The organism is Ralstonia pickettii (assembly GCF_000607165.1).
Classification (GTDB): Bacteria; Pseudomonadota; Gammaproteobacteria; order Burkholderiales; family Burkholderiaceae; genus Ralstonia; species Ralstonia holmesii.
Window position 1 is genome coordinate 394,729 of the sequence record NZ_JFZG01000003.1, and the last position, 112,754, is coordinate 507,482.

The 112,754-nt window shown below is 63.0% G+C and carries 107 protein-coding genes, 2 tRNA genes and 1 riboswitch (2 of these 110 only partly in view); of the genes, 66 read left to right on the forward strand and 43 right to left on the reverse strand.

Translation table 11 applies throughout. The features are described from left to right. Both BG83_RS0102500 and BG83_RS0102505 read left to right on the forward strand, forming a co-directional pair. Window positions 1-98: the 3' end of a GMC family oxidoreductase gene (locus tag BG83_RS0102500; protein WP_024975245.1), read on the forward strand. It extends 1,483 nt beyond the left edge of the window; the window shows 98 of its 1,581 coding nt (coding positions 1,484-1,581); its start codon lies off the left edge, out of view; its stop codon occupies window positions 96-98. 165 nt (window positions 99-263) lie between these two features. Beyond that, entirely contained in the window at window positions 264-2,219 is a 1,956-nt protein-coding gene (locus tag BG83_RS0102505; RefSeq protein WP_024975246.1) for a sigma-54-dependent Fis family transcriptional regulator, read from the forward strand. Between the two features lie 152 nt (window positions 2,220-2,371). Here the strand turns inward: BG83_RS0102505 and BG83_RS0102510 are convergent. The 3 genes from BG83_RS0102510 to pepN form a co-directional block, all read right to left on the reverse strand. Next, window positions 2,372-2,447 (reverse strand) — tRNA-Thr (locus BG83_RS0102510). 76 nt (window positions 2,448-2,523) lie between these two features. Then, window positions 2,524-3,540: a class 1 fructose-bisphosphatase gene (locus BG83_RS0102515; protein ID WP_024975247.1), complete on the reverse strand. Its 1,017-nt coding sequence runs from the start codon at window positions 3,538-3,540 to the stop codon at window positions 2,524-2,526. A gap of 46 nt (window positions 3,541-3,586) precedes the next feature. Next, window positions 3,587-6,289, reverse strand: a complete 2,703-nt coding sequence (pepN, locus tag BG83_RS0102520; RefSeq protein WP_024975248.1) for an aminopeptidase N — start codon at window positions 6,287-6,289, stop codon at window positions 3,587-3,589. Between the two features lie 155 nt (window positions 6,290-6,444). Between pepN and BG83_RS0102525 the strand changes: the two genes are divergently transcribed. Further along, on the forward strand, window positions 6,445-7,113 hold the full coding sequence (locus tag BG83_RS0102525; RefSeq protein WP_024975249.1) for a DUF4136 domain-containing protein: 669 nt from the start codon (window positions 6,445-6,447) through the stop codon (window positions 7,111-7,113). A 295-nt stretch (window positions 7,114-7,408) separates the two neighbouring features. Continuing rightward, window positions 7,409-9,730: an NADP-dependent malic enzyme gene (locus BG83_RS0102530; RefSeq protein ID WP_024975250.1), complete on the forward strand. Its 2,322-nt coding sequence runs from the start codon at window positions 7,409-7,411 to the stop codon at window positions 9,728-9,730. Window positions 9,731-9,828: 98 nt separating this feature from the next. Here BG83_RS0102530 and BG83_RS0102535 read toward each other — a convergent pair whose 3' ends face one another. The 6 genes from BG83_RS0102535 to BG83_RS0102560 all read right to left on the reverse strand — a co-directional run bounded on the left by BG83_RS0102535 (window position 9,829) and on the right by BG83_RS0102560 (window position 16,451). Further along, the gene (locus tag BG83_RS0102535) at window positions 9,829-10,899 is read right to left on the reverse strand and encodes a porin (RefSeq protein ID WP_024975251.1); all 1,071 of its coding nucleotides are present in this window, start codon (window positions 10,897-10,899) and stop codon (window positions 9,829-9,831) included. 151 nt (window positions 10,900-11,050) lie between these two features. After that, window positions 11,051-11,575 carry a 2-oxo-4-hydroxy-4-carboxy-5-ureidoimidazoline decarboxylase gene (gene uraD / locus BG83_RS0102540; protein WP_024975252.1) on the reverse strand — a complete coding sequence of 175 codons (525 nt, stop codon included), beginning with the start codon at window positions 11,573-11,575 and terminating at the stop codon, window positions 11,051-11,053. Continuing rightward, window positions 11,572-12,534 (reverse strand): allantoinase PuuE, encoded by a 963-nt coding sequence (gene puuE, locus BG83_RS0102545; protein WP_024975253.1) that lies wholly within the window; start codon window positions 12,532-12,534, stop codon window positions 11,572-11,574. The genes uraD and puuE overlap by 4 nt, the downstream gene beginning before the upstream one ends. Before the next feature lie 111 nt (window positions 12,535-12,645). After that, the gene (locus BG83_RS0102550; protein ID WP_024975254.1) at window positions 12,646-14,064 is read right to left on the reverse strand and encodes an 8-oxoguanine deaminase; all 1,419 of its coding nucleotides are present in this window, start codon (window positions 14,062-14,064) and stop codon (window positions 12,646-12,648) included. Between the two features lie 4 nt (window positions 14,065-14,068). Further along, window positions 14,069-15,478, reverse strand: coding sequence for a nucleobase:cation symporter-2 family protein (locus BG83_RS0102555; protein ID WP_024975255.1), 1,410 nt, complete (start codon window positions 15,476-15,478; stop codon window positions 14,069-14,071). Window positions 15,479-15,692: 214 nt separating this feature from the next. Next, complete coding sequence (locus tag BG83_RS0102560) at window positions 15,693-16,451, reverse strand: GntR family transcriptional regulator (RefSeq protein WP_024975256.1); 759 nt, start codon at window positions 16,449-16,451, stop codon at window positions 15,693-15,695. Between the two features lie 377 nt (window positions 16,452-16,828). Here BG83_RS0102560 and uraH point away from each other — a divergent pair, with 377 nt between their 5' ends. Then, window positions 16,829-17,182 carry a hydroxyisourate hydrolase gene (uraH, locus tag BG83_RS0102565; RefSeq protein WP_012762338.1) on the forward strand — a complete coding sequence of 118 codons (354 nt, stop codon included), beginning with the start codon at window positions 16,829-16,831 and terminating at the stop codon, window positions 17,180-17,182. Between the two features lie 17 nt (window positions 17,183-17,199). Further along, the gene (locus BG83_RS0102570) at window positions 17,200-18,444 is read left to right on the forward strand and encodes a urate hydroxylase PuuD (protein WP_024975257.1); all 1,245 of its coding nucleotides are present in this window, start codon (window positions 17,200-17,202) and stop codon (window positions 18,442-18,444) included. A 261-nt stretch (window positions 18,445-18,705) separates the two neighbouring features. Here the strand turns inward: BG83_RS0102570 and BG83_RS0102575 are convergent, their stop codons facing one another. The 6 genes from BG83_RS0102575 to xdhA all read right to left on the reverse strand — a co-directional run bounded on the left by BG83_RS0102575 (window position 18,706) and on the right by xdhA (window position 26,853). Next, on the reverse strand, window positions 18,706-19,278 hold the full coding sequence (locus tag BG83_RS0102575) for a TMEM165/GDT1 family protein (RefSeq protein ID WP_024975258.1): 573 nt from the start codon (window positions 19,276-19,278) through the stop codon (window positions 18,706-18,708). Window positions 19,279-19,361: 83 nt separating this feature from the next. Further along, window positions 19,362-19,514: riboswitch (yybP-ykoY riboswitch) on the reverse strand. 13 nt (window positions 19,515-19,527) lie between these two features. Then, window positions 19,528-20,862, reverse strand: a complete 1,335-nt coding sequence (guaD, locus tag BG83_RS0102580; RefSeq protein WP_024975259.1) for a guanine deaminase — start codon at window positions 20,860-20,862, stop codon at window positions 19,528-19,530. 17 nt (window positions 20,863-20,879) lie between these two features. Then, entirely contained in the window at window positions 20,880-21,917 is a 1,038-nt protein-coding gene (locus BG83_RS0102585) for an adenosine deaminase (protein WP_024975260.1), read from the reverse strand. A 2-nt stretch (window positions 21,918-21,919) separates the two neighbouring features. Beyond that, entirely contained in the window at window positions 21,920-22,954 is a 1,035-nt protein-coding gene (xdhC, locus tag BG83_RS0102590; protein WP_024975261.1) for a xanthine dehydrogenase accessory protein XdhC, read from the reverse strand. A gap of 13 nt (window positions 22,955-22,967) precedes the next feature. Beyond that, the gene (gene xdhB / locus BG83_RS0102595) at window positions 22,968-25,334 is read right to left on the reverse strand and encodes a xanthine dehydrogenase molybdopterin binding subunit (RefSeq protein ID WP_024975262.1); all 2,367 of its coding nucleotides are present in this window, start codon (window positions 25,332-25,334) and stop codon (window positions 22,968-22,970) included. Window positions 25,335-25,338: 4 nt separating this feature from the next. Next, complete coding sequence (gene xdhA / locus BG83_RS0102600; protein ID WP_024975263.1) at window positions 25,339-26,853, reverse strand: xanthine dehydrogenase small subunit; 1,515 nt, start codon at window positions 26,851-26,853, stop codon at window positions 25,339-25,341. Window positions 26,854-27,066: 213 nt separating this feature from the next. Here xdhA and BG83_RS0102605 point away from each other — a divergent pair, with 213 nt between their 5' ends. Further along, window positions 27,067-28,014 (forward strand): LysR substrate-binding domain-containing protein, encoded by a 948-nt coding sequence (locus BG83_RS0102605; RefSeq protein ID WP_024975264.1) that lies wholly within the window; start codon window positions 27,067-27,069, stop codon window positions 28,012-28,014. A 42-nt stretch (window positions 28,015-28,056) separates the two neighbouring features. Here BG83_RS0102605 and BG83_RS0102610 read toward each other — a convergent pair whose 3' ends face one another. Further along, window positions 28,057-28,905 (reverse strand): substrate-binding domain-containing protein, encoded by an 849-nt coding sequence (locus tag BG83_RS0102610; protein ID WP_024975265.1) that lies wholly within the window; start codon window positions 28,903-28,905, stop codon window positions 28,057-28,059. Between the two features lie 158 nt (window positions 28,906-29,063). Between BG83_RS0102610 and BG83_RS0102615 the strand changes: the two genes are divergently transcribed. From BG83_RS0102615 to BG83_RS0102630, 4 genes are read left to right on the forward strand one after another with little or no spacing between them, the layout of a single operon-like run. Next, window positions 29,064-30,164, forward strand: coding sequence for a substrate-binding domain-containing protein (locus tag BG83_RS0102615; RefSeq protein ID WP_024975266.1), 1,101 nt, complete (start codon window positions 29,064-29,066; stop codon window positions 30,162-30,164). A gap of 56 nt (window positions 30,165-30,220) precedes the next feature. Next, window positions 30,221-32,755, forward strand: coding sequence for an ABC transporter permease (locus BG83_RS0102620; protein ID WP_024975267.1), 2,535 nt, complete (start codon window positions 30,221-30,223; stop codon window positions 32,753-32,755). A 34-nt stretch (window positions 32,756-32,789) separates the two neighbouring features. Beyond that, on the forward strand, window positions 32,790-33,194 hold the full coding sequence (locus tag BG83_RS0102625; RefSeq protein ID WP_024975268.1) for a group II truncated hemoglobin: 405 nt from the start codon (window positions 32,790-32,792) through the stop codon (window positions 33,192-33,194). Window positions 33,195-33,237: 43 nt separating this feature from the next. Next, window positions 33,238-33,816: a DUF924 family protein gene (locus BG83_RS0102630; RefSeq protein WP_024975269.1), complete on the forward strand. Its 579-nt coding sequence runs from the start codon at window positions 33,238-33,240 to the stop codon at window positions 33,814-33,816. A gap of 19 nt (window positions 33,817-33,835) precedes the next feature. Here BG83_RS0102630 and BG83_RS0102635 read toward each other — a convergent pair whose 3' ends face one another. The 11 genes from BG83_RS0102635 to BG83_RS0102685 form a co-directional block, all read right to left on the reverse strand. Continuing rightward, window positions 33,836-34,432: a LysE family translocator gene (locus tag BG83_RS0102635; RefSeq protein ID WP_024975270.1), complete on the reverse strand. Its 597-nt coding sequence runs from the start codon at window positions 34,430-34,432 to the stop codon at window positions 33,836-33,838. A 6-nt stretch (window positions 34,433-34,438) separates the two neighbouring features. Continuing rightward, on the reverse strand, window positions 34,439-35,023 hold the full coding sequence (locus BG83_RS0102640) for a TIGR00730 family Rossman fold protein (protein WP_024975271.1): 585 nt from the start codon (window positions 35,021-35,023) through the stop codon (window positions 34,439-34,441). Continuing rightward, the gene (locus tag BG83_RS0102645; RefSeq protein WP_024975272.1) at window positions 35,020-35,730 is read right to left on the reverse strand and encodes a TetR/AcrR family transcriptional regulator; all 711 of its coding nucleotides are present in this window, start codon (window positions 35,728-35,730) and stop codon (window positions 35,020-35,022) included. The genes BG83_RS0102640 and BG83_RS0102645 overlap by 4 nt, the downstream gene beginning before the upstream one ends. Before the next feature lie 135 nt (window positions 35,731-35,865). Next, window positions 35,866-36,330: a diacylglycerol kinase gene (locus tag BG83_RS0102650; protein ID WP_024975273.1), complete on the reverse strand. Its 465-nt coding sequence runs from the start codon at window positions 36,328-36,330 to the stop codon at window positions 35,866-35,868. Window positions 36,331-36,342: 12 nt separating this feature from the next. Beyond that, a complete protein-coding gene (locus BG83_RS0102655) occupies window positions 36,343-37,386 on the reverse strand; it encodes a glycosyltransferase family 4 protein (RefSeq protein WP_200869021.1) in 1,044 nt (347 codons plus the stop codon). 86 nt (window positions 37,387-37,472) lie between these two features. Next, on the reverse strand, window positions 37,473-38,423 hold the full coding sequence (locus tag BG83_RS0102660) for a UDP-2,3-diacylglucosamine diphosphatase (protein ID WP_024975275.1): 951 nt from the start codon (window positions 38,421-38,423) through the stop codon (window positions 37,473-37,475). A gap of 244 nt (window positions 38,424-38,667) precedes the next feature. Next, complete coding sequence (locus BG83_RS0102665; RefSeq protein WP_024975276.1) at window positions 38,668-39,684, reverse strand: esterase/lipase family protein; 1,017 nt, start codon at window positions 39,682-39,684, stop codon at window positions 38,668-38,670. A gap of 30 nt (window positions 39,685-39,714) precedes the next feature. After that, window positions 39,715-40,239 carry an RDD family protein gene (locus BG83_RS0102670; RefSeq protein ID WP_024975277.1) on the reverse strand — a complete coding sequence of 175 codons (525 nt, stop codon included), beginning with the start codon at window positions 40,237-40,239 and terminating at the stop codon, window positions 39,715-39,717. 99 nt (window positions 40,240-40,338) lie between these two features. Beyond that, window positions 40,339-41,172, reverse strand: a complete 834-nt coding sequence (locus BG83_RS0102675; protein WP_024975278.1) for a DUF3106 domain-containing protein — start codon at window positions 41,170-41,172, stop codon at window positions 40,339-40,341. 11 nt (window positions 41,173-41,183) lie between these two features. After that, window positions 41,184-41,624 carry a DUF3619 family protein gene (locus BG83_RS0102680; protein WP_024975279.1) on the reverse strand — a complete coding sequence of 147 codons (441 nt, stop codon included), beginning with the start codon at window positions 41,622-41,624 and terminating at the stop codon, window positions 41,184-41,186. Then, window positions 41,621-42,187 carry an RNA polymerase sigma factor gene (locus BG83_RS0102685; protein ID WP_024975280.1) on the reverse strand — a complete coding sequence of 189 codons (567 nt, stop codon included), beginning with the start codon at window positions 42,185-42,187 and terminating at the stop codon, window positions 41,621-41,623. The genes BG83_RS0102680 and BG83_RS0102685 overlap by 4 nt, the downstream gene beginning before the upstream one ends. A 359-nt stretch (window positions 42,188-42,546) precedes the next feature. Here BG83_RS0102685 and BG83_RS0102690 point away from each other — a divergent pair, with 359 nt between their 5' ends. From BG83_RS0102690 to BG83_RS0102715, 6 genes are all read left to right on the forward strand, one after another. Next, on the forward strand, window positions 42,547-44,304 hold the full coding sequence (locus tag BG83_RS0102690; RefSeq protein WP_024975281.1) for an acetolactate synthase 3 catalytic subunit: 1,758 nt from the start codon (window positions 42,547-42,549) through the stop codon (window positions 44,302-44,304). After that, window positions 44,304-44,795 carry an acetolactate synthase small subunit gene (ilvN, locus tag BG83_RS0102695; protein WP_021195003.1) on the forward strand — a complete coding sequence of 164 codons (492 nt, stop codon included), beginning with the start codon at window positions 44,304-44,306 and terminating at the stop codon, window positions 44,793-44,795. The genes BG83_RS0102690 and ilvN overlap by 1 nt, the downstream gene beginning before the upstream one ends. 55 nt (window positions 44,796-44,850) lie before the next feature. Then, window positions 44,851-45,867 carry a ketol-acid reductoisomerase gene (ilvC, locus tag BG83_RS0102700; protein WP_004630832.1) on the forward strand — a complete coding sequence of 339 codons (1,017 nt, stop codon included), beginning with the start codon at window positions 44,851-44,853 and terminating at the stop codon, window positions 45,865-45,867. 147 nt (window positions 45,868-46,014) lie between these two features. Continuing rightward, entirely contained in the window at window positions 46,015-46,662 is a 648-nt protein-coding gene (locus BG83_RS0102705; RefSeq protein ID WP_024975282.1) for a phosphatidylserine decarboxylase, read from the forward strand. Between the two features lie 13 nt (window positions 46,663-46,675). Beyond that, on the forward strand, window positions 46,676-47,548 hold the full coding sequence (gene pssA / locus BG83_RS0102710) for a CDP-diacylglycerol--serine O-phosphatidyltransferase (RefSeq protein WP_024975283.1): 873 nt from the start codon (window positions 46,676-46,678) through the stop codon (window positions 47,546-47,548). Window positions 47,549-47,862: 314 nt separating this feature from the next. Beyond that, a complete protein-coding gene (locus tag BG83_RS0102715) occupies window positions 47,863-49,404 on the forward strand; it encodes a 2-isopropylmalate synthase (protein WP_004630827.1) in 1,542 nt (513 codons plus the stop codon). Window positions 49,405-49,648: 244 nt separating this feature from the next. Here the strand turns inward: BG83_RS0102715 and BG83_RS0102720 are convergent, their stop codons facing one another. Then, window positions 49,649-50,116: a hypothetical protein gene (locus BG83_RS0102720; protein WP_051541431.1), complete on the reverse strand. Its 468-nt coding sequence runs from the start codon at window positions 50,114-50,116 to the stop codon at window positions 49,649-49,651. Between the two features lie 160 nt (window positions 50,117-50,276). Here BG83_RS0102720 and BG83_RS0102725 point away from each other — a divergent pair, with 160 nt between their 5' ends. The 43 genes from BG83_RS0102725 (at window position 50,277) to BG83_RS27575 (ending at window position 91,836) form a co-directional block, all read left to right on the forward strand. Continuing rightward, window positions 50,277-51,536: a branched-chain amino acid ABC transporter substrate-binding protein gene (locus tag BG83_RS0102725; protein WP_037031504.1), complete on the forward strand. Its 1,260-nt coding sequence runs from the start codon at window positions 50,277-50,279 to the stop codon at window positions 51,534-51,536. A gap of 163 nt (window positions 51,537-51,699) precedes the next feature. Next, a complete protein-coding gene (gene rpsO / locus BG83_RS0102730; protein ID WP_012436069.1) occupies window positions 51,700-51,969 on the forward strand; it encodes a 30S ribosomal protein S15 in 270 nt (89 codons plus the stop codon). Between the two features lie 332 nt (window positions 51,970-52,301). Further along, window positions 52,302-54,470, forward strand: coding sequence for a polyribonucleotide nucleotidyltransferase (pnp, locus tag BG83_RS0102740; RefSeq protein ID WP_024975286.1), 2,169 nt, complete (start codon window positions 52,302-52,304; stop codon window positions 54,468-54,470). A gap of 100 nt (window positions 54,471-54,570) precedes the next feature. Continuing rightward, a complete protein-coding gene (locus tag BG83_RS0102745; protein WP_024975287.1) occupies window positions 54,571-55,524 on the forward strand; it encodes an HAD family hydrolase in 954 nt (317 codons plus the stop codon). 39 nt (window positions 55,525-55,563) lie between these two features. Then, window positions 55,564-56,568, forward strand: a complete 1,005-nt coding sequence (locus BG83_RS0102750; protein WP_024975288.1) for an NAD(P)H-quinone oxidoreductase — start codon at window positions 55,564-55,566, stop codon at window positions 56,566-56,568. 79 nt (window positions 56,569-56,647) lie between these two features. After that, entirely contained in the window at window positions 56,648-57,394 is a 747-nt protein-coding gene (gene tpiA, locus BG83_RS0102755) for a triose-phosphate isomerase (RefSeq protein ID WP_024975289.1), read from the forward strand. Window positions 57,395-57,456: 62 nt separating this feature from the next. Then, entirely contained in the window at window positions 57,457-57,819 is a 363-nt protein-coding gene (gene secG / locus BG83_RS0102760) for a preprotein translocase subunit SecG (protein ID WP_024975290.1), read from the forward strand. A gap of 179 nt (window positions 57,820-57,998) precedes the next feature. Further along, window positions 57,999-58,083: transfer RNA gene (locus BG83_RS0102765), tRNA-Leu, on the forward strand. 163 nt (window positions 58,084-58,246) lie between these two features. Beyond that, window positions 58,247-58,606 (forward strand): NADH-quinone oxidoreductase subunit A, encoded by a 360-nt coding sequence (locus tag BG83_RS0102770; RefSeq protein ID WP_004630810.1) that lies wholly within the window; start codon window positions 58,247-58,249, stop codon window positions 58,604-58,606. 6 nt (window positions 58,607-58,612) lie between these two features. Continuing rightward, complete coding sequence (locus tag BG83_RS0102775; RefSeq protein WP_004630808.1) at window positions 58,613-59,095, forward strand: NuoB/complex I 20 kDa subunit family protein; 483 nt, start codon at window positions 58,613-58,615, stop codon at window positions 59,093-59,095. A gap of 1 nt (window position 59,096) precedes the next feature. Next, on the forward strand, window positions 59,097-59,699 hold the full coding sequence (locus BG83_RS0102780; protein WP_024975291.1) for an NADH-quinone oxidoreductase subunit C: 603 nt from the start codon (window positions 59,097-59,099) through the stop codon (window positions 59,697-59,699). A gap of 13 nt (window positions 59,700-59,712) precedes the next feature. Further along, on the forward strand, window positions 59,713-60,966 hold the full coding sequence (locus BG83_RS0102785) for an NADH-quinone oxidoreductase subunit D (protein ID WP_024975292.1): 1,254 nt from the start codon (window positions 59,713-59,715) through the stop codon (window positions 60,964-60,966). Between the two features lie 114 nt (window positions 60,967-61,080). After that, window positions 61,081-61,584, forward strand: a complete 504-nt coding sequence (gene nuoE, locus BG83_RS0102790) for an NADH-quinone oxidoreductase subunit NuoE (protein ID WP_024975293.1) — start codon at window positions 61,081-61,083, stop codon at window positions 61,582-61,584. Further along, window positions 61,585-62,880: an NADH-quinone oxidoreductase subunit NuoF gene (gene nuoF / locus BG83_RS0102795; RefSeq protein WP_024975294.1), complete on the forward strand. Its 1,296-nt coding sequence runs from the start codon at window positions 61,585-61,587 to the stop codon at window positions 62,878-62,880. 12 nt (window positions 62,881-62,892) lie between these two features. Continuing rightward, on the forward strand, window positions 62,893-65,244 hold the full coding sequence (nuoG, locus tag BG83_RS0102800) for an NADH-quinone oxidoreductase subunit NuoG (RefSeq protein ID WP_024975295.1): 2,352 nt from the start codon (window positions 62,893-62,895) through the stop codon (window positions 65,242-65,244). Window positions 65,245-65,252: 8 nt separating this feature from the next. Beyond that, window positions 65,253-66,317, forward strand: a complete 1,065-nt coding sequence (gene nuoH, locus BG83_RS0102805) for an NADH-quinone oxidoreductase subunit NuoH (RefSeq protein WP_009241059.1) — start codon at window positions 65,253-65,255, stop codon at window positions 66,315-66,317. A 20-nt stretch (window positions 66,318-66,337) separates the two neighbouring features. After that, a complete protein-coding gene (gene nuoI, locus BG83_RS0102810) occupies window positions 66,338-66,829 on the forward strand; it encodes an NADH-quinone oxidoreductase subunit NuoI (RefSeq protein ID WP_003261939.1) in 492 nt (163 codons plus the stop codon). A gap of 146 nt (window positions 66,830-66,975) precedes the next feature. After that, a complete protein-coding gene (locus BG83_RS0102815; protein WP_024975296.1) occupies window positions 66,976-67,608 on the forward strand; it encodes an NADH-quinone oxidoreductase subunit J in 633 nt (210 codons plus the stop codon). Between the two features lie 17 nt (window positions 67,609-67,625). Then, window positions 67,626-67,937: an NADH-quinone oxidoreductase subunit NuoK gene (gene nuoK / locus BG83_RS0102820; RefSeq protein ID WP_004630788.1), complete on the forward strand. Its 312-nt coding sequence runs from the start codon at window positions 67,626-67,628 to the stop codon at window positions 67,935-67,937. A gap of 29 nt (window positions 67,938-67,966) precedes the next feature. Continuing rightward, window positions 67,967-70,027 (forward strand): NADH-quinone oxidoreductase subunit L, encoded by a 2,061-nt coding sequence (gene nuoL, locus BG83_RS0102825; protein WP_024975297.1) that lies wholly within the window; start codon window positions 67,967-67,969, stop codon window positions 70,025-70,027. A 12-nt stretch (window positions 70,028-70,039) separates the two neighbouring features. Beyond that, entirely contained in the window at window positions 70,040-71,506 is a 1,467-nt protein-coding gene (locus BG83_RS0102830) for an NADH-quinone oxidoreductase subunit M (protein WP_024975298.1), read from the forward strand. A gap of 16 nt (window positions 71,507-71,522) precedes the next feature. Further along, a complete protein-coding gene (gene nuoN, locus BG83_RS0102835) occupies window positions 71,523-72,998 on the forward strand; it encodes an NADH-quinone oxidoreductase subunit NuoN (RefSeq protein WP_024975299.1) in 1,476 nt (491 codons plus the stop codon). A 13-nt stretch (window positions 72,999-73,011) separates the two neighbouring features. Next, entirely contained in the window at window positions 73,012-73,326 is a 315-nt protein-coding gene (locus BG83_RS0102840) for a DUF2818 family protein (protein ID WP_024975300.1), read from the forward strand. Between the two features lie 44 nt (window positions 73,327-73,370). Next, complete coding sequence (locus tag BG83_RS0102845; RefSeq protein WP_024975301.1) at window positions 73,371-73,982, forward strand: NUDIX domain-containing protein; 612 nt, start codon at window positions 73,371-73,373, stop codon at window positions 73,980-73,982. Window positions 73,983-74,119: 137 nt separating this feature from the next. After that, a complete protein-coding gene (locus BG83_RS0102850) occupies window positions 74,120-74,581 on the forward strand; it encodes a DUF1178 family protein (RefSeq protein ID WP_024975302.1) in 462 nt (153 codons plus the stop codon). Window positions 74,582-74,665: 84 nt separating this feature from the next. Next, window positions 74,666-75,862 (forward strand): acyl-CoA dehydrogenase family protein, encoded by a 1,197-nt coding sequence (locus BG83_RS0102855; RefSeq protein ID WP_024975303.1) that lies wholly within the window; start codon window positions 74,666-74,668, stop codon window positions 75,860-75,862. A gap of 35 nt (window positions 75,863-75,897) precedes the next feature. After that, window positions 75,898-77,028 carry an acyl-CoA dehydrogenase family protein gene (locus BG83_RS0102860; protein ID WP_024975304.1) on the forward strand — a complete coding sequence of 377 codons (1,131 nt, stop codon included), beginning with the start codon at window positions 75,898-75,900 and terminating at the stop codon, window positions 77,026-77,028. A gap of 56 nt (window positions 77,029-77,084) precedes the next feature. Next, window positions 77,085-77,570, forward strand: coding sequence for a MaoC family dehydratase (locus tag BG83_RS0102865; RefSeq protein WP_024975305.1), 486 nt, complete (start codon window positions 77,085-77,087; stop codon window positions 77,568-77,570). Between the two features lie 37 nt (window positions 77,571-77,607). Beyond that, the gene (locus BG83_RS0102870; protein WP_024975306.1) at window positions 77,608-78,087 is read left to right on the forward strand and encodes a MaoC family dehydratase; all 480 of its coding nucleotides are present in this window, start codon (window positions 77,608-77,610) and stop codon (window positions 78,085-78,087) included. 264 nt (window positions 78,088-78,351) lie between these two features. Continuing rightward, window positions 78,352-79,614, forward strand: a complete 1,263-nt coding sequence (gene urtA / locus BG83_RS0102875) for an urea ABC transporter substrate-binding protein (protein WP_024975307.1) — start codon at window positions 78,352-78,354, stop codon at window positions 79,612-79,614. Window positions 79,615-79,720: 106 nt separating this feature from the next. Then, window positions 79,721-81,340 (forward strand): urea ABC transporter permease subunit UrtB, encoded by a 1,620-nt coding sequence (gene urtB / locus BG83_RS0102880; RefSeq protein ID WP_024975308.1) that lies wholly within the window; start codon window positions 79,721-79,723, stop codon window positions 81,338-81,340. A 1-nt stretch (window position 81,341) separates the two neighbouring features. Further along, window positions 81,342-82,511 (forward strand): urea ABC transporter permease subunit UrtC, encoded by a 1,170-nt coding sequence (gene urtC / locus BG83_RS0102885; protein ID WP_024975309.1) that lies wholly within the window; start codon window positions 81,342-81,344, stop codon window positions 82,509-82,511. Then, window positions 82,508-83,359: an urea ABC transporter ATP-binding protein UrtD gene (urtD, locus tag BG83_RS0102890; protein ID WP_024975310.1), complete on the forward strand. Its 852-nt coding sequence runs from the start codon at window positions 82,508-82,510 to the stop codon at window positions 83,357-83,359. The genes urtC and urtD overlap by 4 nt, the downstream gene beginning before the upstream one ends. A 142-nt stretch (window positions 83,360-83,501) precedes the next feature. After that, entirely contained in the window at window positions 83,502-84,194 is a 693-nt protein-coding gene (urtE, locus tag BG83_RS0102895) for an urea ABC transporter ATP-binding subunit UrtE (protein ID WP_024975311.1), read from the forward strand. A gap of 143 nt (window positions 84,195-84,337) precedes the next feature. Then, a complete protein-coding gene (locus tag BG83_RS0102900) occupies window positions 84,338-85,225 on the forward strand; it encodes an urease accessory protein UreD (RefSeq protein ID WP_024975312.1) in 888 nt (295 codons plus the stop codon). Between the two features lie 68 nt (window positions 85,226-85,293). Continuing rightward, window positions 85,294-85,596: an urease subunit gamma gene (ureA, locus tag BG83_RS0102905; protein WP_024975313.1), complete on the forward strand. Its 303-nt coding sequence runs from the start codon at window positions 85,294-85,296 to the stop codon at window positions 85,594-85,596. Between the two features lie 41 nt (window positions 85,597-85,637). After that, window positions 85,638-86,255: a HupE/UreJ family protein gene (locus BG83_RS0102910; RefSeq protein ID WP_024975314.1), complete on the forward strand. Its 618-nt coding sequence runs from the start codon at window positions 85,638-85,640 to the stop codon at window positions 86,253-86,255. Between the two features lie 10 nt (window positions 86,256-86,265). Next, window positions 86,266-86,571, forward strand: coding sequence for an urease subunit beta (locus BG83_RS0102915; RefSeq protein WP_004630755.1), 306 nt, complete (start codon window positions 86,266-86,268; stop codon window positions 86,569-86,571). Window positions 86,572-86,584: 13 nt separating this feature from the next. Beyond that, entirely contained in the window at window positions 86,585-88,303 is a 1,719-nt protein-coding gene (gene ureC / locus BG83_RS0102920) for an urease subunit alpha (RefSeq protein WP_024975315.1), read from the forward strand. A gap of 1,169 nt (window positions 88,304-89,472) precedes the next feature. Beyond that, window positions 89,473-90,135 (forward strand): urease accessory protein UreE, encoded by a 663-nt coding sequence (gene ureE, locus BG83_RS0102925; RefSeq protein ID WP_024975316.1) that lies wholly within the window; start codon window positions 89,473-89,475, stop codon window positions 90,133-90,135. Further along, a complete protein-coding gene (locus BG83_RS0102930; protein WP_024975317.1) occupies window positions 90,128-90,817 on the forward strand; it encodes an urease accessory protein UreF in 690 nt (229 codons plus the stop codon). Before ureE ends, BG83_RS0102930 begins: the two co-directional genes overlap by 8 nt. Before the next feature lie 11 nt (window positions 90,818-90,828). Next, on the forward strand, window positions 90,829-91,455 hold the full coding sequence (gene ureG, locus BG83_RS0102935; RefSeq protein ID WP_009241038.1) for an urease accessory protein UreG: 627 nt from the start codon (window positions 90,829-90,831) through the stop codon (window positions 91,453-91,455). A gap of 78 nt (window positions 91,456-91,533) precedes the next feature. Next, complete coding sequence (locus BG83_RS27575) at window positions 91,534-91,836, forward strand: hypothetical protein (protein WP_037031508.1); 303 nt, start codon at window positions 91,534-91,536, stop codon at window positions 91,834-91,836. Window positions 91,837-92,193: 357 nt separating this feature from the next. On the opposite strand, the gene BG83_RS0102950 is transcribed toward BG83_RS27575, so the two are convergent. From BG83_RS0102950 to BG83_RS0102960, 3 genes are all read right to left on the reverse strand, one after another. Then, a complete protein-coding gene (locus tag BG83_RS0102950; protein WP_024975318.1) occupies window positions 92,194-92,886 on the reverse strand; it encodes a glutathione S-transferase N-terminal domain-containing protein in 693 nt (230 codons plus the stop codon). Window positions 92,887-93,054: 168 nt separating this feature from the next. Next, window positions 93,055-94,314: an acyl-CoA dehydrogenase family protein gene (locus tag BG83_RS0102955; RefSeq protein WP_024975319.1), complete on the reverse strand. Its 1,260-nt coding sequence runs from the start codon at window positions 94,312-94,314 to the stop codon at window positions 93,055-93,057. Window positions 94,315-94,390: 76 nt separating this feature from the next. Then, entirely contained in the window at window positions 94,391-94,828 is a 438-nt protein-coding gene (locus BG83_RS0102960) for a PaaI family thioesterase (protein WP_024975320.1), read from the reverse strand. 93 nt (window positions 94,829-94,921) lie between these two features. Between BG83_RS0102960 and BG83_RS0102965 the strand changes: the two genes are divergently transcribed. Continuing rightward, window positions 94,922-95,866, forward strand: a complete 945-nt coding sequence (locus BG83_RS0102965; RefSeq protein ID WP_024975321.1) for a LysR family transcriptional regulator — start codon at window positions 94,922-94,924, stop codon at window positions 95,864-95,866. A 52-nt stretch (window positions 95,867-95,918) separates the two neighbouring features. Here BG83_RS0102965 and BG83_RS0102970 read toward each other — a convergent pair whose 3' ends face one another. Continuing rightward, the gene (locus BG83_RS0102970) at window positions 95,919-96,905 is read right to left on the reverse strand and encodes a LysR family transcriptional regulator (RefSeq protein WP_024975322.1); all 987 of its coding nucleotides are present in this window, start codon (window positions 96,903-96,905) and stop codon (window positions 95,919-95,921) included. A gap of 120 nt (window positions 96,906-97,025) precedes the next feature. Here BG83_RS0102970 and BG83_RS0102975 point away from each other — a divergent pair, with 120 nt between their 5' ends. Further along, complete coding sequence (locus BG83_RS0102975; RefSeq protein ID WP_024975323.1) at window positions 97,026-97,739, forward strand: SDR family oxidoreductase; 714 nt, start codon at window positions 97,026-97,028, stop codon at window positions 97,737-97,739. Then, window positions 97,736-98,140 (forward strand): glyoxalase, encoded by a 405-nt coding sequence (locus BG83_RS0102980; RefSeq protein ID WP_024975324.1) that lies wholly within the window; start codon window positions 97,736-97,738, stop codon window positions 98,138-98,140. The genes BG83_RS0102975 and BG83_RS0102980 overlap by 4 nt, the downstream gene beginning before the upstream one ends. A gap of 25 nt (window positions 98,141-98,165) precedes the next feature. On the opposite strand, the gene BG83_RS0102985 is transcribed toward BG83_RS0102980, so the two are convergent. Genes BG83_RS0102985 through BG83_RS0103000 form a run of 4 tightly spaced genes read right to left on the reverse strand, consistent with a single transcriptional unit; the run spans window position 98,166 to window position 102,426 of the window. Continuing rightward, window positions 98,166-99,254, reverse strand: a complete 1,089-nt coding sequence (locus BG83_RS0102985; protein ID WP_024975325.1) for a phosphotransferase — start codon at window positions 99,252-99,254, stop codon at window positions 98,166-98,168. A 37-nt stretch (window positions 99,255-99,291) separates the two neighbouring features. Then, window positions 99,292-100,029 (reverse strand): histidine phosphatase family protein, encoded by a 738-nt coding sequence (locus tag BG83_RS0102990; protein ID WP_024975326.1) that lies wholly within the window; start codon window positions 100,027-100,029, stop codon window positions 99,292-99,294. A 12-nt stretch (window positions 100,030-100,041) separates the two neighbouring features. Beyond that, entirely contained in the window at window positions 100,042-100,821 is a 780-nt protein-coding gene (locus tag BG83_RS0102995) for an oxepin-CoA hydrolase, alternative type (RefSeq protein ID WP_024975327.1), read from the reverse strand. A 33-nt stretch (window positions 100,822-100,854) separates the two neighbouring features. Further along, window positions 100,855-102,426: a 3-hydroxyacyl-CoA dehydrogenase gene (locus tag BG83_RS0103000; protein WP_152543661.1), complete on the reverse strand. Its 1,572-nt coding sequence runs from the start codon at window positions 102,424-102,426 to the stop codon at window positions 100,855-100,857. Window positions 102,427-102,472: 46 nt separating this feature from the next. Here BG83_RS0103000 and BG83_RS0103005 point away from each other — a divergent pair, with 46 nt between their 5' ends. Beyond that, complete coding sequence (locus BG83_RS0103005; RefSeq protein ID WP_024975329.1) at window positions 102,473-103,126, forward strand: glutathione S-transferase; 654 nt, start codon at window positions 102,473-102,475, stop codon at window positions 103,124-103,126. A gap of 20 nt (window positions 103,127-103,146) precedes the next feature. On the opposite strand, the gene BG83_RS0103010 is transcribed toward BG83_RS0103005, so the two are convergent. Both BG83_RS0103010 and BG83_RS0103015 read right to left on the reverse strand, forming a co-directional pair. Beyond that, window positions 103,147-104,319: a pyridoxal phosphate-dependent aminotransferase gene (locus BG83_RS0103010; RefSeq protein ID WP_024975330.1), complete on the reverse strand. Its 1,173-nt coding sequence runs from the start codon at window positions 104,317-104,319 to the stop codon at window positions 103,147-103,149. A 12-nt stretch (window positions 104,320-104,331) separates the two neighbouring features. Beyond that, entirely contained in the window at window positions 104,332-104,856 is a 525-nt protein-coding gene (locus BG83_RS0103015) for a putative toxin-antitoxin system toxin component, PIN family (protein ID WP_024975331.1), read from the reverse strand. 37 nt (window positions 104,857-104,893) lie between these two features. Between BG83_RS0103015 and yaaA the strand changes: the two genes are divergently transcribed. Both yaaA and BG83_RS0103025 read left to right on the forward strand, forming a co-directional pair. Beyond that, window positions 104,894-105,667, forward strand: a complete 774-nt coding sequence (yaaA, locus tag BG83_RS0103020) for a peroxide stress protein YaaA (protein WP_024975332.1) — start codon at window positions 104,894-104,896, stop codon at window positions 105,665-105,667. Between the two features lie 14 nt (window positions 105,668-105,681). Next, a complete protein-coding gene (locus BG83_RS0103025; RefSeq protein ID WP_024975333.1) occupies window positions 105,682-106,827 on the forward strand; it encodes a M14 family metallopeptidase in 1,146 nt (381 codons plus the stop codon). 40 nt (window positions 106,828-106,867) lie between these two features. Here BG83_RS0103025 and BG83_RS0103030 read toward each other — a convergent pair whose 3' ends face one another. From BG83_RS0103030 to acnA, 5 genes are all read right to left on the reverse strand, one after another. Further along, the gene (locus tag BG83_RS0103030) at window positions 106,868-107,698 is read right to left on the reverse strand and encodes a BspC domain-containing protein (RefSeq protein WP_024975334.1); all 831 of its coding nucleotides are present in this window, start codon (window positions 107,696-107,698) and stop codon (window positions 106,868-106,870) included. 158 nt (window positions 107,699-107,856) lie between these two features. After that, window positions 107,857-109,455: an ABC transporter substrate-binding protein gene (locus BG83_RS0103035; RefSeq protein WP_024975335.1), complete on the reverse strand. Its 1,599-nt coding sequence runs from the start codon at window positions 109,453-109,455 to the stop codon at window positions 107,857-107,859. 162 nt (window positions 109,456-109,617) lie between these two features. Continuing rightward, window positions 109,618-110,829, reverse strand: coding sequence for a DUF2863 family protein (locus tag BG83_RS0103040; RefSeq protein ID WP_024975336.1), 1,212 nt, complete (start codon window positions 110,827-110,829; stop codon window positions 109,618-109,620). Window positions 110,830-110,926: 97 nt separating this feature from the next. Further along, complete coding sequence (locus BG83_RS28510; RefSeq protein WP_080693642.1) at window positions 110,927-111,199, reverse strand: hypothetical protein; 273 nt, start codon at window positions 111,197-111,199, stop codon at window positions 110,927-110,929. A gap of 216 nt (window positions 111,200-111,415) precedes the next feature. Beyond that, a protein-coding gene (acnA, locus tag BG83_RS0103050) for an aconitate hydratase AcnA (protein ID WP_024975338.1) crosses the window boundary here: on the reverse strand, window positions 111,416-112,754 show its 3' portion. 1,367 nt of this gene lie beyond the right edge of the window; the window shows 1,339 of its 2,706 coding nt (coding positions 1,368-2,706); the start codon falls outside the window, past its right edge; it ends in the stop codon at window positions 111,416-111,418.

The window sequence follows — 112,754 nt, forward strand, 5'->3', positions numbered from 1 at the left end:
CGTCCAGTTCGGCGGCCAACCCCACGCTCACCATCGTGGCCCTGGCGATCCGGCAGGCCGAATACATTGCCGGGGCATTGAACCGGAGGGAAATCTAAGCCAGCCAATCTCGTTTCCCTTGCGCTGCCGTTACGTTGCCATTACGTTGCGGCAGCCGGGTAAATCGATTAGCGTAGAACCGCATCTGCCCTCGCTCCAATGCCGGCAAAGACCGGCAGCACGGGCTTCGCACCCTTTCAAATGCGGCGGCTAAGGAGACAGTCGTGCAGCAAAAAGCACACCGCGCACATATCGAGCGGCTGCTCGCCTTCTCGCAGCAGCCGGGCGAGGCGCAGGGCGTCATCGAGCGCTCATGGCGGCGCTGCCTGGACGACTACGGTCGCGATCCGAGCCGCCCCACACCCGCTTACATCGTGGAGGCGCAGCGCCTGCGCGAGCACAAGGATCAGATCGAGGATTTCCTGAGCGTCGCGCGTACCGGCATGGAGCAGCTCTATAAGCGTGTCTCGGGCCTCGATTACGTGCTGCTGCTGACCGATGCCTACGGCGTCACGGTCGACTTCATCGGCAACGACAATCTGGATCGCGAACTCAAGCGTTCTGGCCTGTACCTGGGGGCCGATTGGAGTGAGTCGCGCGCCGGTACCTGTGCGGTCGGCACCTGCATCGTCGAGCAGGCCCCTGTGACGTGCCATCAGACCGATCATTTCGACGCATGCCACATCACGCTCACCTGCAACAGCGCGCCGTTGTTTGACCCGACTGGCAACTTCCTGGGCGTGCTCGATGTGTCCGCTCTCAGTGCGCCGGCACCGCGCGAAGGGCAGCATCTCGCGCTGCAGATGACCGCCATGTACGCGCAGAAGATCGAAGACGCGAACTTCCTGCGCTACTTCCGCGACCAGTGGATCTTGCGGCTCGGTTCAACGTGGTCGCTGGTGGATGTGGATAGCGAGATCATGGTCGCCTTCGATGGCAATGGGGTGATTCGCGGGGTCAACAGCGGCGGCCGGCGCAAGCTGCGGCTTGAGAGCGATCCGCACGCCGACGTACGTGGCCATCTGCTGACCGAAGTGTTTCGCGAAAACATGAGCGAGCTGTGGCGCATCGCCCGTGCGGGCACCTCATCCGAGCGCACTGCGATTCGGATGTTCGACCACGGGCTGTATTACGCGACGGGGATCCCGCCACGCGGCGCCCCTGGTAAGCCGTCTATGCCGTCGGCGTCGGCCTCTGCGCCGGCGCTGCCCAGCCCCGAGGCGAGCGCTGCGCTCGAGGCTCTCGGTGCCGACGACCCGCAGATGCAGCGGTTGATCCTGCAGGCCAAGCGCCTGGCCAACAAGCCGCTCAACATCCTGGTGCAAGGCGAGACCGGCACCGGCAAGGAAGTCCTGGCCAAGGCCCTGCATACCGCCAGCGAGCGTCGCAGCAAGGCGTTTGTCGCGGTCAATTGCGCGGCCATTCCTGAATCTCTGATCGAGAGCGAGCTGTTCGGCTACACGCCTGGCACCTTCACCGGCGCCCGCAACAAAGGCATGCGTGGCCTGATTGCCCAGTCGGACGGCGGCACGCTGTTCCTAGACGAAATTGGCGACATGCCGCTCCATCTGCAGAGCCGGCTGTTGCGTGTGCTGTCCGAACGCGAGGTGATGCCGCTGGGCTCCGAAAAACCGATTCCGGTCGACCTGCGCGTGATTGCCGCCTCGCACCGTGATCTGCGCCAGCTGATTGCCGAGCAGCGCTTCCGCGAGGATCTCTACTACCGGCTGTGCGGCGCAACGCTGCACCTGCCGACGCTGCGTGAGCGCTGTGACAAGGACTACCTGATCGCACGTATCGTCGAAGAAGAAGCGCGTCAGCTCGACATGCACGCGAACCTCGCGCCGGCCGCGCTGGCGGTGCTGCGCAGCTACCCGTGGCAGGGCAATGTCCGGCAGTTGCGCAACGTGCTGCGCTTTGCGCTCGCCATGAGCGACGACGGCCTGATCGATGTCGACGCATTGCCGCCGGAGGTTCTCGAAAGCACGATAGACGGTGGGGCGTGCGGGGCTTCAAGCGCCGCCGATGCCGCGCCGGACAACGAGCGGGAAATCCTGCTGGCCGCGCTGCGCCGGAACAAATGGCGCGTCACCCACGTTGCGCACGAGCTTGGCATCGCGCGCGCGACGGTCTATCGGCAGATGGAACGGTTCGGGATTGTTGCGCCGAATCAGCAATAGGTTGGGTGCCCCGGAAACGCCAAGAGCGCTTGTCTCTGGGGTGGGGCGAATCGGTGTCGTTCTGGGGGGAGGGGCGGCGGGTTGGACACCCGTCCGGGAAGCTAGAAATACAAAAAGGGTTACAGGCAGAACCTGTAACCCTTTTTTTATTCTGGTGCCGCTGACCGGAATCGAACTGGTGACCTTCGCATTACGAATGCGCTGCTCTACCGACTGAGCTACAGCGGCGTCGGAAACAGCGATTCTAACAGAACTTTTTGCCGCCCTGCAAGAACCGCCGGAACAACAATCTCACATGGCGTCGTTACGCTGTTTTCTTGGCTTCGAGGTGATATTGCGTGACGCGATCCACCTCGTTCTTTGAACCCAGAACCACCGCCACGCGCTGGTGCAGCTGTTCGGGCTGGATGTCCAGAATGCGTTGCTCGCCGTTGGTGGCCGCGCCGCCGGCCTGTTCCACCAGGAAGGCCATCGGGTTGGCTTCGTACATCAGGCGCAGCTTGCCGGCCTTGCCGGGCTCGCGCTTGTCCCAGGGGTACATGAAGATGCCGCCGCGTGTGAGGATGCGATGCACGTCCGCCACCATCGAGGCGATCCAGCGCATGTTGAAGTCCTTGCCGCGCGGGCCTTCCGTGCCAGCCAGACACTCGTCGATGTAGCGGCGCACGGGCGGGGCCCAATGGCGCATGTTCGACATGTTGATGGCGAATTCCTTCGTGTCGGCCGGAATCTTCACGTCGCGGCTGGTCAGCACGAAGCTGCCAACTTCGCGGTCGAGCGTGAACATGTGCACGCCGTTGCCCACCGTCAATACCAGCGTGGTCTGCGGGCCGTACACAGCGTAGCCCGCGGCGACCTGCTTGGCGCCCGGCTGAAGGAAATCGGCCTCGGTCACGGCTTGGCCGGCCTGGGGCATGTGCAGCACCGAGAAGATCGTGCCGATCGAGACGTTCACGTCGATGTTGGACGAGCCGTCGAGCGGATCGAACAGCAGCAGGTATTCGCCCTTCGGATAACGGTGGGGAATCTCGTAGAACGATTCCATCTCTTCCGAAGCCATGGCAGCCAGGTTGCCGCCGTATTCGTTGGCTTCGAGCAGGACTTCGTTGGCGATCACGTCCAGCTTCTGCTGGGTTTCGCCTTGCACGTTGCCGGTGCCGGCCGAGCCGAGCACGCCGGCCAGCGCGCCCTTGTTGATGCTGTGCGAGATCGCCTTGCAGGCGCGCGCCACGACTTCGAGCAGCAGGCGCAGCTCGGCCGGGATGGTGTTGTGCTCGCGCTGCTCTTCGATCAGGTAGCGGGTGAGGTTGATGCGCTTCATGGGTTCTCCTGAGACGGGCGCGATTTTACGATACAAGCGGTGACATTCAGGCCAACGCCTTGCCGACGATCTCGCGCACATCGCGCGAGAGGCTCGGATGTGCCGCCACGCGCTTGAGCGCGTCCTGCATGGCGTCGCGCAGCGTGGGCACGTACTTGCGCCAGCGGTCCAGCGCACGTGCCAGACGGGCGGAGACCTGCGGGTTGATGGCGTCGAGCGCGAGCACCTGCTCGGCCCAGTAGGCATAGCCGGAACCGTCGGCGGCGTGGAACTGCGCGGGGTTGCCCGAGCAGAAGCTGAAGATCAGTGAGCGCGCGCGGTTCGGATTGCGCAGCGTGAAGGCCGGATGGGCCATCAACGCGCGCACGGTGGCCAGCGTCGGTTTGCCAGCGGCACCTGGCTGCATGGCTTGCAGCGAGAACCACTTGTCGATGACGAGCGCATCGTCGGCAAAGCGCGTGTAGAAATCGGCCAGTGCCGCTTCGCGGCCAGGGGCATAGCTGTTGACCATTGCGGAGAGGGCGCCCATGCGGTCGGTCATGTTGGTGGCGCCGGCATATTGCTGTTCGGCCAGGGCCAGCGCTTCGGGGGCTTCGGTTTCCACCAGATAGCCGAGGGCGATGTTCTTGAGCGCGCGCTTGCCTGCAGACACAGCATCGGGCGAGTAAGCGCCTTCGGTCTGGTTGTCTTGATAGGCACGCAGCAGCTCCGCGTTGAGCTTTTCTGCCAGCGTGCGGCGCAGCGTGCGGCGGGCCGCGTGAATGGCAGCCGGATCGGCCACATCCATGCGCTCGGCCAGATAGCCTTCGGCCGGCAGGATCAGCATCTGCTCGCGGAAGGCCGGATCCAGCGAGGTGTCGGCGACCACGGCACGCAGGGCTTCGACTAGCGCCGGATCAACCACCGGCGCGCGGCCATGCTGGATGTCCGTCACCATGCGCAGCAGTGTGTCGGTGGCCAGGCGCTGGCCGGCTTCCCAGCGGTTGAACGGATCTGAATCGTGCGCGAGTTGGAACGTGAGCTGCTCGGTCGTATAGCCGTATTCAACGATCACCGGCGCCGAGAAATTGCGCAGCAGCGAGGGCAACGGCGCTTCGGCCACATCTTCGAAGACGAAGGTCTGCTTGGTTTCAGTGAAGTCCAGCACGCGCGTGGTCACCGGCGAGGGTGATGCGGCTTCGCCACGCAAACGCAGCGGCAAATCGTGGCCCTGCTTGTCGATCAGCCCGATCGCAAACGGAATGTGGAACGGCTGCTTCTGGATGCCGCTGGTGGTCTCGATGCCGACCGGCTCGCAGCGCTGGCGCAGCGTGAGCGTGTAGGTGTGCGTGGCCGCATCGTGGCGCCCTTCAACGGCCACGACCGGCGTGCCAGCCTGGCTGTACCAGCGGCCAAATTGCGTGAGGTCGCGGCCGTTGGCATCGGCCATGGCAGCGCGGAAGTCGTCGCAGGTGACAGCCTGGCCATCATGGCGCTGGAAGTACAGGTCCATGCCCTTGCGGAAGCCGTCGCGGCCGAGCAGGGTCTGGTACATGCGCACGACTTCGGCGCCTTTTTCATACACCGTGACGGTGTAGAAGTTGTTGATTTCTTCGTAGCTGTCGGGCCGCACCGGGTGGGCCATCGGCCCTGCATCTTCCGGAAACTGCGCCTGGCGCAGCACGCGCACGTCTTCGATGCGCTTGACGGCACGGGCGCTGGCCGCAGCGGCTTCGTTACCGGCGGCCGCGGCCATGTCGGCGGAGAACTCCTGATCGCGGAACACCGTCAGGCCTTCTTTCAGGCTCAGTTGGAACCAGTCGCGGCAAGTGACGCGGTTGCCCGTCCAGTTATGGAAGTATTCGTGGCCGACCACCGATTCGATGTTCGCGAAGTCCACATCGGTTGCGGTCTCGGCATTGGCCAGCACGTACTTCGTGTTGAAGATGTTCAGGCCCTTGTTCTCCATTGCGCCCATGTTGAAGTCGCCCACGGCGACGATCATGAAGCGGTCGAGATCCAGCTCCAGGCCGAAGCGGCGTTCGTCCCAATGAATCGAGTGGATGAGCGAATCCATTGCGTGGCGGGTCTTGCCGAGGTCTTGCGCTTCCACCCACACCTGCAGCAGCTTCTCTTTGCCGCAGGCCGACCGGATGCGTTCTTCAATGCACTCCAGCTTGCCTGCCACCAGGGCAAACAGGTACGACGGCTTTTTGAACGGGTCGTGCCACACGGCTTCATGGCGACCGTCCGGCAGGTCGCGCTCCGACATGAGGTTGCCGTTGGACAGCAGCACCGGGTAGTCCGCTTTCGATGCGCGCAGCGTGACGGTGTAGACCGTCATCACGTCCGGGCGGTCGAGGAAGTAGGTGATCTTGCGAAAGCCCTCGGCCTCGCACTGCGTGAAGAAGTTGCCGTTGGAAACGTACAGGCCCATCAGCGAGGAGTTCGCTGCGGGATTGCAGTAGGTGGTGAGTTCCAGCGTGAAGCTGGTGCCAACATCGGCCGGTACGGCATCGATGGTGAGCGTGTCGCCGGAGGCTTGCAAGCCGGACAGCGCTTTGCCGTCGACGGTTGCGCCCGCCAGTTCCAGTCCTTCACCCACCAGCACGAGGGGCTTGCCGGCGTCCGTGCGCGTCATGCGCAAGCGGTTGACGACGCGGGTGCGCTCGGGCACGAGATCGATCTCCAGGGCCACTTCGTCAATGCGGAAAGCGGGCGCGGTGTAGTCCTTGCGGTAAATCGTGACGGCGGTATCGGTGCGCAACATCGGTAACATCCTCGTAGCGGTACGCAAAAGGCCATTGTACTCAGGCCCTTGGCGGGAATCTTCCGCGCGGGGCGTCACTCTGAGTAACAGAGCGCGCGCAGCCCCGCTTCCGGGGCCCGCGACCATCTGTCTGATTGAGAGTAGGGGGATTTTCTATGTGGAAATGGATCAAGACATCGGGCGTCTGGCCGATGGCCGGCGCGCTGATGGCGGCCAGCCTGCTGGCGGGCTGCGCGAGCACCGTCACGAGCCAGGTGACGGCGTTCCGGCAACCCGGCTGGACCGACCACCCGCCGCGCACCTATGCCTTCGAGCACACTGCAGCGCAGCAAAATGATCTCGAACGCCAGACCTACGAGGCCTGGACATCAGACCAATTGGCCGCCCACGGCTTTACCAGCGTGCCGCGTGCCAGCGCACGCTATCTGGTTCGCCTGGACTACTCGACCGCCACGCAGCTCGTGCAGGTGCGCCAGCCTGTGTACCCGGATCCGTATTGGGGCCCAGGGCCCTGGGGGCCATGGCGCAGTCCTTGGGGGCCCTGGGGTCCGTGGGGGCCGCAATACGTGGATACCAACGTGCAGGTGCCGTTCTATGCCTATCACGTGGAAATTGACGAGGCAGCCACCGGCAAGCGCGTGTATCAGGTGACGGCGCAAACGCAGGGTGGGGATGGATCGCTGACGGCTGTGATGCCCTATCTGGTACGCAGCGCATTTGCCAATTTTCCGGCGCCGAACGCGCAGCCCATCCTCGTAGAGCTGCCCATTGATCCATCGGTGAAACCGGCGGCGAAACCCGCATCCGGGCCGGCACCCAAGTAGTGCGCCAGGGTGGGTTTTGGCCGGCGGTCTACGTTAGAATGCATGACCTAATCTGTAGGCCGCCAGCCGTATCCCGCTTGAGCGTTGTCACTTCATCCCGTCCCGCGCCGACCGCCACCCCTGGCCGGCGCTGCCTCCGCCCCGTCGCTACCCTCCTGACGGTGCTCCACAACGCGTGCGGCCTCGCTCCCGGTTTCCCTCTGTTCCCACTGTTTTTCGCCACTTCGTCTCAGGGAGTTTCCGCCTGAGCGCACGGGCGCCTCATCTGCGGAACTCTCCATCAGGATTCATTGCTATGAACGACAAGCTTCACGACGCCTCGCCGGATTCCCAAGACCAAGGCGCCGAGGCCGAGCTGCGCCGCGCCGCGTTTGAATATCACCGCGCTCCGACGCGCGGCAAGATTGAGGTGCGCCCGACCAAGGCGCTGATCAACCAGCGCGACCTGTCGCTGGCGTATTCGCCGGGCGTGGCGTATCCGTGTACGGCCATTGAACAAGACCCGTCGCTGGCGGCGGAATACACCTCGCGCGGCAACCTCGTCGGCGTGATCACCAACGGCACCGCGGTGCTGGGCCTGGGCGACATCGGGCCGCTGGCCAGCAAGCCGGTAATGGAAGGCAAGGGCTGCCTGTTCAAGAAATTTGCCGGCGTCGATGTGTTCGATATCGAACTGGCCGAACGCGATCCGGACAAGCTGGTCGACATCATTGCCTCGCTGGAGCCGACGCTGGGCGGGATCAACCTTGAAGACATCAAGGCGCCGGAGTGCTTCTACATCGAGCAGAAGCTGCGTGACCGCCTGAACATTCCCGTTTTTCACGATGACCAGCACGGCACGGCGATCATCTCGTCGGCGGCGCTGCTCAACGGCCTGAAGGTTGTCGGCAAGGACATCGGCAGCGTAAAGGTGGCCGTGTCGGGCGCGGGTGCCGCGGCCATCGCCTGCCTGGACGTGATGGTGGGCCTGGGCGTCAAGCGCGAGAACGTCTACGTGGTCGATTCGAAGGGCGTGATCTACGTCGGCCGCGACGCCAAGATGGAGCCGAACAAGGCGCGCTACGCGCAAGACACGTCGGCCCGTACGCTGGCCGACATCGTTCGCGATGCAGACGTGTTCCTGGGCTGCTCGGCCGCCGGCGTGCTGACTGCCGACATGGTCAAGACCATGGCTCCGAAGCCCATCATTTTGGCGCTGGCCAACCCCGAGCCGGAAATCCGCCCGGAAGTGGCCAAGGCCGCGCGCCCGGACTGCATTATCGCTACGGGCCGTTCGGATTACCCGAACCAGGTCAACAACGTGCTGTGCTTCCCGTACATCTTCCGTGGTGCGCTCGACTGTGGCGCCACCAAGATCACGGAAGAGATGAAGCTGGCATGCGTGAAGGCCATTGCTGAGCTGACGGAAGCCGAAACGAACGATGCGGTAGCCCAGGCTTACGCGGGCCAGGACCTGACCTTCGGCCCGGATTACATCATCCCGAAGCCGTTCGATTCGCGTCTGATCGAGAAGATCGCGCCGGCCGTCGCAAAGGCCGCGGAAGAGTCCGGCGTGGCTACGCGCCCGATCAAGGATCTGGATGCCTATCGCGCCCAGCTGAGCGACTTCGTGTACCACACCGGCCTGACCATGCGCCCGGTGTTCTCGGCTGCCAAGGCCAACCCGAAGCGCGTCGTGTACGCCGAAGGTGAAGAAGAGCGCGTGCTGCGCGCCGTGCAGACGGTGGTGGACGAAGGCTTGGCCAAGCCGATCCTGATCGGCCGTCCGCACGTGATTGAAATGCGTATCCAGAAGGCGGGCTTGCGTCTGAAGCCGGGCGTGCACTTCGAACTGGTGGACCCGGAAGACGACCGCCGCTATCACCAGTACCACACCGCTTACCACGAGCTGATGGGCCGCAACGGCGTGACGCCGGACATGGCGAAGTCGGCGCTGCGCCGTTCGAACACGCTGATCGGTGCACTGCTGGTGCGTCTGGGTGATGCCGATGCGCTGCTGTGCGGCACGGTTGGCCGCTTTGATGCCCACCTGGAACACGTGCGCGACGTGATCGGCCTGGCCCCGAACGCCAAGGTGTTCGCGGCCATGAACGGCCTGATGCTGGAGAAGCACACGCTGTTCATCACCGACACGTTCGTCAACGAGATGCCGAGCGCGGAAGAGCTGGCCGACATCACCAAGCTGGCAGCAGAAGAGGTGCGCCGTTTCGGCCAGGAGCCGAAGGTGGCGATGCTGTCGCACTCGATGTTCGGGTCGTCGAAGAACGCATCGGCTCGCCGCATGCGCGCTGCGTATGACCTGCTGAAGACCGAAGCGCCGGATCTGCAGGTGGAAGGCGAGATCCAGGGTGACGCGGCGTTGTCGGAAGACATTCGCCACCACTTCCTGCCGAAGAGCGCCTTCTCGGGCAGCGCAAACCTGCTGGTGATGCCGTCGCTCGATGCTGCCAACATCGCGTTCAACCTGCTCAAGATCACGGGCGGGCAGGGCGTGACGGTCGGCCCGATCCTGCTGGGCGCCGCCAAGCCGGTGCACATTCTGAACCCGTCGGCCACATCGCGTCGCATCGTCAACATGACGGCGCTGGCTGTGGCGGATGTGTCGGCTACGCGTTGATCGGTTGATCCGACCATTGGGCCGCTGAACGTTGGCGGTCCAAAAGAAAACGGCGCCTGGGGAAAGTCCAGGCGCCGTTTTTCTTTGCTGCCGACTACTTAGAACTTCGCGCGGATGCCCACGCCGAAGGTGTCTGCCGAGCTGAGGTTCGTTACCTTGTCGCGCATGTACGCGGCGTACACATCGGTGCGCTTGGACAGCGAGTAGTCGTAGCCGACTGCCCACGTGTTGCGCTTCACGTCAGCCGCACCCGAGGTCTTCGTGTACGCGTACGACGCCAGGATGCTACCCGGGCCCACCGGCACCGACACGCCCAGTTGGCCACCGTTGCTCTTCGCATCGCCCGTGCTGATGGCGTTCTTGATGTACTGGTATTGGCCGTACACCTTGGCCACGCCAAAGTCGTACGTGGCACCCAACTGCGCGGCCGTCTGGCGCGAGAAGCCTGCCACCAGCGCGTTCAGGTCACCCGGAGCGGAGTCGAAGCGCACTTGCTGGAAGGCTGCCGTGGCCGCGAAGTTGCCATGGAAGTACAGGAAGTTGCCGCCCCACTTGTTCTGGCCGTTGTGGCCGGCTTGCTCGCCCGCGCCGTAGATGAAGTTGGCGGTCAGACCGTTGAAGTCCGGCGTCGAGTACATGATCGAGTTGTTCCAGCCCGAATCACCCACCAGACCCGAGATGCCGCCAGGGCCGCTCAGGCCGTTGCCGAGGTACGTGTGGAACACCATCGGCGAGAACGTGTAAGAATCGATGAACGGGTTGAACAGGATCGTCGAGACAAAGTACGGCGGCGTCAGGCGGCCGAGCTTGATCGAGCCCCAGGTATTCGATTGCAGGCCCACGAACGAGTTGCGGGCGAAGAACGTATCGCCGTCAAAACGGCCGGACTTGCCGGTGTCCGGGCGGAAGAATGCTTCCAGCGTGAAGATGGCCTTCAGGCCGTTGCCCAGATCTTCGCTGCCCTTCATGCCCCAGTACGACGTCGACATACCGCCCGAGTTGACGCCCCAGGCGCGATCCGATGCGCCCAGGCTCTTGGTGGCGCCCGCCCAGGCATCCACCTGGCCGTACAACGTGACGGACGATTGCGCTTGCGCACCGGCACTTGCTGCCCCCAGTGCCGATGCCACTGCCAGCGCGGCCACGCCACGCTTGAATTTCGACTGCATTGCTACCTCCTTTGTTGTTGAAGATCACTGCGGGTTGCGCCGCATTCTTTGATGCGGTCACAGGCCGGCTGGTCAGGCTCCATGCCGATCGGTGTCCCATGCCCCATGACACCGCGCCCACAGCGTTGTTTTTGCTGATGAACCTGAAAAATCAGTTTGCTGCGATCAAATCGGTCAGGCGGAAGCCCGCGATGCGATGAATCTGTTCGAGCGACGTACGCAGCTCGGTATCGCGGTCGTTCTCAACGCGCTTGCTGAAGTTCTCGATGATTCCGTGGCGGTCATAGCCGCGCACTGCCAGGATGTATGGGAAGCCGAATTTCTCGTTGTACTGGGCGTTGAGCGCCTGCAGGCGCGCAAACTCTTCCGGCGTGCACAGGTTCAAGCCCGCGCCGCTTTGTTCGCGCGTCGACTCGGCGGTCAGTTCACCGCGCACGGCAGCCTTGCCGGCCAGCTCCGGGTGGGCGCGCACGAGCTTGAGCTGAGGCTCAATGCCTGCGGTATCCACGGCATTGCGCATGGCGGCTGCGAGTGCCTCGGCCGAAGCAAACGGGCGCTGCGTGGCGGCCTGTTCAGCAACCCACGGCGAGTGCTCGTAGATGCCACCCAGGACTTGCACGAACTGCGGTGCGTCCATGCCGTTGAGTTGCGAGAGGGTGTAGGTGGTCTGGCTCATGCTGCGGTGCTCAAAACGGGTTGCTTTTCATACGGATGGTTCTGGATCCAGTGTTGCGCGATGTCGATGCGCCGGCAGATCCACACCTTGTCGTGCGATTGCACGTAGTCAAGGAAACGCTGCAGCGCACGGAAACGCCCCGGGCGGCCCAGCAGACGGCAGTGCATGCCGATCGAGAGCATCTTCGGCTGTGCGAGCCCGTTGGGATCGCCTTCTTCGTACAGCACGTCGAAGGCGTCCTTCAGGTACTGGTAGAAGTGGTCTGCCGTGTTGAAGCCTTGCGGGCTGGCGAAGCGCATGTCGTTGGTGTCCAGCGTGTACGGCACCACCAGGTGCGGCTTGCTCTCGCCCGACGAGGTCTGCACTTCGGTCCAGAAGGGCAGGTCGTCACCGTAGTAGTCGGCGTCGTAGGCGAAGCCGCCGTGCTCGACCACTAGGCGGCGCGTGTTGGGGCTGTCGCGGCCGGTGTACCAGCCAAGCGGCGCATTGCCGGTCAGCTCGCGGATGATCTCGACGCCGATGCGCATGTGCTCGCGCTCGGTGGCTTCGTCGATGTTCTGATAGTGGATCCAGCGCCAGCCGTGGCAGGCGATTTCGTGGCCCAGGTCAACGAAGGCTTGGGTCAGGTCCGGATGGCGCTGCAGGGCCATCGACACACCGAAGATCGTCAGCGGCAGGCCGCGCTTTTCAAACTCGCGCAGGATGCGCCAAACGCCTGCACGCGAGCCGTATTCGTAGATGCCCTCCATGCTCATGTGGCGGTCCGGGTAGGCCGCAGCGCCAATGATCTCAGAGAGGAACTGCTCGGAGCCGGCGTCGCCGTGCAAGACGCAGTTTTCACCGCCCTCTTCGTAGTTGAGGACGAACTGCAGTGCTACGCGCGCGCCGCCCGGCCAATTGGCGTTGGGCGGGTTCTTGCCGTAACCGATGAGATCGCGCGGATAGTTATTGTTTGTCATGGTTTTTTCATGTCGAGGAGACTTCATACAACACCGGCCAGACAGTGGAATGCGGCTTTCCAAATTCACGACATCACAGCGGCGTCATGAACAAGACAAAGCGCCATCGCGTCAGGCCGGAACTGCCCGGGCAGCCTGCGCCAGTTCCAGCGCGAGCCTCCGGTGAACCGTGAGATGGGCGTCGAGCTCAAGCGTGGTCAGGCGGCCGTCTTCGATGACCACACGCCCGTTGATCACGCTGTGCGCCACATTGGATGGGGCGCAGAACACCAGCGCCGCGACCGGGTCGTGGTCGGCGCCGGCAAAACCGACTTGGTGACGATCGAAGCTGACAAAGTCGGCCGACATACCGGGGGCGAGCGCGCCGATGTCGTCGCGGTTGAGCACGCGTGCGCCGCCAAGCGTGGCGATCTCCAGCGCCTCGCGCGCGCTCATCGCGGCGGGGCCAAAGCCGACACGCGCGAGCAGCATGGCCTGGCGTGTTTCGCCGAGCATGTGCGCTCCATCGTTCGATGCACTGCCATCCACGCCCAGGCCGACCGGCACGCCGGCATCGCGCATGGTGCGAATGGGGGCGATGCCCGAAGCCAGCCGCATGTTCGAGCACGGGCAATGCGCGACGCCGGTGCCGGTGCGAGCGAATACGTCGATGCCGTGCGCGTCGAGCTTCACGCAGTGCGCATGCCAGACGTCGCGGCCGACCCAGCCGAGGTCTTCCGCGTACTCGGCCGGCGTCATGCCGAACTTCTCGCGCGAATATGCGATGTCGTTGTCGTTCTCAGCCAGGTGGGTGTGCATCGACACGCCGTAGCTGCGTGCGAGCTTGGCCGATTCGCGCATCAGGTCGCGCGAGACGGAGAAAGGTGAGCACGGTGCCACCACCACACGCAACATCGAATGGCGATCGGCGTTGTGCCAGGTTTCGATCAGGCGCTGCGTTTCCTTCAGGATGGCCTCTTCGCCTTCGACCACGCGGTCCGGCGGCAAGCCGCCCTGGCTGCGGCCGACGCTCATGCTGCCGCGGGCTGCGTGAAAGCGCATGCCGATCTGTTGCGCGGCTTCGATCGAATCATCCAGCCGACTGCCGTTCGGATACAGATACAGATGGTCGCTGGAGGTCGTGCAACCCGAGAGCAGCAGTTCCGCCATCGCCGTGAGTGTGGACACACGCACCATCTCGGGCGTGAGGCCTGCCCATACCGGATACAGGTTCGTCAGCCAGCCGAACAGTTCCGCGTCCTGCGCGGCGGGAAGGGCGCGCGTCAGGCTCTGATACATGTGATGGTGCGTGTTGACGAAGCCCGGTGTGACCACGTGGTCGCGCAACTCCATCACGCGCACGTTGGGCTGACCGATGGCCTCGCGATACTGCGACGGCAGATCCGCCGTGGCGCCGACCCATTCGATCACGCCACCGCGCGCAACCAGGGCGCCGTCCGGGATCTCGCGGCGTTGCGCATCCATGGTGACCAGCACGTCGGCATGACGGGCGATCAGAAGCGGGTCGTTGTGCGCGACAGTGGCGTTCATGCAATTACTCCGTGCCGTGGGTGTTGGCAGCAGCGTCGCGCATTGCGTGCTCCGCCGACTGCATGCCGTTGTAGTAAAGGTTCAGGATGACCGCGACCAGCGTGCCGAGCACGATGCCGCTGTGCGTGACCGGCTCCAGCCAATGCGGCAGGTACTGGAAGAAGGTCGGTGCCAACGTCGGGATCATGCCGAAGCCGATCGAGATCGCCACGATGAACAGGTTGTGGCGGTACTTGTTGAAATCGATCGAACCGAGAATGCGCACGCCCGTGGCGGCCACCATGCCGAACATCACGATGCCCGCGCCACCGAGTACGAACGAGGGCACAGACGCCACGATGTGCGCCATCTTCGGGAACAGGCCCATCGCGATCAGGATCAGGCCGCCCATGGCTGCCACGAAGCGCGAACGCACACCCGTGACCGTCACCAGCCCCACGTTCTGCGAGAACGAGGTGTACGGGAACGTGTTGAACAGGCCGCCGATCACGGTGCCCAGACCGTCGGCGCGCAGGCCGCGGGTGAGGTCATCGGTGGAGAGCTTCTTGCCGGTGATTTCCGCCAGCGCGAGGAACATGCCGGTCGATTCCACCAGCGTGATCAGCATCACGATGCACATCGAAGCGATGGCGCCGAAGTGGAAGGTGGGCATGCCGAAATGCAGCGGCGTGATCACGGCCACCCAGTTGGCCTCTGTGATGCCGGCAAAGCTGACCTTGCCGAACGCCATGGCGATGAACGTGCCGATCACGATGCCCAGCAGCACGGCGATGTTGCCGATCAGGCCACGGCCGTACTTCGTCAGCAACAGGATGATGACGAGCACTGCCAGTGCAATGCCCAGGCCGCTCAGATCACCGTAGGCCGGGTTGGGCACGGTCTTGAGCACGCCGTCGACCATGGCCTTCATGGTCGGCTGGCCGCCAGCAGCCCAGTTGATCCCCACGCCCATCAGCGACATGCCGATCAGCGTGATGACGGTGCCCGTCACGACCGGCGGGAAGAGCCCAAGCACCCGCCCCATGAGCGGCGCGACGATGATGCCGAACAACCCCGCCGCAATCACCGCGCCGTAGATGCCCAGCAGGCCGATGCTGGGGTCTGTGCCGATGGCGATCATCGGCCCCACCGAAGCGAAGGTCACGCCCATCATGACCGGCATGCGAATACCGAACTTCCACACACCGAAGGCCTGGATGAGTGTGGCAAGGCCGGCGGCAAAAAGATCTGCGTTGATCAGGAAAGCGAGCTGTTCCTTGGGCAGATGCAGTGCACCGCCCACAATTAAAGGCACTGCCACGGTGCCTGCATACATCACCAATACATGTTGAAGGCCCAATGCGAGCAGGCGTCCGTACGCCACGCGCTCATTGGTCAGGTCCGCCGTGGGGGCGGCGATGGTGCTGCTTGCCATAAAGGTCTCCTTTGGGTGGTAAGCCGGACGGCGTCCAGCTTTGAGCCTGCCCACGTTCCTGCTGCGTGCTTCGGGCTTGCCTGGTGACACTCGCCGTACTCGTGCAGGGCTGTGTTTCCGGGGCCAACCTTGGGCTGATTGCTGCGGATCGTGAACAGGTTCTTGGGCGGCCGGCCTCTGTCGTGCCGGCTCGCCCTATACAGCTAAACCGGTCCTAGACTTTGTCCTTCCCGCCGCGCGGGCCCAATACCGAACGCAGATCGAAATCAGCGGGCGCTTCGGGGCGCACGCGATCGGCGCAACATTGCAAGTGCTGGGCCATGTGGGCCTGTGCAGTGCTGGCGTCGCCACGCTCCAGGGCATTGAGGATGTCGAGGTGTTCGTCGAACGAGCAGGCGTTGTTGCCCGGGGCCTCGACGCTGGCGATCATCAGCGTGGTGCGCGACACCAGCCGGCGCATCATTTCGACCACCAGCGGGTTGCCCGACTGCTCGGCCAGCGCCACGTGAAACTCTGCAGACAGGCGAATCCAGCGAGGACGATCGTGCGTAACAAACGCCTGGCGTTCCTGCTTGACGAGTTCCATCAGGGGTGCGATGGCCGCCTTGGGGTTGCTGCTATGGCCAACCTTGTCGAGCACCGCGCGCTCCAGGATCTGGCGCAGCTCGAACATGGCATGGGCTTCGTCAATGGAGGGCGCCGCGATGAACGCGCCGCGGTTCGGCTCCAGGTCGACCAGACCGTCGGCGGCCAGTTGGGAGAAGACCTTGCGCACCGTATGACGGGCGGTGGCATAGATTTCGCAAAGCGCATGCTCCGTCAGCTTCGTGCGCGGGGGCAGGCGGTGTTCCATGATCGCGTCGTAGATCTCGTGATACATCCGTTCTTCGACCGACATGCGTGTTGCCCCCGATGTCTTGGCGCCCGACTTCGACGCCACTTCCGTGGAGACCAGCTTGAGATTCTTGGACATGGCAGACCTGCCTTTCATTAGTGCGCCGCGGCATAGACCACTGCGAAAACCTGTTGACAATTATTCATAGCCGCCTTCAATATTGTCAACAAAATGCGTTCGGGAATCCGACAAACTAGGGAAATCCCTGTTTCGAGCCAGGTCTAGGGACACGGCAGAGATAAGGCGTCGGACCCAGAACGAGCGACGGCTTTGCCGGTTTGGCATGCTCCTCCCCACATGGGTGGCAGGCGTAAACCGGCTGGACGCGCGCCGGGATGCGTGCATAGCACGTACCGAGCGGGCCCCGACGCCAGCCCTTGCCACACAAGGGTCTGGCGCGAGGTGCAAGTGGAGGCAGCGGCGCTTCTGAAAATTCAAACTACAGAGGAAGACAAATGGGACGCTTGACCACCCATGTGCTCGACACCGCCGCAGGCACGCCAGGTCAAAACCTGGCGATTGCACTGTTCAAAATTGTCGACAATCAGCGGCAACCGATCAAATCGGTCCGCACCAATCATGATGGCCGTTGCGATGCGCCGCTGCTCGAAGGCGACGCGCTGCAGGCTGGCGTGTATGAACTGGACTTCGGCGTGGGCGAGTACTACCGCGCCGCCGGCGTCAAACTCCCCGAGCCCGCGTTCCTGGACGTGGTGACGCTGCGCTTTGGCGTGGCCGATACCAGCGCGCACTACCACGTGCCGCTGCTGGTGTCGCCGTGGTCGTATTCGACCTATCGCGGCAGCTAACAGGGCAGGGAGTCATCATGGAAGGCTATATCCTCGACTGGGCCAACTTGCTCTTGCGTTGGCTGCACGTGATCGTCGCGATCGCGTGGATCGGTTCGTCGTTCTACTTCGTCTGGCTCGATAACAGCCTGACCAAGCCCATCGCACCGGATCTGAAGGACAAGGGGGTCGACGGTGAACTGTGGGCCGTGCACGGCGGCGGGTTCTACAACCCGCAGAAGTACCTGCTGGCACCGAAGCAACTGCCCGACCATCTGCACTGGTTCTACTGGGAGTCGTACTCGACCTGGATGTCGGGCTTCGCCCTGTTGACGGTGGTGTACTTGTTCAACGCCAACGTCTACATGATCGATCGCAGCGTGTTCGACATGACGGCGACAACGGCCGTGCTGCTGGCGCTGGGTTTCCTGGTGGTCGGCTGGCTGGTGTACGACACGATCTGCCGCGTGTTCGGCAAGAACGACCGCGTGGTGGGCATTCTGGTGGCCATCTATGTGGTGATCGCGGCGTTTGCGGCGTGCCACCTGTTCTCGGGCCGTGCAGCGTTCCTGCTGATCGGCGCGATGATCGCGACCATCATGAGCGCCAACGTGTTCTTCTGGATCATCCCGGGGCAACGCAAGGTGGTCGCTTCGCTCAAGGCTGGCGAGAAACCGGACCCGATCCACGGCAAGCGCGGCAAGCAGCGCAGCGTGCACAACACGTACTTCACGCTGCCCGTGCTGTTCGCGATGCTGTCGAACCACTACAGCATGACGTACGCCGCCAAGTACAACTGGGCTGTGCTGGTCCTGATCATGCTGGCTGGCGTGCTGATCCGTCAGTTCTTCATCCTGAAGCACAAGGGCGTGATCAACTGGGGCTATCCGGCAGCAGGCGTAGCGGTGCTGGTGGGTGTGGCGGTTTGGCTGGCTCCGGTGCCCCGTCCGGCCGTTGCGGCCACGGAAAGCGCTCCGGCCGCAACGGCGCAAGGCGTTGCGGTTGCTGCCACCGCGGCATCCGGCGGCTCTGACTTCGCCAAAGTACAGGCAGTCGTTACCGCACGGTGCTACCAATGTCACTCGGCTCATCCTACCCTGATGCCTTCGCCGGCTAAGGGCGTGTTGCTCGATACGCCGGAAGAACTGGGCAAGCATGCGCAGCTCGTCTACCAGCAGGTCGTGCAGCAGAAGCTGATGCCGCTGGGCAATGTGACGCAGATCACCGACGACGAGCGCACGATTATCGCCAAGTGGTTCGAAGGCGGCGCCAAGACGAACTGAGGCGCACGCTGATCAACAACAGAAAGGTTTATCGGAGCATGCCATTCGTTCCCTAGCGGGTGGCATGACCGGTGAGGGTTGAACGGGGCTACGGCCCCGTTTTTTTTGCTAAACATCAGCGGCGATGTGCTCCGCGTCGCCCGATTTCGGCTCGGTGATACAAGCCTTGGGGCGTTGGAGGGAGCACTGGCGGGCGCCCTCCAAGCGGGCTGCGAAGCGTAAGCAAGCTCTGAGCTGGCGCCAGAGCTCGATCTCTACGACTTACTTCCCAACGCCGAGCAACGCCAGCACTCCCAGCACCAGGAAGATCAGCGCCGCAATCCGATGCACCAGCGTGATCGGCATGCGCGCCGCAAACTTGTTGCCCATCAGCACAGCCGGTACGTTGGCCAGCATCATGCCGAATGTCGTGCCCGCGACCACCCACACGATGTCGTGAAAGCGCGCGGCCAGGGCCACCGTGGCGATCTGCGTCTTGTCGCCCATTTCGGCAAAGAAGAACGCGACGATGGTCGTGCCGAAGATGCCCAGGCCACGCTGCGTGTCGCTGGGCGCTTCTTCTTCGTCCAGCTTGTCGGGAATCAGCATCCAGCCCGCCATGGCGATGAAGCCCACACCGAGGATCCAGCGCAGCACGTTTTCGCCCAGTACGTGCGTAATCCAACCGCCGACCGCGCCGGCAAAGGCATGGTTGACGAGCGTGGAGACGAAGATACCGAGGATGATCGGGACCGGCTTGCGGAAACGCGCAGCCAGCAAGATCGACAGCAATTGCGTCTTGTCGCCGATTTCAGCGAGCGCGACGATGCCGGTGGAGACGAGAAAGGCTTCCATGTTGTTGTGGTGTCCGGGCCGTGTGCGAACCAATGACGCGCCACTGCCGGCCCTGTCCGCAGTGGGTTGTCATCGGTCTCGCCAGGCGCGTCACCGGGTGCCGGGGTGGCACCCTGAGTGCGGCTGACCACGCCATAACCGTCTGCCTGAGTCTTGGCGATCCTGGCGACGGTCAAGTCTGTTGACGTGGCCCCCGGGGTATCGACCCCGGGCGGCTACTCCCCAATGGAAGCGAGGATTATAAGTGCATCAGGCGTTGGCGCCAACTGCGAATTTGGCGGGCTCGCCTTGGATGTAAGTGGCGGATACAGCACGGTCCTCACCCAGCAGCGCCAACGAAAACAGCAGCTCTTCCAGCGTTTCCGAGCGCGCATTGCGGCGTGCCAGCAGCGGCGTGGCCGCCGGGTCCAGGACGATGAAGTCGGCTTCCGCGCCCGGCACGAAGCTGCCGACGCGGTCTTCCCAGCCCAACGCTTCGGCGGCGCCGCGCGTGGCCAGGTAGAACATGCGCAGCGCAGTCAGGTGATAGCCGCCCATGCGCGCGACCTTGTGCGCCGTGCCCATCGTGCGCAGCATTGAGAACGAGCTGCCCCCGCCAACGTCAGTGGCCAGCGTCAGTGCCAGGCGGTGCGCGTCGTTCTTGTGGAAGTTGTACAGGCCGCTGCCCAGGAACAGGTTGGACGTGGGGCAGTGCGCCACGGCCGCGCCGGATTCGGCCATGCGCTGGCGGTCGCCGTCGTCCAGCCAGATGGCGTGTCCGTAAAAGGCGCCTTTGCGCAGCAGGCCGTAGCGGTCGTAGACGTCCAGGTAGCTGCGTGCGTTCGGGAACAGGTCAGCCACCCATTTCACTTCGTCGGGGTTTTCTGCGACGTGGGTCTGGATGAAGACGTCTTTGTATTGCTTGGCGAGTTCTGCGCAGGCTTGCAACTGCGCTTCGCTCGACGTGGGCGCAAAGCGCGGTGTGATGGCGTAGGCCAGACGATCCTTGCCGTGCCAGCGGGAGATCAGGTCAGCCGTGTCACGCGCGCCGGATTCAGCCGTGTCGCGCAGGTATTCCGGGCAGTTGCGGTCCATCATCACCTTGCCGGTGATCATCCGCATGCCGCGTTGTTGAGCTTGCGTGAACAGCGTCTCGGCCGAGCTGCGATGCACGGTGCTCCACACCATCGCGCTGGTCGTGCCGTTGCGCAGTAGTTCGTCGAGGAAGAACGAAGCGACGCCGGCGGCGTACTCCTCGCTTTCGAAGCGGCGCTCTTCCGGGAAGGTGTACGTCTCCAGCCAGTGCAGCAGGCCCGGGGACGGCGACGCGATGATGTCCGTCTGCGGGAAGTGGATGTGCGTATCGATGAAGCCGGGCACGATCAGCTTGCCGCTGTAGTCGTGCAGTTGCGTGCCGGCGGGCAGGTTCTCGCGCAGTGCGGCGTAGTCGCCGGCCTGCACGACCTTGCCGCCCGCGACCACGAGCAGGCCGTCTTCCCAGTACTCATAAGCATCGCGCTCGCGATACTGCGGGTCGTGCAGGAAATGCAGCACGCGGCCGCGGTAAGCGTGAACGTTGTTGGAAGGCGGGGGCATCGTGGTCATCGTCGTCTCGTGGATTTTTAGTGTGTGGCTTTCCAGTGGTCGTCGACCTTGGCAAGCCACAGGGCTTTGTCCTGTTCGGGCAGGAAGGACGCCTCGAAGCTGTTGCGTGCGAGCGTGTGCGCATCGGCCGCAGACAGGTCGAGGGCGTTGAAGGTGGCGAGCCAGTTGGTGTTCATGTAGCCGCCAAAGTAGGCCGGATCATCGGAATGCAGCGTCACTGCGCAGCCCGCGGCCAGCAGTTGTTTGAGCGAGTGGTCGCGCAGGTCTGGATAGACCTTCAGTTTTTCGTTCGACAATGGGCAGACCGTCAGCGCGATACGTTCGGCGGCGAGGCGCTTGATGAGTGCGGCATCGTCGATGGCGCGTACGCCGTGGTCGATGCGCTCCACCTTCAGGATGTCCAGCGCATCGGTCACGTACTGTGCGGGGCCTTCCTCACCTGCGTGGGCCACCAGGTGCAGGCCGAGTTCCTTGCAGCGTGCGAACACGCGCACGAACTTCTCCGGTGGGTTGCCGCGCTCGGACGAATCCAGCCCCACGCCGATGATGCGGTTGGTCGGGTCCTGGATATAGGGCAGTGCCGCTTCGAGCGTGTCGAATGCGTCTGCCTCGCTCAGATGGCGCAGGAAGCAGAGGATCAGCGCGCTGGAAAAACCATGCTCGCGCTCGGCGTCGTCCAGAGCGCGGACGATGCCGTGAATGACCACATGCATGGGCACGTTGCGCGCGGTATGCGTCTGTGGGTCGAAGAAGATTTCGGCGTGGTGGACGTTGTCGGCAAGCGCGCGCGCGACATAAGCGGCCGTCATGTCGTAGAAATCCTGCTCGGTGAGCAGCACGCTGGCGCCCGCGTAATACAGGTCGAGAAACGATTGCAGATCGTCGAAGGCGTAGGCGGCACGTACTTCTTCCACCGACGCATACGGCAGCTTCACGCCGTTGCGCTCGGCCAGCGCGAACATCAGTTCGGGCTCGAGCGAGCCTTCGATGTGGATGTGCAGTTCGGCTTTCGGGCTGGTGGCGATGCGCTCTGCAAGGGCGGGGGAGATCGGCATGGTCAGGCGGATGTGGGGGTGCGGTAAGGAACCGCCGCGCCGCTGCTGGCACTGGTGAGCGCATGCTGTTGCAGCTCTCGCACCTGCAGAAGTTGCGCGACGACGGATACCGCAATGATATCCGGCGCCTTGTCCACGATGCCCGCCACGCCAATCGGGCACACCATTTCTGGCAGGCGTGCCGGGTCTACGCCGTGCTCGACCATGCGGTGCTCGAAGCGCGCGCGCTTGGTCTTGGAACCGATCAGGCCGAAGTAGGCAAAGTCCGTGCGGCGCATGATGCGTTCGCACAGCGCGAGGTCCAACGCATGGTTGTGCGTCATGACCAGGAAGTAGCTGCCGGCGGGCGCGTGATCGATCACGGCTTCCGGCGTATCGGTGGATTCGATGACGACGTTCGACGGCACTTCCGTGGGGAAGGGGAACATCGCATCGCGCTCATCCACCCACGTGACGCGGCAGGGCAGATGCGCCAGCGCGCGCACGATGGCGTGGCCGACATGGCCCGCGCCGCACAGCACGATCGACATGTCGGGCGGCAGGACGGTTTGCGTGAAGCCGCTGGCGTCCAGTTGCACGCCGGCCGCGGCGGCGTCGCCTACGTTTGCTTCAACCGCCACCGCAGGATCAGCGCAGACGAAGCGGCGCAGGCTGCGTCGTTGGCGCATGGCGTCGTCGGCCAGGGCGATCCATTCCACATCACGCGTGTCGAGTCGTTCAAGCGACAGCCGCACCACGCCGCCGCAGCATTGGCCAAGCGCAGGCCCAAGTGGAATGCGTACGAACTGGCGGCGAGCTTCGCCGGTGGCTTCCGGCGCGTCCATCATCGCCTGGGCGATTTCCATCGCACGCCATTCCAGATGCCCGCCACCGATAGTGCCGAAGAAGCCGTCGGCGCCCACCAGCATGAGCGTGCCTGGCTCGCGCGGGGCAGAGCCTTGCACGTCCGTCACCGTGACCAGCACGCACGGCTGCTCCGCTTGCACGGTGGCGAGCACGTCGGCGAAACGGAAGGGGCGCAGTTGCGTGTGGTCCATGGGGGCTCCCAACTCAGGCCGACAGCGGGGCGCTGCGGATAGCGTCCACAGCCTTGAGGATTTCCTCGCTGGTGGCGGGTGCATTCAGCGGTAGGCTCGTACGGCCATCGCCCACGGCAGCCACCGCATCGCGAATGGCGAAGAACACCGAGAACGGCAGCAGCAGCGGCGGCTCACCCAGCGCCTTGGAGCGGTGGATGCTGTCTTCCACGTTGGCGTTGTTGAACAGGTGCACGCGGAAGTCCGTCGGGCAGTCGTTGACCGTCGGGATCTTGTAGGTGGACGGCGCGTGCGTCATCAGCTTGCCGTTTTTGTTCCACCACAGCTCTTCGGTCGTCAGCCAACCCATGCCCTGAATGAACGCGCCTTCCACCTGGCCGATGTCGATGGCCGGATTGATCGATCGGCCGGCGTCGTGCAGCACGTCGGCGCGCAGCAGGCGCCATTCGCCGGTGAGCGTGTCAACCACTACTTCCGAGACTGCCGCGCCATAGGCGTAGTAGTAGAACGGACGGCCCTTGAGCTTGGCTTGATCCCAGTGCAGCTTGGGTGTGGCGTAGAACCCGTCGGACCACAATTGCACGCGGGCAACATAGGCCTTGCCGATCAGTTCATCGAATGGCACGCGGCGTGCACCGATTTCCAGATGGTCGCCCACGATCGCCACCGTCTCGACGGGCACTTCGTAGTGCTCGGCGGCAAACGCGATCAGGCGCTGGCGGATCTGGCGTGCGGCGTCTTGCGCAGCCTTGCCGTTCAGGTCGCTGCCGGTTGATGCAGCCGTGGCGGATGTGTTGGCGACCTTGCTGGTGTCCGTGGCCGTCACGCGGATGCGCGTGAACGACACGCCCAGTTCGTGCGCCACGACCTGCGCGACCTTGGTGTTCAGGCCCTGGCCCATTTCGGTGCCGCCGTGGTTCACCAGGATCGAGCCGTCGTTGTAGACGTGCACAAGCGCCCCGGCCTGGTTGAAGTGCTTCACGTTGAACGAGATGCCGAACTTCACCGGCGTCAACGCCAGACCGCGCTTGAGCACCGGGCTGGTCGCATTGAACGCGCGAATCGCTTCGCGGCGGGCGCGGTAGTCGGAGGTGGCCTCCAGCTCGTCGAGCAGTTCGTGGATGACGTTGTCTTCCACGGTCTGGCCGTACGGCGTGACGTTGTTCTTGTCCTTGCCGTACAGATTGGCGCGGCGCACATCGAGCGGGTCCTTGCCGACCGACCGCGCGATGTTGTCCATGATGTACTCGATGGCAAACGCGCCCTGCGGGCCGCCGAAGCCGCGGAAGGCAGTGTTCGACTGCGTGTTGGTGCGTGCGCAGAAACCGTCGATCTCTACCTCGGGCAGCCAGTAGGCGTTGTCGAAGTGGCAGATGGCGCGCGTCATCACGGGGCCCGACAGGTCGGCCGAAAAACCGGCGCGCGACGTCATGTCCACCTTGACGCCCTGGATGCGGCCGTCGTCGTCGTAGCCGGCTTCATAGGCGAAGCGGAAGTCGTGCCGCTTGCCGGTGATCATCATGTCGTCGTCGCGGTCCGGACGCAGCTTGACCGGGCAGGCAAGTTTCCATGCTGCCAGCGACGCACAGCAGGCGAACAGGCCCGACTGCGATTCCTTCCCGCCGAAACCGCCGCCCATGCGGCGGCATTCGACCAGCACCTGGTTGGCGTGCCAGCCCAGCATGTGCGACACCATGTGCTGCATCTCGGTCGGGTGCTGTGTCGAGCACCACACGTGCATGCCGTTGTCTTCCTTCGGCACCGCGTACGAAATCTGGCTTTCGAGGTAGAACTGCTCCTGGCCGCCCAGCGACATCTTGCCGGTTTCAGAGCGGGGTGCAGTGGCGATGCGCTCAGCCGGTTCGCCGCGCTTGAGGTGCATCGGGGGCAGCACGGATTTGCCGGCCGCACGCGCCTCTTCCGGGGTCAGCAGCGGGGGCAGAACTTCGTATTCGATATTGCCCAGACGCGCCGCGCGGCGCGCAGCATCGTGCGATGTGGCCACCACGATGAACATCGGCTGGCCGATGAAGTGCACCGTGTCGGTGGCGAGGATCGGGTCGTCGTGGATGATCGGGCCGCAATCGTTCGTGCCGGGAATGTCGGCCGACGTGAACACCGCCACCACGCCGGGCGCGGCCTTCACGCGGTCCAGATCCATGTTGACGATGCGCGCATGCGCCTGCGTGCTCATGCCGAGCGCCGCGTGCAGCGTGCCGGCCAGTTCGGGAATGTCGTCGGTGTACGTGGCGGTGCCCGCAACATGCAGGTGTGCGGATTCGTGCGGGCGAGAAATGCCCACCACAGCGCCGCGCTGGCCAGACATGGCCGCAGCAATATCGGCTTCCGCCAGCAGGAAGGCTTCGGTTTGCTTGTTCATGTTCTTACGCTGCCGTGAGGGTATTCAATTCGACCGCGCGCACATTGATCTGTTCGGGTGCGAGTGGCGTATCGGTGCGGGTTTCCAGCCAGAAGCGGTACACCGTGTTGGCGGCCGATACGCGGCGATAGTTGTCGGTGGCGCGCATGTCGGTCAGCGGGGTGTAGTCGCGCGACATGGCTGCCATGGCAGCACGCACGGTCGCTTCATTCCAGGGCTGGCCGACGATGGCGTTTTCCGTCTCCGTCGCGCGCTTGGACGTTGCCGCCATGCCGCCGTAGGCGATGCGTGCGCTGCGCACGATGTCATCGTCCAGTTCGATGGCCAGCGCTGCGCACACGGCAGAAATGTCTTCGTCAAAGCGCTTGGACAGTTTGTACGTGCGAAAGCGCAGAGCATCGCGGCCCTCACGCGCGGGGATGCGCAGGCCAGCCACGAATTCCCCTTCTTCCATCGCGTTCTTCTGATAGGCGAGGTAGAGGTCTTCGAGTGGCAATTCGCGGCGGACTTCGCCACGTTGCAGCACGACGCGCGTGCCGATGGCGATAAGCGCAGGCGCGGAGTCACCAATCGGCGAGCCGTTTGCGACGTTGCCGCCCAGCGTGCCGGCATTGCGGATCGGCAGCGAGGCAAAGCGCTTCCACAGCTCGGTCGTCTCAGGGTAGTCCGCCGCCAGGAATTCGTAGGCTTTTTCCAGCGAGACAGCAGCGCCGATCTCGATCCAGCCGTCGCGCTTTTCCAGTGCGTACAGGTCGGCCACTTGGCCGATGTACAGGATGTCGCCCAGGTCGCGGAACTGCTTGGTGACCCACAGGCCGACGTCGGTGCTGCCGGCCAGGATGCGGATGTTCGGATGCGCGGCCTTGATGGCGGCAAAGGCCGATGCGGTGCGCGGTGCGTAGAAGCGCGGTGCGTTCTCGGTGCCGACGGGCGCATAGCCGAAGGTGTCCTTGCGTTGCAGCTTGCGCAGCGTTTCGGCCAGTTGCGTGCGGTCGATGCCGGCAGGGGAGGGCAGCTCGAACATGCGTTCGCCGGCGTCGATGATCGGACGGTAGCCAGTGCAGCGGCAGAGGTTGCCGGTGAGCGAATCGCAGATGGTCTGGCGCGAGGGAATTGGAGCCTGATTGCCGGTGTTCTCGTACAGGGCGTAGAGCGACATGACGAAGCCTGGCGTGCAGAAGCCGCACTGCGACCCATGGCACTCCACCATGGCCTCTTGCACCGGGTGCAGCGTGCCATCCTTGCCACGCACGTCTTCCACGGTGAACAGCGCCTTGCCGTCGAGCGTGGGCAGGAACTGGATGCACGCGTTGACGGCCTTCAGGCCGACGCTGCCGTCTTCTTGCAGTTCACCGAGCACGACGGTACAAGCACCGCAATCGCCCTCGGCGCACCCTTCCTTGGTGCCGGTGCAGTGTGCGTCTTCACGCAGGTATTGAAGCACCGTCCGGGTGATCGGGGCGTCCGTGACGGTGCGGACCTGGCCGCGGTGGAAGAAGCGGATGGGCTGAGTCTCCATGGGGGTTCTACGCCTGTTTGTGTGTGTAACGGAACCATAGCACCGGGCCAGGAATGCAATATTTGGCCCATGTGATAACCCGCATCGGAAAGCCAAAATCCGGGGTATACCCGCCGGTAGCGGTCTGGCGGCGCGGCGTGCAGGTGACATACACTGACAGCGTCCCCAAGCACTTCTTTTAGAAGGGTCGGCGCAGCCGTTACCCGCCTCCAGATGCACGGCAAAGATCACCTCGATACCTACCTCCTGCGCGTTCTCTACACGCTGCTCACCGAGCAGAGCGTGACGCGTACGGCGGTCAAGCTCGGCCAGTCGCAGCCGGCCATCAGCAATACGCTCAAGCGCCTGCGCGAGATCACCGGCGACGCCATCCTGGTGCGCGGCAAGAACGGCATGGTGCCGACCGAGCGCGGCCACGATTTGCTGGCGCTCGCGCAGCAGAGCCTGGAGGCGATGGAGCGCATCGCCCGCCCGTCGCAGGAATTCGACCCCGGCAACACCACCCGCACGTTTCACCTCGGTGCGCCGGATTACCTCGATGCCTTTTTCCTGCCCAACATCGTCGAGCGTCTGCGCAAGCAGGCACCGCAGGCCAAGTTGGTGGTGCATCCGCTCAATGCCGGCGTCGATTACCTTGCTGCGCTGGAGCAGGGCGGCATGGACCTCGTGATCGGCAACTGGCTCTCGCCGCCGGAACATCTGCACATTTCGCCGTTGTTCGACGATGAAGTCGTCTGCATGTTGGGGGCGCAGCACCCGCTGGCGCGCAAGGGGATCTCGCTCAAGCACTACGTGGAAATGCCGCATCTGGCGCCCGCGCCGTACGCCGTCATGCAGCGCAGCATGATCGATCAAGCACTTGCGGAGCAGGGGCTGAAGCGGCAGATCCAAGTGTCGCTGCCATATTTCGGGCTGGTGCCGTATGTGCTGATGCGCACCGATCTGGTCTTCACCACTGGCCGCCAGTTCGCTGCGCACTGCGCCCAGTATTTGCCGATCCGCATCCTGCCGACGCCCATGGCGTTCCCGAAGATGCGCTTCTACCAGCTCTGGCATGAACGCAGCCATGCCGCGCCCGATGTGATGTGGCTGCGCCGCATGATCGGCGAGGTGGCGGCAGAGTTGCCGCAGCATTCGCAGTTGGAATCGGCGGTGGCCTGAAGCTGCACCGCCGCCGCTCAGCCATGCCGCCGCGCGGGGGGGCTACTTTCCGCTTGCGACGGCCTTCCCGTAGTCCGGGAAAAACACCTGTTCCCCGTTGACCTTGAAACCGGCGATCACTTGCTGACCCTCCGGTGACGTGATCCATTCGATCAGCCTGGTCGCATCAGCGTAGTTGACGCTGGGGTATTTCTTCGGGTTGACCGCGATGATGCCGTAGGGATTGAACATGCGCGGGTCTCCGGCCAGCACGATGTCGAGACCCGTCTTGGCGCGGTAGGCGCCGTAGGTTGCGCGGTCCGAGAGCGTGTAGGCGTTCATCTGCGCGGCCATGTTCAGCACTTCGCCCATTCCGAGCCCCGCGCTGACGTACCACGGCCTGCCTTTCGGGTCGATGTTGGCCGTCTTCCAGTAAGCCTTTTCCATGACGTCGGTGCCGGAGTTGTCACCGCGCGAGATGAACTTGGTGCCGGCTTTTTCGCCCGCCGCGGCGACGGTCTCCATCCCCTGGATGACGTTCTTCTGGCCACGCACGTGAGCCGGGTCTGCCTCGGGGCCGACGAGGATGAAGTCGTTGTACATCACGTCGCGGCGGTCGATGCCGCCGCCTGAGGCGACGAAGGCGTCTTCCAGTTGGCGGGCGTGCACGAGCACCACATCCACGTCCCCCGATTCACCCAGCTTGACTGCCTTGCCGGTGCCAACGGCAATCACGTGCACATGGATGCCAGTGGCCGCCTCGAACTTGGGTAACAGGACTTTCAGCAGACCGGAATTTTCAGTGCTGGTGGTGGTGGCCATGCGGAGATCGCCAGCATATGCGGCCGTGGCGAGCGCGAGTGTCATGCAGATGACTGCAGACAGCCGAAGGGTTTGGAACAATCCGGGCATGTTGTGGGGTCAGCGGGAAGGCGTGGACGCTTTATGTCGGATGCTGCATGATGACAGCAACGTCGGGGGCGGTCAGCGGCCACGATATGCCCGCCCCGGGGATGAGCAGGATTGTTCTCCCGGGCCACGGCGGAAGTAAATAGGAAACCATAAACATAATGACATTCCAGTTCGAAGTATTTCCGGTGGTGGGGCCGGACGACAACCCGCGCGCCAACGGCAAAGTGTTTCAGTTGCTGCGGGCGGTGCGCGAGACGGGGTCGCTGCACCGGGCGGCCAAACAGGTGGGGCTGTCGTACCGGCACGCCTGGGGGGTGATGCGGTCGTGGGAAGAAATGCTCGGCCGCTCGCTGCTCGACATGGAGCGCGGCCGGGGGGCTTCGCTCACGCTCTTTGGCGAGCGCATGTTGCGCGCCGAGATGCGCTTGCGTGAGCAACTCGATCCGGCGCTGCACCAAGCCATGGGGCAGTTCCTCTCCGAGCTGGAAGATGCCTCCCAGTCGCAGGCGCGCATCCGTTTCTCGGGCAGTCATGATCCGGCCGTGGAAGTGCTGGCCGAGACGTTCGCGCGGCAAAGCCACGGTGCCCACATCGATACCGTGTTCTGCAGTGCTGTTGAAGGGCTGATCTGCCTGCAGGAAAAGCAATGCGAGGTGGCCGGCTTCTATGTGGCACCGCAGCAGGGTGCTGGCTCGATCGCGCACCAGACCTTGCGTAAGTGGCTGCGCCCGACGGCCGTACGCCTGATCGCCCTGGCCGATCGCGAGCAGGGGCTGATGATGTCGGCGGAATGGGCCGGGCGGGTGCAGTCATTGGGCGACCTGGCGCGTACGCAGGCCCGCTTCATCAACCGCCAGCGCAGTTCGGGCACGCGTTTGCTGTTCGATCAACTGCTGGTGGCTGCGGGTCTGTATCCCGACCAGATCCACGGGTATGACGAGCAGGAATTCTCCAGCGACAAGATCGCCGTGGCCGTGCAGGAAGGGCGAGCGGACGTCGGCTTCGGCCTGCGCCCGGGCGCCGAAGCCCATGGCCTGCACTTTGTGCCGCTGACGCGCGAAACGTATTACCTGGCGGTGCGCCGCAATGACGCGCTGTCGCCCTGGGTGCGCGAGCTGATCGAGCGCATTGGCCAGCCAGCCTTTCGCGAAGGGCTGGGCCACCTCGCAGGCTACCGACCGACCGAGCACGTTTCGCTGCTGACCGCAGAGCAGGCGCTGCCCTGGCACGCTGACGAGGCCCGCGCGCTGGCCCGCTGAAGTCGTGCGAACATGGCGGGGTTTGCGCGATCGAGCGCCCCGTCCATGTTCTGCCCATGTCACGTTTCTCCGTCTGGACCCAAGCCCTGCGCATGCTGCGCCGCGACTGGCGCGCCGGCGAACTGAACCTCCTGCTCGTCGCGCTGGTGCTGGCCGTGGCCGCGCTGGCGTCCGTCAGTTTCCTGGCCGACCGCATGCATGCCGGCTTGGAGCGCGATGCGCGTCAACTGATCGGCGCGGATGTGCTTGTCGTGTCCGACCAGCCGTTGCCACCCGACATCGAGGCGCATGCGCGTGCGAGCGGCCTGCAGGTCACGCACACCGCCACCTTCCCCAGCATGGCGAGCACGTTGGCCAAGGGCGCCTCAGGCGAACCCGCTTCGCAACTCGCCGCCATCAAGGCCGTCGACATGGGTTACCCGCTGCGCGGCACCCTCAAGGCGAGCGATGACGGGCGCGACACCGTGGGCGCGCCAATCCGGGGCATTCCTGCCGCAGGCACGGTGTGGGTGGACGCACCGCTGCTCGAAGCGCTCGGCATTCGCGTGGGCGATGCGATCCGCCTGGGCACGCGCACGTTCAAGATCGCTCACGTCATCACCCAGGAACTCGATCGCGGCGCGGGCTTCATGAATTTCGCCCCCCGGGTGATGTTGCCGATGTCGGATCTGGGTTCGACGGGCCTCGTCACTTACGGCAGCCGGGTGACGTATCGCTTGCTGGTGGCGGGCCCCGATGCCGCTGCCAGTGCGTTCCACACCTGGGCCGAGAACGAAACGAAGACGCGCCAACTGCGTGGCGTGCGCGTTGAGTCGTTGCAGAACGGCCAACCGCAGATGCGCGAAACGCTGGACCGCGCCGAGCGCTTCCTCTCGCTCGTTGCCTTGCTGGCCGCGATGATTGCCGCAGTGGCGATCACCATGGCCGCGCGCCGATACACCGCGCGGCATACCGATGCGGTGGCGGTCATCAAGTGCCTGGGGCTCAAGCAGGGGCAGATTCTCGGCACGTTCGCGCTGGAGTTTTTGTTGATCGGCGTGCTGGGTTCGGCCGTGGGCGTGGCGCTGGGTTATGGCGCGCACTGGTTGTTGCTTGCGTCGCTCGGTGATCTGGTCACGGTGACATTGCCCGCGCCATCTGTCTGGCCTGCGGTAGTGGGCGTGGCGGCGGGGCTGGTGCTGCTCATTGGCTTTGCCGTGCCGCCGTTGCTGAGCCTCGTGCGCGTGGCGCCGCTGCGCGTACTGCGGCGCGATGTGGCTGAGCGCGCCGTTGCTGCGTGGATTGGCTATGCGCTGGGCGCGGCGGCATTCTTCGCGTTGCTCGTGGTATCTGCGCGCGACGTGAAGCTCGGTGCGCTGACGGCCGCCGGGTTTGCCGGCGCCATCGTTGTGTTTGCGCTCCTGGCCGCCGGTGGCTTGCGCGCGCTGGCGGTATCGCTGGGGCGTGGTCGTGCGCTCAGCGTGGGTTGGCGCTTTGCACTGGCCGTACTGGAGCGCCGTCGCGGCGTGAGCGTGCTGCAAACCGTATCGCTTGCCGTCGGCCTGATGGCGCTGCTGTTGCTCGCCATGACGCGCAATGACCTGATCCGCTCGTGGCACAACGCCACCCCGGCCGATGCGCCCAACCGTTTCATCATCAATATCCAGCCCGATCAGATGCGGGCAGTGGCGCAGGCCCTTGCCCAAGCTGACGTAGCGGACCCAAAGCTCTACCCGATGGTGCGCGGACGCCTAACCCAGGTGAATGGCCAGGTGATCGACCGCCAGACCTATGCCGAATCGCGCGCCCGCAACCTGGTCGAACGCGAATTCAACCTGTCGTACGCTACCGAGCGGCCGCCTGAAAATCGCATTGTTTCCGGCCAATGGTTCAGCGGGCAGAAGCCCGAGGCCTCGGTGGAAGAGGGCATTGCCAAGACGCTCAACCTGCGCCTGGGCGACGTGCTGCGTTTCGACGTCGCCGGGCAGACGGTGGATGCGCCCATCACGTCATTGCGCAAGCTCGACTGGAGTTCGATGCGCGTAAATTTCTTCGTGATCTTGCCGCCCGTGGCGCTGCACGACATGCCGCAGACGTACGTGACCGCGTTCCGCATTCCCGCCGGGCAGGCCGATCTGCCGGCCAAGCTCGTGCGTGAGTTTCCGAACCTCACGGTGGTCGATACCGAACTGATCTTGCAGCAGGTGCAGGGCGTGCTGGATCAGGTAACGGCGGCGGTGGAATTCCTCTTCGTCTTTACGTTGGCGGCGGGTGTGCTGGTGCTCTATGCCGCGCTCTCCGGCTCGCGTGACGAGCGCTTGCGCGATGCCGGCGTGCTGCGCGCGCTGGGCGCGGGCTCCGCTGTGGTACGCCAGACGCAGTATGCAGAAGTGCTGATCGTTGGCGGCTTGGCCGGGCTGATGGCCGGCGTGGGCGCAATCGCCATCGGCTGGGTGCTCTCGGCGCACGTGTTCGATTTTCCGTATCGTTTCAACCCGGCGATCCTGCCGGTGGGCGTTGTGAGCGGCATGGCCTGTGCCTTTGTTGGCGGCTGGCTGGGCTTGCGCGACGTGCTGCGTCGCCCGGCCATGGCAACGCTTCGTGACGCATGACGACGCCTAAATTTTTTGACGTGACTGACGCTGTATGACTGACGCAACTTCCGGCCAGGAAACCCTGGCTTTTGACCTGATTGGCGGCGAAGCGCGCGTGCGCGAACTCGTTGATCGCTTCTACGACCTGATGGATCTGGAGCCCGAGTTTGCCGTGCTGCGCGCACTGCATCCGCAAAGCCTGGATGGATCGCGCGACAAGCTGTTCTGGTTCCTGTGCGGTTGGCTGGGCGGCCCGAATCATTTCATCGAGCGCTTTGGCCACCCGCGCTTGCGCGCGCGCCATCTGCCGTTCGAGATCGGCACGCAGGAGCGTGATCAATGGATGCGCTGCATGGCACTCGCCATGCAAGATATCGGCTTGGACGAAGCCCTGCAGATGCGCCTGATGCAGGCGTTCTGGCAGACCGCCGATTGGATGCGGAACGTGCAGCGCTAAGGTGCCGCGCTATAGCGCACCTTGCAAAAAAAAGGAGACCCCGATGATCGGTTTGCCCACCGCCGATGACGTGCTCGCGTTTTGGTTCGGCAACGCGCCGCTGATCGACGCACGGCCGGAATGGTTCACCAAATCCGACGCGTTCGATACCGAGATCCGCGCGCGCTTCATGCCGCTGTGGGAAGCGCTTTCTACGGGCGACGCCGACACCTGGATGGATACGCCGCTCGAAGCCATCGCGCGCATCGTTGTGCTCGACCAGTTCTCGCGCAACATGTTTCGCGGCAGTGCGCGCGCGTTTGCCAGCGACGCGGCTGCGTTGCACACCGCACAGATCGTCGTGGCCGCGGGCTGGGATGCGCGACTGCCGACGCGCCATCACCGCATGTTCTGTTACCTGCCTTTCGAGCATAGCGAGGCACTGTCTGCGCAGGACGAATCGATTCGCCTCTACACGCGCCTGCGCGATCAGGAAGGCGATGCGGACTCGCTCATCTGGGCGGAGAAGCACCGCGAGATCGTGGCGCGCTTCGGGCGTTTCCCCCATCGCAACGAAGCCCTCGGGCGCGTTTCCACACCCGAGGAAGTTGCGTTTCTGACCCAGCCAGGATCGTCGTTTTAGGCCAACGGCGCCTTCCTGCTCAACGGCTCAACACCGAATACATCAGTGTTCCCGAGAAGGTGAGCAGTACGAGCGCTGCACCGCGCAACAGTTTGGGCGTGTGAGACGCCCACGTGCGCCGTGTCGTGAGCAGCATGCCCAAATACGACCAGCCGATAGCAATGGGCACCAGCACGACCAGGAACGTGGCGATGGTCCGCCCAAAATCGGCTGCGGACTGGAATGCTGCGAGCGGGAAGAGCGTGCTTGCAAACAGCAGCGCCTTCGGGTTCATCAACGTGGTGGCGAACATGTCGCGCAAGCTGACAGGATTCGCCGCAACGTGCTGCAGTGCACCGCTTTGTCGCCAGATCTTTGCGGCCAAGTAGAGGATGTACGCGGAACTCAGCAGTTTGACGACGGCTGGCAGCCACGGCTGACTGACCGACAGCGCGGTCAGAAAGAATCCCCACAGCGAGATTGAAGTGACATAGCCCAGCGCCTCTACGGCAATGAGCGGGCTCGTCCGCCGCACGCCCACTTTGAGGCCGGACGAGAGCAGCAGCATGTTCGTCGGCCCCGGCATGATCAGCACCAGGGACGCGTACAGCGCCATCGTAAGCAACGAATCTTGCATGTCGCCCTACGTGCGCTCGCGACGCTCCGACCACTTGTCGACGGTCTCGCGGGGCGCACGCGCCAGCATGTCGATCAACGCGGCGGGGTCGTCGCTCACGTGCAGCAGGTCAGCGTGGTGGCGCTTGAGGAAGCCTTCCTGCACAGCATGGTCGATGAAGGCGAGCAGTTTGTCGTAGAAGCCCGCTACGTTCAGCAGGCCGATCGGCTTGTTGTGATAGCCGAGCTGCAGCCACGTAAATGTTTCGAATAGCTCTTCGTACGTGCCGACGCCGCCGGGCATGGCGATGAAGGCATCCGCACGATCGGCCATCATCTGCTTGCGCTGGTGCATGCTGTCGACGATGTGCAGCTCGGTCAGGTCTTTATGGCCGACCTCCTTGCGCACCAGCGATTTCGGGATGATGCCGATCACCGGGGTGCCGCCTTGCAGCACCGCGTCGGCCACCACGCCCATCAGGCCGACGTTACCGCCGCCATAGACGAGCGTGAGGTCACGCTTGACCATCTCGCTGCCCAGCGCGATGGCATTGGCTTTGTATTCCGGGCGCTCGCCGGGGCTGGAACCGCAATAAACGCAGATCGATTTCATTGGGCGGGAGTTTTGTTGCCGGAGGTGCTGATGGGCGGATCATTGCTGCGGCTCACCGCCAGCAAATCGAACGCCCGCCGCGGCTTGCCGCGCAGGTAAGGCGCGAGGATCGACAGGATGTGGTAGCTCGCGCCGTGCAGGTGATCGCGGATTGCGTTCTGGTCGTTGTACTGGCGTGGGTGCTGCACGAACTGGAACGACAGCCAGTAGGTGGCGATCACGACGATGTTGGTGCAGATGACATCGATTTGCTCGGCCGTGGCTTCCATCTCGCCGTCTTCGATGAACTGGTGGCAGATGTCCATGGCGAAGTGGCGCTTCTGCTCGACGATGCGCTTGAAGTTCAGTTCAAGCATGCGATTGCGTGCGAGCAGATCGTTGATGTCGCGGTACAGGAAGCGGTAGTTCCAAAGAAACTCCGACATGTACTGCAGGTAGCCCCAGGTCTCGTCGAGTGTGGCCTTGTGGTCATCCGGCAGCTTCAGACGGCGCGCGATCTCCTGCTCGAACTGCACGAAGATCGAGTTGATGATGTCGTCCTTGTTGCGGAAGTGGTAGTACAGGTTGCCCGGGCTGATCTCCAGCTCTTCGGCGATCGTCGTGGTGGTGACGTTGGGCTCGCCCAGGTCGTTGAACAGGCGCAGCGACACTTCGAGGATGCGATCGCGCGTGCGGCGCGGGCCGGTGGAATGCTGCTTGGTTTCCATTGACTGCCAAGGCCGGTGGCCCTGTCTCCGTGGCGTATTGGTGCCCGGATTATAAGAGATCGTGCTTGTGCAACGACCCCTACATGCTGTGGGGCCGACATTGCCAAACGTTGTCGCCGGTTTTCGCTGGTGTTCCTAATGCAACAGCGAGGCCACCCATGGCCAGGCGATCGCCAACCACGTCCCCATGCACAGCAGCAGGGCCAGCATGACGGCTGCGCTGCCGAAATCCTTGGCACGCTTGGAAAGCCCGTGCTGTTCCAACGAGATACGGTCGACCGCCGCTTCCACGCTCGAATTGAGCAGCTCGACGATGAGCACCAGCACCAGCGTACCGAGCATCAGAATGCGCTCGACCACCGTGGCTGGGATGACGAACGCGCAGGGCAGCAGGATTGCGCACAGCGTCAATTCCTGGCGGAACGCGCTTTCCTCGTCGATGGCGAAGCGGATGCCGCTGATGGAGTTCTTGAGCGCAAACCATGCCCGCGTGATGCCGCGATTGCCCTTATGCGGGTTGTCGGCCGGCGAATAGGCGCCGGCCGCTGGTGGTGCAGGTGGATTTTCCAGACGCCGGTCCGGCGGGGTGGTGGGCTTCATGGAACGCAAGGCTCAGGCACCCGCGGCGGTGGACGGCTCGGCGGCCTTGGTGTTGCCGGCCGGTGCGGCGGGCATCGGGCGCAGGTGCGCGAGGAATTGCTCCGAGGCCGCGTGCCACGAGAACTTCTCGGCATGCGCACGCGCCGTGGCACGGTCGATACGCAGCGCTTCCAGGCATGCTTCGCGCAAGTCTTCGCGCAACGCACCGGCCGGTGAATCGCCAAGCACGTCGATCGGCCCCGTCACCGGATACGCGGCAACCGGCAGGCCGCTGGCCAGTGCCTCCAGCAGTACCAGGCCGAACGTGTCGGTGCGGCTCGGGAAGACGAACACGTCGGCCGAGGCGTACACCTTGGCCAGCTCCGGTTGCTTGAGTACGCCGAGGTAGCTCGCGTTCGGGTACTTCGCCTTCAGCCCGGCCAGGGCGGGGCCTTCACCCACCACCCATTTGGAGCCCGGCAGATCCAGCTCCAGGAAGGCTTCGACGTTCTTCTCCACGGCCACACGGCCGACGTACAGGAAGATCGGATGGGCCGTATTAAGCACGTTGCTGCGCTGGGCGGTGAAGATGTCCAGATCCACGCCGCGCGTCCACAGCACGCCATTGGTGATGCCGTAGTCGGCAAGGTCTTTCAGCACTACGGGTGTCGGTGCCATCACCGCCTGGGCAGGGCTGTGGAACCAGCGCAGAAAGCGATACGTCCACGCCAGCGGAATGCCGAAGCGCGCCTGCACGTACTCCGGAAAACGGGTGTGGTACGCGGTCGTGTAGGGCAGCTTGTGGCGCAGCGCGTAGGCGCGTGCGGCGAGGCCCAGCGGGCCTTCGGTGGCAATGTGTAGCGCCTGCGGGGCGAACTTCTCGATGCGCTCGCGCACGCGCTTGGCCGGCAGGATCGACAGGCGGATTTCCGGATACGTCGGGCACGGCACCGTCTTGAATTCCAGCGGCGTGATCATGTCGACGATGTGCCCCATGGCTTCCAGTTCGCGACGCGTCTGGGTGAGGGTACGGACGACGCCGTTGACCTGCGGTTCCCAGGCATCGGTGACGATCATGACTTTCACGGGCTCTCCTTGGGGGGTAGGTTGGGCTGCGGCGTGCTGCACGAGGTCGATGCTGGTGTTGGTCATAGGGGCTTCCATTAGGCGGCGGCCGCAGCGGCACGGCGTGCGCGGCGGGATGTGCGCGGCGCATCGAGCAGATGCGTCCAGTAGACGATCTGCAGTTCGCCTTCCATGGTTTCGACCAGGGCAGAAAGGCTCTCCACCCAGTCGCCGTCGTTGCAGTAAAGCTGGCCGTCGATCTCGCGGATCTCGGCTTTGTGGATATGCCCGCAGACCACGCCGTCGCAGCCGCGGCGGCGCGCTTCGTCCGTCATCACGCGCTCGAACGAATTGATGAAGTTGACTGCGTTCTTGACCTGATGCTTCAGGTATTGCGACAAAGACCAGTACGGAAACCCAAGCCGCACGCGGATGCGGTTGAAGTGCCGGTTCATCGCCAGGATGAAGGTGTAGAGCGAGTCGCCCACGTAGGCCAGCCAGCGGGCGTGCTGCATCACGCCGTCAAACAGGTCGCCGTGCACAACCCACAGGCGCTTGCCCGTGGCGGTCACGTGCACTGCATCTTCAGCGACTTCGATATCGCCAAAGTTCAGGCCGTGGAACTGACGCGCCATCTCGTCGTGGTTGCCCGGGATGAACACCACACGAGTACCTTTGCGCGCGCGGCGCAGCACCTTCTGCACCACATCGTTGTGTGCCTGCGGCCAGTACCAGCCCTTGCGCAGTTGCCAGCCGTCAACGATGTCCCCCACCAGGTACAGCGTGTCCGATTCGTGGTGCTTCAGAAAGTCGAGCAGGTAATCGGCCTGGCAGCCCGGCGTGCCGAGGTGGATGTCCGACAGCCAGATCGTGCGGTAGCGCTGGATTTTTTCGGCAGGCGGGTCAGTGTCTGTGTCAGCCGAGTGCTCTGGCGCCAACGCGGAAGTTGGCGTGGCGGCCGGTGCTTCGTGCTCGCGTACATCGCCACGGCCCGCTGGCACAGCCGAGCCCAGCGCGCCGGCAGCGGCAAGTCCTGCAGCCATTTGCATCAGAGGCGGTGGAGCATTCCAGTCGGAACCGGTGAGGGGAGCAGCGCGAAAGCGTTGCGCGAGGCGGCGGAGGAAACCAGGGCGCGATGGCAGATTTGGCAGGACCATGTCGGCAACAGAGGCTGCGTTGGACGGATTTCGCCATCGCTGCATGAAAGAGCCGTGTCAGAAACATGACCGTCACATGACGTGTTTGCCGAGAAGGGGGTGGGCTTGCGCCCGAGACCTGCGCCGGGCGCGCGTTTCAGGCCGATGAGATCGCGGAGAGGCCTTCAATGCGGGTGAGTTCCGTCAGCACAGCGTCGCGCACGCGAGCGTCGCATAGCAGCGACACATGGCCGATGCCCCCAAACGGGATGTGCCGCGCGCCTTCCAGCCAGGACGCACCGGCCGGGCCGACGATGGAGTCGTGCCACGAAAAAATCGACGTGATGCGTGCGCGCACGTCAGGCGTTTCGGACGCTGCAAGCTGGCGCAGCCAAGGACTCGCCCAAGCCATCTGGCGCACGTTGTGGCCGCGCCCCGTACGCGCCATCGCGGTGCCCCGATGCGGCGTGCCGAGCGTGATGACGTGGGCGATGGGGCAGGGCTCCGATTGGCGCAGCAGCGCTCGGGCGGCGAGCCCGCCCATGCTGTGGCAGAGCAGGACGGGCGCACGGCCATGCATGCGCGTCAGGCGCGCGACGGCGGTGGCAATGTCGCGGGCGTAGTCGTCGATGTCGCCCAGCAGCGGCATGAGATCGATGGCATCCGTGGGGTGCCCGGCGGCAGCCACGTATTGCTGCATTGGCAACCACACCGCGTGATTGCAGCCGTAGCCGTGGATCATCAGCACAGGCACGCGGTTGCCATCGCCCGCCGGCGCTTGGAACGCAGCGTGCGCCCGGAACGGTTGCAGCACATTGAACATCCACGCTACGGATACACATTCGCGCAGCCAACACCCCATGAAGCCGGCGACGCCGATACGATGCGTACGCGGCACGGGCATGCGGTCCCACACGGGGTCGTCCGGTATCGCGGTGCCCAGGCTCTTCAGGGACACCAGGAACGCCCATCCGACCGAAAGGAGATAACCCAGCACCAGCGCCGCGCCAGCGAGCAGGCTTGCAGTCGGCCAACTCCATCCGCCCCAGTAATGCGCCGCCCAGCCAACCGCCAGCGTTGCCGCACACTGCAGCGCCACGGCAATGCGGCGCGCAGTGGCCGCGGTCAGGAAGGCGAGGGGAACAGGCGAGGTGGGCAGATCGGCGCGCGTCATGGTGGAGGTCGCCGCCGAGCGTGAAACCGATCAGTCGCGCACCAGCCGCGTGCCGGCCAGGCGATCGTGCAGGAACTGGCGCTGCGGATCGAGCCACGCCAGCGCGCCCCAAGCCAGCAGGCACGCCAGAGCGACACCCGCGCCGGCCCAGCGGGACGCTCCGCTCAGGTGGATCACGCCGACTGCCGCGGCCACCCATATCCACGCCAGCAGATAGCGCGCAACTGCGCGCCCCAGCGAAATACGCGATCCATCGGCGTTGACCACGCGCATGCGCCACGTCTGCATCGCCAGCGTCTGGCCGCGCTTGCGCCAGAACCAAACGAAGTACAGACCGAGCGCCAAAAAGCCCCACACCTGCAGCCCCACATCGCCGGTGCGCGCCAGGGGCGGCACGATCAGGCGCAGGAGCAGAAAGACAGCCGTGGCGCCAAACATCACGCCAAACAGCAGCAGGCCCTCGTAGAGCATCGCGGCAAGACGGCGGCGCAGCGTGGGCGCGGCAAGCGGATCAGGTGCCGCAACGGGTGGAGATGAGGAAACGGAGGTGGCCATCGAACAGAGTGTGAGCGCCGTCAGCGCAGTCCATCATGTGCCGGCGCGCTGGGTGTCGTGCGGCACGTGGTTCGGATTATGCCAAAGGGTTTGCCGGCCTCAGCCGCCCAGCACCGTGGAGGGTGGCGGATTGCCGGATTCTCCACCGGTGGTGGTGGACGGTGCAACAGGGTGTACAGGCGTGAGCGGCGCGCTTGCAGGTGCCGTAGCGGCAGGTTCGGGCGCAGGGGCTGCAACCGGCGCGGATGCCGTGGCTGTCGGCTTGCTCGTCGGCGCCGACTTAGTCGTACCTGGCTTGGTGCGCGCACCGTGATGGATCGATTTGGCCGCGTCCTTCGCCAACCTTGCGCCGCCCGGCAGCGCCGTCACTGCTGTCGGATGCTTTTGCGCCTTGGCCGCGGCAGCCAGCGCTTTCTTCTGCTCTTCCGTCAGTTGCTGGTAGCTCTGCCAGGCCTCGCTCTTCTTCTGCACCGGGAGCGACTTGGTGGTCTGGAAATTCTCCCGAGCGCGGTGGCGTTGCTCCGGCGTGAGCTTGACCCAATCCGCCATGCGCGTTTGCAGGCGCTGCTGCTGAGCCGGCGTGTATTTCGGATATGCCCGGGCGATCTGCAACCACTTTTGGCGGGCCAGTTCTGGCAGGCCGTTCCATTCGGGCGCCAGCGGCGCGAAGATGCGCTGCTGCACGATGGTCAACTCGGCCCAGTTCGGGTGGACGGCGGGTAGCGGATTGGTTGCGGGCGGTGTCGGCAGATCAACCGGCGCGTTGACTGTCACGCCCGGCGCCGCTGTAGGCGCCGAAGCGGCCGGAACCTGCGCGATCGCCAGTCCCGCCATCAGGCCGGCAGCGCCGATCAACGCGACGATGCTGGCGCGTAGGCACAGGGTCTTTGCGCCTCGCGGTGATTGGCCGGGGGTGTGTTGGAAGTTGCTCATCGATCAGCCTTTCACTGATCGTGCTTGAGGTACTGATGGAAGCCTTGATCGGCGTAAGCGGCCAGCGGCAGATCATCGAGCAGCATCGCGGCATCGACCTCCGCGAGCTCGTCCACGCGTTGCTGCTGTTGCCACTGATAAATGCCTGCGAGGCCCGCCACCAGAGCGATGGTCGGCCACAGCAGGCCGAGGCGACGCAGGACTGCGGCGGCGCGTTGCAGCGGCGACGGCGCTTCGCCTTCCGTCTCGAAAGACACGGAGCCGACGCCCGGCATCGCCAAGGCGGGCGAGCGCACTGTGCCGGGCACTTCCGCTTTCTTGTGCGCAAGCGCTGTCCGGCGCGCCGCTGCGAGGCGGTCGCGTACGTCGGGCGGCAACTGTCCGGCCGACTCATTCAGAGCGGTTCGGACGGCATGCACAAAACGGCGTTCTCGGAGTTCTACCTTGTTCATAGTCGGATCCCTCGCGCCCGCAGCGCTTGGGCCAGGGCGTGTGTTGCCCGCGAGCAGTGCGTCTTTACACTGCCCTCGGAACAGCCCATTGCCTGGGCTGTCTCGGCAACATCCATGTCCTCCCAATAACGCATCAGGAAGGCCTCCCGTTGACGTGTGGGCAGCTTCTCGATTTCGCGTTCCAGGATTTCCAGCATCTGCGAGCGCTCGAATTTGTCGGCGCTGCTTTCCGCCGCTGTGGTGCCGGCTTCGCTTTCGATCAGTTCAAGCGGGTCGGTGTCGTCGCCCTCAGCGTCCGTGCGGAAGCTGGAGAACAGGCTCACCCAGGTGTTGCGCACCTTGGAGCGGCGAAACCAGTCGTGAATCGTGTTCTGCAGAATGCGCTGGAACAGCAGGGGTAGCTCGGCGCTCGGCTTGTCGCCGTATTTCTCGGCCAGCTTGATCATGGCGTCCTGCACGATATCAAGCGCGGCATCGTCGTCGCGCACCGCGAAGACCGCCTGCTTGAAGGCGCGTTTCTCGACGCTTGAGAGAAAGGCCGACAGTTCCTGTTCAGAGGCCATACAACGGCGGGTGCGAATCCTGTGAGGCAGCCACGCGAAAATTCACATTCACAGGATGTGATGATCACGCCGCGCGGCGTCAACGGCCTTGGCCGTGAAAAATGTTGCGATGCTAGCAAAAATGCGGCTCCGCGGACAGTCCAACGGTCGGGCGGGCCGCCAGGAGTGGGGAATCGCGCCGACGCTGGACCGCCATGCGGCATTGCAGTATTATTCCCGGTTCACAACATCTGTGGTTTGTCTCATCTGGCCGCCCATCAGGCGGACCATCCATGCAGACGCGCACCGCTCAAATCCGCGCCACAAGCCCGGTAGAGAGCATCCAAACAATTTTTTGCCGAAAATTGCAAAGGACTGACATGAATATGCCAAGCGCGGAATTTTCCCACGCCAATAGCGGTTCATCTGCCGACATGATGGGGGCTGACATCCTCGTCAATGCGCTCGCGGCAGAGGGCGTCGAGTTCGTCTGGGGTTACCCCGGCGGCGCGGTGCTCTATATCTACGACGCGTTCTACAAGCAAAACAAGATCGAACACATCCTGGTGCGCCATGAACAGGCGGCAGTCCATGCGGCTGACGGCTATGCGCGCGCCACGGGCAAGGTCGGTGTCGCCCTCGTGACTTCCGGCCCGGGCGTGACCAATGCCGTGACCGGCATCGCCACCGCTTACCTGGATTCGATCCCGATGGTGATCATCACCGGCAACGTGCCGACGCACGCCATCGGACAGGACGCCTTCCAGGAATGCGACACCGTCGGCATCACCCGGCCGATCGTCAAGCACAACTTCCTGGTCAAGGACGTGCGCAACCTCGCTTCGACCATTAAGAAGGCGTTCTTCATCGCCTCGACCGGCCGTCCGGGCCCGGTGGTGGTGGACATCCCGAAGGATGTTTCGCGCGAGATGTGCAAGTACGAGTATCCGAAGACGATCGAGATGCGCTCGTACAACCCCGTCAACAAGGGGCACTCCGGCCAGATCCGTAAGGCGGTGAGCCTGCTGCTGCAGGCCGAGCGTCCGTACATCTACTCCGGTGGCGGCGTGGTGCTTGCCGAGGCCAGCGAAGAGCTGCGCCAACTGGCTGCGCTGACGGGTTACCCGGTCACGAATACGCTGATGGGCCTGGGCGCATTCCCGGGCACGAGCAAGCAGTTCGTGGGCATGCTGGGCATGCATGGCACGTACGAAGCCAACATGGCGATGCAGAACTGCGACGTGCTGATCGCCATCGGTGCGCGCTTTGATGACCGCGTGATCGGAAGCCCGGCGCACTTCACGTCGCAGCCGCGCAAGATCATCCACATCGACATCGATCCGTCGTCCATCTCCAAACGGGTGAAGGTCGACATCCCCATCGTCGGCAACGTCAAGGACGTGCTGCAGGAGATGATTGCCCAGATCCAGTCCGGCGAAGCCAAGCCGAACAAGACGGCGTTGGCCAAGTGGTGGGAACAGATCGAACAGTGGCGCAGCGTCGATTGCCTGAAGTACGACCGCAATTCCGAGATCATCAAGCCGCAGTACGTGGTCGAGAAGATTTGGGAACTGACCAACGGCGACGCTTTCGTCTGCTCCGACGTCGGTCAGCACCAGATGTGGGCCGCGCAGTTCTACAAGTTCAACGAGCCGCGCCGCTGGATCAATTCCGGTGGCCTGGGCACGATGGGTGTGGGCCTGCCGTACGCCATGGGCATCAAGAAGGCGTTCCCGGACAAGGAAGTCGTCACCATTACCGGTGAGGGCTCGATCCAGATGTGCATCCAGGAGTTGTCGACCTGCCTGCAGTACAACACCCCGGTGAAGATCTGCTCGCTCAACAATGGCTACCTGGGCATGGTGCGCCAGTGGCAGGAAATCGAGTATGACAACCGTTACTCGCATTCCTACATGCAGGCGCTGCCCGACTTCGTAAAGCTGGCCGAATCGTATGGTCACGTGGGCATGCGCATCGAAAAGACCGCTGACGTCGAGCCCGCGCTGCGCGAAGCTTTCCGACTGAAGGATCGCACCGTGTTCCTCGACTTCCAGACCGACCCGACCGAAAACGTCTGGCCGATGGTCCAGGCAGGCAAGGGCATTTCCGAAATGCTGCTCGGCGCGGAGGACCTGTAATGCGTCACATCATTTCCGTCCTGCTGGAAAACGAAGCCGGCGCACTGTCGCGTGTGGTGGGGCTGTTCTCGGCGCGCGGCTACAACATCGAGACGCTGACGGTCGCTCCGACCGAGGACGCGTCGCTGTCGCGGATGACGATCGTTACGACCGGTTCGGACGACATCATCGAGCAGATCACCAAGCACCTGAACCGCCTGGTGGAAGTCGTCAAGGTCGTCGACCTGACCGAAGGTGCGCACATCGAGCGCGAGCTGATGCTCGTGAAGGTGCGTGCGGTCGGCAAGGAGCGCGAGGAGATGAAGCGTACGGCGGATATCTTCCGCGGCCGCGTCATCGACGTGACCGAGAAGACCTACACGATCGAGCTGACCGGCAACGGCAGCAAGCTCGACGCGTTTCTCGATGCCATCGATCGCACTGCGATTCTTGAGACCGTCCGTACGGGCGGCTCGGGCATCGGCCGCGGCGAGCGCATTCTGAAGGTTTGAACCGGCGCGTGCGTGCTGCCGGACTCCATCGATATTTGAAAATTAGGACATCACCATGAAAGTGTTTTACGACAAGGACGCCGACCTCTCCCTGATCAAGGGCAAGAACGTCACCATCATCGGCTATGGCTCGCAAGGCCACGCCCATGCCCTGAACCTGAACGACTCGGGCGTGAAGGTGACGGTCGGTCTGCGTAAGAACGGCGCGTCGTGGAACAAGGCCGTCAACGCCGGCCTGCAGGTCAAGGAAGTGGCCGAGGCTGTGAAGGAAGCCGACGTTGTCATGATCCTGCTGCCGGACGAGCAGATCGCCGACGTGTACAAGAACGAAGTGCACGGCAACATCAAGCAGGGCGCTGCACTGGCATTCGCCCACGGCTTCAACGTGCACTACGGTGCCGTGATCCCGCGCGCGGACCTGGACGTCATCATGATCGCACCGAAGGCTCCGGGCCACACCGTGCGTGGCACGTACACGCAAGGTGGCGGCGTGCCGCACCTGATCGCCGTGCACCAAGACAAGTCGGGCGCCGCACGTGATATCGCCCTGTCGTACGCTACCGCCAACGGCGGCGGCCGTGCCGGCATCATCGAAACCAACTTCCGCGAAGAAACCGAAACCGACCTGTTCGGCGAACAGGCTGTGCTGTGCGGCGGTACCGTCGAATTGATCAAGGCTGGTTTCGAGACGCTGGTGGAAGCTGGTTACGCTCCGGAAATGGCGTACTTCGAGTGCCTGCACGAGCTGAAGCTGATCGTCGATCTGATCTATGAAGGCGGCATCGCCAACATGAACTACTCGATCTCGAACAATGCCGAATACGGCGAGTACGTCACTGGCCCGCGCGTCGTGACGGAAGAGACCAAGAAAGCCATGAAGCAATGCCTGAAGGACATTCAGACCGGCGAATACGCCAAGAGCTTCCTGCTGGAGTACAAGGCAGGCCAACCGACGCTGATCTCGCGCCGCCGCCTGACCGAAGAGCACCAGATCGAGCAAGTTGGTGCCAAGCTGCGCGCGATGATGCCCTGGATCGCCAAGAACAAGCTGGTTGACCAGACGAAGAACTGATCGGTTGCATCCTGTGCGAGAAAGCCAGCCTTCGGGCTGGCTTTTTTTTATGCTGATTCCAAGGCGCCAAACATTGTTTCAAGTGCTGGCGCGGCCCCGTGTCGGCTAGAATGCCGCATTTCCTTCAAGACGCTGTCGAGGTCTGATTTGAACAACACGTATCCGCATCCCATCATCGCCCGCGAGGGTTGGCCGTACCTGGGCGGGATTTTCATCGTCACGCTCATCGTGCAGGCCGCCGCCGGCTTCGGCTGGGCTTGGCCGTTCTGGGTGCTGACGCTGTTTGTGCTGCAGTTTTTCCGCGATCCGGCCCGCGCCGTGCCAACGCAAGCCAATGCGATTCTGTCCCCGGCCGATGGTCGCATTGTCGCCGTCGAGCAGGTGCGTGACCCGTATGCCGATCGCGACTCGCTAAAGATCAGCGTGTTCATGAACGTGTTCAACGTGCACTCGAACCGCGCGCCGGTCGATGGCACGGTGCAGCAGGTGCAATACTTCCCTGGCAAATTCGTCAATGCGGACCTGGACAAGGCGTCGCTCGAAAACGAGCGCAACGCCATCGTGCTGCGCCGTGCTGATGGCCAGCTCGTCACTTCGGTGCAGGTGGCTGGATTGATCGCGCGGCGCATCCTCTGCTATACCAAGGCAGGCGAAGCGCTCACGCGTGGCCAACGCTATGGTTTCATCCGCTTTGGCTCCCGCGTTGATGTGTACCTGCCGCTGACGGCACGCCCGCGCGTGACCATCGGCGAAAAAGTGTCCGCCACGCTCACGGTGCTTGCTGAGCTGGACTGATTCGGAGGCCGCCATGCCCGCGTTCAACCGACGCAAGAAGCGTTTTACCGCCGGCAACGTGACGCACTTGCGTCCGCTGCGGCACAACCAGCCGCGTTCGGATGACGACGATCTTGAGATCGTGCGTCCGCGCCGTCGCGGCATCTATCTGTTGCCCAACGCGTTCACGACCGCAGCGCTGTTCGCCGGCTTCTTCGCCATCGTGCAGGCGATGAACCTGAACTTTGAGACGGCTGCGATCGCCATCTTCGCGGCGATGGTGCTCGATGGCATGGATGGCCGAGTCGCCCGCATCACCAATACGCAAAGCGCGTTCGGCGAGCAATACGATTCGCTATCGGACATGGTGTCGTTCGGCGTTGCGCCGGCATTGGTCATGTACGAATGGATCCTGCGCGATCTGGGCAAGTGGGGCTGGCTTGCGGCGTTCGTGTATTGCGCTGGCGCCGCACTGCGCCTCGCGCGTTTTAATACCAACATCGGGTCGGTCGACAAGCGCTTCTTCCAAGGCATGCCGAGCCCGGCAGCCGCAGCGCTCATCGCGGGCTTTGTCTGGCTGGCGATCGACAACAAGCTGCCGGTCAAAGAGCTGTGGATGCCGTGGGTGGCCTTCGGGCTGACGCTGTATGCAGGGCTGTCGATGGTGTCGAACGCGCCGTTCTACAGCGGCAAGGCGCTCGACGTTCGTCACCGCGTGCCATTTGGCGTGATGGTGCTCGTGCTGGTGTTGTTCGTGGTGATATCGAGCGATCCGCCGGTTGCGTTGTTCGGCCTCTTTGTTGGTTACGCTGTATCGGGCTACTTGCTGTGGGGCTGGCGTGCGCTGCACGGGCAACAGGGGAGTCCGCGCTTGCCCAAACAAGCGTCGGGCGATGCGCATGAGTGACCGATGCGCTGCACCAATGTGCGCTTGCGCCGATTTTTGAATTCGTCTATAGTCGATCGCATGCTTTCGCGCCCGATTTCCATTCTGATTACGCTAGTCTCGATTGGTGGCCTACTAGGTCGTCAGGTCGGGACACGCGCATAGGAAATCGCAAGACAAGGCAAGCAGAAACCGCCAAGTTTTCGCGAACCAGGATTCACAGCGCCCCGGCCTGCAACCATGCACGCCGGGGCGTTTTGCATTCTGCGCCGCAAAAACCATTCGAGACACCCACTAAGACCGACGCCAAAAACGTCACCCCACCAGGAGCCGCCATGAGCGACAAACTCATTATTTTCGATACCACCTTGCGCGACGGCGAGCAGTCCCCTGGGGCGTCGATGACCAAGGAAGAGAAGATCCGCATCGCCAAGCAGCTTGAGCGGCTCAAGGTGGACGTGATCGAAGCCGGCTTCGCGGCCAGCTCCAACGGTGACTTCGAGGCGATCCGCGCGATTGCCCAGTCGGTCAAGGATTCGCGCATTTGCTCGCTGGCCCGTGCGAATGACCGCGATATTTCCCGCGCCGCTGAGGCGCTCAAGCCGGCCGGCCAGTTTCGTATCCACACGTTCATCGCTACATCGGCGTTGCACATGGAGAAGAAGCTGCGCATGTCGCCGGATCAGGTGTACGAGCAGGCGCGCCTGGCGGTGCGCTTCGCGCGCCAGTTCACCGACGACATCGAGTTCTCGCCGGAAGATGGCAGCCGCTCCGACATGGATTTTCTGTGCCGCGTACTGGAAGGCGTGATCGCCGAGGGCGCGACCACCATCAACCTGCCGGATACGGTGGGCTACGCGGTGCCGGAAGGTTATGCCGCGCTGATCCGCTCGGTGCGCGAGCGCATCCCGAATTCCGACAAGGCGGTTTGGTCGGTGCATTGCCATAACGACCTTGGAATGGCGGTCGCGAACTCGTTGGCCGCTGTCAAACTGGGCGGCGCACGCCAGATCGAATGCACGATCAACGGCCTGGGCGAGCGTGCCGGCAATACCAGCCTCGAAGAGGTGGTGATGGCCGTGAAGACGCGTCGCGACTACTTCAATCTCGACGTTGGTGTCGATACCACGCAGATCGTGCCGGCATCCAAGCTGGTTTCGCAGATCACCGGTTTTGTCGTCCAGCCGAACAAGGCTGTCGTGGGCGCCAACGCGTTCGCGCACGCTTCGGGCATCCACCAGGATGGGGTGCTCAAGGCGCGCGACACATACGAAATCATGCGTGCCGAAGACGTGGGCTGGACAGCCAACAAGATTGTCCTGGGCAAACTCTCGGGCCGCAATGCGTTCAAACAGCGCCTGCAGGAACTGGGCATTGAGCTCGACTCAGAAGCCGAACTGAACGCAGCCTTCACCCGCTTCAAGGAGCTGGCTGATCAAAAGGCCGAGATCTTTGATGAGGACATCGTCGCCATCGTTTCGAACGAAGCACAGCACAGCGAGGGCGAGCATTTCCGGTTCGTGTCGCTGGCCCAACGTTCGGAAACTGGTGAGCGTCCACACGCGCGCATCGTCTTCGTTGCAGACGGCAAGGAAGTGACGGGCGAAGCGGAGGGCAATGGCCCGGTTGACGCGACGCTCAATGCGATTGAGAGCAAGGTCGCCAGTGGCGCCGAGCAGCTGCTGTATTCGGTTAACGCCATCACGACAGGCACTCAGGCGCAGGGCGAAGTGACGGTGCGGCTGTCCAAGTCGGGCCGCATCGTCAACGGTGTGGGTACCGATCCGGACATCGTTGCGGCTTCGGCCAAGGCTTACCTTGCCGCACTGAACAAGCTGCAGGACAAGAGCAGCGAAAAACTCAACCCGCAGATCTGATCGCGGGTTTTACCAACACACGCAGGAGTCAGCCCAGACCCCAACACGATCACCACTGAGCGCGCACCCGGTTATCCACCGGAACGCGAAGCGGGTGCGGCGGCACTGGACACGTCAGGAGCGTGCGCCATGCCAGCCGTCTTTGAGAGCGATGTCTGTGCGATCCACGACATGGCCGACCCGAATGTCCACGCCAGGCGATGCGCCCCGCGTGGATGTTGCCGTTCTGGCGTTTAGCGCTGGCTTACCGACTGGAATCGTGATCGTGGTCGTACATCGGGTCTGGGCTGACCTGCGTGAGGCGCACGATGCCGTCGCGATCGAAATAGAAGTTCATCAGCGATGGCCACACGCCCTCGTGCCTAAAGCGATACGACCACACCTGCCGATCCATCAGCCGGAAATAGGCGGTCTCTTCGGGCTTGCCGAACGTCTGCAGCACGTCAGCTCGCGTCGCTGTGCCGACGCGGATCTGCGCAAAATCCATTGTGGTCAGAATCTGCCGGAATGAGACAAGCTTGCCGCTCGCATCGAAATCAGCGGCATATGTGAATTGCCCATAGGGCTGCGTTGGATATAGCCAGCGCGTGCCGCCATTCGCACGCGGATACCTCTCGGGCGGTTTGCCAAAGCGGGCTTCCACGGCAGAAGCAGGTTGGCCGACCAGTGCTTCGCCCGTTTGTATGGGCGCCAGCACGGTACACGCGCACATTGATGTCAGCGCTACAGCGAGCAGCGCCGCGCTCCGCCATATTGATCGAATGCTCACAATGATTCTCCCGGGGCTTTCAGTGTAGGAGCCCGTGCGAGTGGTGCTGGCTTGTGCCGACATGCAACGGCGCTTTACCATCCGCGCTTCACGGAGATTTGCCATGGTGTTTCGTTGGTTTGTGGCCGCGCTGGCGGCTGTAGGGTTGTGTGGCGCGGCAACTGCCCAGCCTGAAGCAGCGCCAATCCGGCTGGCGCTGATTGAAGGGCTGTCTGGCCCGTTTGCCAATGCTGGCGAGGCGGTGGATCGCAATCTGCGCATGGCCATTGAGAACGTCAATGCACGCGGCGGTGTGAAGCTGCCCGATGGCCGTCATCCGCTTGCGCTCGTGCGCTTCGATAGTAAAAACACCGTCGACGAATCGTTGCTGCAATTGCAAGCCGCTACGGACGGGGGTATCCGTTTCGTTCTGCAGGGCAATAGTTCGGCGGCTGCGGCTGCGTTGTCGACGTCGATTTCGCGCCACAACGACCGTCATCCGGACGCGCGCGTGCTGTTCCTGAACTACGCCGCCGTCGATCCGGCGCTGACCAACGAGGCATGCAGCTTCTGGCATTTCCGCTTCGACGCGTCGGCAGATATGCGCATGCACGCGCTGACGGAAGTGATTCGCGCGGACAAGGCGATCAAAAGGGTCTATCTGATTGGGCAGGACTACACGTTCGGTCGCCAGGTGGCGCAATCGGCGCGTCAGCAGTTGGGTGAGAAGCGGCCGGACATAGCGATCGTGGGCGAGGTTCTGCACCCGATCGGCAAGGTGAAGGACTTTGCGCCGTATGTGGCGCGCATTGCCGCGTCGGGTGCGGATACGGTCATCACCGGCAACTGGGGCAACGATCTGACGCTGCTCGTCAAGGCCGCACGAGATGCCGGGCTCAAGGCGCGCTTCTTTACGTTTTATGGCAACTCGCTCGGCGCACCAGGCGCGATGGGCGAAGCCGGCGTCGGTCGCGTGGTGGCCGTGGCAGAGTGGCACCCGAACCTGGGTGGCGCCAAGTCCGATGCGTTCTATAGGGCCTTCCGTGCCCGCTATCCGGCACCCGCCGACGACTACCCACTGCTGCGCGACCAGATGATGATCGACATGCTGGCCGCTGCCATCGAGCGGGCCGGTACCACGGAGGCCACCGCCGTGGCACGTGCGCTGGAAGGCGCATCGCTGGACAACGGCTTCCACCGCGTCACCTTGCGAGCGGACGATCATCAGGCCATACAGCCGCTTATCGTCACGCAGATGGAGCGGGCGGGTACGCTTGGTGCGCCCTTCGATATCGAGGGCTCCGGCTACGGTTTTCGTACGCTCAAAGTGATTCCTGCTTCGCAAACCGCTTTGCCGACAACTTGCAAAATGGTGCGCCACTGAGCGGGATGACACAGAACTGTCGTCAGGGCGGGGTTCTGGGCTATAATCGCGGTCTTGCTGTCCAGACCGGTTTTGGATCGGGTGGGTAGCAAGATCATTGTTCAACACGGCACCAACGGCGGCTATTCAGGCGCTGCAGTGTCCGCAAGTCAAAGGAATCAAAATGTCCGTCGCTGACATCAAGAAGCAAGACATCGTCAAAGATAACGGCCGCAGCGCCAACGACACGGGTAGCCCGGAAGTGCAGGTTGCACTGCTGACTGCCCGCATCAACGAACTGCAGCCGCACTTCAAGGCGCACATGAAGGATCACCACAGCCGTCGCGGCCTGCTCCGCATGGTGAGCCGTCGTCGCCGTCTGCTGGACTACCTCAAGAGCAAGGACGCTGACCGTTACACCGCGCTGGTTGCAAAGCTGGGTCTGCGTAAGTAATGGTGGGTATCACGCACTGCGCGTGATGAAAAGTGCCTGCGTCAGCGTGCTGATGCAGGCATTTTGTTTTTGGCGGCCGCGTTTGTGGCCGCGCCGGGCAACCGGTGAGTGATGGCAGCCGGCCGATTCAATCGATGAGGCGGCTGCCATGGACCGGAGGCGGCAGGAAGCAGGGCCTTGTGTCATTCCAGCGCGGCGTTGGTGCCAGCGCGGCGCTGGAATGGCATAAAACACACCTCTGCAACCGCACCGTCTTCCGGAACGTGTTTGTCGCGGCGTAATGGAAATCGACTTTGAATCGTCGGTGCCGCGAATACCGAACAGGAGAAAACATGTTCAACAAGATCGTCAAAGAATTCCAGTGGGGCGGCCATAAGGTCCGCATGGAAACGGGTGAGATCGCCCGCCAGGCGAGCGGCGCTGTGCTGCTCGACATGGACGACACCGTCGTGCTCGCTACCGTGGTGGGCGCCAAGAACCCGAAGCCGGGTCAGGACTTCTTCCCGCTGACCGTCGATTACCTCGAGAAGACCTACGCTGCGGGCAAGATTCCCGGTGGCTTCTTCAAGCGTGAAGGCCGTCCGTCGGAAAACGAAACGCTGACCTCGCGCCTGATCGATCGTCCGCTGCGTCCGCTGTTCCCGGAAGGCTTCTACAACGAAGTCCAGGTCGTCATCCACGTGCTGTCGATCAACCCGGAAGTGCCGGCCGACATCCCGGCGCTGGTCGCTGCTTCGGCTGCGCTGGCTGTGTCGGGTCTGCCGTTCAACGGCCCGGTGGGCGCTGCCCGCGTGGGTTACAAGGATGGCCAGTACCTGCTGAACCCAAACCGTGCGCAACTCGCGCATTCCGATCTGGACCTGGTTGTGGCCGGTACCGAGCGTGCCGTGCTGATGGTCGAATCCGAAGCGCAGCAGTTGTCGGAAGAAGTGATGCTGGGCGCCGTGGTGTATGGCCACGAGCAAATGCAGATCGCCATCAACGCGATCCACGAACTGGTGCGCGACGGCGGCAAGCCTGAGTGGGATTGGCAAGCGGCTCCGAAGAACGAAGCGCTGGTCGCCAAGGTGTCCGAACTCGGCCTGGCTGATCTGCAAGCTGCATACCAATTGCGCCAGAAGTCGGCCCGCAGCCAGAAGCTGAAGGAAGTCTACAAGTCGGTTGCCGCCAAGCTGGCCGAGGCCGGTGTGGAAGCCGACGGCGTGGAAGTCGACAACATCCTGTTTGAGCTGGAATCGAAGATCGTGCGCGGTCAGATCCTGAGCGGCGAACCGCGTATCGACGGCCGCGACACCCGCACGGTGCGCCCGATCGAGATCCGCTCGTCGGTGCTGCCGCGTGCGCACGGCTCGGCCCTGTTCACGCGTGGTGAAACGCAAGCGCTGGTGGTGGCCACCCTGGGCACCAAGAGCGACGAGCAGATCATCGACGCGCTGCAAGGCGAGTACCGTGACCGCTTCATGCTTCACTACAACATGCCGCCGTTCGCCACGGGCGAAACCGGCCGCGTGGGAAGCCCGAAGCGCCGCGAAGTCGGCCACGGCCGTCTGGCCAAGCGCGCGCTGATCCCGGTGCTGCCGAAGGACGATGAATTCGCTTACACGATCCGTCTGGTGTCCGAAATCACTGAGTCGAACGGTTCGTCGTCGATGGCTTCGGTGTGCGGCGGCTCGCTGTCGCTGATGGACGCTGGCGTGCCCATCAAGGCGCACGTGGCCGGCGTGGCCATGGGCCTGATCCTGGAAGGCAACAAGTTCGCAGTGCTGACCGACATCCTCGGTGACGAAGATCACCTGGGCGATATGGACTTCAAGGTCGCTGGTACCGACGCTGGTATTACCGCACTGCAGATGGACATCAAGGTGCAGGGCATCACCAAGGAAATCATGCAGGTGGCACTGGCACAAGCCAAGGAAGGCCGTCTGCACATCCTGGGCAAGATGCAGGCAGCCATGGGCGGCGCACGCACGGAGCTGTCGGAGCACGCTCCGCGCATGATCACGGTCAAGATCAATCCGGAGAAGATCCGCGACGTGATCGGCAAGGGCGGTTCGACCATCCAGGCGCTGACCAAGGAAACCGGCTGCACGATCGACATCCAGGAAGACGGCACGATCACCATCGCGTCGACGTCGTCGGAAGGCATGGCAGAAGCCAAGCGCCGCATCGAAGGCATCACAGCAGAAGCCGAAGTGGGCAAGATCTATAACGGCACCGTGCTGAAGCTGCTGGATTTCGGCGCAATCGTAAACATCCTGCCGGGCAAGGATGGTCTGCTGCACATCTCGGAAATCGCCAATGAGCGCGTGAACCAGGTTTCCGACTATGTGAAGGAAGGCCAGGCTGTGCGCGTGAAGCTGCTGAGCACCGACGAGAAGGGCCGCATGCGTCTGTCGATCAAGGCTGCCAAGGCTGAAGAAGGCGACGTACCGGCCGCTGCACCGCAAGCACCGGGTGCTGACGACGCTGCCTCGCAACAACAGCAGCAACAGCAGCAGTAAGCGGGCAGTTTCCGCTAAGAAAAACGGCTGGACGATGTCCAGCCGTTTTTTTGTTTACACTGCGTCGCGAGTTCCTCCCGTTGCCCCTTCGCGCCCCATCATGAGTCGCCTGTTCGAGCAAAATCGCATCGCCATCGTCTGGGATTTCGACAAGACGCTGATCCCGCGCTACATGCAAGTGCCGCTGTTCGATCGCTTCAATATCGCCGAGCAGGGTTTTTGGGACGAGGTGGCCGCAGGCTCGCGCGAAATCGAATCGCGCGGCCAGAAGGTCAACCACGAAACGTTCTACCTCAACGTGCTGCTGCGCCATGTGCGCGACGGCCGCATGGGTGGCCTCGACAATGCCACGCTCCGTGAACTGGGCGCCGAACTCGAATTCTTCCCCGGCGTGACCGATTTCTTCGAGCGCAGCAAAGCGTGGGTGCGCGACAACGCAACCTACCAAGCGTTCGACATCAAGCTTGAGCACTACATCGTCAGCACGGGCCTGACGGAGATGATCAAGGGCTCGCCCATCGCCCCATACATCGACGGCGTGTGGGGCTGTGAATTCCTTGAGGCGCCCGACGCCAACGCTGATGGCAGGCAGGTCGTCTCGGAAATCATCTACGCCATCGACAACACCACCAAGACGCGCGCACTGTTTGAGATCAACAAGGGCGTCAACAAGCACCCGGAAGCGGTGAGTGTGAACTCGTCGATTGCCGAGGACGAGCGCCGCGTGCCGTTCGCCAACATGATCTATGTGGCTGATGGGCCGAGCGATATTCCGGCGTTTTCGGTCGCGCGCAAGGGCGGTGGTCGCACCTATGCTGTCTACAACCCAGAGAGTCCGCGCTCGTTCGAGCAGGCCGACAACTTGCGTGCCGATGATCGCGTCGACATGCTCGGCCCGGCCGACTATCGCGCCGGCTCGCCGACGGAGATGTGGCTCAAGTTGCATATCGGCAAGATCGCCGACGGCATCGTTCACGGCAAACAAGAAATCATGCGCGAAACCACGCGCGGCATTCCGCAGCACTTTGTCGAACCGAAGCGTAGCGTCTCGTAACTCACGCGCAGCGTCGTAACCCTCATCGATCCGATTCCCATGAAAGCGATTGAAATCACCCAATACGGTGGCCCCGAAGTCTTGAAGCTGGGCGAGCGCCCGATGCCGGAGGCCAAGGCCGGCGAGGTACTGATCCGCGTGCGTGCAGCGGGCGTGAACCGGCCTGATGTGTTCCAGCGGACGGGCAACTATCCAGTGCCGCCCGGCGCCTCCGATATTCCGGGGCTTGAAGTTGCTGGCGAGATCGTCAGTGGCGATCTGGCGCACGCCGACAATCGCTACGGCCTGAAGGTGGGTGATCGCGTCTGCGCGCTGGTACAAGGCGGCGGCTATGCGGAGTTCTGCACAGCGCCGCTGGGCCAAGTGCTGCCCGTGCCGGCCGGCTTGTCCGATATCGAAGCCGCTGCATTGCCGGAGAACTATTTCACCGTGTGGTCGAACGTGTTCGACCGCGGCTTGCTGGGGCAGGGCGCACACGGCGCCGATGAAACGCTGCTCGTGCAGGGGGGCTCCAGCGGGATCGGCACGACGGCGATTCAGATCGCGTCTGCGTTGGGTCACCGCGTGTTCGCCACTGCGGGTAGCGCCGACAAGTGCGAGGCCTGCGTCGAACTCGGCGCCACGCGCGCCATCAACTACAAGACCGAAGATTTCGTCGAAATCGTCAAGACCGAGACAGGACGCGGCGCCGACGTGGTGCTCGACATGGTCGGCGGCAGCTATGTCGCGCGCGAAATTGCCTGCACCGCCGATGACGGCCGCATCGTATTGATCGCGTTGCTGGGCGGCGCCAAGGCCGAGGTGCCACTGGGCGACATCCTGCGCCGGCGCATTACGCTGACGGGCTCGACGCTGCGTCCGCGTCCGGTTGCATTCAAGGCGGCCATCGCGGCCAATCTGTATAAGACGGTCTGGCCGTTGCTCGTGTCCGGGCGCATCAAGCCGGTCGTGCATGAGGTCTTACTGGCCGCACAGGCGGCCCAGGCGCATACCTTGATGGAATCGAGTGCTCACATCGGCAAGATTATGTTGGTTTGGGATTGACTCTAAGACGTCAAAATTGACCCCGTTTTTGCCGCCGCGGTAGAATGCCGGGTTTATTTGACAGTCGACCGGGCAAAACGTGAACGCAAGACCGAAGCTGGTGGTGGGCAACTGGAAGTTGCATGGCACCCTGAGCGCGAACGCCGCACTGCTTGAACAGATCAAAGCGGCCGGCAAAACCAACGCTACGCTGGCCGTATGTGCGCCATTCCCGTACCTGGCGCAGTGTCAGTCGCTGCTCGCCGGTTCTGCGGTGGGCTGGGGCGCACAGGACGTGTCGGCTGAAACGCGAGGCGCGTTCACCGGCGAAGTGGCGGCGTCGATGCTGTCGGAATTTGGCTGTGGCTATGTGATTGTCGGTCATTCCGAGCGTCGCTCGTACCACGGCGAAACCGACGCGCAAGTGGCGACCAAGGCGCTGCGTGCACTGGAACATGGCATCACCCCGATCGTCTGTGTGGGCGAAACGCTCGCGCAGCGCGAAGCTGGTGAGACCGAGCAGGTGGTAGCCCGCCAACTGGATGCGGTGCTGGAAGCGCTGTCGGTCGAGCAACTGGGTCGTATCGTCGTGGCGTACGAACCGGTTTGGGCAATCGGCACGGGCAAGACTGCCACCAGCGAGCAGGCGCAGGCTGTGCACGCGTTCCTGCGCGCACGTGTTGCTGCCCGCGACGCTGGCGTGGCGCAGCGCTTGGCGATTCTGTACGGCGGCAGCGTCAAGCCGGACAATGCGGGCGAGTTGTTTGCAATGGCGGACATCGATGGCGGCCTGATCGGCGGTGCATCGCTGAAGGCAGAAGATTTCCTGGCGATCGGTCGCGCATAAGCGATCGATCGAGTCGCCATGTCACACATGTGCGACTGCAACATATTACTGAGAGAAGCGAAATGGCAATTCTGAAAACTCTGCTGCTGGTTGCGCAAATTCTGAGCGCGCTGGGCGTGATCGGCCTAGTGCTGTTGCAGCACGGCAAGGGTGCGGACGTTGGGGCGGCGTTTGGGTCCGGCGCGTCGGGCAGCTTGTTTGGCGCCACCGGCTCGGCCAACTTTCTGTCGCGTACGACGGCCGTGCTGGCAACCGTGTTCTTCATTGCCACGCTGGCGCTGACGCTGATCGGCACCAACAAGGGCAGCGTGTCGGCAGGTGTGATGGGTTCGGTTGCGCCTGTTACGTCTACGGCATCGGCACCCGTGGCCTCGGCTCCTGCTGTTGCTCCGGGCGCAGCTTCCGCGCCCGCTGTGCCAAAGTAATTTGATGTAACGATCGCGGCGTACCGATGGGGTTTTCCGGCGCGCTGCGAGGCATAAGATTTTTGTTTGTGCATTGAACAAAAGCTTTGCTTTGCGGTAGAATGCAAGGCTTGAAACAAAGCGGGAAACGGCAAGGGCGTTAAGTCTCAACCGGGTTCCTGATAGAGTTTCTTCCCCCAGCCGACGTGGTGAAATTGGTAGACACGCTATCTTGAGGGGGTAGTGGCGAAAGCTGTGCGAGTTCGAGTCTCGCCGTCGGCACCAATCAAATTCGGGGTCTGTTCAACGGGATGTTCCGCGCAGGCCCCTCCGCAAGACGACGCGTAGTCGAGGCGTCGTAAGGCTGCGGACCCGGCGCCTTCGATGGGGCGACAAGGCGCCGCCTGCGGGCAGTGCTGTTGCAACCATTCAAAAAGGCGGGCCTCCCTTGAACCTCGAAGCCTATTTCCCCGTACTGTTGTTCATCGTTGTCGGCGTTGGCCTTGGGCTTGCTCTGATGACCATCGGCCGAGTCCTCGGTCCGAACAATCCCGATCCTGACAAGCTCTCGCCGTACGAGTGCGGCTTCGAAGCATTCGAAGACGCGCGCATGAAGTTCGACGTGCGCTATTACCTCATCGCCATCCTGTTCATCCTGTTCGATCTGGAGACTGCGTTCCTGTTCCCCTGGGGCGTGGCACTGCGTGAGATCGGTTGGCCGGGGTTCTTCGCGATGGGCGTGTTTCTTCTCGAGTTTCTCGTGGGCTTCGTCTACATCTGGAAAAAAGGCGCGCTCGATTGGGAGTGATGTGAAATGGCGATCGAAGGCGTACTCAATGAAGGCTTTGTCACGACTACCGCTGACAAGCTGATCAACTGGACCCGTACTGGGTCACTCTGGCCGATGACGTTCGGCTTGGCCTGCTGTGCTGTCGAAATGATGCACGCTGGCGCATCGCGTTATGACCTGGACCGTTTCGGCGTGGTGTTTCGCCCGTCGCCGCGTCAGTCTGACGTGATGATCGTGGCCGGCACGCTGTGCAACAAGATGGCGCCCGCGCTGCGCAAGGTGTACGACCAGATGGCCGAGCCTCGCTGGGTCATCTCGATGGGTTCGTGCGCGAACGGCGGCGGTTACTACCACTACTCGTATTCTGTCGTGCGCGGCTGCGATCGCATCGTGCCGGTCGACGTATACGTGCCGGGCTGTCCGCCGACGGCAGAAGCACTGATCTACGGCATCATCCAGCTGCAGGCCAAGATCCGTCGCACCAACACCATCGCGCGCAAGGCCTGACATGACCGACAAGCTTGCCATTCTGAAGGCCGCGCTGGAAAAGGCGCTGGGCGATCGCGTTCAAAGCCTGACCGAGTCCGTTGGAGAACTCACCCTCGTGGTGAAGGCTGACGATTACCACGACGTTATGCGCACGCTGCGCGACGACGCTTCGCTCAAATTTGAGCAACTGATGGATCTGTGCGGCGTCGATTATGCCGACTACGGCGACGGTGCCTGGAACGGTCCGCGTTTTGCAGCTGTGTCGCAACTACTGTCGATCACGCACAACTGGCGCGTTCGCGTACGCGTGTTCGCGCCGGACGACGACCTGCCGGTGGTGTCATCTGTGACTACGATCTGGAGTTCCGCTGACTGGTTCGAGCGCGAAGCGTTCGACCTGTACGGTCTGGTATTCGAGGGCCACCCGGATCTGCGCCGCATCCTGACTGACTACGGCTTCATCGGTCACCCGTTCCGCAAAGACTTCCCCGTGTCGGGTTACGTTGAAATGCGCTACGACCCGGTGCAGCGCCGCGTGGTCTACCAGCCGGTAACCATCGAGCCGCGCGAGATTACGCCGCGTGTGATCCGCGAGAATCAATACGGTGGTCTGAAGCACTGAAGGGCGCCCGATCATGGCAGATATCAAGAACTACACCCTGAACTTCGGTCCGCAACACCCGGCCGCACACGGCGTGCTGCGCCTAGTGCTTGAGCTGGACGGCGAAGTCATTCAACGTGCCGACCCGCACATCGGTCTGCTGCACCGCGCGACTGAAAAGCTCGCCGAGCAGAAGACCTGGATTCAGAGCGTGCCGTACATGGATCGCCTCGACTACGTGTCGATGATGGTCAACGAGCACGCCTACGTGATGGCAATCGAGCGCCTGCTAGGCCTCGAAGTACCGCTGCGTGCGCAGTACATCCGCGTCATGTTCGACGAGATCACGCGGATCATGAACCACCTGATGTGGATTGGTTCGCACGCGCTGGACGTGGGCGCCATGGCGGTGTTCCTGTACGCCTTCCGCGAGCGTGAAGACCTGTTCGATATGTATGAGGCGGTTTCGGGCGCGCGCATGCACGCTGCCTACTACCGTCCGGGCGGTGTCTATCGCGATCTGCCCGACACGATGCCGCAATACAAGGCATCCAAGGTGCGCAACGAGAAAGCCCTGGCGGCCCTGAACGAAACGCGTTCGGGTTCGCTGCTGGACTTCATTGAAGACTTCACCAACCGCTTCCCGAAGTATGTTGACGAGTACGAAACGCTGCTGACCGATAACCGGATTTGGAAGCAACGTCTGGTTGGTATCGGCGTGGTGAGCCCGGAGCGTGCGCTTAACAAAGGTTTCTCCGGTGCAATGTTGCGTGGTTCAGGCATCGAATGGGATGTGCGCAAGAAGCAGCCGTACGAAGTGTACGACCGCGTCGATTTCGACATCCCGGTTGGCGTGAACGGCGATTGCTACGACCGTTATCTGGTGCGCGTGGAAGAAATGCGCCAGAGCAATCGCATCATTCGTCAGTGCATCGAGTGGCTGCGCAAAAACCCCGGTCCGGTGATCACCGATAACCACAAGGTGGCGCCGCCGTCGCGCGTGGACATGAAGACCAACATGGAGGAGCTGATTCACCACTTCAAGCTCTTCACGGAAGGTATGCACGTGCCCGAAGGTGAGGCATACGCCGCCGTTGAGCACCCGAAAGGTGAGTTCGGCATCTATGCAATCTCCGACGGCGCCAACAAGCCGTACCGTCTGAAGATCCGCGCACCGGGCTTCGTTCATCTGGCCGCGCTCGACGAAATGGCGAAGGGTCACATGATTGCCGACGCGGTGACGATCATCGGTACGCAAGACATCGTGTTTGGCGAGATCGATCGCTGAACCAGCAGGAAACAAGGTTTGACGCGCAGGCAAGCGCGGCTGTGAAACGAGGACGCCCGCCGGGGTAAGGCAGCTAGGTAACACGCCCCGCGTCCCGCACCAATCGCAACGAACATGCTATCAGCAGAAGCTCTCAAGGAAATTGACCGGGCGGTCGCGAAATATCCCGCCGACCAGAAGCAGTCCGCCGTGATGGCGGCGCTGGCGGTCGCGCAGAGCGAGAAAGGCTGGGTCTCGCCCGAAGTCATGCAGTTCGTGGCCGAGTACCTCGAAATGCCGCCGGTGTGGGTCGAGGAAGTGGCGACGTTCTACAACATGTACGACACCAAGCCGGTGGGCCGCTTCAAGCTGTCGGTGTGCACGAACTTGCCGTGCGCATTGTCGGGCGGCGAGCGTGCGGCCGACTACCTGAAGAAGAAGCTGGGCATCGGTTTCAACGAGACCACCGCCGACGGCAACTTCACGCTGAAGGAAGGCGAGTGCATGGGCGCGTGCGGTGATGCGCCGGTCATGATCGTCAACAATACCCACATGTGCAGCTTCATGAGCAACGAGAAGCTCGACGCGCTGATCGCCGACCTCCAGTCGAAGGCGCCGACCAAGGGAGCAGGCAAGTAAATGACCTCTCTGCACGACCGACATATCCAGCCGTTGATTCTCGCTGGCCTGAACGGCGACAACTGGCACCTCGACGATTACGTCAAGCGTGGCGGCTATCAACAGCTCAAGCGCATCCTTACCGAGAAGGTCACCCCTGAACAGGTCATTGCTGACGTGAAAGCGTCGGGCCTGCGCGGTCGTGGCGGTGCGGGCTTCCCGACTGGTCTGAAGTGGAGCTTCATGCCCCGCCAGTTCCCGGGTCAGAAGTATCTGGTCTGCAACACGGACGAAGGCGAGCCGGGTACGTTCAAGGATCGCGACATCATCCGCTACAACCCGCACGCGTTGATCGAAGGCATGGCCATCGGCGGTTATGCGATGGGCATCACCGTGGGCTACAACTATATCCACGGCGAAATCTGGAACGAATACAAGATCTTCGAGCAGGCGCTTGAAGAGGCGCGTGCTGCGGGTTTCCTGGGTGACAACATCCTGGGTTCCGGTTTCAACTTCCAGCTGCATGCGCACCATGGCTATGGCGCGTACATCTGCGGCGAAGAAACCGCGCTGCTCGAATCGCTGGAGGGCAAGAAGGGGCAGCCGCGTTTCAAGCCGCCGTTCCCGGCGAGCTTTGGTCTGTACGGCAAGCCGACCACCATCAACAACACCGAAACCTTTGCCGCAGTGCCGTTCCTGCTGTCCATCGGTCCGGACAACTACCTGAAGATGGGCAAGCCGAACAACGGCGGCTCGAAGATCTTCTCTGTGTCCGGCGACGTGGAGCGTCCGGGCAACTACGAGATTCCGCTCGGCACGCCGTTCTCCAAGCTGCTGGAGCTGGCCGGCGGCATGCGCGGCGGAAAGAAACTCAAGGCGGTCATTCCGGGTGGTTCGTCGGCGCCGGTGGTGCCGGCCGACCTGATGATGGCCTCCGACATGGACTACGATTCGATCGCCAAGGCTGGCTCGATGCTGGGCTCGGGCGCTGTGATCGTGATGGACGAAACGCGCTGCATGGTGAAATCGCTGCTGCGTCTGTCGTATTTCTATTTCGAAGAGTCGTGCGGCCAGTGCACGCCGTGCCGCGAAGGCACTGGCTGGCTGTATCGCGTGGTCGACCGCATCGAGCACGGCAAGGGCCGCCAGGAAGACCTGGACCTGCTGAACAACGTGGCCGAAAACATCATGGGCCGGACTATCTGCGCGCTCGGCGATGCCGCTGCGATGCCGGTCCGCGGCATGCTCAAGCACTACTGGGATGAGTTCGCGTATCACGTCGAACACAAGCAGTGCATGGTGCCCACCTACATTTAAGCGTGGCAGAACATGGTTGAAATCGAAATCGATGGCAAGAAGGTCGAGGTTGCCGAAGGCAGCCTAGTGATGGAGGCGGCTCGCCAGACGGGCACCTACATTCCTCACTTCTGCTATCACCGCAAACTGTCGGTCGCGGCCAACTGCCGGATGTGCTTGGTCGAAGTCGAGAAGGCGCCCAAGGCTCTGCCCGCCTGCGCCACGCCTGTAACCGCGGGCATGAAGGTCTTCACAAACTCCGAAAAGGCGGTGAAGGCACAGAAGTCCGTGATGGAATTCCTGCTGATTAACCACCCGCTGGATTGCCCGATCTGTGATCAGGGTGGCGAGTGCCAACTGCAGGATCTGGCTGTGGGCTACGGCAAGTCTGAATCGCGCTACCAGGAAGAGAAGCGTGTGGTGTTCCACAAGAACGTGGGCCCGCTGATCTCTATGGAAGAGATGACGCGGTGCATTCACTGCACGCGTTGCGTCCGCTTTGGTCAGGAAATTGCCGGCGTGATGGAACTGGGCATGCTCAACCGAGGTGAGCATTCCGAGATCACGACGTTCGTTGGGCAGACCGTTGACTCCGAGTTGTCGGGCAACATGATTGACCTGTGCCCGGTCGGCGCGCTGACCAGCAAGCCGTTCCGCTATTCGGCCCGTACGTGGGAGCTGGCACGCCGCAAGTCGGTGTCGCCGCACGACGGCCTGGGCGCGAACGTGATCGTCCAGACGAAGAATCAGCGCGTCATGCGCGTTCTGCCGCTGGACAACGAAGCCATCAACGAATGCTGGCTTTCCGACAAGGACCGTTTCGCCTATGAAGGCGTGAACAGCGACGATCGTCTGACTCAGCCGATGCTCAAGCAAGGCGGTCAGTGGAAGGCCGTCGACTGGACTACGGCGCTGGAATACGTCGCCAACGGCCTGAACGAAATCAAGCGTGACCATGGCGCTGAGCAGATCGGTGCATTGGCCAGCCCGCACAGCACGCTGGAAGAGCTGTTCTTGCTGCAAAAGCTGGTACGTGGCATTGGCAGCGACAACGTCGATTTCCGTCTGCGCCAATCCGATTTTTCCGTCAAGCCGACGGGCGCTCCGTGGCTAGGCCTGCCGATCGCCGATGTGTCGTTGCTGCAGCGCACGCTGGTTGTTGGCGCCTTCCTGCGCAAGGATCATCCGCTGCTGGCTGCGCGTCTGCGGCAGGCAGGCAAGAAGGGTGCACAACTGAACGTGATCGGCGCCGGTGGCGAAGATCTATTGATGCCCGCCACGCAACTGTTGGGTGCACCGTCGCAATGGCTGTCGCTGCTGTCGCAAGTGGCGGTGGCCGTGGCTGCTGCCAACAACGTTGCCCGTCCAGGCGGTACCGATGGCATCGAAGCCGGTGACGTTGCCAAGCGCATTGCTGCAAGCCTCGCTTCGGGCGAGCGCAAGGCTGTGTTCCTCGGCAACGCTGCGGTGGCGCATCCGCAATTCTCGCAACTGCACGCGCTGGCTCAGTGGGTTGCGCAGCAAACCGGCGCGACGCTCGGCTTCCTGACGGAAGCGGCCAACACAGTTGGTGGCTACATTGCCGGTGCGCTGCCGCAAAGCAATGGCCTCGACGCCGCCGCCATGCTGGCGCAACCGCGTCGTGCTTACGTGCTACTGGGCGCCGAACCTGAATTCGATACCGCGAACCCGGTACAGGCCCGTGCGGCGCTGGACCAGGCTGACACTGTGATCGTTCTGGCGCCATTTGCCTCCCGCGCTGCACTCGAGTACGCCGACGTGCTGCTACCGACCGCGCCGTTCACGGAAACTTCCGGCACCTTCGTCAACTGCGAAGGTCTGCCGCAAAGCTTCAACGGCGTTGTGCGCAGCCTGGGCGATTCGCGTCCGGCGTGGAAGGTCCTGCGCGTGCTGGGCAACCTGCTGAACGTGTCGGGCTTCGAATACGACAGCTCGGAAGTGGTGCGCGACGAAGTGCTGGCCAAGCCGGTCACCGCCCGTTTGTCGAACACGACGACGGCACAGACCGCTGCTCCGGCAGCCGCCGCGACAAGCATCGAACGTCTGGCCGATGTACCGATCTACCACGCCGATCCGATCGTGCGCCGCGCTGGTTCGCTGCAACTGACGGCTGCAGCACGCGCCGCCGTGCGCGCTGGCTTGCCGGCTGACCTCTATGCGCAACTCGGCCTTGCCGATGGTGATGCCGTGCGCGTGACGCAAGGGCAGAGCAGTGTGGTGCTGCCGGCCGTGCTGGACAAGTCGCTGGCTTCCGGTGTGGTCCGCGTGCCGGCTGCCACCGAGGCTTCGGCTCAGCTGGGTGCCATGTTCGGCGCGGTGAGCGTTGAGAAGGTTGAATCGTCCGCGCTGGCGGCTACGGTGTAAGGGTCAACATGATCGAGTCGATTACTTCTTTCGGTACCGCCACCTTTGGTGGATGGTGGCCGCTGATCTGGACGCTGGTCCGCGCGGTCTGCATCATTCTGCCGTTGCTGCTGTGCGTCGCTTACCTGATCCTGTGGGAGCGCAAGCTCATTGGCTGGATGCACGTGCGTCTGGGCCCGAACCGCGTGGGCCCAATGGGTCTGCTGCAACCGATTGCCGACGTGCTCAAGCTGCTGCTCAAGGAAGTCATGGTGCCGAGCGCGGTCAGCCGCGGCATGTACATCATCGCGCCGCTGATGGTGCTGATGCCCGCCGTGGCGATCTGGGCGGTGATTCCGTTCCAGGCCGAAGCCATGGTGTCGAACATCAACGCCGGCCTGCTGTACGTGATGGCGATCAGCTCGGTGGGCGTGTACGGCGTGATCCTGGCCGGCTGGGCTTCGAACTCCAAGTACGCGTTCCTGGGTGCGATGCGCGCCTCGGCACAGATGATTTCGTACGAAATCGCCATGGGCTTCGCGCTCGTGACGGTGTTGATGGTGACGGGCAGCCTGAACCTGTCGGACATCGTTAACTCGCAGAACCGCGGTTTCTTTGCGGGTCACGGCATCAACATCCTCTCGTGGAACTGGCTGCCGCTGCTGCCGATGTTCGGCGTCTACTTCATCTCGGGTGTGGCAGAAACGAACCGCCACCCGTTCGACGTGGTGGAAGGCGAATCCGAAATCGTGGCCGGTCACATGATCGAATACTCGGGCATGGCGTTCGCGCTGTTCTTCCTGGCCGAGTACATCAACATGATCGTCATCTCGGCGCTGACGGCGACGCTGTTCCTGGGCGGCTGGGCTTCGCCGATCGATGCACCGGTCCTCAACTGGATTCCGGGCTTCTTCTGGCTGCTGATCAAGGTTTTCCTGCTGCTGTCGGTCTTTATCTGGCTGCGTGCATCGTTCCCGCGCTATCGCTATGACCAGATCATGCGTCTGGGCTGGAAGATATTCATTCCGCTCACTGTGGGCTGGCTTGTCGTCGTCGCCATCTGGTTGGTGTCGCCGTGGAACATCTGGAAGTAACGGGACAATAGGAAGGCACCATGTTGCTTGCCATCAAGGAATTTTTTAACAGTCTGCTCCTGAAGGAACTCTTCAAGGGGCTGGCGCTGACCGGGCGCTATCTGTTTGCGCGCAAGATCACTGTTCTCTTTCCGGAAGAGAAGACGCCGCTGTCGCCGCGTTTCCGCGGTCTGCATGCACTGCGTCGCTATCCGAACGGCGAAGAACGCTGCATCGCTTGTAAGCTGTGCGAGGCCGTTTGCCCGGCTCTGGCCATTACGATTGAGTCGGATCAGCGCGACGACGGCACTCGCCGTACCACGCGCTACGACATCGACCTGACCAAATGTATTTTCTGCGGCTTCTGTGAAGAGGCTTGCCCGGTGGACGCCATCGTCGAGACGCACATCCTGGAATACCACGGTGAAAAGCGCGGCGACCTGTATTTCACCAAGGACATGCTGCTGGCCGTGGGTGATCGCTTCGAGCCGGAAATTGCGGCCAACAAGGCAGCCGACGCAAAGTACCGCTGATTCAGAACGTCCGCCGTGCGGTTGGCGGGCGGTGCAGTTGACATCCCGGTTGGACAACGGCTCTTTGAGAGCCAACCAGTTGCGGTGGCGTTACGCCATCGCGGCTTTGGACAAGCGCGTGCCGCAAAACGGCCCGTGCCAGGATCATGGAAATCACGACGATCATCTTCTACTGTTTCGCGCTCGTGCTGGTGCTCGCAGCGCTGAAGGTCATCACCGCGAAGAACCCGGTGCACGCGGCGCTGTTCCTCGTGCTCTCGTTCTTTACCGCGGCGGCGATCTGGATGCTGCTCAAGGCAGAGTTCCTCGCCATTACGCTGGTGCTGGTCTACGTTGGGGCAGTGATGGTGCTGTTCCTGTTCGTGGTGATGATGATCGATATCGACATCGAGCACCTGCGACGTGATTTCTGGACGTACGTGCCGATGGCAGCCTTCGTGGGCGTTGTCATCATCCTGGAAATGGCCGTCGTGCTGACCAAGACCTTCATGGGGCGCGTACAGCCAGTGCAGGAGTTGCCGAAGGGCTTCACCGGCCCGAACACGCAGGCGCTCGGGAAGCTCATCTATACAGATTACATCTATGCCTTTGAAGTGGCTGGCGCGGTGTTGCTGCTGGCGATTGTCGCGGCCGTGGCCCTGACCGCCCGCCGCCGCAAGGACACCAAGGCCCAGAACGTGTCCGATCAAATCCGCGTGAAGCGCAAGGACCGCGTGCGTCTGGTCTCGATGCCGTCGGAAAAATCGGCTGGCGCAGCTTCGGCTGAATCCAAGAGCTGAGCCCCGGGAGAACCCATATGTCTTCGCTATCCCTTGCCCATTACCTCGTGCTCGGCGCGGTGCTGTTTGCCATCAGCATCGTCGGCATCTTCCTGAACCGTAAGAACGTCATCGTGCTGCTGATGGCGATCGAACTGATGCTGCTGGCGGTCAACCTGAACTTCGTCGCGTTCTCCCATTACCTGGGCGATCTGGCAGGGCAGGTGTTCGTGTTTTTCATCCTGACGGTGGCCGCGGCGGAATCCGCGATCGGTCTCGCCATCCTGGTGGTGCTGTTCCGTAATCTGGACACCATCAACGTCGACGATCTGGACAGCCTGAAAGGCTGACCTCCGCATCCACCTATAAGAAGCGTTCCATGGCTACCACGCTCAATCCCAACCTGCTGCTGGCGATTCCGCTCGCGCCGCTGGCCGGCGCGGCGATCGCCGGGCTGTTCGGCACCAAGTTCTTCGGCGAGAAGATCGGCCGCACGGCGTCCCACAGCGTCACCATCCTCGGTGTTGCGATCGCCTTCATTCTGTCGGCGCTGACGCTGTCCGACGTCATCAACGGCGCTGGTTACAACGGCACCGTCTACGAATGGATGACGGTTGGCGCGCTGAAGATGGAAGTCGGCTTCCTCATCGATTCGCTCACGGCGATGATGATGTGCGTGGTGACCTTCGTCTCGCTGATGGTGCACATCTACACCATCGGCTACATGGCTGAAGATGACGGCTACAACCGTTTCTTCGCGTATATCTCGCTGTTCACCTTCTCGATGTTGATGCTCGTGATGAGCAACAACTTCCTGCAGCTGTTCTTCGGTTGGGAAGCAGTGGGTCTGGTGTCATATCTGCTGATTGGCTTCTGGTTCAAGCGTCCGACCGCCATCTACGCCAACATGAAGGCGTTTCTGGTTAACCGCGTGGGCGACTTCGGCTTCGTGCTCGGGATTGGCCTGCTGCTGGCTTACAGCGGCAGCCTCAGCTACGCCGACGTGTTCGCCGCTCGAGACAACCTGGCCACGATTGGCTTCCCGGGCACCGACTGGCACATGCTGACGGTCGCCTGTATCTGCCTGTTCATCGGTGCGATGGGTAAATCGGCGCAGTTCCCGCTGCACGTGTGGCTGCCGGACTCAATGGAAGGCCCGACCCCGATTTCCGCACTGATTCACGCGGCAACCATGGTGACCGCCGGTATCTTCATGGTCGCACGCATGTCGCCGCTGTTCGAACTGTCGGACACCGCACTGTCGTTCGTGCTGATTATCGGCGCCATCACTGCGTTGTTCATGGGTTTCCTGGGCATCATCCAGACCGACATCAAGCGCGTGGTGGCGTACTCCACGCTGTCTCAGCTGGGCTACATGACCGTCGCACTGGGCGCATCGGCTTATCAAGTGGCCGTGTTCCACCTGATGACGCACGCGTTTTTCAAGGCGCTGCTGTTCCTCGGCGCGGGCTCGGTCATCATCGGCATGCACCACGATCAGGACATGCGCAACATGGGCGGCCTGCGCAAGTACATGCCGATCACGTGGCTGACGTCGCTGGTGGGGTCGCTGGCGTTGATCGGCACGCCGTTCTTTGCGGGTTTCTATTCGAAGGACTCGATCATCGAAGCGGTTCGTGAATCGCACCTGCCGGGCGCCGGGTTCGCTTACTGGGCGGTGCTGGCCGGCGTGTTCGTGACCGCGTTCTACTCGTTCCGCATGTACTTCCTGGTGTTCCACGGTGAGGAGCGTTTCGGCAAGGCCCACGCCCATCACGACGATCACCATGAAGAGGAAGAGGGCGACCACGATCACCACCATGGTCTGGCCCCGGGCCAAAAGCCGCACGAGTCGCCGTGGGTGGTGACGGTGCCGCTGGTGTTGCTGGCGATTCCGTCGGTCATCATCGGCGCAATGGCAATCCAGCCGATGCTGTTCGGCGAGTTCTTCAAGCACGGTGTGGTGTTCTCGGAAGTCATCTTCAATGCTGATAACCACGAAGCAATGAAGGTGTTGGCCGAAGACTTCCACGGCTGGGTCGAGATGGCGCTGCACGGCTTCACGTCGGCACCGTTCATCCTCCTGCTGGCGGGCGTCGTGTTGTCGTGGTTCTTCTACCTGAAGCGCCCGGATATTCCGGCAGCGATCGCCAAGCGTTTCTCTGGCGTCTACAAGCTGCTGGACAACAAGTACTACATGGACAAGATCAACGAGATCGTCTTCGCCAACGGTGCGGTCAAGTTTGGCCGTGGCCTGTGGAAGGGCGGCGATCAGGGCGTGATCGACGGTGTTGTCGTCAACGGCAGCGCGCGTCTGGTGGGCTGGTTCGCGACGGTCGTGCGCCTGCTCCAGTCCGGCTTCATCTATGACTATGCGTTCGCGATGATCATCGGCACGGTTGGGCTGCTGACGTATTTCGTGTTCCTGGCAGGCAAATAAGGGATTACAAAAATGGTTCTGTCTTTTGCGATCTGGCTGCCGATCTTCTTCGGCGTGCTGGTGCTGGCCTCGGGCTCAGACCGCAATCCCGGTTATGTCCGCTGGATGTCGTTGATCGGCTCGCTGATCAGCTTCGTGATGACGCTGCCGCTGATTACGCGTTTCGATAAGACGACGGCTGCGATGCAGTTCGTCGAGAAATCGTCGTGGATCGAGCGCTTCCACATCAGCTACTACCTGGGTGTCGACGGCATCTCGATGTGGTTCGTGGTGCTGACTGCATTCATCACCGTCATCGTGGTGATTGCTGCGTGGGAAGTGATCACGGAGCGCGTGGCGCAGTACATGGCCGCGTTCCTGATCCTGTCGGGTCTGATGATCGGTGTGTTCGCGTCGCTCGACGGTCTGCTGTTCTACGTGTTCTTCGAAGCCACGCTGATCCCGATGTACATCATCATCGGTGTGTGGGGTGGCCCGAATCGCGTCTACGCGGCATTCAAGTTCTTCCTGTACACGCTGCTGGGCTCGTTGCTGACGCTGGTTGCGCTGCTGTATCTGTACTTCCACAGCGGCACGTTTGAAATCCTGCAGTGGCATCAGGTCAAGCTGTCGATGAACGAGCAGATCCTGATCTTCCTCGCGTTCTTCATGGCTTTTGCGGTGAAGGTGCCGATGTGGCCGGTGCACACCTGGCTGCCGGACGCCCACGTGGAAGCGCCCACCGGCGGCTCCGTGGTCCTGGCTGCCATCATGCTGAAGCTGGGCGCCTACGGTTTCCTTCGGTTCTCGCTGCCGATCGCGCCGGATGCGAGTCACAGCCTGTCGGCATTCATCATTGCGATCTCGCTGGTCGCCGTGATTTACATCGGCTTGGTCGCGCTGGTGCAGGCCGACATGAAGAAGCTGGTCGCGTATTCGTCGATTGCGCACATGGGCTTCGTCACACTGGGCTTCTTCATCTTCAACGAGATCGGCGTCGAGGGCGGTATTGTCCAGATGATTTCGCACGGCTTCATCTCGGGTGCCATGTTCCTGTGCATTGGCGTGCTGTATGACCGTGTGCACTCGCGCCAGATCGCCGATTACGGCGGTGTGGTGAACACGATGCCGAAGTTCGCGGCGCTGTCGGTGTTCTTTGCGATGGCCAACTGCGGCCTGCCGGCAACTTCGGGTTTCGTCGGCGAGTTCATGGTGATCCTGGGTTCGGTCAAGTTCAATTTCTGGATTGGTTTGCTGGCCGCCACGGCACTGATCTTTGGTGCTGCGTATTCGCTGTGGATGGTCAAGCGCGTGATCTTCGGTGATGTGACCCACAAGCACGTTGCCGAATTGAAGGACCTGAATTGCCGCGAGTTCTTCATGCTGGGCGTGCTGGCGATCGCCACCCTGTACATGGGCCTGTATCCGAAGCCCTTCACCGATGTCATGCATGCGTCCGTGGTCAACCTGCTGACCCACGTGGCTCAGTCGAAGCTGTAAGCAGCGAGAAGAAACTATGCAATCGTCCTCCTCTATTGCGGCTTTTGCCCCAATCGTTTTTCTCGCGCTGGGCATTGGTGCCGTCAACTGGATTGACTTGGCCCGCGGCCAGAAGCGAAGCAGCGTGGCTTACCCGGTTTCGTTGGTGATTACGCTGGTGCTGGCCGTGTGGTTCGGGCTGAATGCTGCCAACGGCGAGACGCACTACGTCTTCGGCAACATGGCCGTCATCGACCCGATGGCCAACGTGCTGGCGTCTTTCTGTGCGCTGACCCTGTTTGCCACACTGGTCTACACGCGCCGCTATTTGGCCGACCGGGACATGTACGCAGGCGAGTTCTACATGTTTGCCCTGTTCACGCTGGGCGGTCAGGTGGTGATGATCACCGGCAACAACTTCCTGGTGCTCTATCTGGGTCTGGAATTGCTGTCGCTAGCGTCGTACACACTGGTTGCGCTGCGTCGCCGTTCGAACGTGTCGTCCGAATCGGCCATGAAGTATTTCATTCTGGGCGCACTCGCATCGGGCCTGTTGCTGTACGGCATGTCGATGCTGTACGGCGCGACTGGTTCGTTGGAACTGGGTAAGGTGTTTGACGCTATCAAGAACGGCGAGATCAACAAGACGATCCTCGTGTTTGGCGTGGTGTTCATCGTCGCCGGTCTGGGCTTCAAGCTGGGTGTGGCGCCGTTCCACATGTGGGTGCCGGACGTGTACCAGGGCTCGCCGACGGCCGTGACGCTGCTGATTGCCGGCGCACCGAAGGTGGCGGCGTTCGCGATGACGTTTCGCATTCTGGTGGAAGGCCTGCTGCCGCTGGCGTTCGATTGGCAGAACATGCTGATCGTGCTGGCCGTCGTGTCGTTGGCTATCGGCAATATCACGGGCGTTGTTCAGACCAACTTCAAGCGTCTGCTGGGCTATTCCACCGTCTCGCACATGGGCTTTCTGCTGCTGGGCCTTGTGTCGGGCGTCAGCTCCGGCAAGCCGGATTTGACGGCCCAGGCCTACAGCGCGTCGATGTTCTATGCGATTACCTACGTGCTGACCGCATTGGGTGGCTTCGGCATGATCCTGCTGCTTGCGCGCAAGGGCTATGAGGCAGAAGAGATTGCCGACCTGAAAGGCTTGTCGAAGAAGAGCCCGTGGTTTGCGCTGCTGATGCTGTTCATCATGATGTCGCTGGCGGGCTTGCCGCCCACAGTTGGCTTCTACGCCAAGCTGTCGGTCCTGGGCGCGGTGGTGGATGCCGGTATGCCGTGGCTGGCCGTCGTGGCGGTGCTGTTCTCGCTGGTCGGTGCGTTTTACTACCTGCGCGTCATCAAGGTCATGTACTTTGATGCGCCGGCAGATGATGGCCCCGTGGAGGCCACCTTCGGCCTGCGTTCGTTGCTGTCGGTCAATGGCTTGCTGGTGCTCTTGCTGGGTATCTTCCCGGCCGGCCTGATGGCTGTGTGCTATCAGGCAATCCGCCTGACGTTGGCTTCGTAACACGCCGAGCACCATGAGCACTTCGACGGGCGGTCTGTTTGTCATCGTGTTGGCACTGATCTGTGCCAACCTGCCGTTCGTCAATCAACGCGTGCTGGCTCTGGTGCCAGCACGCTGGCCGCGCAAGCCGTTCTGGCTGCGCGGCACCGAGCTGATTGCCATGTATGTTGTGGTGGGGCTGATCGGCTTCGGTATCGAATCGAGCCAAGGCAATGCGTTTGCGCAAGGCTGGCAGTTTTATGCGATCACCGCTTGCCTGATGCTGGTGTTCGCGTTTCCCGGCTTTACGTGGCAATACCTGATTCGCCATCCTCGCGATTCCCGTTAATTCCCGCCGGGCAGGTTCTCGCTGTCTCGGCATGAGAGAGCGCCATGTCCGATTACACCCCGCTGAACGCCACCCCTGATGGGACGCAGGACCCGGATGCCGGTCTGCGCGAGACGCAGGTTGCCTCTGCGTTGATGCACCAGGGCAAATTTCTCACGCTCAAGCAAGACATCGTCCGTCTGCCGGACGGCCGCAATGCCAGCCGCGAATACCTGATTCACCCCGGCGCGGTGATGATGATTCCGTTGTTCGACGACGGCACCGTGCTGATGGAGCGTCAGTTCCGCTACCCGGTCGGCCAGGTGATGATTGAATTCCCGGCCGGCAAGCTCGATCCGCAGGAAGGCGCGCTCACATGCGGCAAGCGCGAACTGCGTGAGGAAACCGGCTACACGGCTGAGCGCTGGGATTACCTCACGCGCATTCACCCGGTCATTTCGTATTCCACCGAGTTCATCGATATCTATCTCGCGCGCGATCTCAAGCAGGGTACGGCCATGCTGGAAGAAGGCGAATTTCTCGAAACTTTCGTCACGCCGGCCGGCCAGCTGATCGATTGGGTGCGCGAAGGTAAGATTTCCGACGTGAAGACCATCATCGGCACGTTTTGGCTTGAGAAAATTCTGTCAGGAGCGTGGACGCCGGGTGCCGTCTGAGGCGCTTATAGCCGCCGCTTGATCACACCGTTTTCCTGTCGTTGTTACCATAGCGAACGGTCGTGCGAAAAAATTAGCACGACCGTTCACAAATTTTCGAATCGGGGATACACTCATCCCCATGCGCTGGACCGATCATGAAAGTGCTGGACCTCCGCTGTGCCAATGACCACCGCTTCGAAGGCTGGTTCGGATCCGATGCCGACCTGCAATCGCAGCAAAAGCGCGGGCTATTGACGTGCCCAGTTTGCGGTCATAACGAGGTTGAGCGCTTGCCGAGTGCGCCGCGCCTGAATCTGTCGTCGTCACGTGCGGAGACCGCCCAGAAAAGCGGCACCGCCAAGGCAGCTGAAGGCGAGGGCGGCGCGCCCGCAGCCCTGCAACAGCTCTATCTGAAAGCCGTGCGCCACGTCTTGGCCAATACCGAGGACGTCGGCGAGCGGTTTGCAGAAGAGGCGCGCCGCATGCATTACAACGAGGCGCCGGAGCGGGGCATTCGCGGGACGACGTCTCGGGAGGAAGCGCAGGAACTGGCAGAGGAAGGCATTGACGTGATGCCGCTGTTGGTGCCCGACGCGCTCAAGCAGCCCGTGCACTGACAGCCTCGATTCAGGTCCGCGCCGGTCCGACAGAACGTTCTCCACCGATTTGCCGCGGTGGGGAGCCAACCACAGGAGACAGGCATGGATCTGAACTACTCGGCGGCCGATGATGCGTTCCGCCAGGAAGTCCGCGGCTGGCTGGAAGCCAATCTGCCCAAGGACATCCAAGACAAGGTGTTGAACCACCGCCGCCTGAACCGCGACGATTTCGTTCGTTGGCACAAGGCGCTCGCGGCCAAGGGTTGGTCGGTACCTCACTGGCCGGTCGAGTGGGGCGGCACCGGCTGGTCTCCCATCCAAAAGCACATCTGGGACGAAGAATGCGCGGAGGTCGGCGCGCCCGGCGTGCTGCCGTTCGGCGTCAGCATGGTCGCCCCCGTGATCATGAAATACGGCAATGAAGCGCAGAAGCGCTATTTCCTGCCGCGCATCGTTGACTGCACCGATTGGTGGTGCCAGGGTTATTCGGAGCCAGGTTCCGGTTCCGATCTGGCCTCGGTGAAGACGCGCGCCGTGCGCGAAGGCGATCACTACATCGTCAACGGTCAGAAGACCTGGACCACGCTTGGCCAACACGCCGACATGATCTTCTGCCTGGTCCGCACGGACCCGGACGCGAAGAAGCAAGAGGGCATTTCGTTCCTGCTGATCGACATGAAGACGCCGGGCATTACCGTGCGCCCCATCATCATGTTGGACGAAGAGCACGAAGTGAACGAGGTGTTCTTCGACAACGTCAAGGTACCGGTTCAAAACCTGATCGGTGATGAGAACCGCGGCTGGACATACGCCAAGTATCTGCTCGGCCACGAGCGCACGGGCATCGCGCGTGTGGGCAATTCCAAGCGCGAACTGGCGTTTCTCAAGCGCGTTGCCAAGCAACACCAGAAGAACGGCAAGCCGCTGCTGCAGGACCCGGTGTTCGGTGCCAAGGTGGCGTCGCTGGAAATTGAACTGCTGGCACTGGAGATGACGGTGCTGCGCGTGGTGTCGAGCGAGAACGCCGGCAAAGGCCCCGGCCCCGAGGCGTCGCTGCTCAAGATCAAGGGCACGCAGATCCAACAGATGCTGACCGAGTTGATGGTCGAGGCAGTGGGGCCGTATGCCCAGCCGTTCGACCCGAGCTACCTGGAAGGCGACACCTCGCAGGCGGTGACGGGCGACAACGATGCCGCGCCGCTTGCGCCGTACTACTTCAACTATCGCAAGACCTCGATCTACGGCGGGTCGAATGAGATCCAGCGCAACATCATCTCGCAGATGATCCTTGGCGTCTGAGCAGAACGGCGACAGAACACATATCGGAGACAAACATGGATTTCTCGTTCACCGACGAGCAGAAGCAACTGGCCGATGCAGTGCGCCGCTTCATCGACAAAGACTATGGTTTTGAGGCCCGCAACAAGGTCGTGTACTCGCCGGAAGGCGTGTCACAGGCTCACTGGGATGCGCTGGCCGAACTGGGCCTGACCGCGTTGCCGGTGCCCGAAGCACAAGGCGGTTTTGACGGCCGCGCAATGGACTTGCTGGTGGTGATGCAGGAACTCGGCCGCGGCCTGGTCGTGGAACCGTATCAGGCGACCGTGCTTGGCGCGCAGGCGCTCAAGCTTGCAGGCGGGCAGGATGCCTTGCTTGAAGAAGTCGCCGGCGGCGCCGTGAAGCTGGCTATCGCCTTCGGCGAGCCCCAATCGCGTTACGAACTTTTCAACGTCACCACGCGTGCCGCGCAGCAGGGCAGTGGCTGGACGCTCACGGGCGAGAAGGCGGTTGTGGTGCATGGCGCGCAGGCAGACAAGCTGATCGTCTCGGCGCGCAAGGGCGGTGAAGCGCGTGATACGTCGGGCCTGTCGCTCTTTGTTGTCGACCGCACTGCGGCCGGCGTCACGGTCAAGGACTACCGAACGATCGACAACCTGCACGCTGCGGACATCCGCTTTGACAATGCACCGGCAACGCTGCTTGGCGCCGCGGGCGAAGCGTGGGAAACGATCGACGCCGTGGCGGATCTTGGTTGCGTGCTGTTGTGCGCTGAAGCGATCGGCCTCATCGATGCACTGAACGCTGCAACGCTGGAGTACACCAAGACCCGCCAGCAGTTTGGCGTGCCCATCGCGCGCTTCCAGGCATTGCAGCACCGCATGGTCGACATGTTCATCCATGGCGAGCAAGCGCGCTCGATTACCTATCTGGCCGCCGCGCATTTTGAAGATGGCGACGTCGAGGCACGCCGTCGCTATGTGTCTGCGGCCAAAGCGCGTGTCGGACAGGCAGCGCGTGACGTTGGCCAGGAAGCCGTGCAACTGCACGGCGGCATGGGCGTCACGAACGAATTGCCCGCCGCGCACATGTTCAAGCGGCTGACGATGATCAACACGACGCTGGGCGACGTGGATCATCACCTGGCACGCTTCGCATCGCTGCCTGGCTTCCAGCAAGCAGCGTAACGGCAAACCTGAACGCCCCGCATTCGTGCGGGGCGTTGTCATTTGGAGGAGACGATATGGCGGAGAACGAAAGGGCAGAAGCAACGCGATCGTACGAGTTCTACTTCGATGATTTCGAAGTCGGTCGTACGCTGCAGATGGGTACCTACACCGTCACCGAAGAAGAGATCCTGACCTTCGCGCGGCAGTACGATCCGCAGCCGTTCCACATCGATGCGGAAGCCGCCAAGCACAGCATCTACGGCGGCATCATTTCCAGCGGCTGGATGACCTGCTCCATCATGATGCGGCTGATGGTGACCGGCTTCCTCGGCAAGGCGGCCAGCATGGGTTCGCCCGGCGTGGATGAAATCCGCTGGATGAAGCCGGTGTATCCGGGCGACACGCTGTCGGTGTCGAGTACATGCATGGAAGTACGTCCGTCGCAGTCGAAGCCGGACCGCGGCGTGGCCGTCAACCGCTGGGAGGCGCGTAACCAGCGCGGCGAACTCGTCTGCACGGTGACGGGCATGGGCCTGTTTGGCCGGCGCCCGAAGGCTTGATTACCCGTCATCGCATCACAACAAGGAGACAACCCAGATGCGCATCATCGAATCGCTCGACGAGCTCAAAGGCTTGATCGGCCAGGAAGTTGCCGTGAGCGACTGGACAGAGATCACGCAGCAGCAGGTGAACCTCTTCGCCGAGGCCACGGGCGATCACCAGTGGATTCACGTGGACGTTGAGCGTGCGAAGCGCGAGTCGCCGTTCGGAGCGCCGGTGGCGCACGGCTTCCTGACGCTGTCGTTGCTGCCGATGCTGATGGCGAACGCGATCGAGATGGCCGACGTGAAGATGGGCGTGAACTACGGCCTGAACAAGGTCCGTTTCACCGCGCCCGTGCCGGTGGGCAGCCGTGTGCGCGCCCGCGTGAAGCTGGTGGAAATGGAAGCGCTGCCACCATTGCCTAATGCGCCCACGCTGACAGGCGCTCAGATGACCTGGGCTGTGACCATCGAACGCGAAGGGCAGGAGCGCCCGGTTTGCGTGGCCGAATCGATTTCGCGCCGCTATTCCTGAGTCTCGCTTTTCGTAGGTTCACCAGGCCGGCGCAATGCCGGCCTTTCTTTTTCATTGGCTTGCCCTTGCACTCCGCTTGTTTTGTGCTTGTCTTCATGCGCCCCAAGCGGGCGCATCCTGTCGAACAAATGCGCGTTCTTGGCGCGGCTTTGGCACCGTTTTGGCGCGGATTTCCCTTCGAATGAGCCAAATGTGATGGCACGGTAGTTGCAATTTTGGGTCCCGGGGAGTCGTTCTCGCCACCAATAAACCCAAGGAGCCGCAATGAAACGTCGTGAGCTGTTGAAGCTGTCTGCCGTCGCCGCCGCAACGCTGTTGTCCGTGTCGAACTTCGCGTTTGCTCAGGCAAAGGACCCGATCAAGGTCGGTATCCTGCATTCGCTGTCGGGCACCATGGCCATCTCCGAAACGTCGCTGAAAGACGTGGCGCTGATGACGATCGACGAGATCAACAAGAGCGGTGGTGTGCTGGGCCGCAAGCTGGAACCGGTGGTGGTGGACCCGGCTTCGAACTGGCCGCTGTTTGCCGAGAAGGCACGTGGCCTGCTGACGCAGGACAAGGTGGCCGTGACGTTCGGCTGCTGGACGTCGGTGTCGCGCAAGTCGGTGCTGCCCGTCTATGAAGAGTTGAACGGCCTGCTGTTCTACCCGGTGCAGTACGAAGGCGAAGAGATGTCGAAGAACGTCTTCTACACCGGCGCGGCGCCCAACCAGCAAGCCATTCCGGCGGTGGAATACCTGATGAGCAAGGAAGGCGGCGGCGCCAAGCGCTTCTTCCTGCTCGGTACCGATTACGTCTACCCGCGCACGACCAACAAGATCCTGCGCGCGTTCCTGCACAGCAAGGGCGTGAAGGACAGCGACATCGAAGAGGTCTACACCCCGTTTGGTCACTCCGACTATCAGACCATCGTCGCCAACATCAAGAAGTTCTCGCAGGGCGGCAAAACCGCTGTCATTTCCACCATCAACGGCGATTCGAACGTGCCGTTCTACAAGGAACTCGGCAACGCTGGCCTGAAGGCCAAGGATGTACCGGTGGTGGCCTTCTCGGTGGGTGAAGAAGAACTGCGCGGCATCGACACCAAGCCGCTGGCCGGCCAGTTGGCAGCGTGGAACTACTTCATGTCGGTCAAGAACCCGGTCAATGACGACTTCAAGAAGAAGTGGGCTGCGTGGGTCAAGTCCAACAACCTGCCGGGCGGTGACAAGCGCGTCACCAACGACCCGATGGAAGCCACCTACGTCGGCATCATGATGTGGAAACAGGCCGTGGAAAAGGCCGGTTCCACCGATGTAGACAAGGTCCGCAAGGCGATGTACGGCCAGCAGTTCAAGGCACCGTCGGGCTTCACGCTGGTGATGAACAACAACCATCACCTGAGCAAGCCCGTGATGATCGGCGAGGTGCGCGGCGATGGCCAGTTCAACGTCGTGTGGAAGACGCCGACGGTGATTCGCGCCAAGCCGTGGAGCCCGTACATCCCCGGCAACGAGGGCAAGCCTGACATGGTTGCAAGCAAGTGATGTGGTCAGGTGGGCCGGCCATGTGTCTAACGTAGCCGGTCCTTTGAACGACGCTGTACGACGTGGCGGACCGGTTTCGACATCGGCCGCCACGTATCGGATTGCCATGATGCGCTTGTCCCGATTCTTTGCCGCGCTGCTGTGCGCGGTCTGTCTGGCTGCGATGCCCGCGGTATCTGCGTGGGCTGCCGGACAACCTTTGACCCAGGCCGATCTCAAGCCGCTGGCCGAAGACGATTTCGACGCCAAGGTAAAGACGCTCAACGCGCTCACCGCAGCGCCTGTCGAACAGGCCGGCCCGATTCTGCAAGCGTTGCAGAACGACGCGCTGTTTTTTGCGCCTGCCGCCGGCATGGTGCGCCAGGACGGCGAGCGCTACCTCGATGCGATTTCGGGCCAACCCGTGACCGTCAAGGCCGACGATTTGCAGTCCCTCACGTTGAACAATGCCTTGCGTGCCCAGGTGGACAGCGCGGCGAGCGGCTTTGTGCTGCAATCGCCCGATCGCGCCGTGCGCGCGCAGGCCGTCGATACGCTGCTCGCGCATCCGGAGACGGCGTCGCGCCTCATTGTCGACGCCGCACGCAAGCATGAAACCGATCCGGACTTGCGCAGCAAGCTGCATCTGCTGTGGGCCAATCTCGCACTCGACGACGGCACACATGCCGAGAAGCTCGAAGCGCTGAAGCTGCTCGCGGGCGACACCAACCCGCAGACCCGGCAACGCATTGCACCGCTGCTCGCGAAAGACAGCGGCGCCGACGGCGAACTGCGTGCCGCCGCACAGCAAGCACTCGATAGTCTGGCCGCACAGGAGCGCAAATCAGAACTGATCGGCAACCTGTTCGCTGGCCTGAGCCTGGGCTCCGTGCTGCTGCTCGCGGCGCTCGGGCTGGCCATCACCTACGGCCTGATCGGCGTCATCAACATGGCGCACGGCGAGTTCCTGATGATCGGCGCGTATGCCACGTACGTGGTGCAAACGATCTTCCGCAACTACTTTCCGAACGCGTTCGACTGGTATCTCCCGGCAGCGCTGCCTGCCGCGTTCCTGGCCGCAGCCATCGTCGGTTTTGCTCTGGAGCGGCTGGTGCTGCGCCATCTGTATGGCCGCCCGCTCGAAACGCTGCTCGCCACGTTCGGGATCAGCCTGCTGCTGATGCAGGCGGTGCGCTCTATCTTCGGTGCGCAGAACGTGGAGGTAGCCAACCCGAGCTGGATGAGCGGTGGCGTTGCGCTCTATCCGGGGCTGATCCTGCCGTACAACCGGCTCGTGATTCTGCTGTTTGCGCTGGCCGTCGTGGCGATTGCGTGGGCGGTGCTCAATCGCACTCGCCTGGGCCTGTTCGTGCGCGCCACTACGCAAAACCGCACGATGGCGGCCTGCGTTGGCGTGCGCACCTGGAAGGTCGACAGCTACGCGTTCGCGTTTGGCGCGGGCATTGCGGGGCTGGGCGGCTGCGCGCTTTCGCAGATCGGCAACGTCGGCCCGGACCTCGGCCAGAGCTACATCATCGATTCGTTCATGGCCGTGGTGCTGGGCGGGGTCGGGCAGTTGGCCGGCACGATCATCGGGGCGTTCGGCCTCGGGCTGATCAACAAGTTCATCGAGCCGTTCTATGGCGCGGTGCTGGCGAAGATCATCGTGCTGGTGTTGATCGTGCTGTTCATCCAGAAGCGTCCGCAGGGGCTGTTCGCCCTCAAGGGCCGCAGCGCGGAGGCCTGATATGACGACGACCAAGTTTTCTCTCGATATTCCGGCGCGCATGCCGTTGCTCTCGCGGCGCGGATGGTCTGCGCTGGTGCTGGTGTCGCTTATCGTGTGCATTGGCGCGCCGGTGTGCGCGCTGCTCGTGCCGGCAGGCAGCCCGCTGCATCTGTCGGCGTATGCGCTCACGCTCGTCGGCAAGATCATGTGCTACGCCCTTGCGGCGCTGGCGCTCGATCTGGTGTGGGGCTATTGCGGCATCCTCAGCCTCGGCCATGGCGTGTTTTTCGCGCTGGGGGGCTATGCGATGGGTATGTACCTGATGCGCGCCATCGGCCGTGAAGGTGTGTACAAGAGCGATCTGCCGGACTTCATGGTCTTCCTCGACTGGAAGGAGCTGCCCTGGTTCTGGCACGGTACCGAGCACTTCGCCTGGGCCGCGCTGCTGGTGGTGTTGGTGCCCGGCGTGCTGGCATGGCTGTTCGGGTTCTTCGCCTTCCGCTCACGCGTCAAGGGCGTGTACCTGTCCATCATCACGCAGGCGATGACGTATGCGGCCATGCTGCTGTTCTTCCGCAACGAGACGGGCTTTGGCGGCAACAACGGCTTTACGGATTTCAAGCGCATTCTCGGCTTCCCGATCTCTGCATTGCCAACCCGCACCGTGCTGTTCGTCGCAACGTTCGTCGCCTTGGCCCTGGCGTTCATTGCGTGCCGCGCCATCGTCACGTCCAAGTTCGGCCGCGTGGTCACTGCCATCCGAGATGCCGAAGCACGCGTGATGTTCTCCGGCTACAACCCGCTCGGCTACAAGCTGTTCGTGTGGACGTTCTCGGCAGTGCTGTGCGGCATTGCGGGCGCGCTCTACGTGCCGCAGGTCGGCATCATCAACCCGGGCGAGATGTCGCCGGGCAATTCGATCGAGATGGCGGTGTGGGTGGCCGTGGGCGGGCGCGGCACCTTGATCGGCCCGATCATCGGTGCGTTCCTCGTCAACGGGGCCAAGACGTTGCTGACCGCATGGGTGCCTGAATATTGGTTGTTTGTGCTCGGGGCGATCTTCGTGCTGGTGACGCTGTATCTGCCGAACGGCGTGCTGGGGCTGATGGGCAAGCTGCGCATGCAAAAGCGTGCGCCCACGCAAGCCAAGGCGCATGAAGCCGCGACCGTCACCGGAGACCACGCATGAGCACCTTCACCGAACTCCCCGATCGCGCGGAGACCGGCACCGCCACCGGCATGGGCCATGTGGTTGAGCCGGACACGATCGATGTCTCGCACGGCGCCATCCTGTACCTCGAAGATGTGACTGTGCGCTTCGGCGGCTTCCGCGCGCTGAATGCGCTCACGCTGTCGATCGACCATGGTGAGCTGCGCTGCATCATCGGCCCCAACGGCGCGGGCAAGACCACGATGATGGACGTGATCACTGGCAAGACGGGGCCGCGCAACGCCGACGTAACGGGTCGCGTGTTCCTCGGGCAGACCATCGACCTGCTGCGCCTGACCGAACCGCGCATCGCGCAGATCGGCATCGGCCGCAAGTTCCAGAAGCCGACCGTGTTCGAGCAGCACACCGTGTGGGAAAACCTGGAACTGGCGATGAAGGCCGACAAGCGCTGGTGGGTGTCGCTGCGCGCGCGTCTGCTGAACGACGGCCGCCAGCGCATCGAAGAAACCCTCGGCCGCATCCACCTGGAAGCCGAGGCGTATCGGCCCGCCGGGCTGCTCTCGCACGGTCAGAAGCAGCGGCTTGAGATCGGCATGCTGCTGATGCAACAACCGCAACTGCTGTTGCTCGATGAGCCCGTTGCCGGCATGACGGATGAAGAGACGATGCAGCTCGCCGCGTTGCTCAACGGCCTGCGCGGCACGTGCTCGATCATGGTCGTGGAGCACGACATGGAGTTTGTCGCCGCGCTGGCGGGGGCGGAAGGGCGCGTGACCGTGCTTGCCGAAGGCAGCGTTCTGGCCGAAGGCACGCTCGATGCCGTCAAGCGCGATGAGCGGGTGATCGAATCCTATCTGGGGCGCTAGAAGACTCTGCAAAACGACTGCGCGTCCCGATCTTGCCCCTGTGATGCTCGCCGTACCCGTGTACGGCTGCGCTTCTCAGGCCAACATCGGACCGCTCGCTACGTTTTTCAGAGCCCCCCTCAAGGCAAAAGGAAAGAACGCGATGCTACAGGTCCAGCAACTGAACCAGTTCTACGGCGGCAGCCACATCCTGCGCAATGTCAGCTTCGACGTGCCGTCGGCCAAGCTGACCACGCTGCTTGGCCGCAACGGTGTCGGCAAGACGACCTTGCTCAAATGCCTGATGGGCGTGGTGCCCACCGCCAGCGGCGTGATCGATTGGGAAGGCCGCACCATCCAGAAGCTGCCAGCTTACGAGCGCGTCTCGCAGGGGCTCGCCTATGTGCCGCAGGGGCGCGAGATTTTCCCGCGCCTGACGGTGGAAGAGAACCTGCTGATTGGTGCGGCCGCCAAGCGTGCACCTTCCAAAGTGCCCGATTCCATCTATGAATTGTTTCCGGTGCTCAAGGAGATGAGGGGCCGGCGCGGTGGCGACCTCTCGGGCGGCCAGCAGCAGCAACTGGCCATCGGCCGCGCGCTGATGAGCGAGCCGCGCCTGCTGATCCTGGACGAGCCGACCGAAGGCATCCAGCCGTCGATCATTCAGGAGATCGGCCGCACGCTGCGCCGCCTCGTGGACGAGTTCGGCATGTCAGTGCTGCTGGTCGAGCAGTACTACGACTTTGCCCGCAGCATTGCCGACCGCTACGTCGTCATGAGCCGCGGTGAAGTCATTGCCAGCGGCGACGGCGCCAACATGGAGGCCGATGGCGTGCGCGATCTGGTGGCGGTTTGACGCACAGGTGTCGTGTGAAAAAGTCGGGTGCCAAATGGGCGGCATCTGGCTATGATGGAAAACCTTTCCGTTTGCTTAGGGTGGGCCCCAATCTGAAGCGCGTAGCCGCGTTTCATTGGGGACCCCTCCCGATTGCATGACCGATGCGCCATCCCGATTTTCCTGTTCCGCCGCAGGCCTCCGCATTTGCATCCTGGGAAGCCTCATTGCGCCTGGCGTTTGCGCGGCGCGGTGAGCGCACCGTGCTGGCCACCTGCCGGCATCAGGGGCCGCTGCGGGTGCAGAAGGCGCTGTATCCGGAAGGCGAGGGCGTCTGCCATGCCGTGATGCTGCATCCGCCCGCAGGCATTGCCGGCGGCGATGTGCTCGATATCGACATCGAAGTCGGTGCCGATGCGCATGCGGTCCTGACCACGCCCGGCGCCACCAAGTGGTACAAGTCGCTCGGCCGCACGGCCACACAGCGTGTTGCCATCCGCATGGATGCAGACGCGCGGCTCGACTGGCTGCCGCAAGAGAACATCGTCTTCAACCAGGCCTGCCCGATCATCGACCTGACGCTGGATCTGGCACCGGGCGCCACCGCCATCGGCTGGGACACGACCATGCTCGGCCGCCACGCTGCCGGTGAATCGTGGGCCGAAGGCCGCATCGCCATGCGCACCGCATTGCGTTGCAACGGCCAGCCGCTGTGGATTGAATCGGCCGCCTTCGACACGCAATCGCCCATGCTGAACGCGACGACGGGCATGGCCGGCTTCCACGTCGTCGGCACGCTCTGGGCCGTGGGCGCGGGCGCGACCGATGCCCTGGCCGAATCGATGGCCGAGCACCTGCCGTACAACGATGACCTGCGCGCAGGCGTCACGTGCCTCACGCAAGATGCGCCCGGCCTGCCAAACGTTTTGCTGCTGCGCGTGCTTGCACGCCGGCCTGAAGATGCACGCGCCCTGTTGTCGCAGACATGGCTGGCGCTGCGCGAACCGATGCATGGCGTAGCGGGCCGTCCGCTGCGCCTGTGGGCCACATGATGGCGACGTGACCCCGCATCGCCCGATCTGAACTGAACTGAATTGACCCTCACCGAAGAGAGCCCCTCGTGGAACTGACCCCGCGCGAAAAAGACAAGCTGCTGATCTTCACCGCCGCCTTGCTGGCCGAGCGCCGCAAGGGCCGTGGCCTCAAGCTCAACTACCCGGAAGCCGTCGCCTTCATCAGCGCCGCCATCATGGAAGGCGCGCGCGACGGCAAGACCGTCGCCGAGCTGATGCACTACGGCACCACGCTCCTCACCCGCAATGACGTGATGGACGGCGTGGCCGAGATGATTCCCGACATCCAGGTCGAAGCCACGTTTCCCGACGGCACGAAGCTCGTCACCGTCCACCACCCGATCATTTGAAGTTTGAAGTCCGCACGCCACTCACCACTACGAGTCCTGCCATGACGCATACCCTGTCTCGCTTCGTCCGGCCCGCTGCGGCCATTGCGCTCACGTTTGGCGCCTCCGTTGCCTTTGCTCACCCGGGGCATCCGGGCCATACCGCCGGGGGCAGCCTGCTCGCCGGGTTCCTGCATCCGCTCACCGGCGCAGATCACCTGCTGGCGATGGTGGCCGTGGGGGTGTGGAGCGCGCTGGCCTCGCGCTCGGTGCGCGACGCATTGTGGGCACCGGTCGCCTTTGTTGCGTTGATGATCCTGGGCGCGCTGCTCGGCGCAGGCGGCGTGGCCTTGCCGATGGCCGAGCCGATGATCGCCGCATCGCTGCTGGTGTTCGGCTTGCTGATTGCCGCACGCGCGCAACTGCCGGCCTGGGGCGGTGCACTGCTGTGCGGCGCATTCGCGCTGTTCCACGGCTATGCGCATGGCACGGAATTCCCCGCAGGCGCGCAAGCCATGTTCCCGTATTTCGTTGGCGGCTTTGCTGTGGCGACGGCGCTGCTGCATACCGCCGGTATCGGCGCCGGGTTTGCGCTGAAGCCGCGTCTGGCGTGGCTGGCGCGTCTGTCGGGTGTGGGCGTGGCGCTGTACGGCGCCGGCCTGCTGGCGGCGGCTGTCTGAGGGGCGCGACATGATCCCCGGTGAACTCCTCCCGCAAGACGGCGATCTGGAACTCAACGCAGGCCGCCCCACGGTGACAGTCACGGTGGCAAACACGGGCGACCGCCCGGTGCAGATCGGCTCGCACTACCACTTCTATGAAGTCAATGACGCGCTGCGCTTTGACCGCGAAGCTGCGCGTGGCTTTCGGCTGAACATCGCCGCCGGTACCGCCGTGCGTTTCGAGCCGGGGCAGGAGCGCACGGTCGAACTTGTGGCGCTTGCGGGCGATCGCGTGGTCTATGGCTTCGCCGGCCGTGTGATGGGCAAGCTTTGAACGAGGCACGGACATGACATTGAAGATTGATCGCCGCGCCTATGCGGAAATGTTTGGCCCCACGACCGGCGACCGCGTCCGCTTGGCCGACACCGACCTCATCGTCGAAGTCGAACGCGACTTCACCATCTACGGCGAGGAAGTGAAATTCGGCGGCGGCAAGGTCATCCGCGACGGCATGGGCCAGAGCCAGCGCGAATCGAAAGACTGCGCCGACACTGTCATCACCAACGCGCTGATCATCGACCACTGGGGCATCGTCAAGGCTGACATTGGTCTGAAGAACGGCCGCATCTCGGCGATCGGCAAGGCGGGCAATCCGGACATCCAGCCCGGCGTGACGATCGTCATCGGCCCCGGCACCGAGATCATCGCGGGCGAGGGCATGATCGTCACCGCCGGTGGCGTCGACACGCACATCCACTTCATCTGCCCGCAGCAGATCGACGAAGCGCTCAACAGCGGCGTGACGACGATGATTGGCGGCGGCACCGGCCCCGCCACCGGCACCTATGCGACCACCTGCACGCCAGGTCCGTGGTACATGCAGCGCATGCTGCAGGCCGCCGACGCCTACCCGATGAACATCGGCTTTCTGGGCAAGGGCAATGGCAGCCTGCCGGGCGCGCTGCGCGAGCAGATCGACGCGGGCGCCATCGGCCTGAAACTGCACGAAGACTGGGGTTCCACACCGGCCGCCATCGATTGCTGCCTGGGCGTGGCCGACGACACCGATACACAGGTCGCCATCCACACCGATACGTTGAACGAATCGGGATTCGTCGAGGCCACCGTCGCCGCGTTCAAAGGCCGCACGATCCACACGTATCACACCGAAGGCGCGGGCGGCGGGCACGCACCCGACATCATCCGCGTGTGCGGTGAATCGAACGTGCTGCCGTCGTCGACCAACCCGACGCGGCCGTTCACCGTCAACACGCTGGACGAGCATCTGGACATGCTGATGGTGTGCCACCACCTCGATGCGTCCATCGCCGAAGACATCGCCTTTGCCGAGAGCCGCATCCGCCGCGAGACCATCGCCGCCGAAGACATCCTGCACGACCTGGGCGCGTTCTCGATGATCTCCAGCGACTCGCAAGCCATGGGCCGTGTCGGTGAGGTCGTCCTGCGCACGTGGCAGACCGCGCACAAGATGAAGGTGCAGCGCGGCAAGCTCGCTGGTGACCCGAACGACGCGCGCGGCGGCCACGACAACTTCCGCGTGAAGCGCTACGTGGCGAAGTACACGATCAACCCCGCGCTCACGCACGGCATTGCGCACGAAGTCGGTTCGGTTGAAGTCGGCAAGTGGGCGGACCTCGTGTTGTGGAAACCCGCGTTCTTTGGCGTGAAGCCGAGTCTGATCCTGAAGGGCGGGATGATTGCCTCTGCGGCGATGGGGGATGCGAATGCGTCGATTCCCACGCCGCAGCCTGTGCACTATCGGCCGATGTTTGGATCGGCGGGCGGGGCGTTGGGGCGGACGTCGTTGAGTTTCCTGTCGCAGTCCGCGGCCGCTGCTGGGGTGGCGGAGCAGTATGGGCTGGCCAAGACCACGGCGGTCGTCAAGGGCACGCGTACGGTGACCAAGGCGGACATGATCCACAACGACTGGCAGCCGGATATTTCTGTGGATCCGGAGACTTATCAGGTGGTGGCGGATGGGACTGTGCTGACTTGTGAGCCGGCTGAGGTGTTGCCTATGGCGCAGCGGTATTTTTTGTTCTAGCTGGTGGGTTGGGGTGGGCTGGTTTCTTGTTGTTGGTCCATCCCTCGTATCGTCCCCTGCCGGGGCCGACTCACTTTTCTTTGTCTTGCCAAAGAAAAGTAAGCAAAAGAAAGGCGCGCCCGAGATGGCGAAAGACTCCTTGGATTTGTGTCGCGGGGAGGGAAGGGAGGCAAACTCGCTGCGCTCAGACAGCCTCCCTTCTTGATCCTCCCCGCAACAAAAATCCAAGGCGCCATCAAGGGCAGGAACGTCAACGGCCACACCGGCGGGGAACTGAGGTGGGCGCCGGGGCTCGTTGAGTGCGAGTGCGAGTGCGAGTGCGAGTGCGAGTGCGAGTGCGAGTGCGAGTGCGAGTGGAAGTGGAAGTGGAAGTGGAAGTGGAAGTGGAAGTGCGTGCGAGGGTTCAGAACGTACAACGGAGTGGCGTGCGGGCAGAAGATTGTGTGCTTTACCCCTTGCCCTAGATGGCGCCTTGAATTTCTGTTGCAGAGAGGAAAAAGAGGGGAGGCCTGTTTGAGCGAAGCGAGTTTGCCTCCCCTCCCTCTCTGCGACATAAATTCAAGGAATCTTTCGCCATCTCGGGCGCGCCTTTCTTTGCTTACTTTCTTTGGCAAGACAAAGAAAGTGAGTCGCCCCCGGCAGGGGGTGAAACAGCAGCAAACCACTAAGGCCCGCCCCGGCAGAAAAGAAGAAAACGAGCCTCGAACCTCGAAATCCCAGCCTCAGACCCCCAATCACGACCCTCTGACCCTCAAATTCGATACTCCAGATATCGAATAAGAGCCAACGAAGCAAAGCAATTCGACCGCAGGACCCAATCAGGACAAAACGAGACGCAACCGAAGCAAAAACGCAGAATTTTTCGGGCCTCCGAGGGCCATGCTCGATGCAAAAAGCCTCGTGCTCCAATCTCCGAGCCCGACGTTCGACCCTCAATGCTCGGGATTCGAAACCAAAAGTGTGAAAGTCGGAGTTCAGAGCCCCACTATTGAGTGTCAGAGCTTGGCAATTGAGCCTCTGAGCCTGACGATTGAGCCTCTGAGTCTGAAGATTGAGGCTCAGAGCCTGACGATTGAGGCTCGGAGCTCGACCTTCGAGGCTCGGACCCTGGTATTTGACAGGCTCAGCTCCATGCTGGGCCGTCATGAGATTGTGAATAGGTTCCAACGATGCTTTCCATCACTAAACATCTCCCCACGCCGCATGGCCTGGCCTCCGTGCTGGTCAAGCGCGCGCCCAAGCTGGTGCTCCCATTCCTGGAGCGCAGCCGCAGCCGCCTGCGCGCCACGCTAGACGATGGCCGTGACGTGGCCGTTGTACTGCCGCGCGGCACCGTCATGCGTGGCGGCGACGTGCTGGTTGCTGAAGACGGTACGCTGGTGGAAGTGCAGGCTGCACCTGAGCAGGTGCTGCGCGTGACGAGCGACAACCGCCTCGCGCTGATGCGGGCGGCCTATCACCTCGGCAATCGCCACACGCCTGTGCAGGTCAGCGCAGATGCACTGCAGCTCGAAGCCGATCCGGTGCTCGAAGACATGCTCGTGCGCCTGGGCGTGACCGTCGCACATGTTGAGGCGCCGTTCGAGCCCGAGGCGGGCGCATACGGCGGCGGCCATCGGCACGGCCACGATGCGACATTTGAAGAGGACTACGCGGCCGCGCAGGCGCTGTATCACGAGCATCACGGGCACGATCACGGTCACTCGCATGACCATGATCATGCGAGTGACCACGCGCATAACCACGATCACGCGCATGGGCACGACCACGGTCACGACGACGGCCATGTCCACGGCCCCGGCTGCGGTCATCACCACCATCACCATGACTAACGCGGCGCAGCTCACTGCCTTGCTGCATCTCGCGTCCCCCGCGCTGCCGGTGGGCGCGTTCAGCTATTCGCAGGGGCTGGAAGCGGCGGTGGACGTGCTGCACGTGGCGGATGAAGCGTCGGCTGCGGCATGGATTGCGGAAGGGCTCGACGTGCTGGCGGCCTGCGAGGCGCCGCTGTGGCTGTTGCAGTTTGCTGACTGGCAGGCGGGTCGCTTCGATGCCGTGGCCGAGCGCGATGCATGGTTCCTTGCCACCCGCGAGACGCGCGAGCTGCGGCTGGAAACCTCGCAGATGGGCTGGTCGCTCAATCGACTTATCCAGCAGATGGAGTGGGGCGATGGCGCACTGCGCAGTGCATTGGCCGCGCGCGCGACAGTGACCTTTCCGACTGCCTTTGCCGCCGCCGCTGCCGCTCTGAATGTCGACCCGCACGACGGCGTGACGGCGTACTGCTTTGCATGGGTGGAAAACCAGATGGCGGCGGCAGTCAAGGCCGTGCCGCTCGGGCAGGCTGCCGGGCAACGCATTCTCTTCGGTTTGCACACTGCGGTGGCGCGTGCGGTAGAGGAGGCCACGCGCCGTGCGGCCTGTCATCCGCCTGAACTGTCTACGTTCTCACCGGGGCTGGGTGTGTTGTCCGCCCGGCACGAAACGCAATACTCACGACTCTTTCGATCCTGAACCTGATCATCATGCGAACCAAGAAACTTCCAGCCCTGCGCGTTGGCGTGGGCGGCCCGGTGGGCTCCGGCAAGACCACGCTGCTCGAAATGCTCTGCAAGGCCATGCGCGAGCGCTATGACTTGGTGGCGATCACCAACGACATCTACACGAAGGAAGATCAGCGCCTGCTGACCATCTCCGGCGCGTTGCCTGCCGAACGCATCATGGGTGTCGAAACGGGCGGTTGCCCGCACACGGCCATCCGCGAAGATGCGTCGATCAACCTCGAAGCGGTGGATCGCATGCTCTCCAAGTTTCCGGATGCGGATGTGGTCTTCATTGAGTCCGGCGGTGACAACCTCGCGGCGACGTTCAGCCCCGAGCTGTCGGACCTGACGATCTACGTGATCGACGTGGCGGGCGGGGAGAAAATCCCTCGCAAGGGCGGCCCGGGCATCACCAAGTCCGACCTGCTGATCATCAACAAGACGGACCTTGCACCGTACGTCGGGGCGTCGCTGGAGGTGATGGAGAGCGACACGCGCAAGATGCGCGGCGATCGTCCGTTTGTGATGTGCAATCTGCGGGCGCAGGGTGGGCTGGATGAGGTGATCCGGTTCATTGAAAAGCAGGGGATGCTGACGGCGGCTGCCTGATGCTGCGGCACTTACTGCGGCACTTGCGGGTGCCGCGCTGAGTCAAAAACACTCACGGGTGCGTTGCGGAGGTGGGTGATGAAGGCGCTGCATTCTGTGGTGCTGATGACGGTGATCTTGGGCGTGGCTGCCTGTGCGCCGACCATCGTCGGGCCGTATTACACGATGGATGTACGGCTGGCGGATGGGAAACCCGTGCGGTGTGCGGTCAATCAACCGGTGCACTTGCCCGGGCCGCCGCCGGAGCCGCTGACAGTGCGAGAGCGTAACGAGGCCGAAGTACTGGCGACGCAGCCGCTGCGGTTGCAGACGGGGCCGCGGTCGCCGTATCCGACGGTCTACACTGCGCCGGACGTGCAGTGCTTCGCATTGCCCCGGTAACGCGATCAGGCGTCTTCCGTCAGGTAGCGCCAGAGCGCCCGCGCCACCAGGCCGACGGGGGCGCGCACGTAATCGCGCAACAACGAACCCAGCTTGGTGGTGATGGTGGTGAAGGGCATCAGTCGAGCCCCGGAATCAGGCGCCACGCGCGAGCGCGGTACGCATCGTATACCGCGCCGAACTGCGATTGCGAGGGAGTGTCTTCGGCGCATATGCGTGCCACCAGTTGAGGGAAATCAGGCGGAGCGTCAGCGCTGCACCGGCCCGTTTAGGCCCCTGAACGTGGCCCCGCATTGACGACTTCCAAAAGAAAAAGGCCGCATCACGCGGCCTGTTTTCCGATGCGAAAAAGCGGAATCAGCGCCGCTCGTACTGCGTCGCGCCGAAGAGGATTTCCTTCGCCTTGTCGTCCTGCACAGCCGGCCGTTCCTTGGCCAGCACCTTCACCGCGCGCTGCACGGCGGGGCGTTCTTCAATGGCTTCGAACCAGCGCTGCAGCTTCGGGTAATCCGACAGCTCGATCCCCTGGTTCTTCCAGCTGCGCAGCCATGGCCACGTCGCAATATCGGCGATGGAGTAATCCGCGCCACCGAGGAATTTCGATTCGCTCAGGCGCTTGTCGATCACGCCATACAGACGCTTGGCTTCGTTCGTGTAGCGGTTGATCGCGTATTCGATTTTTTCGGGCGCGTAGATGCGGAAGTGGTGGGCCTGGCCGAGCATCGGGCCAACGCCGCCCATCTGGAACATCACCCATTGCAGCACTTCGTATTTGCCGCGCACGTCGTCGGGCATGAACTTGCCCGTCTTGCCGGCGAGGTACAGCAGGATCGCGCCCGATTCGAACAGCGAGATGGGTTTGCCGTCGGGGCCGTCCTGATCCACGATGGCCGGGATCTTGTTGTTGGGGCTGATCTTGAGGAAGTCGGGCTTGAACTGGTCGCCGGCGCCGATGTTGATGCCGTGAACGCGGTAAGGCAGCCCGCATTCTTCCAGCATGATGTGCACTTTGTGGCCGTTGGGCGTGGCCCAGCTATAGACGTCGATCATCGAGTTGGCTCCTTGGCTTCTGGCCGGGAAGAGAGGTGCAGGCCACCAGCAGCCTGCAAAGTGTTCCATTCCAGCACAGAACCGAAAAACGCGCAGACGCCGGGCAGAGGCAAAAAAATCCCCGCTCAAGGCGGGGTTAAGGAGTGAACGGTACAGCCGTGCCGCAGGTCAGGAGCCGCGTGTGACCGGCATGTCGGCAACGTCCTTCAGGTGCAGATGCTTGGCCAGTTCAAGCTTGGCGATGGCCGCGCGGTGCACTTCGTCCGGGCCGTCGGCCAAGCGCAGCGTGCGTTGGTGCGCGTAGGCCGAAGCCAGCGGGAAATCACCCGACACGCCGCCGCCGCCGTGTGCCTGGATCGCCCAATCGACGATCTGGCAGGCGATGTTCGGAGCCACGACCTTGATCATCGCAATCTCGGCCTTGGCGACCTTGTTGCCGACGGTGTCCATCATGTACGCGGCCTTGAGCGTGAGCAGGCGAGCCTGTTCGATCATGCAGCGTGCTTCGGCAATGCGTTCGTGCCAGACGCTGTGCTGTGCGATGGCCTTGCCGAATGCAATGCGCGACGACAGGCGCTTGCACATCAGTTCCAGCGCGCGCTCAGCCACGCCGATGCTGCGCATGCAGTGGTGGATACGGCCCGGGCCCAGGCGGCCTTGTGCGATCTCGAAGCCGCGGCCTTCACCCAGGAGGATGTTGCCCACCGGCACGCGCACGTCTTTCAGGTCGACTTCCATGTGGCCGTGCGGCGCATCGTCGAAACCGAACACTGACAGCGGACGCATGACGGTGATGCCCGGTGCATTGGCCGGCACCACGATCATCGATTGCTGTTCGTGGCGGCCGGCATCGGGGTTGGTCTTGCCCATGACGATGTAGACGGCGCAGCGCGGGTCGCCAGCGCCGGACGACCACCACTTGCGGCCGTTGATGACGTATTCGTCGCCCTGGCGCTCGATGCGGCATTCGATGTTGGTGGCATCCGACGAGGCCACGGCCGGCTCGGTCATCAGGAAGGCGGAGCGGATCTCACCGCGCAGCAGCGGTTCGAGCCAGCGGTCTTTCAGTTCTTCCGAGGCGTAGCGCTCCAGCGTTTCCATGTTGCCGGTGTCGGGCGCTGAGCAGTTGAACACTTCGGGCGCCCAGGGCACGCGGCCCATGATTTCGCACAGCGGGGCGTATTCGAGGTTCGACAGGCCTTCCGGCGCGCGCGGCGAGCGCGGCAGGAACAGGTTCCACAGCCCGGCCTTGCGTGCCAGCGGCTTGAGTTCTTCGATGACCTTGGTGGGAATCCACGCGTTGCCGGCGCGGCGGTTGGCTTCGACTTCTTCGTGGAAGCGGTGCTCGTTCGGATAGATGTGCTGGTCAAAGAAATCGAGCAGGCGCGCCTGCATTTCCTTGACCTTGGGCGTGTAATCGAAATTCATGGTGTCTCCTCAGTACATCGAACAAGCGCCTCGAACGGGCAACCATCAACTCAGTTCAGACGGGCTCGGCCATGCGTCAAATACGTCCGCCGAGCACTGCAAACACGGCACTCGCGCGCGCAATCAACCGGTCGCCGCGATGGAAGAGTGCCTGCGCAAAGGCCAGCTTGCTGCCCGTGCGCAATCCTTCCGGGGTGATCTCAATCCAGTCGCCTTCTCCGGCAGAGGCGATGAAATCCACAGTCAGGCTGGCGGTGGACATGGCCAGGGCGCCGCCGGTACCTTCGCCGGGCTCGGCCAGGCAATAGCCTAGCGCCGCATCGGCCAGCGATGCCACCACGCCGCCATGCAGGATGCCGCGCCGGTTCAGGTGGTGGTGGCCGACATGAAAACCCATCACCATCGTCGGCCCCATGCCGCGGGCATAGACCGGCCCCAGCATCGTCAGGAAAGGGCTCGGCTTGTTCAGCAGTACGAAGCCCGTCGGCACGGACAGATCGGTGGTGGTGGTCATGGCGCGTGGCGCAACTCCCAAGTGGTGTCCGCAGAATAAGCCTTCGCCTACAATAAGAGAAATGAATTTAGTAGATTACAGTCCATCAATATCATGCATATATCCCGGGTCGACCTGAACCTGTTTGTCGTTTTCGATGCGATCTACACGGAAGGCGGCATCACGGCGGCCGCGCGCACGCTCAACCTGACGCAGCCCGCCGTGAGCCACGCGCTCGGGCGGCTGCGTGAGTTGTTTGACGACCCGCTGTTCGAGCGGCGCGGGCAGGGCATGGTGCCGACGCCGCTGGCGCGCACGCTGATCGCAGAGGTGCGCACCGCGCTGCAGGGCTTCGAGCGCACCTTGCGCGAGGGCACGCGCTTCGACCCCGCCACGAGCGAGCGTCGCTTCACGTTGTCGATGCGCGATGCGCTGGAAGCCACGCTGCTGCCGCCGTTGATGGCGGCCATCGCCAAGGAGGCACCGCGGATTGACGTGACGACCGTGCGTGGAGACCGCCGCCAGCTCGAAACCGAGTTGCTGGCCGGCACCATCGACGCGGCTGCGGACATTCTGGTGCCGGCATCTCCGGCCATCCGGCATGCGCCGCTGCTGACCGACCCGATGGTGGTGCTGGCGCGCCCGGGCCACCCCATTGCAAATGCGCCGTTGACGCTGGAGCGCTATCTGGCGTGCGAACACGTGCATGTGTCGTCCCGGCGTCGCGGGGCAGGGCTGGAAGATGTGGAACTGCGCCGGCTTGGCCATGAGCGGCGCGTGCGGCTGCGTTGCCAGCATTACCCGGCCGCCTGCCGTGTGGTGAGCTGCACGGACCTGCTCGCGACGTTGCCGATCCGCTATGCGCGCATCGCCAATGAACCGTATGGCAACGTGATGCTGCCGCTGCCGTTCAACGTGCAGCCGCTGGAGCTGTACCTGTACTGGCACACGAACAGCGACCAGGATGCCGCCAGCCGCTGGCTGCGCGATCACGTATTCGCCGCAATGGCGGAGGTGGCGCTGGATGACGCGGCGGCCGCATTTGCCGATGGGCGTTGACGAACGCAAAAGCAGACGCAATCAGCGCCGCCGCAACAACCAATAAGAACGCCTACGTATTCACCGTGACGGCCGACTTGGCTTTGGCCGACTTGACCGGCTTGGGCGATGCCGTTGCCGCCTTTGCAGAAGCGAACGGGTAACGCGCGCTGAACTCCGCAAAGCGCGCGGCAAGAAAGTCTGCACATGCCGTCAGCCGCGCTGGTCGATGGCGGCGTGCAAGGGCGACAAGCTGCAGCGGCGTGGGCGCATGACTCCATGCCGGCAATGCCACCTCCAGCCGGCCGGCGCTCACGTCTTGCGCGACATCCAACCACGATTTGAACGCCAGGCCGCGCCCCGCGACCGCCCAGTCGCGCACCACGGCGCCGTCGTCGCATTGGAAATCACCGCGCACGTCGATCGGGGCAGGGCCGCTGGCGTGCGTGAGTTGCCAGCGCGTGACGGGCTCGCCGTTGCGCAGCAGGATCAGGCAGCGGTGGTCGGCCAGGTCGCTCGGGTGTGCGGGCCGGCCATGCTGCTTGAAGTAAGAGGGCGCCCCGACGATCACGCGCGGATGCGACGCCAACGGCCGCCGCACCAGCGCCGAATCCTGCAGATGTCCGTAGCGCAGGGCGAAGTCGAGGTCTTCGCGCATCAGATCGGCCAGCCGGTCACCGAGCACCAGCGTGACTCGCACGCCGGGGTGCTCATCGCAGAACGCGTCGAGCCACGGGCGCAGGATGTGTCGCCCCAGGTCTGATGTGGCTGCAATGCGAATGGGACCGGACAGCTCGGTGCGATCCTGCCCCAGACTTTCCGCACCTTCGTCCAGTGCCTCCAGCGCCTGTCTTGCGTAGGCGAGATAGCGCTGACCGGCTTCGGTCGGCCGCATGCTGCGCGTGGTGCGCTCGAACAGGCGGGCGCCGAGTTCGGTCTCCACACGTTTGAGCGCTGCGCTGGCTGTGGCGGGCAGCCAGCCGAGCTGGCGAGCGGCGGCGGAAAGGTTGCCGGCATCAGCAATGCGCACCAGCAGGCGGAGGTCGTCGAGGGCGATCATTGTCAAAGCAGATTTGGAGAATCATCAAAGCATAGCCAGATTATCTTGCTTTTGTTTGATGAAAGAATGGCCCCAATCGATTGACGGTTTTTTCTTTCCTCTTCTCAAAGGAGCATTGGCATGACTTCGAACACTCTGCTGGACCAGTCGGTGGTGGTATTGGGCGGCACGGCCGGTATTGGGCAGGCGGTGGCACGCGCGGCGGCAGCCGAAGGGGCGCGCGTGACGGTGCTGGGGCGCTCCGCCAAGGCAGGCAGCAGCATCCAGGGCATCGCCGTGGATGCGAACGACACGGCTTCGTTGACCGGGGCGTTGGCCCAGGCAGCCAGGTTGTCGCCCAGCGGCAAGATCGATCATCTCGTCATCACCATCGGTTCGCGCACGAGCCCGCCGCCGTTTGCTTCGTTGCAACGTGCCGACCTGGAGCAGGCCTTCGGCACCAAGCTCTTTGCCGCGCTGATGGCGGTGCAGGCCGCATTGCCGCACCTGACTGAACGCGCATCGATTACGCTCACCTCTGGCCTGCTTTCTCGCAAGGCCACGGCGACCGGCTTGCTGCGTGGCTCGATCAATGCTGCAGTGGAAGCCGCCGCCAAGAATCTGGCGAAGGAACTCGCACCGCGCCGTGTCAATGTGATCAGCCCCGGCGTGGTGGATACGGAAGTGTGGGGCGCCCCGGCCGATCGCGAGGCCATGCTCGCGCGTATCGGCAGCGGCTTGCCGGTCGGCCGCGTTGGCACGCCGGAAGACCTTGCCCAAGGCTATCTGCTGGCCATGACCAACGGTTTCATGACCGGCGCCATCATCGACATTGAAGGAGGCGGTTTGCTATGACACCTGACAGCGACTGGACATTCGACCACGTGAACTTTCACGTGGCAGCAGACGCGCCCATCCTGAAATTCTTCGCCGATGTGCTCGGCTGGAAACCCGGGCCGCGCCCGGCGTTTCCGTTTCCCGGCACGTGGCTGTACCAGAACGACGATGCGCTGGTACACCTCGTGACGCAGGAGGGCGACACGCCGGAACTGGTGTTCTCGCACATCGCGTTTCGCACCCGGAAAGACGCGGCCGATGTGCTGGCCGCGGTGCGTGAAAGCGGTATTCCGCACCAGGTAAGAAAACACCCCGCACGGCCTGCCGCGCAGATCTTTGTGCAGTTGCCGGGCGGGGTGGTGCTGGAGCTGGAAGCGCCGCTGTCCGGTCCGCTGGAAGCGGCGCGCGACTACGAGTAAAGCCGCGGCCGAGTGAGGCGCAGTGTCAAGCGCCGGCCTGCTGGGCGTACTTCCAGCCCAGTTCGGCCATCGGGCGGGCGCGCTTGCCTGCCTCCAGCGCCTGCGCCGAAGACGCCGTGCCATCCACCACGCGCTTCATGATCCCCTGCAGGATGCCGGCAATGCGGAACATGTTGTAGGCGAGGTAGAAGTTCCAGTCGCCCGTGATGCGGCGGCTGGTGCGTTCTTCGTACTGGCGGATGTACTCGGCTTCCGTGGGAATGCCCAGTGCCGCGAAGTCCAGACCCGCCACGCCGCGGAACTGCCCCGGCTCGATGTGCCAGCTCATGCAGTGATAGCTGAAATCGGCCAGCGGATGGCCCAGCGTCGACAGCTCCCAATCCAGGATGGCCAGCACGCGCGGTTCGGTCGGGTGGAAGATCAGGTTATCGAGGCGGTAGTCGCCGTGAACAATGCTGGTGATTTCCTCGGCTTCCTGCGGCACATGCTTCGGCAGCCATTCGATCAGGTTGTCCATGGCCGGAATCGACTCGGTTTCCGACAACTTGTACTGCTTGCTCCAGCGTTCGATCTGGCGTGCGAAATAGTTGCCGGGTTTGCCGTAATCGGCCAGGCCGATGGCGGCGTAGTCGACCGTGTGCAACGCAGAGATGACGCGATTCATCTCGTCATAGATGGCGGTGCGCTCGGCGGGCTCCATGCCGGGCAGGGCCTGATCCCACAGCACGCGGCCCTGCACGAATTCCATGATGTAGAAAGCGCGGCCGATCACGGCTTCGTCTTCGCACAGCGCATACATCCTGGCGACAGGCACGTCGGTCTTGGCCAGTGCATCCATCACGCGGTACTCGCGTTCGATAGCGTGTGCGGACGGCAGCAGCTTCGCCTTCGGCCCGGGCTTCGCGCGCATTACGTACGTGCGCGAGGGCGTGATCAGCTTGAACGTCGGGTTCGACTGACCGCCCTTGAACTGCTCCACCGTGAGCGGGCCGGCAAAGCCTTCAACGTGTTCGCGCATCCACGCTTCCAGCGCGCCAATGTCGAACTTCTGCTGATCCGCTACCGGGCGCGTGCCCTCGAAGGCCGAGAAATCCTGCTGGTCTGTCTGTGCCATGGGAGTGTCTCCGAATCTTGTTGTGTGTCTGGAAAATTCAGGCAGCCGGTTGACGATGCTGGAGGTATTGCTGCAGCAGCACCTCCATCGTCGTCAGCCTCGAGCCGAGATGCGTAGGCGAGGGCGCCGAAAAATTGCTCATGCGCAGCACCCAGTCGGTCGGGGCATCGCCAACATCGAGCACGTTGATGCAGCCGGCGGTCTGCGCGAGGCTGCCGAAGAACACGCGCTCGCCGCCGGTGATGGCATGCGAGAGGATCGCGCGGTTGGTGCCGCCATGCAGCACCAGCAGCACGGTGTCCCAGTCGGTTTGCGCGCGCAGTTGGGCGATTGGCGGAATCACCCGGTCAAGAAATTCGCCGATGCTCTCGCCGTTGAGAAAGCGCCGATCTTCCGACACCGTGCCTTCAAATGCGCCGATAAAGGCTTGCGCGAGTTCATGCTCCGGAATTTCCGCCAGCTTGCCGCCGCGGATCTCCTGCAGCTCGGGCCAGTGTTCAAGCGTGAAGCCGCGTTCCTGCATCGCGGGTATCTCGGCCAGCACACGCTGCGCGGTTTCCACCGTGCGCGGCAGGCCGCTGACGATCACGCGGTCGAAGACGATGTTTTCGGCGGCGAAGATCTTGCCTGCAGCGGTGGTTTGGCTGCGGCCCAGTTCATTGAGCGGCACGGCCTCGGGTGACGGAACGGGGCGGCCGGTTTCGTCAAAGTACGTCACGGCGCCATGACGCATTAGATAGACGCGCCGGCGCTGGGGTGTTGGGAACGGAATCATGCGAGCCAGAAATTAGCGGTATTGAGGTTTGCGTTTTTGCAGGAAGGCTGAGATGCCTTCGTTGCCGTCGGCGTGGTGCAGCGCTTCGACAAAGCTGTGCTGCTCGGCCTTGAGGTGATCGTGCAGCGAGGCGTCTTCGGCGTGGGTGATCAGGCCCTTGATGCGGCCCACGGCATGCGGTGATTGCGCTGCGAGTTTTTCCGCCAGTGCCAACGCCTGGTCTAGCGCCTCGCCGGGTTTGACCACTTCGTTGATGAGGCCGAAGTGCGCCAGCCGCTCTGCGCCAACGGGCTTGCCGAGCATGATGATTTCGCTCGCAAGCGGACGCGGCAGGAAGCGTGCGATGTGCCAGGAGCCGCCGCCGTCCGGCGTCAGTGCCACGTTCACGTACGCCATCACGAACTTCGCATCCGATGCGGCAATCGCAAAGTCACACGCCAGCACCAGCGAGAAGCCTGCGCCGGCTGCCGGGCCTTCCACTGCGGCAATCACCGGCTTGGGAAACGTGCGGATCGTTTCGATCCAGTGGTTGAGCGCGTCGATACCTTCTTCCTGAACGCTTCGCGGCTTGCTCCGGTTTTCCAGCAGGCGGTTCAGGTTGCCGCCCGCACAGAAGGCATTGCCGGCGCCCGTGAAGATGACGGCGCGGATCTCGTTGTCGTTGGCGGCGCGGTCGAGCGCTTCCATTGACGCGGTGTACATCACCGGGTCCAGCGCGTTGCGCGCGTCAGGGTTGGACAGCGTCAGCACCAGGGTCGAGCCGATGCGTTTGGAGAGTAATTGCGCGGTCATGGCGGCCTCGTCAGAGTAAGCGGCAATCAGGCATCAGGCGTCAGGTGTCAGCAGCGACATGCCCAGACGGGCGCGGCGCAGCAGCCACGGGCTTGGGCGATAACGCGGGTCGCCATAGAGCGTGTACAGGTTCTGCAGGACTTCCAGGATGGCGTTCGTGCCCAGCGTATCGCCAAGTGCCAGCGGCCCTTGCGGATAACCGAGCCCCAGCGTGACGGCCAGATCGATGTCCGTGGGCGTGGCAATGCGCTGCTGTGCGATGTCGCACGCGATGTTGACGATGCATGCAACGATGCGCTGCGCGACAAAACCACCGGAATCCCGGATCACCGTGACGGGCACCCCGTCGGAGGCAAGCAGGCCGTGTGCGGCATCGCGGTAGGCCGCATCTGTGGCCGGTGTGGTCATCAACGTGCGGCGCTTGGTGGCGGCAAACGGATAGAGCGTGTCGAGCGCTACGGTGCGGCGCGCGTCAAGCCCTTCGGCGGCTACGCAGGCGGTGGCATCCAGCCCACGCGGCGTGACGATGATCAATGCATCGGCGGACGGTTTCGAACCTGCTTCGGGCGTGATGCCCAGGTCAAGCAACAGGCGCTGCGCTGCGGCGTGGCCGGCGTCATGCGCACGGCTGATCCACACCGAAGATGGGCGCGCAGACGGTGCAGGCGCCTCAGCGGGGATCTGCTTCTGCCCTTCCGGATAGCGGTAGAAACCTTCGCCTGTCTTGCGGCCCAGGATGCCGCCCGCAAAGCGCACCGCCGTGATCTGCGACGGACGATAGCGCGGCTCGTCGTAGAACTGGCGGTAGACCGATTCCATCACCGGATGCGAGACATCCAGTCCTGTGAGATCCATCAACTCGAACGGCCCCATGCGGAAGCCGGCCTGCTCGCGCATGATGGCGTCGACGTCCGCATACGCCGCCACACTTTCCTGGGCCACGCGCAGGCCCTCGGTGTTCATGCCGCGCCCGGCGTGGTTGACAATGAAGCCCGGCATGTCGATGCAGCGCACGGCGGTGTGGCCCATGCGCTTGGCCAGTGCGGCAAGGGCGTCACCGGTAGCTGGCGCGCTGCGCAGGCCGTCGATGACCTCGACCACCTTCATCAGCGGCACCGGGTTGAAGAAGTGAAAGCCTGCGACGCGTTCGGGGTGCTGGCATGTCGCGGCAATCGCGGTGATCGACAGCGACGAGGTATTCGACGCCAGGATGGCATCTGCGCGGACGATGTCTTCGAGCTGACGGAAGAGGTCGCGCTTGACGTCCAGCTTCTCGACGATGGCCTCGACCACAAGATCGCAGTCGGCCAGGTCGGTCAGGGCACCGGCCGGAACGAGCCGGGCAATTGTGGCGTCGGCGTCATCCGCTGTGAGCTTGCCCTTGGCGGCCAGCTTGGTCAGCGTGTCGGCCAGCGCCGCGCGCGCCGTTTCCACGGCTTGCGGGTTAGCGTCGAACAGTTTGACGCGCAAACCGGCCTGGGCCGCGATTTGCGCAATGCCGCGCCCCATGGCGCCCGTGCCCACAATCCCGATAGTCTGCATATGAAATCCGCTGCGATCGAAAGAAGTCTGGCTAAAATAGCACGAGCGTGCGATTTCTGGCATCCGCACCGACCATAACGGACGGCCAAATTACCAAGGAGACGGCTTCATGCTGACGCTATACGGTTTTTCTGCGAGCAACTACTACAACAAGGTCAAGCTCGCGCTGATGGAGAAGGGGATTGCGTTTGAGGAATCGCTGCGCTGGCCGGACCAGACCGACGGCGAGGTGTCGCCGCTGCACAAGGTGCCGTATCTGGTGGGGGAGGACGGTGGAATGTGCGAATCGCAGGTCATCATCGATTATCTGGAAGCACGCTACCCGCAACATCCGCTGATCCCAGCCGATCCGTTCAAGGCGGCCAAGGTGCGGGAGATCGTGACGTTCCTGGAGCTGCACCTGGAGCTGGTCGCGCGCCAGCTGTTTCCCGAAGCATTCTTTGGCGGCAAGATCAGCGACAACCTGAAGGTGAAGGTGCGCGAGCAACTGCAGAAGAACATTCCGGCGGCGGCCAGGCTGTTCAAGTTCTCGCCTTACGTGGCGGGTGACACGTTCACCATTGCGGACTGCGCGGCCATCGTGCATTTCCCGCTGGTCAGCCAGGCCACCAAGATCATCTACGGTGAAGACCTGCTGGCGCAGGTCGAAGGCGTCAAGCCTTACATGGCCAAGATGGCGGAGAACCCGAACGTGCAGAAGGTGCGGGCAGACAGCAAGGCCAATCTGGAGCAGATGCTGGCGCACTACGCCAGCAAGCGCTGATCGGCTTCAGTCTTACGGTCTCACACCTTCGACAAACGCTCCAGGGCAACTTGGAGCGTTTCGTCTTTCTTGGCGAAGCAAAAGCGCACCACGCCCGATTCGTGCGGCTGCGAGTAAAACGCCGACACGGGAATCGCCGCCACGCCAATCTCGCTCGTCAGCCACTTGGCGAACTCGGCTTCGGGCAGATCGGAGATGGCGCTGTAGTCCACGCACTGGAAGTACGTGCCCTGGCAGGGCAGCAGCTTGAAGCGCGTCTTCTCCAGCCCCGCGCGGAACAGGTCGCGCTTGCGCTGGTAGAACGCCGGCAGCTGCAGATACGGACGCGGATCCGCCATGTAGTTCGCCAGGCCGTGCTGCATTGGCGTGTTGACGGTGAACACGTTGAACTGGTGCACCTTGCGGAACTCCGCCATGAGTGCGGCGGGCGCTGCCACGTAGCCGACTTTCCAGCCCGTCACGTGATACGTCTTGCCGAAGCTCGACACCACGAATGCGCGCCGTGCCAGCTCCGGAATGCGCGCGACGGACGCATGCTGCACGCCGTCGTACACCATGTGCTCGTACACCTCGTCTGAGAGCAGCAGCACGTTGGTGGGCGCCAGGATCTCGGCCAGCTTCTGCATGTCGTCCGCGTGCCAGACCGTGCCGGTCGGGTTATGCGGTGTGTTGAGCATGATCAGGCGCGTGCGCGGTGTGATGGCCGCGGCGAGCGTGTCGAACGGGATGCGGAAGTCCGGCGCGTTCAGCGTGATCGGCACGACCTTGCCACCCGCCAGTTCGATCGACGGGATGTAACTGTCATACGTCGGTTCGAAGACGATGACTTCGTCGCCCGGATGCACGCAGCACAGCACCGTGGTCAGCAGCGCCTGCGTGGCGCCGGCGGTGACGGTGATCTCGCGGTCGGCATCGTAAGCGTGGCCGTACAGATTGGCGACCTTCGCGGCAATGGCCTGGCGCAGCGCGGGCACGCCCGTCATTGGCGGGTATTGGTTCAGGCCCGCGCGCATGGCATCGGACACGGCATCGACGATGCGCGGGTCGCAATCGAAATCCGGAAAGCCCTGGCCCAGGTTGACGGCCTGTTTTTCCGCGGCCAGCGCCGACATCACGGTGAAGATGGTGGTACCGACATTCGGTAGCCGCGACGGCGGGGGTGCGATGGGCGCGAACGATTCAACAGTGGTCATGACAAGACGGCTTCAGGCTTGATTTGGGATGGCAGCAAGGGCAGCGGTCTCCAACTGGACCAGCGCGGCGAACTGCTTGGGCGGCAACACCGCCACGTCGCAATACTTGGCCATGCGTCGCTTGAGCTTGAGTACGGCGCGGTCCTTAGAGACGAGATAGGCCACGCCGGCGGCATCGGCCAGCGCGAGAAATTTCTGGTCGTCGCGATCCTTGCAGCGCGGAACGAACGCTTCGCCTTGCGTGCGGGCGGCTTCTTCAGGATCGGCAACGGACCGTGTCACGCGATCGACCCACGCCAGGGCGGCTTGCGCGTCAACGGCGTAATGCGCGAATTGCGGGTAATCGAGCACGCGGCGCAGTTCTTCGCGGCAAGCGGGGCTGATGATGGCGTCCAGCCGGCCGGCTTCCAGCGCAGCGCGGATCGGGCGCGCAACCGCATCGTCGAAGATCAGGATGTCGACCCAGATGTTGGAGTCCAGCACCACGCGCGGGGCCGGAGCCTGGGTGGAGTGGGTGAGGGCGGCAGCGTCTGCCATTCGATACAATTCCAGACTTGTGAACCGCGATTCTGACATGATCATCGTCCTCTCGCCGGCCAAGTCGCTCGACTACGACACGCCGCCGCGCACCAAGACCCACACGTTGCCCGATTTCATCGAGCGCTCCGCAGAACTCATTGAAGTGCTGCGCAAGCTGTCGCCGGCCCAGATCGGCACGCTGATGCACATTTCCGATCCGCTGGCGGCGCTCAATGCCACGCGCTATGCGGATTGGTCGCCCGAATTCACTGCCGAGAACAGCAAGCAGGCCGCGCTGGCCTTCGACGGCGATGTCTACGGCGGGCTCGATGCCAATTCGCTGGCGGTCGACGATCTGCAATTCGCGCAGAAGCATCTGCGGATTCTGTCGGGGCTGTACGGCGTGTTGCGCCCGCTGGACTGGATGCAGCCGTATCGCCTGGAAATGGGCACGCGCCTGGCCAATCCGCGCGGCAAGGATTTGTACGCCTTCTGGGGCGACGACGTGACGCTCGCGCTCAACAAGCTCTTCAAACAGGACGACGACCCCGTGCTCGTCAATCTTGCCTCGGAAGAGTATTTCAAGGTGGTGCGGCCCAAAGTGCTCAAGGCGCGCATCGTCACACCGGTTTTTGAAGACTGGAAGAACGGGCAGTACAAGATCATCTCGTTCTACGCAAAGCGTGCGCGTGGTCTGATGGCGCGCTACGCGATCGAGCACCGCATCACCGATCCGCGCAAGCTCAAGGCGTTCGACGTCGACGGCTATGCCTTTGCTGCTGCCGATTCCGACGACGAGCGCTGGGTCTTCCGCCGCAAGCTCACCTGATGACAGGATCCGACATGACAGCCACTCAGCCGCACATCTCCAGCGCATTTGACAGCGGCGCCATCGAAATCGTCGATGCCGCGCGGGCCGATGCCATTCGCCTGCGCATTCGCCGCGATTCGCACGCGGACTTCACGCAGTGGTTCCACTTCCGTCTGCAAGGTGTGCAGGGCCAAGCCTGCAAACTCGCGCTGGAAAACGCCGGTGAATGCACCTACGCTGCCGGCTGGAAGGACTACCGTGCCGTCGCCTCATACGACCGCGAGCATTGGTTCCGGGTGCCGACCCGCTATGACGGCAAAACGATGTCCATCGAGTTGACGCCCGAGCATGACAGCATCTGGTTTGCATACTTCGAGCCGTACTCGGATGAGCGCCATCTCTCGCTCGTGGCCGCCGCGCAAACGAAGCCGGGTGTGCGCACGCAACGCTTGGGGCAAACGGTCCAGGGCCGCGACATGACGAGCATCACCGTCGGCGAGCCCGGCCCCGGCAAGAAGGACGTGTGGATCATCGCGCGTCAGCATCCGGGTGAGACGATGGCCGAGTGGTTCGTTGAGGGCCTGCTCGCGCGTCTGACGCGTCAAGGTGCCTGGAGCGGCGATCCGCTCGGCCGTGTGCTTGCCGAGCGCGCCGTCTTCCATATCGTGCCGAACATGAACCCGGACGGCTCGTCGCTGGGTAACCTGCGCACCAATGCCGCCGGCGCCAACCTGAACCGCGAGTGGATGGAACCCGACGCGCAGCGCAGTCCCGAAGTGCTGGCGGTGCGTCAGGCCATCGAGCAGACCGGCGTCGACCTGTTCTTCGACATCCACGGCGACGAGGCTCTGCCTTATGTATTCGTGGCGGGCAGCGAGATGCTGCCGGGCTTTACCGATGCACAGCGTGCTGATCAGGACCGCTTTGTCGCGGCGTTCCTGCGCGCGTCACCGGATTTCCAGACGCGATACGGCTACGAGGCCAGCAAGTACAACGAAGACGCGCTCAAGCTCGCCTCCAAGTACATCGGTCACACCTATGGGTGCTTGTCGTTGACGCTGGAAATGCCATTCAAGGACAACGCCAACCTGCCCGACGCACGCGTGGGCTGGGATGGCGCCCGCAGCGCCGCGTTGGGCGCGGCCATGCTCCAGGCGATCCTGGAGTATCTCGGCTGAAGACAAACGCCGCGCCGCCTGTGTAGGCGGCGCGTTGCGCTTAGTTGGAGGACGACTTCGTCGTCTTCTTCTTGGTTGTCGACTTGGCGGTGGATTTGCTTGCCGTCGTCGATTTGGTTTTGGCGGTGGTGCTGCCCTTGGCGGACTTGGCTGTCGCTTTCGTCGAGGCCTTGCCCGTGCTCTTGCCGTGTGCAGCCGCACCGGTCGTGCAGCGATGGCCGCGGCGGCAGTGCGTGCGCGCTTTCGACGACGAAGGCGCAGCGGCCGGGGCAGCGAACGGCTGGCCATTGGCGTCGAGCAGCTCATACGCCAGCATCATCCCTTCGTCATACCCGCAGCGCACGCGCACGGGCTCCCATTGGTCATTGCCCGTGCCGCGCTTGTGCACGGCGGCATTGAAGCTGACCACGCTCGACACCTTGATCGCGCCTTGCTTGCTGGACGAGAAGCGGGAGTCCCACGGCTCAACCTTGGCTTGGTCGCTGGAAAGCGCACCCGTCGGCAGGCGGAACTGGTCGAAATTGGTCGAGCGCGGGATGATCCAGCTCGCATGCGCGGCGCAGTCTGCCACGTCAGGGCGGGCACCTTCCGATTGAATCAGGCGGTCACGGGTTTGTGCACGGTATTCGGACAAGCTCATCTTGTCCTTGGAGGGCAGATTGACCGTCGTGGTGCCGCTGCTGTCGGTCGAGCCGAAGACGATGGGCGGCGTGGTCGGGACGGGCTGGATGGCCGGCTTGGCTTGCACGGCAGGGGTGTTCGGCGTGGCGTTGGTGGCCTGGGCCGACGCATCGGTCGGTTCAGTCTGCAGGTTGGAGCAGGCGGCCAGCAAAGCGACGACGCCGAGACAGAGTAGTTTGGGTCGCAACATCACGAGTGTTACAGGGTGTCGGCGTGGAAATCGCCATGATAGAGGAAAGCTAAGGATGAAAGTTCCTGCTAGTTACCCCAATGCGTCCCCAATGCGGCACATCAGGCGAATTTGCTGTAACAGCGCGTTACGGCAAGGTGTTGGTTACCAAGTGATCATCATTGCTTGGTGAACAACCACGCGAGCGACCATTCGTCGGTGCGCGCCTCATAGCGGATGCCCTTGCGCATGGCCCACGTGGCCAGTTGGTGATGCGACGGGATGATCGCGTAGTCGGTCTGCGCAAAGCGCGCCGCGGTCTTGGCGGCCTGCTCGTGTGCCTGTTCGCTCGAGACCGTCGACAGCGACGTCTGCACCAGTTTGTCCAGTTCCGGATTGCTGTAGCGGCCCCAGTTCCACGAGCCGTAGCCGGTTTGCGGGTTGGGCGTGCCGAGAATGCTGCGCAGCGCCACATCGGCCGCCACAGAGCCCCAGCCGAGCATCATGAACGAGAACTCGCCCTGACGCGCACGCGAGAAATACGCCGCCACCGGCAGCGTTTCCACTTTCGTCTGGATGCCAATGCGCGTGAGCAGCTGTGCGGTGGTCTGCGCGACCTGCGCGTCATTCAGATAGCGGTTGTTAGTGGCGTGCAGCGTGAGCCCGAAGCCGTCCGGGTAGCCCGCCTCGGCAAGCAGTTTCTTCGCGCGAGCAGGGTCATATGGAATTGTCTTGCCGCCCGGATGCCCAAAGATCTGCGGCGACACGATGCTCGATGCGACCACGCCTTGGCCCTCAAGCACGCGGCTGACGATGGCGTCGCGGTTGATGGCCAGTGCGATGGCCTCACGCACGCGATGGTCCTTCAGGGGATTCTTGGCGAGCGGCTTGCCGGCCTTGTCGGTCACGAACGGCGACACATCGCGGCTTTGGTCCATCTGCCAGAAAATCGTGCGCCACGACACCTGTTGTTCTAGGTGGAACTTCGGGTCCTGCTTGATGCGCGGCACGTCCGCAGCCGGCACGGCCTCGACGACATCCACATCGCCCGAGAGCAGCGCGGCAGTGCGCGCGGCATTGTCGGTGATGATCTTGAACGTCACCTTGTCCCACTGCGGCACGCGGCCCCAGTAGTGCGGATTCTTCTTCAGGACGATTTCCTGCCCGCGCGTGAAGTGGTCGAACAGGAACGGCCCGGTGCCGATCATGGCGCGGCCCGCATCAAAGTCCGCCTGCGCCGCGTTGGCCACTTTCTTCGGGATGATGGGCAGGCTGTTCAGATCGTTGGGGATGCTCGCGTAATTGGGCGTCGACAACTTCAGCCGCACCGTGAGCGGATCGACGATCTGTACTTCGGTAATCGACTTGGTATAGCTCGTGAACGGGCCTGGGCTGTTGGTCAGGCGCGCCGGACGTTCGATCGATGCTTTCACGTCTTCACCGGTGAACGGCGTGCCGTCACTCCACTTCACGTTGGGACGCAGCTTGATTTCCCACGTGTTGGCGTCGACCGGTTTCCACGAGGTCGCCAGGCCGGGCGTGTAACGGCCGTTCTTGTCGAGGAAGACCAGCGACTCGAAAATATGCAGCGCCATGGCGTTGTTGGGGCCGGCGTTGTTCCATTGCGGGTCCATCGACGTGACGTCGGCGGACAGGCCGATACGCAGGTCGTCGGCTTGCGCGGCGAACGGCACTACGGCAGCCACGGCCAGCGCGCATGCGGCGAGGTTGCGGATCAAGGCGCGGATGGGAACACACAAGAGGGGACGGGTTGTCATCGGGAGGCTCCTGGGGTTCGGGCGGTGATGCCATGTGGCGGAAGACCGTCATTGTGCCGCAGCCCGGTCCGGCACGTGCGACGCAAACCAACAATCAATATGAACGATGGCGGAGCAATAAAAAAGCCACCCGGAGGTGGCTTTGATAACGTGCGTTGCCGATCAGTGGAACAGCGGCTGCTGTGTCGGCGCGTCTTCCGGCATTTCTGCGTGGACGATTTCTGCCGAGCGGTCTGCATAGAGCGGGGCGCCGCAGTCTTCGCAGTACTCCGGTTCGAAAAGCTGGCCGTGACGGAAGATGTCTTCGATGCCGCAGGCGCGCAACTCATCGCAGATCTGCTCCAGCGGACTGCCCGGTTCGCCTTCCGCGGTGACATCCGTGGCGCCGCCGTCGCGGCCGTACACTGGCCAGACGATGCCGTAGATGAGGTCTTTCTCGCCGCGCACCGTGAAGGCCACGCGGTATTCCTCGATCTGCTCTTCGCCGAACGCGCCGATGATGGCGCCGAAGCGGTTGGCCGGCATATCGAGCGCGCCCTGCAGGTAATTGACGGCGGCCCGCACGGTCAGCGGGCGGATCTGCTTGTCGGACTCGCGACAGGACAGGAAGAAGGCGTCTGGCAGCAGCAGGTCGAACTCGCAGCCTGGCATCAGTGTTGAGATGGTCGGCGTGACTTGCTCGCGCCATTGCTCCAGGCAGGCGGAGCGCTCTGCGTGGTGCTCCTTGGCGTCTTCCTGCCAGCGGAACAGCGCCTGGCCGTGTTGCGCGACGACGATCGCCACCAGGTAGCGTGGATCGGCCAGGATCGGTGCCGTCTCGGGCATATCGCGCAATTCGACCTTGGCAGGCTGGCCGGACAGCGCATAGGCCGCCAGCTTGTGCGTGAGCGCAAAGGTGTCGGAATGGGTGCGCGGCAGCTGGTCGATGCTGTACAGATACGGCGCGAGCGCCACGCGGGCGTTTGAAGCCATCACGTGGGCCTGCAGGTGCACCTGTAGTGTCTGCGCCATCTCAGGCTTGATCGTGCCCGACGGGATCATGTAGCGCGTGTGTGCCAGGATGGGCGCTGCGATCAGCAACGCGTCATATTCGACGCCACCTGAGCTGAGGATGGCCGATTCGGCCAGTGTCTCGGCCTGTTCGGCCAGCACGTCGGAAGCTTCCTCGTTGTGTTTGAAAAGATGGTCTAGCGCGGCGTCGAGCGCGGTCTGGCTGCCGTTCTTGAGCAGCCGGGAAAGACGTTCGGACAGCCTTTGTTCCCAATAGACGTCTTCGATGCGGCTGCCTGACGCGTCGAGCGCCAGCGCATCGGCCACCAGCCGTTCTGCATCGGGGGAAAGACGTTGGGGAGCCTTGGAGCGGAATCCTGCCATGCTGTGCCGTACCGGTCGTTGGAACAATGAAAGGGGCATTATTTTACCCTTGTACGCTACTGCGCGACGCCTATTACGAAACCCATAGGCGAAAACGTTAAGGCTTGGCCGCAGGCGTCGATGCTCCCGCTGCCACACTGCTCGCGGCTGCAGGTACGGAAGCCGGTGTGGGTTCCGATGCAGCCGGCGCGCTGGCTGGTGCCGCGTGCGTCGCGGCGACGGGCTCGGAAGCAGCCAACGGCGGAGGCGGGGGCACAGGTGCAGCTGCCACAGCGGGGGCTGGGGTCTGGGCGTCGGTCTGCGGTGCCTTGACCAAGATGTAGAACACGGCAGCCGCCACGACGATGAAAGCTAGTACCACTTGGGCCATGGGTGCGGGACTCCAGCAATGAGAGGACCAGGCGAGGGCGGACGACAATTTCGACACCAACAGGGAGAGCACATCACGCGGCCTATTCGGCACACTGTACCAAAGCCTGTTCGCCGATTGGAGCATCGTCACCTTGTTTGATTCGGCAGGCAATAAAAAACCGGCTCCGAAGAGCCGGTTTCCGTTCTGCACCAATGCCGCGTAATGGCGTGAAGCTTATGCCGCCAGCAGCTGACGCAGCACGAACGGCAGGATCCCGCCGTGCTTGTAGTAGTCGACTTCGATCGGCGTGTCGATGCGCAGCAGCACTTGCGCACGCGTGGTCTCGCCGTTGGCGCGATGAATGACCAGGGTGACGTCCTGTTGCGGCTTGATTTCGCCGTCCAGGCCTTCGATGTCGAAGGTCTCGTCGCCCACGATGTCCAGCGACTGCGCCGAGTCGTTGCCCTTGAACTGCAGCGGCAGCACGCCCATGCCGACGAGGTTCGAGCGGTGGATACGCTCGAAGCTGCGTGCGATCACGGCCTTCACGCCCAGCAGTTGCGTGCCCTTGGCGGCCCAGTCGCGCGAACTGCCCGTGCCGTACTCTTCGCCACCGAACACGACCGTCGGCGTGCCGTCGGCGATGTACTTCATGGCCGCGTCGTAGATCGACATTTGTTCGCCGCTCGGCTGGAAGAGCGTCTCGCCGCCTTCCACGCGCGAACCATCAGCCTTGGCCGGGATCATCAGGTTCTTGATACGCACGTTGGCGAACGTGCCGCGCATCATCACCTCATGGTTGCCGCGGCGCGAACCGTAGCTGTTGAAATCGGCCTTGAGCACGCCGTTGGCCAGCAGATACTTGCCGGCCGGCGACGTTTCCTTGATCGAACCGGCCGGGGAGATGTGGTCGGTCGTCACGGAATCCCCAAACACGCCGAGTGCGCGTGCGCCCTTGACCGATGCCGAGGCAGCAGCCGGCGTCATGCCAAAGCCTTCGAAGAACGGCGGTTCGGCGATGTACGTCGACTTCGGCCAATCGTAGACCTGGCCCTTCGTGCCCTTGACGTTGGCCCACAGCTTGGACGGCTTCTTGACCTGTTCGTAGTTCGTGCGGAACGTGTCGGCGTTCATCGCAAACTTCATCAGCTTGGCGATCTCGTCCGAGGTCGGCCAAATATCGCCCAGATAGACGTCTTTGCCCTTCTTGCCCTTGCCGACCGGCTCGGTCATCAGGTCGCGCGTCACGTTGCCGGCGATCGCGTAAGCGACGACCAGCGGCGGCGAGGCCAGGAAGTTGGCGCGGATGTTCGGGTGGATACGCGCTTCAAAGTTGCGGTTGCCCGACAGCACGGCGGCAGCAACGATATCGTTCTTCACGATGGCTTCGTTGAGTTCCGGCGTCAGGTCACCGGCGTTGCCGATACAGGTCGTGCAGCCGTATGCCGTCACGCCAAAGCCAAGCTTTTCCAGGTACGGCAGCAGACCGGCGGCTTCCAGATACTTGGTCACCACACGGCTTCCCGGGGCGAGCGAGGTCTTGATGTGCGGCGCGACCTCCAGGCCGGCTTCG

What these genes read in the sequence shown, in the direction of transcription:
- BG83_RS0102975 (WP_024975323.1), top strand. Translation starts at nt 97,026, where the DNA reads ATGACTTCGAACACTCTGCTGGACCAGTCGGTGGTGGTATTGGGCGGC.
- BG83_RS0102830 (WP_024975298.1), top strand. Translation starts at nt 70,040, where the DNA reads ATGGTTCTGTCTTTTGCGATCTGGCTGCCGATCTTCTTCGGCGTGCTG.
- BG83_RS0102845 (WP_024975301.1), top strand. Translation starts at nt 73,371, where the DNA reads ATGTCCGATTACACCCCGCTGAACGCCACCCCTGATGGGACGCAGGAC.
- BG83_RS0102725 (WP_037031504.1), top strand. Translation starts at nt 50,277, where the DNA reads ATGGTGTTTCGTTGGTTTGTGGCCGCGCTGGCGGCTGTAGGGTTGTGT.
- puuE (WP_024975253.1), bottom strand. Translation starts at nt 12,534, where the DNA reads ATGACAAACAATAACTATCCGCGCGATCTCATCGGTTACGGCAAGAAC.
- ureE (WP_024975316.1), top strand. Translation starts at nt 89,473, where the DNA reads ATGCTTTCCATCACTAAACATCTCCCCACGCCGCATGGCCTGGCCTCC.
- BG83_RS0103035 (WP_024975335.1), bottom strand. Translation starts at nt 109,455, where the DNA reads ATGACAACCCGTCCCCTCTTGTGTGTTCCCATCCGCGCCTTGATCCGC.
- BG83_RS0102660 (WP_024975275.1), bottom strand. Translation starts at nt 38,423, where the DNA reads ATGCAAATGGCTGCAGGACTTGCCGCTGCCGGCGCGCTGGGCTCGGCT.
- uraH (WP_012762338.1), top strand. Translation starts at nt 16,829, where the DNA reads ATGGGACGCTTGACCACCCATGTGCTCGACACCGCCGCAGGCACGCCA.
- rpsO (WP_012436069.1), top strand. Translation starts at nt 51,700, where the DNA reads ATGTCCGTCGCTGACATCAAGAAGCAAGACATCGTCAAAGATAACGGC.
- BG83_RS0102690 (WP_024975281.1), top strand. Translation starts at nt 42,547, where the DNA reads ATGAATATGCCAAGCGCGGAATTTTCCCACGCCAATAGCGGTTCATCT.
- BG83_RS0102995 (WP_024975327.1), bottom strand. Translation starts at nt 100,821, where the DNA reads ATGACCGCGCAATTACTCTCCAAACGCATCGGCTCGACCCTGGTGCTG.
- BG83_RS0103030 (WP_024975334.1), bottom strand. Translation starts at nt 107,698, where the DNA reads ATGTTGCGACCCAAACTACTCTGTCTCGGCGTCGTCGCTTTGCTGGCC.
- BG83_RS0102870 (WP_024975306.1), top strand. Translation starts at nt 77,608, where the DNA reads ATGCGCATCATCGAATCGCTCGACGAGCTCAAAGGCTTGATCGGCCAG.
- nuoK (WP_004630788.1), top strand. Translation starts at nt 67,626, where the DNA reads ATGTCTTCGCTATCCCTTGCCCATTACCTCGTGCTCGGCGCGGTGCTG.
- uraD (WP_024975252.1), bottom strand. Translation starts at nt 11,575, where the DNA reads ATGAGCCAGACCACCTACACCCTCTCGCAACTCAACGGCATGGACGCA.
- BG83_RS0102965 (WP_024975321.1), top strand. Translation starts at nt 94,922, where the DNA reads ATGCATATATCCCGGGTCGACCTGAACCTGTTTGTCGTTTTCGATGCG.
- urtC (WP_024975309.1), top strand. Translation starts at nt 81,342, where the DNA reads ATGACGACGACCAAGTTTTCTCTCGATATTCCGGCGCGCATGCCGTTG.
- BG83_RS0102990 (WP_024975326.1), bottom strand. Translation starts at nt 100,029, where the DNA reads ATGATTCCGTTCCCAACACCCCAGCGCCGGCGCGTCTATCTAATGCGT.
- BG83_RS0103005 (WP_024975329.1), top strand. Translation starts at nt 102,473, where the DNA reads ATGCTGACGCTATACGGTTTTTCTGCGAGCAACTACTACAACAAGGTC.
- BG83_RS0102625 (WP_024975268.1), top strand. Translation starts at nt 32,790, where the DNA reads ATGACTGACGCAACTTCCGGCCAGGAAACCCTGGCTTTTGACCTGATT.
- BG83_RS0102855 (WP_024975303.1), top strand. Translation starts at nt 74,666, where the DNA reads ATGGATCTGAACTACTCGGCGGCCGATGATGCGTTCCGCCAGGAAGTC.
- BG83_RS27575 (WP_037031508.1), top strand. Translation starts at nt 91,534, where the DNA reads ATGAAGGCGCTGCATTCTGTGGTGCTGATGACGGTGATCTTGGGCGTG.
- nuoI (WP_003261939.1), top strand. Translation starts at nt 66,338, where the DNA reads ATGTTGCTTGCCATCAAGGAATTTTTTAACAGTCTGCTCCTGAAGGAA.
- BG83_RS0102550 (WP_024975254.1), bottom strand. Translation starts at nt 14,064, where the DNA reads ATGAACGCCACTGTCGCGCACAACGACCCGCTTCTGATCGCCCGTCAT.
- urtA (WP_024975307.1), top strand. Translation starts at nt 78,352, where the DNA reads ATGAAACGTCGTGAGCTGTTGAAGCTGTCTGCCGTCGCCGCCGCAACG.
- BG83_RS0102785 (WP_024975292.1), top strand. Translation starts at nt 59,713, where the DNA reads ATGGCAGATATCAAGAACTACACCCTGAACTTCGGTCCGCAACACCCG.
- BG83_RS0102980 (WP_024975324.1), top strand. Translation starts at nt 97,736, where the DNA reads ATGACACCTGACAGCGACTGGACATTCGACCACGTGAACTTTCACGTG.
- BG83_RS0102900 (WP_024975312.1), top strand. Translation starts at nt 84,338, where the DNA reads ATGCGCCATCCCGATTTTCCTGTTCCGCCGCAGGCCTCCGCATTTGCA.
- urtE (WP_024975311.1), top strand. Translation starts at nt 83,502, where the DNA reads ATGCTACAGGTCCAGCAACTGAACCAGTTCTACGGCGGCAGCCACATC.
- BG83_RS0102910 (WP_024975314.1), top strand. Translation starts at nt 85,638, where the DNA reads ATGACGCATACCCTGTCTCGCTTCGTCCGGCCCGCTGCGGCCATTGCG.
- BG83_RS0102750 (WP_024975288.1), top strand. Translation starts at nt 55,564, where the DNA reads ATGAAAGCGATTGAAATCACCCAATACGGTGGCCCCGAAGTCTTGAAG.
- BG83_RS0102640 (WP_024975271.1), bottom strand. Translation starts at nt 35,023, where the DNA reads ATGAAATCGATCTGCGTTTATTGCGGTTCCAGCCCCGGCGAGCGCCCG.
- nuoG (WP_024975295.1), top strand. Translation starts at nt 62,893, where the DNA reads ATGGTTGAAATCGAAATCGATGGCAAGAAGGTCGAGGTTGCCGAAGGC.
- BG83_RS0102605 (WP_024975264.1), top strand. Translation starts at nt 27,067, where the DNA reads ATGCACGGCAAAGATCACCTCGATACCTACCTCCTGCGCGTTCTCTAC.
- BG83_RS0102615 (WP_024975266.1), top strand. Translation starts at nt 29,064, where the DNA reads ATGACATTCCAGTTCGAAGTATTTCCGGTGGTGGGGCCGGACGACAAC.
- xdhA (WP_024975263.1), bottom strand. Translation starts at nt 26,853, where the DNA reads ATGGAGACTCAGCCCATCCGCTTCTTCCACCGCGGCCAGGTCCGCACC.
- BG83_RS0102685 (WP_024975280.1), bottom strand. Translation starts at nt 42,187, where the DNA reads ATGGCCTCTGAACAGGAACTGTCGGCCTTTCTCTCAAGCGTCGAGAAA.
- guaD (WP_024975259.1), bottom strand. Translation starts at nt 20,862, where the DNA reads ATGACCACGATGCCCCCGCCTTCCAACAACGTTCACGCTTACCGCGGC.
- secG (WP_024975290.1), top strand. Translation starts at nt 57,457, where the DNA reads ATGGCAATTCTGAAAACTCTGCTGCTGGTTGCGCAAATTCTGAGCGCG.
- BG83_RS0102970 (WP_024975322.1), bottom strand. Translation starts at nt 96,905, where the DNA reads ATGATCGCCCTCGACGACCTCCGCCTGCTGGTGCGCATTGCTGATGCC.
- BG83_RS0102775 (WP_004630808.1), top strand. Translation starts at nt 58,613, where the DNA reads ATGGCGATCGAAGGCGTACTCAATGAAGGCTTTGTCACGACTACCGCT.
- BG83_RS0103040 (WP_024975336.1), bottom strand. Translation starts at nt 110,829, where the DNA reads ATGGCAGGATTCCGCTCCAAGGCTCCCCAACGTCTTTCCCCCGATGCA.
- BG83_RS0102745 (WP_024975287.1), top strand. Translation starts at nt 54,571, where the DNA reads ATGAGTCGCCTGTTCGAGCAAAATCGCATCGCCATCGTCTGGGATTTC.
- BG83_RS0102535 (WP_024975251.1), bottom strand. Translation starts at nt 10,899, where the DNA reads ATGCAGTCGAAATTCAAGCGTGGCGTGGCCGCGCTGGCAGTGGCATCG.
- BG83_RS0102815 (WP_024975296.1), top strand. Translation starts at nt 66,976, where the DNA reads ATGGAAATCACGACGATCATCTTCTACTGTTTCGCGCTCGTGCTGGTG.
- ureC (WP_024975315.1), top strand. Translation starts at nt 86,585, where the DNA reads ATGACATTGAAGATTGATCGCCGCGCCTATGCGGAAATGTTTGGCCCC.
- yaaA (WP_024975332.1), top strand. Translation starts at nt 104,894, where the DNA reads ATGATCATCGTCCTCTCGCCGGCCAAGTCGCTCGACTACGACACGCCG.
- BG83_RS0102840 (WP_024975300.1), top strand. Translation starts at nt 73,012, where the DNA reads ATGAGCACTTCGACGGGCGGTCTGTTTGTCATCGTGTTGGCACTGATC.
- BG83_RS0102610 (WP_024975265.1), bottom strand. Translation starts at nt 28,905, where the DNA reads ATGCCCGGATTGTTCCAAACCCTTCGGCTGTCTGCAGTCATCTGCATG.
- nuoL (WP_024975297.1), top strand. Translation starts at nt 67,967, where the DNA reads ATGGCTACCACGCTCAATCCCAACCTGCTGCTGGCGATTCCGCTCGCG.
- BG83_RS0102720 (WP_051541431.1), bottom strand. Translation starts at nt 50,116, where the DNA reads ATGTGCGCGTGTACCGTGCTGGCGCCCATACAAACGGGCGAAGCACTG.
- xdhC (WP_024975261.1), bottom strand. Translation starts at nt 22,954, where the DNA reads ATGGACCACACGCAACTGCGCCCCTTCCGTTTCGCCGACGTGCTCGCC.
- BG83_RS0103015 (WP_024975331.1), bottom strand. Translation starts at nt 104,856, where the DNA reads ATGGCAGACGCTGCCGCCCTCACCCACTCCACCCAGGCTCCGGCCCCG.
- nuoF (WP_024975294.1), top strand. Translation starts at nt 61,585, where the DNA reads ATGACCTCTCTGCACGACCGACATATCCAGCCGTTGATTCTCGCTGGC.
- pepN (WP_024975248.1), bottom strand. Translation starts at nt 6,289, where the DNA reads ATGTTGCGCACCGATACCGCCGTCACGATTTACCGCAAGGACTACACC.
- ilvC (WP_004630832.1), top strand. Translation starts at nt 44,851, where the DNA reads ATGAAAGTGTTTTACGACAAGGACGCCGACCTCTCCCTGATCAAGGGC.
- BG83_RS0102650 (WP_024975273.1), bottom strand. Translation starts at nt 36,330, where the DNA reads ATGAAGCCCACCACCCCGCCGGACCGGCGTCTGGAAAATCCACCTGCA.
- BG83_RS0102525 (WP_024975249.1), top strand. Translation starts at nt 6,445, where the DNA reads ATGTGGAAATGGATCAAGACATCGGGCGTCTGGCCGATGGCCGGCGCG.
- BG83_RS0103010 (WP_024975330.1), bottom strand. Translation starts at nt 104,319, where the DNA reads ATGACCACTGTTGAATCGTTCGCGCCCATCGCACCCCCGCCGTCGCGG.
- BG83_RS0102930 (WP_024975317.1), top strand. Translation starts at nt 90,128, where the DNA reads ATGACTAACGCGGCGCAGCTCACTGCCTTGCTGCATCTCGCGTCCCCC.
- BG83_RS0103025 (WP_024975333.1), top strand. Translation starts at nt 105,682, where the DNA reads ATGACAGCCACTCAGCCGCACATCTCCAGCGCATTTGACAGCGGCGCC.
- BG83_RS0102645 (WP_024975272.1), bottom strand. Translation starts at nt 35,730, where the DNA reads ATGGAAACCAAGCAGCATTCCACCGGCCCGCGCCGCACGCGCGATCGC.
- urtB (WP_024975308.1), top strand. Translation starts at nt 79,721, where the DNA reads ATGATGCGCTTGTCCCGATTCTTTGCCGCGCTGCTGTGCGCGGTCTGT.
- BG83_RS0102860 (WP_024975304.1), top strand. Translation starts at nt 75,898, where the DNA reads ATGGATTTCTCGTTCACCGACGAGCAGAAGCAACTGGCCGATGCAGTG.
- BG83_RS0102670 (WP_024975277.1), bottom strand. Translation starts at nt 40,239, where the DNA reads ATGGCCACCTCCGTTTCCTCATCTCCACCCGTTGCGGCACCTGATCCG.
- BG83_RS0102665 (WP_024975276.1), bottom strand. Translation starts at nt 39,684, where the DNA reads ATGACGCGCGCCGATCTGCCCACCTCGCCTGTTCCCCTCGCCTTCCTG.
- BG83_RS0102585 (WP_024975260.1), bottom strand. Translation starts at nt 21,917, where the DNA reads ATGCCGATCTCCCCCGCCCTTGCAGAGCGCATCGCCACCAGCCCGAAA.
- BG83_RS0102655 (WP_200869021.1), bottom strand. Translation starts at nt 37,386, where the DNA reads ATGATCGTCACCGATGCCTGGGAACCGCAGGTCAACGGCGTCGTCCGT.
- nuoH (WP_009241059.1), top strand. Translation starts at nt 65,253, where the DNA reads ATGATCGAGTCGATTACTTCTTTCGGTACCGCCACCTTTGGTGGATGG.
- pnp (WP_024975286.1), top strand. Translation starts at nt 52,302, where the DNA reads ATGTTCAACAAGATCGTCAAAGAATTCCAGTGGGGCGGCCATAAGGTC.
- nuoE (WP_024975293.1), top strand. Translation starts at nt 61,081, where the DNA reads ATGCTATCAGCAGAAGCTCTCAAGGAAATTGACCGGGCGGTCGCGAAA.
- BG83_RS0102780 (WP_024975291.1), top strand. Translation starts at nt 59,097, where the DNA reads ATGACCGACAAGCTTGCCATTCTGAAGGCCGCGCTGGAAAAGGCGCTG.
- BG83_RS0102850 (WP_024975302.1), top strand. Translation starts at nt 74,120, where the DNA reads ATGAAAGTGCTGGACCTCCGCTGTGCCAATGACCACCGCTTCGAAGGC.
- BG83_RS0102570 (WP_024975257.1), top strand. Translation starts at nt 17,200, where the DNA reads ATGGAAGGCTATATCCTCGACTGGGCCAACTTGCTCTTGCGTTGGCTG.
- BG83_RS0102620 (WP_024975267.1), top strand. Translation starts at nt 30,221, where the DNA reads ATGTCACGTTTCTCCGTCTGGACCCAAGCCCTGCGCATGCTGCGCCGC.
- BG83_RS0102515 (WP_024975247.1), bottom strand. Translation starts at nt 3,540, where the DNA reads ATGAAGCGCATCAACCTCACCCGCTACCTGATCGAAGAGCAGCGCGAG.
- nuoN (WP_024975299.1), top strand. Translation starts at nt 71,523, where the DNA reads ATGCAATCGTCCTCCTCTATTGCGGCTTTTGCCCCAATCGTTTTTCTC.
- BG83_RS0102680 (WP_024975279.1), bottom strand. Translation starts at nt 41,624, where the DNA reads ATGAACAAGGTAGAACTCCGAGAACGCCGTTTTGTGCATGCCGTCCGA.
- BG83_RS0102960 (WP_024975320.1), bottom strand. Translation starts at nt 94,828, where the DNA reads ATGACCACCACCACCGATCTGTCCGTGCCGACGGGCTTCGTACTGCTG.
- ilvN (WP_021195003.1), top strand. Translation starts at nt 44,304, where the DNA reads ATGCGTCACATCATTTCCGTCCTGCTGGAAAACGAAGCCGGCGCACTG.
- BG83_RS0102955 (WP_024975319.1), bottom strand. Translation starts at nt 94,314, where the DNA reads ATGAATTTCGATTACACGCCCAAGGTCAAGGAAATGCAGGCGCGCCTG.
- BG83_RS28510 (WP_080693642.1), bottom strand. Translation starts at nt 111,199, where the DNA reads ATGGCCCAAGTGGTACTAGCTTTCATCGTCGTGGCGGCTGCCGTGTTC.
- BG83_RS0102715 (WP_004630827.1), top strand. Translation starts at nt 47,863, where the DNA reads ATGAGCGACAAACTCATTATTTTCGATACCACCTTGCGCGACGGCGAG.
- BG83_RS0102950 (WP_024975318.1), bottom strand. Translation starts at nt 92,886, where the DNA reads ATGATCGACGTCTATAGCTGGGCCACGCCCAACGGCCACAAAGTGCAC.
- BG83_RS0102575 (WP_024975258.1), bottom strand. Translation starts at nt 19,278, where the DNA reads ATGGAAGCCTTTCTCGTCTCCACCGGCATCGTCGCGCTCGCTGAAATC.
- BG83_RS0102635 (WP_024975270.1), bottom strand. Translation starts at nt 34,432, where the DNA reads ATGCAAGATTCGTTGCTTACGATGGCGCTGTACGCGTCCCTGGTGCTG.
- BG83_RS0102560 (WP_024975256.1), bottom strand. Translation starts at nt 16,451, where the DNA reads ATGTCCAAGAATCTCAAGCTGGTCTCCACGGAAGTGGCGTCGAAGTCG.
- BG83_RS0103000 (WP_152543661.1), bottom strand. Translation starts at nt 102,426, where the DNA reads ATGCCAGAAATCGCACGCTCGTGCTATTTTAGCCAGACTTCTTTCGAT.
- BG83_RS0102915 (WP_004630755.1), top strand. Translation starts at nt 86,266, where the DNA reads ATGATCCCCGGTGAACTCCTCCCGCAAGACGGCGATCTGGAACTCAAC.
- BG83_RS0102630 (WP_024975269.1), top strand. Translation starts at nt 33,238, where the DNA reads ATGATCGGTTTGCCCACCGCCGATGACGTGCTCGCGTTTTGGTTCGGC.
- BG83_RS0102865 (WP_024975305.1), top strand. Translation starts at nt 77,085, where the DNA reads ATGGCGGAGAACGAAAGGGCAGAAGCAACGCGATCGTACGAGTTCTAC.
- BG83_RS0102555 (WP_024975255.1), bottom strand. Translation starts at nt 15,478, where the DNA reads ATGGCAAGCAGCACCATCGCCGCCCCCACGGCGGACCTGACCAATGAG.
- urtD (WP_024975310.1), top strand. Translation starts at nt 82,508, where the DNA reads ATGAGCACCTTCACCGAACTCCCCGATCGCGCGGAGACCGGCACCGCC.
- BG83_RS0102985 (WP_024975325.1), bottom strand. Translation starts at nt 99,254, where the DNA reads ATGGCACAGACAGACCAGCAGGATTTCTCGGCCTTCGAGGGCACGCGC.
- BG83_RS0102530 (WP_024975250.1), top strand. Translation starts at nt 7,409, where the DNA reads ATGAACGACAAGCTTCACGACGCCTCGCCGGATTCCCAAGACCAAGGC.
- ureG (WP_009241038.1), top strand. Translation starts at nt 90,829, where the DNA reads ATGCGAACCAAGAAACTTCCAGCCCTGCGCGTTGGCGTGGGCGGCCCG.
- xdhB (WP_024975262.1), bottom strand. Translation starts at nt 25,334, where the DNA reads ATGAACAAGCAAACCGAAGCCTTCCTGCTGGCGGAAGCCGATATTGCT.
- pssA (WP_024975283.1), top strand. Translation starts at nt 46,676, where the DNA reads ATGCCCGCGTTCAACCGACGCAAGAAGCGTTTTACCGCCGGCAACGTG.
- BG83_RS0102675 (WP_024975278.1), bottom strand. Translation starts at nt 41,172, where the DNA reads ATGAGCAACTTCCAACACACCCCCGGCCAATCACCGCGAGGCGCAAAG.